This window comes from Streptomyces sp. NPDC051582, assembly GCF_040681715.1.
Classification (GTDB): domain Bacteria; phylum Actinomycetota; class Actinomycetes; order Streptomycetales; family Streptomycetaceae; genus Streptomyces.
Genome location: NZ_JBFAZJ010000022.1, coordinates 55,075 through 154,689 on the forward strand (window position 1 = coordinate 55,075; position 99,615 = coordinate 154,689).

At 72.9% G+C, this 99,615-nt stretch carries 85 protein-coding genes and 1 tRNA gene (1 of these 86 only partly in view); 41 read left to right on the forward strand and 45 right to left on the reverse strand.

The genetic code is table 11. The annotated features are described in order from the left end of the window. Positions 1-264: the end of a GNAT family N-acetyltransferase gene (locus tag AB0M92_RS26265; RefSeq protein WP_366104748.1), read on the forward strand. The gene continues 297 nt to the left of window position 1, outside the view; 264 of the gene's 561 nt are visible here — the last part of the coding sequence; its start codon lies off the left edge, out of view; the stop codon is at positions 262-264. A 104-nt stretch (positions 265-368) separates the two neighbouring features. Here the strand turns inward: AB0M92_RS26265 and efeU are convergent, their stop codons facing one another. The 6 genes from efeU to AB0M92_RS26295 all read right to left on the reverse strand — a co-directional run bounded on the left by efeU (position 369) and on the right by AB0M92_RS26295 (position 6,942). Beyond that, complete coding sequence (gene efeU, locus AB0M92_RS26270; protein ID WP_366104749.1) at positions 369-1,229, reverse strand: iron uptake transporter permease EfeU; 861 nt, start codon at positions 1,227-1,229, stop codon at positions 369-371. 25 nt (positions 1,230-1,254) lie between these two features. After that, on the reverse strand, positions 1,255-2,562 hold the full coding sequence (gene efeB / locus AB0M92_RS26275) for an iron uptake transporter deferrochelatase/peroxidase subunit (protein WP_366104750.1): 1,308 nt from the start codon (positions 2,560-2,562) through the stop codon (positions 1,255-1,257). Positions 2,563-2,584: 22 nt separating this feature from the next. Continuing rightward, a complete protein-coding gene (gene efeO / locus AB0M92_RS26280) occupies positions 2,585-3,730 on the reverse strand; it encodes an iron uptake system protein EfeO (RefSeq protein ID WP_366104751.1) in 1,146 nt (381 codons plus the stop codon). Positions 3,731-3,915: 185 nt separating this feature from the next. Further along, positions 3,916-4,770 (reverse strand): heme ABC transporter ATP-binding protein, encoded by an 855-nt coding sequence (locus AB0M92_RS26285; protein WP_366104752.1) that lies wholly within the window; start codon positions 4,768-4,770, stop codon positions 3,916-3,918. Beyond that, a complete protein-coding gene (locus AB0M92_RS26290) occupies positions 4,767-5,822 on the reverse strand; it encodes an iron ABC transporter permease (RefSeq protein WP_366104827.1) in 1,056 nt (351 codons plus the stop codon). The genes AB0M92_RS26285 and AB0M92_RS26290 overlap by 4 nt, the downstream gene beginning before the upstream one ends. Positions 5,823-5,910: 88 nt before the next feature. Next, positions 5,911-6,942, reverse strand: coding sequence for an ABC transporter substrate-binding protein (locus AB0M92_RS26295; RefSeq protein WP_366104753.1), 1,032 nt, complete (start codon positions 6,940-6,942; stop codon positions 5,911-5,913). A gap of 135 nt (positions 6,943-7,077) precedes the next feature. On the opposite strand from AB0M92_RS26295, the gene AB0M92_RS26300 reads away from it, so the two are divergent. From AB0M92_RS26300 to AB0M92_RS26315, 4 genes are all read left to right on the forward strand, one after another. Beyond that, positions 7,078-8,583 carry an HtaA domain-containing protein gene (locus tag AB0M92_RS26300; protein ID WP_366104754.1) on the forward strand — a complete coding sequence of 502 codons (1,506 nt, stop codon included), beginning with the start codon at positions 7,078-7,080 and terminating at the stop codon, positions 8,581-8,583. 96 nt (positions 8,584-8,679) lie between these two features. Next, positions 8,680-10,173, forward strand: a complete 1,494-nt coding sequence (locus AB0M92_RS26305) for an HtaA domain-containing protein (protein ID WP_366104755.1) — start codon at positions 8,680-8,682, stop codon at positions 10,171-10,173. Between the two features lie 19 nt (positions 10,174-10,192). Continuing rightward, a complete protein-coding gene (locus tag AB0M92_RS26310) occupies positions 10,193-10,864 on the forward strand; it encodes a PhzF family phenazine biosynthesis protein (protein ID WP_053694608.1) in 672 nt (223 codons plus the stop codon). 66 nt (positions 10,865-10,930) lie between these two features. Beyond that, the gene (locus AB0M92_RS26315; protein ID WP_366104756.1) at positions 10,931-11,293 is read left to right on the forward strand and encodes a hypothetical protein; all 363 of its coding nucleotides are present in this window, start codon (positions 10,931-10,933) and stop codon (positions 11,291-11,293) included. 97 nt (positions 11,294-11,390) lie between these two features. On the opposite strand, the gene AB0M92_RS26320 is transcribed toward AB0M92_RS26315, so the two are convergent. Next, positions 11,391-12,038: a biliverdin-producing heme oxygenase gene (locus AB0M92_RS26320; protein ID WP_366104757.1), complete on the reverse strand. Its 648-nt coding sequence runs from the start codon at positions 12,036-12,038 to the stop codon at positions 11,391-11,393. Positions 12,039-12,206: 168 nt separating this feature from the next. Next, a complete protein-coding gene (gene map / locus AB0M92_RS26325) occupies positions 12,207-13,064 on the reverse strand; it encodes a type I methionyl aminopeptidase (protein ID WP_366104758.1) in 858 nt (285 codons plus the stop codon). A 72-nt stretch (positions 13,065-13,136) separates the two neighbouring features. Here map and AB0M92_RS26330 point away from each other — a divergent pair, with 72 nt between their 5' ends. Next, a complete protein-coding gene (locus tag AB0M92_RS26330) occupies positions 13,137-13,376 on the forward strand; it encodes a hypothetical protein (RefSeq protein WP_366104759.1) in 240 nt (79 codons plus the stop codon). An 11-nt stretch (positions 13,377-13,387) separates the two neighbouring features. Here the strand turns inward: AB0M92_RS26330 and AB0M92_RS26335 are convergent, their stop codons facing one another. Then, positions 13,388-13,993: a hypothetical protein gene (locus tag AB0M92_RS26335; protein ID WP_366104760.1), complete on the reverse strand. Its 606-nt coding sequence runs from the start codon at positions 13,991-13,993 to the stop codon at positions 13,388-13,390. A gap of 113 nt (positions 13,994-14,106) precedes the next feature. Here AB0M92_RS26335 and npdG point away from each other — a divergent pair, with 113 nt between their 5' ends. After that, complete coding sequence (gene npdG / locus AB0M92_RS26340; protein ID WP_366104761.1) at positions 14,107-14,853, forward strand: NADPH-dependent F420 reductase; 747 nt, start codon at positions 14,107-14,109, stop codon at positions 14,851-14,853. Positions 14,854-14,910: 57 nt separating this feature from the next. Here npdG and AB0M92_RS26345 read toward each other — a convergent pair whose 3' ends face one another. After that, on the reverse strand, positions 14,911-16,989 hold the full coding sequence (locus tag AB0M92_RS26345; RefSeq protein ID WP_366104762.1) for a TerD family protein: 2,079 nt from the start codon (positions 16,987-16,989) through the stop codon (positions 14,911-14,913). 232 nt (positions 16,990-17,221) lie between these two features. Between AB0M92_RS26345 and AB0M92_RS26350 the strand changes: the two genes are divergently transcribed. Beyond that, a complete protein-coding gene (locus AB0M92_RS26350) occupies positions 17,222-17,410 on the forward strand; it encodes a hypothetical protein (protein WP_366104763.1) in 189 nt (62 codons plus the stop codon). Positions 17,411-17,450: 40 nt separating this feature from the next. Here AB0M92_RS26350 and AB0M92_RS26355 read toward each other — a convergent pair whose 3' ends face one another. Then, the gene (locus tag AB0M92_RS26355; protein ID WP_366104764.1) at positions 17,451-18,251 is read right to left on the reverse strand and encodes a site-2 protease family protein; all 801 of its coding nucleotides are present in this window, start codon (positions 18,249-18,251) and stop codon (positions 17,451-17,453) included. A 73-nt stretch (positions 18,252-18,324) separates the two neighbouring features. Between AB0M92_RS26355 and AB0M92_RS26360 the strand changes: the two genes are divergently transcribed. After that, positions 18,325-21,717: a BTAD domain-containing putative transcriptional regulator gene (locus tag AB0M92_RS26360; RefSeq protein ID WP_366104765.1), complete on the forward strand. Its 3,393-nt coding sequence runs from the start codon at positions 18,325-18,327 to the stop codon at positions 21,715-21,717. Positions 21,718-21,775: 58 nt separating this feature from the next. On the opposite strand, the gene AB0M92_RS26365 is transcribed toward AB0M92_RS26360, so the two are convergent. The 3 genes from AB0M92_RS26365 to panB form a co-directional block, all read right to left on the reverse strand. Continuing rightward, positions 21,776-22,621 carry an ABC transporter permease gene (locus AB0M92_RS26365; RefSeq protein ID WP_366104766.1) on the reverse strand — a complete coding sequence of 282 codons (846 nt, stop codon included), beginning with the start codon at positions 22,619-22,621 and terminating at the stop codon, positions 21,776-21,778. After that, positions 22,618-23,649, reverse strand: coding sequence for an ATP-binding cassette domain-containing protein (locus AB0M92_RS26370; protein WP_366104767.1), 1,032 nt, complete (start codon positions 23,647-23,649; stop codon positions 22,618-22,620). Before AB0M92_RS26370 ends, AB0M92_RS26365 begins: the two co-directional genes overlap by 4 nt. 143 nt (positions 23,650-23,792) lie before the next feature. Then, the gene (gene panB / locus AB0M92_RS26375) at positions 23,793-24,653 is read right to left on the reverse strand and encodes a 3-methyl-2-oxobutanoate hydroxymethyltransferase (protein ID WP_048478244.1); all 861 of its coding nucleotides are present in this window, start codon (positions 24,651-24,653) and stop codon (positions 23,793-23,795) included. Between the two features lie 362 nt (positions 24,654-25,015). On the opposite strand from panB, the gene AB0M92_RS26380 reads away from it, so the two are divergent. Beyond that, the gene (locus tag AB0M92_RS26380; protein WP_366104768.1) at positions 25,016-26,044 is read left to right on the forward strand and encodes an endonuclease/exonuclease/phosphatase family protein; all 1,029 of its coding nucleotides are present in this window, start codon (positions 25,016-25,018) and stop codon (positions 26,042-26,044) included. A gap of 78 nt (positions 26,045-26,122) precedes the next feature. Here AB0M92_RS26380 and AB0M92_RS26385 read toward each other — a convergent pair whose 3' ends face one another. From AB0M92_RS26385 to AB0M92_RS26400, 4 genes are all read right to left on the reverse strand, one after another. Continuing rightward, a complete protein-coding gene (locus AB0M92_RS26385) occupies positions 26,123-27,877 on the reverse strand; it encodes an NAD+ synthase (protein ID WP_366104769.1) in 1,755 nt (584 codons plus the stop codon). 75 nt (positions 27,878-27,952) lie between these two features. Further along, a complete protein-coding gene (locus AB0M92_RS26390; RefSeq protein WP_366104770.1) occupies positions 27,953-29,170 on the reverse strand; it encodes a hypothetical protein in 1,218 nt (405 codons plus the stop codon). Between the two features lie 134 nt (positions 29,171-29,304). Continuing rightward, positions 29,305-30,984, reverse strand: coding sequence for a multicopper oxidase family protein (locus AB0M92_RS26395; protein ID WP_366104771.1), 1,680 nt, complete (start codon positions 30,982-30,984; stop codon positions 29,305-29,307). A 98-nt stretch (positions 30,985-31,082) separates the two neighbouring features. Next, positions 31,083-31,601 carry a hypothetical protein gene (locus AB0M92_RS26400; RefSeq protein WP_366104772.1) on the reverse strand — a complete coding sequence of 173 codons (519 nt, stop codon included), beginning with the start codon at positions 31,599-31,601 and terminating at the stop codon, positions 31,083-31,085. Positions 31,602-31,672: 71 nt separating this feature from the next. Here AB0M92_RS26400 and AB0M92_RS26405 point away from each other — a divergent pair, with 71 nt between their 5' ends. Both AB0M92_RS26405 and AB0M92_RS26410 read left to right on the forward strand, forming a co-directional pair. Then, positions 31,673-32,380 carry a DUF998 domain-containing protein gene (locus AB0M92_RS26405; RefSeq protein ID WP_366104773.1) on the forward strand — a complete coding sequence of 236 codons (708 nt, stop codon included), beginning with the start codon at positions 31,673-31,675 and terminating at the stop codon, positions 32,378-32,380. Next, the gene (locus AB0M92_RS26410) at positions 32,377-33,381 is read left to right on the forward strand and encodes an alpha/beta hydrolase (RefSeq protein ID WP_366104775.1); all 1,005 of its coding nucleotides are present in this window, start codon (positions 32,377-32,379) and stop codon (positions 33,379-33,381) included. Before AB0M92_RS26405 ends, AB0M92_RS26410 begins: the two co-directional genes overlap by 4 nt. Here the strand turns inward: AB0M92_RS26410 and AB0M92_RS26415 are convergent. The 4 genes from AB0M92_RS26415 to AB0M92_RS26430 all read right to left on the reverse strand — a co-directional run bounded on the left by AB0M92_RS26415 (position 33,366) and on the right by AB0M92_RS26430 (position 35,836). After that, positions 33,366-33,785, reverse strand: coding sequence for a CBS domain-containing protein (locus tag AB0M92_RS26415; protein ID WP_366104776.1), 420 nt, complete (start codon positions 33,783-33,785; stop codon positions 33,366-33,368). The two genes, AB0M92_RS26410 and AB0M92_RS26415, sit on opposite strands and share 16 nt — an antisense overlap. A gap of 133 nt (positions 33,786-33,918) precedes the next feature. Next, positions 33,919-34,668, reverse strand: coding sequence for a DUF305 domain-containing protein (locus AB0M92_RS26420; RefSeq protein WP_366104777.1), 750 nt, complete (start codon positions 34,666-34,668; stop codon positions 33,919-33,921). Next, positions 34,665-35,351 carry a DUF3105 domain-containing protein gene (locus tag AB0M92_RS26425; protein WP_366104778.1) on the reverse strand — a complete coding sequence of 229 codons (687 nt, stop codon included), beginning with the start codon at positions 35,349-35,351 and terminating at the stop codon, positions 34,665-34,667. The genes AB0M92_RS26420 and AB0M92_RS26425 overlap by 4 nt, the downstream gene beginning before the upstream one ends. 71 nt (positions 35,352-35,422) lie before the next feature. Then, positions 35,423-35,836 carry a hypothetical protein gene (locus tag AB0M92_RS26430; RefSeq protein ID WP_366104779.1) on the reverse strand — a complete coding sequence of 138 codons (414 nt, stop codon included), beginning with the start codon at positions 35,834-35,836 and terminating at the stop codon, positions 35,423-35,425. Between the two features lie 173 nt (positions 35,837-36,009). On the opposite strand from AB0M92_RS26430, the gene AB0M92_RS26435 reads away from it, so the two are divergent. Together AB0M92_RS26435 and AB0M92_RS26440 are read left to right on the forward strand one after the other, a co-directional pair. Next, positions 36,010-37,371: a glutamine synthetase family protein gene (locus tag AB0M92_RS26435; protein ID WP_030156261.1), complete on the forward strand. Its 1,362-nt coding sequence runs from the start codon at positions 36,010-36,012 to the stop codon at positions 37,369-37,371. A 106-nt stretch (positions 37,372-37,477) separates the two neighbouring features. Next, positions 37,478-38,758 carry an MFS transporter gene (locus AB0M92_RS26440; RefSeq protein ID WP_366104780.1) on the forward strand — a complete coding sequence of 427 codons (1,281 nt, stop codon included), beginning with the start codon at positions 37,478-37,480 and terminating at the stop codon, positions 38,756-38,758. Between the two features lie 184 nt (positions 38,759-38,942). Here AB0M92_RS26440 and AB0M92_RS26445 read toward each other — a convergent pair whose 3' ends face one another. Both AB0M92_RS26445 and AB0M92_RS26450 read right to left on the reverse strand, forming a co-directional pair. Continuing rightward, positions 38,943-41,042, reverse strand: a complete 2,100-nt coding sequence (locus tag AB0M92_RS26445; RefSeq protein WP_366104781.1) for a PIG-L family deacetylase — start codon at positions 41,040-41,042, stop codon at positions 38,943-38,945. Between the two features lie 207 nt (positions 41,043-41,249). Then, positions 41,250-43,523, reverse strand: a complete 2,274-nt coding sequence (locus tag AB0M92_RS26450) for a PIG-L family deacetylase (RefSeq protein ID WP_366104782.1) — start codon at positions 43,521-43,523, stop codon at positions 41,250-41,252. A 196-nt stretch (positions 43,524-43,719) separates the two neighbouring features. Between AB0M92_RS26450 and AB0M92_RS26455 the strand changes: the two genes are divergently transcribed. Beyond that, on the forward strand, positions 43,720-46,707 hold the full coding sequence (locus tag AB0M92_RS26455; RefSeq protein WP_366104783.1) for a bifunctional [glutamine synthetase] adenylyltransferase/[glutamine synthetase]-adenylyl-L-tyrosine phosphorylase: 2,988 nt from the start codon (positions 43,720-43,722) through the stop codon (positions 46,705-46,707). A 27-nt stretch (positions 46,708-46,734) separates the two neighbouring features. Continuing rightward, positions 46,735-47,583 carry a class I SAM-dependent methyltransferase gene (locus tag AB0M92_RS26460; RefSeq protein ID WP_366104784.1) on the forward strand — a complete coding sequence of 283 codons (849 nt, stop codon included), beginning with the start codon at positions 46,735-46,737 and terminating at the stop codon, positions 47,581-47,583. A 6-nt stretch (positions 47,584-47,589) separates the two neighbouring features. Here AB0M92_RS26460 and AB0M92_RS26465 read toward each other — a convergent pair whose 3' ends face one another. Continuing rightward, the gene (locus AB0M92_RS26465) at positions 47,590-48,438 is read right to left on the reverse strand and encodes a helix-turn-helix domain-containing protein (RefSeq protein WP_366104785.1); all 849 of its coding nucleotides are present in this window, start codon (positions 48,436-48,438) and stop codon (positions 47,590-47,592) included. Positions 48,439-48,780: 342 nt separating this feature from the next. On the opposite strand from AB0M92_RS26465, the gene AB0M92_RS26470 reads away from it, so the two are divergent. The 3 genes from AB0M92_RS26470 to AB0M92_RS26480 are packed head-to-tail and all read left to right on the forward strand — an operon-like array spanning position 48,781 to position 51,034. Further along, complete coding sequence (locus tag AB0M92_RS26470; protein ID WP_366104786.1) at positions 48,781-49,629, forward strand: helix-turn-helix transcriptional regulator; 849 nt, start codon at positions 48,781-48,783, stop codon at positions 49,627-49,629. Then, positions 49,626-49,883: a DUF397 domain-containing protein gene (locus AB0M92_RS26475; RefSeq protein WP_366104787.1), complete on the forward strand. Its 258-nt coding sequence runs from the start codon at positions 49,626-49,628 to the stop codon at positions 49,881-49,883. The genes AB0M92_RS26470 and AB0M92_RS26475 overlap by 4 nt, the downstream gene beginning before the upstream one ends. Beyond that, the gene (locus AB0M92_RS26480) at positions 49,880-51,034 is read left to right on the forward strand and encodes a hypothetical protein (protein ID WP_366104788.1); all 1,155 of its coding nucleotides are present in this window, start codon (positions 49,880-49,882) and stop codon (positions 51,032-51,034) included. Before AB0M92_RS26475 ends, AB0M92_RS26480 begins: the two co-directional genes overlap by 4 nt. A gap of 117 nt (positions 51,035-51,151) precedes the next feature. Here AB0M92_RS26480 and AB0M92_RS26485 read toward each other — a convergent pair. Both AB0M92_RS26485 and AB0M92_RS26490 read right to left on the reverse strand, forming a co-directional pair. Further along, a tRNA-OTHER gene (locus AB0M92_RS26485) sits at positions 51,152-51,274 on the reverse strand. A gap of 96 nt (positions 51,275-51,370) precedes the next feature. Then, positions 51,371-51,973, reverse strand: a complete 603-nt coding sequence (locus AB0M92_RS26490) for a TetR/AcrR family transcriptional regulator C-terminal domain-containing protein (protein ID WP_366104789.1) — start codon at positions 51,971-51,973, stop codon at positions 51,371-51,373. Between the two features lie 114 nt (positions 51,974-52,087). Between AB0M92_RS26490 and AB0M92_RS26495 the strand changes: the two genes are divergently transcribed. Together AB0M92_RS26495 and AB0M92_RS26500 are read left to right on the forward strand one after the other, a co-directional pair. Beyond that, on the forward strand, positions 52,088-53,680 hold the full coding sequence (locus AB0M92_RS26495) for an amino acid permease (RefSeq protein WP_366104828.1): 1,593 nt from the start codon (positions 52,088-52,090) through the stop codon (positions 53,678-53,680). Then, complete coding sequence (locus AB0M92_RS26500) at positions 53,602-55,185, forward strand: amidohydrolase (protein WP_366104790.1); 1,584 nt, start codon at positions 53,602-53,604, stop codon at positions 55,183-55,185. Before AB0M92_RS26495 ends, AB0M92_RS26500 begins: the two co-directional genes overlap by 79 nt. Positions 55,186-55,263: 78 nt before the next feature. Here the strand turns inward: AB0M92_RS26500 and AB0M92_RS26505 are convergent, their stop codons facing one another. The 4 genes from AB0M92_RS26505 to AB0M92_RS26520 form a co-directional block, all read right to left on the reverse strand. Then, positions 55,264-56,160: an immunity 49 family protein gene (locus tag AB0M92_RS26505; protein WP_366104791.1), complete on the reverse strand. Its 897-nt coding sequence runs from the start codon at positions 56,158-56,160 to the stop codon at positions 55,264-55,266. A gap of 72 nt (positions 56,161-56,232) precedes the next feature. Next, positions 56,233-57,123: a phosphatase PAP2 family protein gene (locus AB0M92_RS26510; protein WP_366104792.1), complete on the reverse strand. Its 891-nt coding sequence runs from the start codon at positions 57,121-57,123 to the stop codon at positions 56,233-56,235. Positions 57,124-57,216: 93 nt separating this feature from the next. Continuing rightward, positions 57,217-58,248, reverse strand: coding sequence for a LacI family DNA-binding transcriptional regulator (locus tag AB0M92_RS26515; RefSeq protein ID WP_366104793.1), 1,032 nt, complete (start codon positions 58,246-58,248; stop codon positions 57,217-57,219). 26 nt (positions 58,249-58,274) lie between these two features. Continuing rightward, positions 58,275-59,903, reverse strand: coding sequence for a glycoside hydrolase family 13 protein (locus tag AB0M92_RS26520; protein WP_366104794.1), 1,629 nt, complete (start codon positions 59,901-59,903; stop codon positions 58,275-58,277). A gap of 222 nt (positions 59,904-60,125) precedes the next feature. Between AB0M92_RS26520 and AB0M92_RS26525 the strand changes: the two genes are divergently transcribed. The 5 genes from AB0M92_RS26525 (at position 60,126) to AB0M92_RS26545 (ending at position 65,975) form a co-directional block, all read left to right on the forward strand. Further along, positions 60,126-61,400: an extracellular solute-binding protein gene (locus AB0M92_RS26525; RefSeq protein ID WP_366104795.1), complete on the forward strand. Its 1,275-nt coding sequence runs from the start codon at positions 60,126-60,128 to the stop codon at positions 61,398-61,400. Between the two features lie 8 nt (positions 61,401-61,408). Next, positions 61,409-62,437 (forward strand): sugar ABC transporter permease, encoded by a 1,029-nt coding sequence (locus AB0M92_RS26530; protein ID WP_366104796.1) that lies wholly within the window; start codon positions 61,409-61,411, stop codon positions 62,435-62,437. Beyond that, positions 62,431-63,288, forward strand: coding sequence for a carbohydrate ABC transporter permease (locus AB0M92_RS26535; RefSeq protein ID WP_366104797.1), 858 nt, complete (start codon positions 62,431-62,433; stop codon positions 63,286-63,288). Before AB0M92_RS26530 ends, AB0M92_RS26535 begins: the two co-directional genes overlap by 7 nt. A gap of 75 nt (positions 63,289-63,363) precedes the next feature. Continuing rightward, the gene (locus AB0M92_RS26540) at positions 63,364-64,971 is read left to right on the forward strand and encodes a glycoside hydrolase family 13 protein (protein ID WP_366104798.1); all 1,608 of its coding nucleotides are present in this window, start codon (positions 63,364-63,366) and stop codon (positions 64,969-64,971) included. Next, positions 64,959-65,975 carry a LacI family DNA-binding transcriptional regulator gene (locus tag AB0M92_RS26545; RefSeq protein WP_366104799.1) on the forward strand — a complete coding sequence of 339 codons (1,017 nt, stop codon included), beginning with the start codon at positions 64,959-64,961 and terminating at the stop codon, positions 65,973-65,975. The genes AB0M92_RS26540 and AB0M92_RS26545 overlap by 13 nt, the downstream gene beginning before the upstream one ends. A gap of 96 nt (positions 65,976-66,071) precedes the next feature. Here the strand turns inward: AB0M92_RS26545 and AB0M92_RS26550 are convergent, their stop codons facing one another. After that, a complete protein-coding gene (locus AB0M92_RS26550; RefSeq protein ID WP_366104800.1) occupies positions 66,072-66,323 on the reverse strand; it encodes a hypothetical protein in 252 nt (83 codons plus the stop codon). A gap of 309 nt (positions 66,324-66,632) precedes the next feature. Here AB0M92_RS26550 and AB0M92_RS26555 point away from each other — a divergent pair, with 309 nt between their 5' ends. After that, positions 66,633-68,342 carry a carbohydrate-binding module family 20 domain-containing protein gene (locus tag AB0M92_RS26555; protein ID WP_366104801.1) on the forward strand — a complete coding sequence of 570 codons (1,710 nt, stop codon included), beginning with the start codon at positions 66,633-66,635 and terminating at the stop codon, positions 68,340-68,342. 94 nt (positions 68,343-68,436) lie between these two features. Then, complete coding sequence (gene pulA, locus AB0M92_RS26560; protein WP_366104802.1) at positions 68,437-73,803, forward strand: pullulanase-type alpha-1,6-glucosidase; 5,367 nt, start codon at positions 68,437-68,439, stop codon at positions 73,801-73,803. Here the strand turns inward: pulA and AB0M92_RS26565 are convergent. The 8 genes from AB0M92_RS26565 to AB0M92_RS26600 all read right to left on the reverse strand — a co-directional run bounded on the left by AB0M92_RS26565 (position 73,790) and on the right by AB0M92_RS26600 (position 82,326). Further along, the gene (locus tag AB0M92_RS26565) at positions 73,790-74,326 is read right to left on the reverse strand and encodes a GNAT family N-acetyltransferase (RefSeq protein WP_366104803.1); all 537 of its coding nucleotides are present in this window, start codon (positions 74,324-74,326) and stop codon (positions 73,790-73,792) included. The genes pulA and AB0M92_RS26565 overlap by 14 nt on opposite strands. 22 nt (positions 74,327-74,348) lie before the next feature. Continuing rightward, complete coding sequence (locus AB0M92_RS26570) at positions 74,349-75,071, reverse strand: TetR/AcrR family transcriptional regulator (RefSeq protein ID WP_366104804.1); 723 nt, start codon at positions 75,069-75,071, stop codon at positions 74,349-74,351. 31 nt (positions 75,072-75,102) lie between these two features. Continuing rightward, positions 75,103-76,158, reverse strand: coding sequence for a PDR/VanB family oxidoreductase (locus AB0M92_RS26575; protein WP_366104805.1), 1,056 nt, complete (start codon positions 76,156-76,158; stop codon positions 75,103-75,105). Next, complete coding sequence (locus AB0M92_RS26580; protein ID WP_366104806.1) at positions 76,155-77,051, reverse strand: metal-dependent hydrolase; 897 nt, start codon at positions 77,049-77,051, stop codon at positions 76,155-76,157. Before AB0M92_RS26580 ends, AB0M92_RS26575 begins: the two co-directional genes overlap by 4 nt. A gap of 149 nt (positions 77,052-77,200) precedes the next feature. Next, on the reverse strand, positions 77,201-78,625 hold the full coding sequence (locus tag AB0M92_RS26585) for a hypothetical protein (RefSeq protein ID WP_366104807.1): 1,425 nt from the start codon (positions 78,623-78,625) through the stop codon (positions 77,201-77,203). Positions 78,626-78,799: 174 nt separating this feature from the next. Further along, the gene (locus AB0M92_RS26590) at positions 78,800-80,755 is read right to left on the reverse strand and encodes a hypothetical protein (RefSeq protein ID WP_366104829.1); all 1,956 of its coding nucleotides are present in this window, start codon (positions 80,753-80,755) and stop codon (positions 78,800-78,802) included. 69 nt (positions 80,756-80,824) lie between these two features. Continuing rightward, positions 80,825-81,622, reverse strand: coding sequence for a tyrosine-protein phosphatase (locus tag AB0M92_RS26595; protein WP_366104808.1), 798 nt, complete (start codon positions 81,620-81,622; stop codon positions 80,825-80,827). Positions 81,623-81,723: 101 nt separating this feature from the next. Next, positions 81,724-82,326, reverse strand: a complete 603-nt coding sequence (locus AB0M92_RS26600) for a rhomboid-like protein (RefSeq protein WP_366104809.1) — start codon at positions 82,324-82,326, stop codon at positions 81,724-81,726. A 179-nt stretch (positions 82,327-82,505) separates the two neighbouring features. On the opposite strand from AB0M92_RS26600, the gene AB0M92_RS26605 reads away from it, so the two are divergent. Next, complete coding sequence (locus AB0M92_RS26605; RefSeq protein WP_366104810.1) at positions 82,506-83,132, forward strand: hypothetical protein; 627 nt, start codon at positions 82,506-82,508, stop codon at positions 83,130-83,132. Between the two features lie 91 nt (positions 83,133-83,223). After that, the gene (locus AB0M92_RS26610) at positions 83,224-84,693 is read left to right on the forward strand and encodes a PepSY domain-containing protein (protein WP_366104811.1); all 1,470 of its coding nucleotides are present in this window, start codon (positions 83,224-83,226) and stop codon (positions 84,691-84,693) included. Between the two features lie 45 nt (positions 84,694-84,738). Here AB0M92_RS26610 and glnII read toward each other — a convergent pair whose 3' ends face one another. Then, positions 84,739-85,758: a glutamine synthetase gene (gene glnII / locus AB0M92_RS26615; RefSeq protein WP_366104812.1), complete on the reverse strand. Its 1,020-nt coding sequence runs from the start codon at positions 85,756-85,758 to the stop codon at positions 84,739-84,741. Between the two features lie 273 nt (positions 85,759-86,031). Between glnII and AB0M92_RS26620 the strand changes: the two genes are divergently transcribed. Further along, on the forward strand, positions 86,032-86,961 hold the full coding sequence (locus tag AB0M92_RS26620) for a Gfo/Idh/MocA family oxidoreductase (RefSeq protein WP_366104830.1): 930 nt from the start codon (positions 86,032-86,034) through the stop codon (positions 86,959-86,961). A gap of 72 nt (positions 86,962-87,033) precedes the next feature. Here AB0M92_RS26620 and AB0M92_RS26625 read toward each other — a convergent pair whose 3' ends face one another. Both AB0M92_RS26625 and AB0M92_RS26630 read right to left on the reverse strand, forming a co-directional pair. Beyond that, positions 87,034-87,591 (reverse strand): hypothetical protein, encoded by a 558-nt coding sequence (locus AB0M92_RS26625; RefSeq protein ID WP_366104813.1) that lies wholly within the window; start codon positions 87,589-87,591, stop codon positions 87,034-87,036. A gap of 111 nt (positions 87,592-87,702) precedes the next feature. Then, positions 87,703-88,074, reverse strand: a complete 372-nt coding sequence (locus AB0M92_RS26630; protein ID WP_366104814.1) for an ArsC/Spx/MgsR family protein — start codon at positions 88,072-88,074, stop codon at positions 87,703-87,705. 107 nt (positions 88,075-88,181) lie between these two features. Between AB0M92_RS26630 and AB0M92_RS26635 the strand changes: the two genes are divergently transcribed. After that, complete coding sequence (locus AB0M92_RS26635) at positions 88,182-88,439, forward strand: hypothetical protein (RefSeq protein ID WP_048477132.1); 258 nt, start codon at positions 88,182-88,184, stop codon at positions 88,437-88,439. 107 nt (positions 88,440-88,546) lie between these two features. On the opposite strand, the gene AB0M92_RS26640 is transcribed toward AB0M92_RS26635, so the two are convergent. Further along, entirely contained in the window at positions 88,547-89,653 is a 1,107-nt protein-coding gene (locus AB0M92_RS26640) for a PP2C family protein-serine/threonine phosphatase (RefSeq protein WP_366104815.1), read from the reverse strand. A gap of 179 nt (positions 89,654-89,832) precedes the next feature. Here AB0M92_RS26640 and AB0M92_RS26645 point away from each other — a divergent pair, with 179 nt between their 5' ends. From AB0M92_RS26645 to AB0M92_RS26655, 3 genes are all read left to right on the forward strand, one after another. Beyond that, complete coding sequence (locus tag AB0M92_RS26645; RefSeq protein WP_366104831.1) at positions 89,833-90,498, forward strand: VIT family protein; 666 nt, start codon at positions 89,833-89,835, stop codon at positions 90,496-90,498. Between the two features lie 24 nt (positions 90,499-90,522). Then, positions 90,523-91,416 carry a TIGR01777 family oxidoreductase gene (locus tag AB0M92_RS26650; protein WP_366104816.1) on the forward strand — a complete coding sequence of 298 codons (894 nt, stop codon included), beginning with the start codon at positions 90,523-90,525 and terminating at the stop codon, positions 91,414-91,416. Positions 91,417-91,572: 156 nt separating this feature from the next. Next, positions 91,573-92,829, forward strand: coding sequence for an FAD-dependent oxidoreductase (locus AB0M92_RS26655; protein ID WP_366104817.1), 1,257 nt, complete (start codon positions 91,573-91,575; stop codon positions 92,827-92,829). Positions 92,830-92,895: 66 nt separating this feature from the next. Here AB0M92_RS26655 and AB0M92_RS26660 read toward each other — a convergent pair whose 3' ends face one another. After that, complete coding sequence (locus tag AB0M92_RS26660; RefSeq protein ID WP_366104818.1) at positions 92,896-94,377, reverse strand: regulator; 1,482 nt, start codon at positions 94,375-94,377, stop codon at positions 92,896-92,898. A gap of 322 nt (positions 94,378-94,699) precedes the next feature. Between AB0M92_RS26660 and AB0M92_RS26665 the strand changes: the two genes are divergently transcribed. The 6 genes from AB0M92_RS26665 to AB0M92_RS26690 all read left to right on the forward strand — a co-directional run bounded on the left by AB0M92_RS26665 (position 94,700) and on the right by AB0M92_RS26690 (position 99,519). Next, positions 94,700-95,179: a DUF6879 family protein gene (locus AB0M92_RS26665; RefSeq protein WP_366104819.1), complete on the forward strand. Its 480-nt coding sequence runs from the start codon at positions 94,700-94,702 to the stop codon at positions 95,177-95,179. A gap of 860 nt (positions 95,180-96,039) precedes the next feature. Next, complete coding sequence (locus AB0M92_RS26670; protein WP_366104820.1) at positions 96,040-96,381, forward strand: hypothetical protein; 342 nt, start codon at positions 96,040-96,042, stop codon at positions 96,379-96,381. A gap of 76 nt (positions 96,382-96,457) precedes the next feature. Then, positions 96,458-97,255: a lipoyl(octanoyl) transferase LipB gene (gene lipB, locus AB0M92_RS26675; RefSeq protein ID WP_366104821.1), complete on the forward strand. Its 798-nt coding sequence runs from the start codon at positions 96,458-96,460 to the stop codon at positions 97,253-97,255. Positions 97,256-97,365: 110 nt separating this feature from the next. Next, positions 97,366-98,340: a lipoyl synthase gene (gene lipA, locus AB0M92_RS26680; RefSeq protein WP_366104822.1), complete on the forward strand. Its 975-nt coding sequence runs from the start codon at positions 97,366-97,368 to the stop codon at positions 98,338-98,340. A gap of 272 nt (positions 98,341-98,612) precedes the next feature. Beyond that, complete coding sequence (locus tag AB0M92_RS26685) at positions 98,613-98,810, forward strand: hypothetical protein (protein ID WP_030863404.1); 198 nt, start codon at positions 98,613-98,615, stop codon at positions 98,808-98,810. 10 nt (positions 98,811-98,820) lie between these two features. Continuing rightward, complete coding sequence (locus AB0M92_RS26690; protein ID WP_030863407.1) at positions 98,821-99,519, forward strand: DUF4191 domain-containing protein; 699 nt, start codon at positions 98,821-98,823, stop codon at positions 99,517-99,519. Positions 99,520-99,615 lie beyond the last annotated feature (96 nt).

Sequence of the window (99,615 nt, forward strand, 5' to 3'; positions counted from 1 at the left end):
ACGGCGCTGGCCGCCGATCCTGCCGTGGACCTCGTCCTGTTCAGCTGCGACCGGCCGCTGGTCCCCTTCTACGAGGCGGCCGGTTTCACCCGGCTGCCCCGGGCCGTGCTGATCGGCGGGACGCCCGGGCAGCCGCTGGCCACGGACGCGCCCGGGTTCGCCAAGGAGGTCCTGGCCGACTTCCCCGGCGCGGACACCGGGGCCGCCGCGTTCGCGGGTGCGCGGATCGCCCTGTACCCGGGGCTCGTCGACCGCTTGTGGTGACCCCGACGGGGGCCGGACGTGCGGAAGGGCCCGGATCGGGGTGATCCGGGCCCTTCCGTGTGCCGTGCCGTGCCGTGCCGTGCCGTGCCCGACGGGCCGCGGCCCTACGAGCCGCCCTTGCTCTCCGAGGACGCGGACGCCGGCGCGGCCGGCGCCGGGGCCGCCGTACGGGCGAAGACCCCGAAGAACAGCAGCAGCGTCGGGACCAGGTAGGCCACCCACACGCCGACCTGGAGCCAGGTCGGGTCCGGCTGGAAGTTGAACGTGCCCTTCAGCAGGGTCCCGTACCAGCTGTCCGGCGGGACGGCCGCGGTGACGTCGAAGGCCTTGTTCATCAGGCCGGGCAGGAACTCGGCCTCCTGGAGGTCGTGCACCCCGTACGCGAGCACGCCCGCCGCGACCACGACGAGCATCCCGCCGGTCCACGTGAAGAACTTCGACAGGTTGATCTTCAGCGCGCCGCGGTAGAACAGCCAGCCGAGCAGGATCGACGAGCCGATGCCGAGCAGCACGCCCACCAGCGGACCCGCGCCGTCACCGGCCGCGTGCACCGAGCGCCACACGAACAGCGAGGTCTCCAGGCCCTCCCGGCCGACGGCCAGGAACGCCGTCGTCACCAGGGCGCCCGTGCCCATCGCGAGGGCCGCGTCGAGCTTGTCCTGGAGCTCGGTCTTCATGTGCCGCGCGGTGCGCTTCATCCAGAAGACCATCCACGTCACCAGGGCCACCGAGACGATCGACAGGCTGCCGCCGATCGCCTCCTGCGCCTGGAACGTCAGCTCGGAGGTGCCGAATTCGAGCCCCGCGCCGAAGGCCAGGCTGAGCGCGGCCGCGAGGCCGACGCCGAGCCACAGCGGACCCAGTTTGTCCTTGTTGCCGGTCTTCACCAGGTACGCGATGAGGATGCAAACGACGAGGCTGGCCTCCAGCCCCTCGCGCAGGCCGATCAGATAGTTGCTGAACACGTCGGTTCCTTTCGAGTCCGCGGAACTACGCGAACAGCGCCCGGCCCCACCAGTCGTCCTTGTCGCGGACGCCCGGCGGGATGGCGAAGTGGGCCGAGCTCACGTGCTGGATGTACTCGTTGAGCCCGTCGTTCTTGGAGAGGTTGCGCTGGATCGGGATGAAGCCCTTGCGGACGTCGCGCTGGTAGGCGAGGAAGAACAGGCCCGCGTCGAGGCGGCCCAGCCCGTCCGAACCGTCGGTGAAGGAGTAGCCGCGGCGCAGGATCGTGGCACCGCTGTTGGTGTCCGGGTGCGCGAGGCGCACGTGCGCCTGCGGCTTCATCGCCTTCAGGAACGGCTCGTCGCGCTCCTTCGACTTGCCCACGGGCGCGCCCTCGCCCTTGTCCCGGCCGAAGATGTCCTCCTGCTCCTGGAGCGGAGTGCGGTCCCAGGTCTCGATGTGCATCCGGATCCGGCGGGCGACCAGGTAAGAACCGCCGGCCATCCACGCCGAGCCGTCCTTGGCCTCGTCACCGACCCAGACGAACTTCTCCAGGGCGGCCCGATCGGTGCCCGCGATGTTCCGGGTGCCGTCCTTGAAGCCCATCATGTTGCGCGGGGTCTGCTCGTCCGGGGTGGTGGACGAGGTCTTGCCGAAGCCGAGCTGCGACCAGCGCACCGCGACCTTGCCGAACCCGATGCGGGCGAGCTGGCGGATCGCGTGCACCGCGACCTGCGGGTCGTCCGCACAAGCCTGTACGCAGAGGTCGCCGCCGCTCTTGGCGGGGTCCAGGTTGTCGCCGGGGAACTGCTCCAGGTCGACCAGGGCCTCGGGGCGCCTGCCCTCCAGGCCGAAGCGGTCCTTGGCGAAGAGCGAGGCGCCGAAGCCGACGGTCAGCGTGAGCCGGGACGGCTTGAGTCCGAGGGCCTCGCCGGTGTCGTCCGGCGGGGCCTCCGGGAGGCCGCCGACGGCGCCCTCGCCGACGGGCAGCCCGGCGGTCATCCGCTCGGCGGCCCGCGTCCAGTCCTTGAGGAGCTGGACGAGCTCGGCGCGGTCCTTGGTCTTCACGTCGAACGCGGCGAAGTGCAGCCGGTCCTGGACGGCGGAGGCGATGCCGGCCTGGTGCTCGCCGTGGAAGGGCACCGAGGAGCCGCTGAGCGCGGCCGGTACGGGGTCGCCGTCACCGGTCAGCGCGGCGACGGTGCCGCCCGCCGCGGCGGCGCCGAGCGCGAGCCCGGCACCGCCCCAGCCGAGTACGGACCGGCGCGACGGACCGCCGGTGGCGGGGGGCGCCGAGTCGGCCGGTTCGGCGGCTGCTGCGCCCGAGCCGGTGGTGCTGGTGTCGTCAGACATGGTCCCTACCCCTGATCACGCGCTACTTGGCGACGGCCGCGGCGAGCTTGGACAGCGGCTCCCCGAGGGCGCTGACGGCGTCCGAGAGCTCCTTGCGCTGGTCCTGGCCGACCGTGTCGTAGGCCGTGAAGTCGTAGCCGTTCTTGTCGGCGCGGTACTTGTCGAGCAGCGTGTTCATCGCGGCGAACTGCTTGTCCAGCTCGGCGGACAGGGCCGGGTCGTTCTTCGCGGCGACCGGCTTGAGCAGCTGGTACGCCTTCTCGGCGCCCTCGACGTTGGCCTTGAAGTCGACCAGGTCGGTGTGGCTGTAGCGCTCTTCCTCACCGGTGACCTTGCCGCTGGCGACCTCGTCCAGCAGCTCCTTGGCACCGTTGGCCATCGAGGTGGGGGTGATCTCCGCCTGGCCGACCTTCTTCTGCCAGTCGGTGAGGTCGGTCATCAGCTGGTCGGCGAGCTTCTTCTCGTCGTCGCCGATCTTCTTGTCGGCGAAGAGGGCCTTCTCCAGACGGTGCCAGCCGGTCCAGTCCTTGGCCGGGTCCTGGCCGGCCTCCAGGCCGTCCTCGCGGACGTCGACCTTCGGGTCGATGTCGCCGAAGGACTCGGCGACCGGCTCGGTGCGCTCCCAGCCGATGCGGGACGCGGCGTACGCCTTCTTGGCCGCCTCCAGGTCGCCGGCCTTGACCGCGTCCGCGAAGGCCTGCGCCTTGGGGAGGGTCTCGTCGGCCTGCGCCTGTACGTACTTGCGGTACTCGGCGACCGCGGCGTCCAGCTCCGGGCTGCGCTTCTCGGCGGCGCCGCCGGTGGCCTTGACCTTCTGGCGGATGCCGTCGCCCTTCATGCCGGGCTTGCAGGCGAACTCGTAGTCGCCGGCCTTGATCTCGGCGGTGATGGTCGCCTTGGTGCCGGGGCCGATGTTCTCGCGCTCGGCGACGATGCGGTCGTCCGGGAAGAGGACGTACAGCTCGGTGACCTTGGAGCCCTTGTTCTCGACCTCGATGGAGACCTTGCCGGCCGGGAACTCGGTCTTGGAGAGCTCGCAGGCGGTGTCGGAAGCCGCGACCTTGATGGTGTCGTCTCCGCCGGCGCTCTTCTCGGCGCAGCCGGTGGCGGCGGTGAGCGCGGCCACGGCGGCGACCGCGGTGAGGAGGGTGAGGCGGGCGGGACGCATGGGGGCTCCTGGCTGTCTGGCGTTCGGCAGACGGCCGCCCCGATCAGGAGGGACGGCCGGTGAGGCGGACCTAACTTAACCGAGGCTTACCTGACTCATACCCGCACGTCCAGTGATTCAGCGCACACGCCGGGCCGCCGGACACGGGGCCGTCACGGGCCCTTCAGGGTCAGACCATGGAAAGGTCAAGCGGAGGTCAAGCCGGGGTGACCGTCCCGTAGCGGGACCACGAGCGGAACCCCGGTCCGCGGATGGGGCAGCACCTCGACGGGCTGCCGGTAGACCCGGCTCAGCAGTTCGTCCTCGAACACCTCGGCCGGCGCACCGTCCACCGCGATCCGCCCGCCGTGCAGGACGGCGGCCCGGTCGGCGTACGCGGCGGCGAGGCCCAGATCGTGCAGGACGACGACCACCGCGTCCCCGGCCGCGGCCCGCTCCCGGCAGATCCGCAGGACCAGCTCCTGGTGGCGCAGGTCCAGGGCCGCGGTGGGCTCGTCGAGCAGGAGCAGCGGGGCCTGCTGGGCCAGTACGCGGGCCAGCGCGACCCGGGCCCGTTCGCCGCCGGAGAGTGCCGAGAAGGGGCGGGTGGCGAAGCCGGCCACCTCCGTGGCGGCCATGGCGGCGGCCACCGCCTCCTCGTCGGCGTCGGCGCGCTCGGTGCCGGCCCAGGGGGCGCGGCCCATCCGTACGACGTCCCCGACGGGGAACGGGAAGGACATCTCGGCCGATTGGGGGAGCACGCAGCGGCGCAGGGCCAGATCGGGGGCCGTCCAGTCGCCCGCCGGGCGCCCGTCGATCCGTACGAGACCCCCGGCGGCCGGCAGATCGGCCGAGAGGGCGGCCAGCAGCGTGGATTTGCCGGCGCCGTTCGGGCCGACCAGCGCCAGCACCTCGCCGGCCCGGACGGTCAGGTCGATCCCGGCCAGCACCTCGCGCTCGCCGAGCCGGACGTGGAGGCCGACGGCCTCGGCGAAGGCGGCGCCGGGGGCCGGCCGGGCGGGGACGGTGCTCCTGCCCCGGCGCAGGAACGGGACGCTCATGCCCAGCCCCCCTGCTTGCGGCGGGTGCGGCGCAGCAGCCAGAAGAAGAAGGGGCTGCCGATCAGCGCGGTCAGCACCCCGAGCGGCAGTTCGGCCGGCCGGGCGATGGTCCGGGCGGCCAGATCGCCGGCGAGCAGGACCACGGAGCCGGCCAGTGCGCTGCCCGGGACCAGGAAGCGGTGCCCGGGGCCGTTGACCATGCGCAGCAGGTGCGGGACGAGCAGTCCGACGAAGGTGATGATGCCGGCCACGGCGACGGCGGCCGCGGTGAGCAGCGCGACGACGAGGATCAGCGCGAGGCGCAGCCGCTCGACGTCCACGCCGAGGTGGCGGGCGGGGCGTTCGCCGAGCGAGAGCAGGTCCAGCTTGCGGGCGTGGAACGGGGCGGTCAGCAGGCCGGCGAGCGCGCAGGGCAGGACGGCGAGCACCTTGGGCCAGGTGGCCTGGGCGAGGGAGCCGAGCTGCCAGAAGGTGATCTGGTTGACCTGGCCGCTGTCCGCGAAGAAGACGAACAGGCCGATCAGGGCGCCGGCGAAGGCGTTGACGGCGATGCCGGTGAGGATGAGGGTGACCACCTCGGTCTTCCCGCCGTTGCGGGAGAGGAGGTAGACGGAGCCGACGGTGACGAGCCCGGCGACGAACGCGCAGGCGGTGATGGTCCAGTTGCCGAAGAAGCCGAGCCCGAGCCCGATGGCGGCCACCGCGCCGACGGCGGCGCCCGCGGAGATCCCGATGACCCCGGGTTCGGCGAGCGGGTTGCCGAACACGCCCTGCATCAGGGCCCCCGCGCAGCCCAGGCTGGCGCCGACGAGCAGCGCGAGCACGACCCGGGGGAGCCGTACGTTCCACAGCACGCTCTCGCCGACCCGGTCGAGTGCGGCCCCGCCGAGCCCGAGGCGGTGCTGCACCGAGCCGAGCACGTCCCCGACGGGGATCCCGTAGGCCCCGACCCCGGCGGACACCAGGGCGAGCCCGGCGAGCGCGAGCACGAGCGCCACGATCAGCAGGGCACCGGTCCGGGCCCCGGGGGCCCTGGCGGCCCGCGGCCGCACCGGCGTTCCGGGGGCGGGTGTTCGGGGCGCGGGCGTTCGGGGGCCTGCCGCGGGCAGTGCGGCCGCCCCCGTGTTCTGTTCCGTCACGTCACGCGGTCTTTCCGTACAGCTGGGAGATCAGCGAGCTGAGCACCTGGTCGGTGCGCGGGCCGTAGTTCAACAGGACCCCGTCGTCCACGGTGACGACCCTGCGGTCCATCCCCGCCGGGGTCTGGGCGACGCCCGGGATCTTCACCAGGCCGTCCGTACCGCCCACCGACTCCAGCCCCTTGGACATGACGAGGATGGCGTCGGGCGCGGCGGCGGCGAGGGCCTCGCTCGTGATGGGGGTGAAGTCCTTGCCGAGACCCGACTCCTTGCCCGTGTCCACGGCGCCGGCCGCTTCGAGCAGCGAGGCGGCGCCCGAGTCGGAGCCGCCCAACAGATAGACGGACGCGGTGCCGCGCAGGTAGAGGAAGGCCACCCGGGGCTTCTTCCCGGAGGCGGGGATCGCCTTGCGGGCGACGGCGATCCGCTCGGCGGTGCGCTCGTTGAGCCGGGCCCCGGCGCCTTGGACGCCCAGCGCGGCGGCGACGGTCTCGATCCGCTCCGGTACGTCCTCCAGTGATGTGGCCGGGGCCACCACCAGCAGCGGGATGCCCGCGTCGCGGATCTGGCGGATCGCCTCGGCCGGGCCGGAGGTGGTTTCGGCCAGCACCAGCGTGGGGTGCAGCGACAGGACGCTCTCCGCCGAGACGTCATGGCCCCGGGTCACCACCGGCAGCTGCGCGGCCTGTTCGAAGGTGGCCGTGATGTCTCGGGCGACGACCTGCGGGCCGAGGCCCAGGGTCTGGACGATCTCGTTCAGGCCGCCGGTCAGCGGGACGATCCGGTCCGCGGCCGTCACCGTCACCTGGCGGCCGTCCGCCGAGGGCACGGTGACGGGGAGTACGGGCAGCGGGGCAGGGGTGAGCGGCTCCACCCGGTCCGGCGCGGAGGCCGGGCGGGCGGCGGGCGCACCGGGTCCGGTGGCGGACGCGCCGGCGCAGCCCGTCAGCACGGCCAGCGCCAGCGCGGAGAAGGCGACCGCGAGGGCAAGGGTGCGGTGGGGGGAGCGGGTTGACGCGGCGGGCGTGGGCACGAAGGCACCGTCCTGATCGTCCGGCTGGGCTGTGAGGTTCCAGGCTCCGAGGTTCCGGGGAACCAGGGGTTCCCCTCCGACTGGAGGTAGCTTAGGTTAGCCTAACCTTATTAACCAGCCCTGGAGGGGACAACCATGCCCGCAAGACCCGCCCGTACGTCGGCAGTCGCCCTGTTGGCGACCCTGGCGGCCTTGCTCGGTGCCCTGCTCCCGGCCACCGCCGCGCACGCGGCCGGCCGCACCGTGCAAGGGGGCCGGCTGGACTGGGGCATCAAATCGTCCTTCCAGGGTTATGTCACCGGTCCCGTCGCGAAAGGTGCTTTCAAGCTGAAGGGCGGAGCCGCCACGGTCGGCGGCAGCCTGTTCCGATTCCACTCGGCCACCGGTTCCTACGACCCGGACTCCGGCGCGTTCGAGGCGGCCTTCAGCGGCGGCGTCGGCTTCCAGGGCCACCAGAAGGCGGACGGCACCTACGAGCTGGACCTGACGCTCAGCCGCCCCACCGTCAAGATCAACGGAGGCGGCGGCACCCTCTACGCGGACGTCTCCAGCAAGGCCAAGGACACCGGCGCGGTCACCACCCGGAGCCAGGTGCCGTTCGCCGCGCTCGGGCTCGGCGGGGTCGACATGAAGGGGGGCGGCAGTCCCGTCGCCCTGAACAACATCCCGGCCACCCTCACCGAAGAGGGCGCCAAGGCCTTCGCCGGCTACTACTCGGCGGGCGCGCAGCTCGACCCGATCTCGCTCTCCGCCGACGTCAAGGCGGCTCCTGCCGCCGAGAGCGCGCCGTCCGCGAACGCGTCGGCGCAGCCCTCGCAGGAGGCGCGCGCGCCCCAGGGGGCGTTCACCGACGCCGCCGTCGACTGGGGGGTGCGGCGTACGTTCCGCGAGTACGTCACCGGCTCCATCGGGCAGGGCAGGTGGACCCTCGCCGAAGGGGCCCAGGACGGCGGCGCGCTGTTCCGCTTCCCGCAGGGGAAGGGCGCGTACGACGGCTCGAAGGGGACGCTCGACGCCGCCTTCGCGGGTACGGTCCACTTCACCGGAGCCCATCTGGACCTGAAGCTGGGCAAGCTGGGCGTGAAGGTGGAGAACGGCAGGGGAGTGCTGTCCGCCGACGTCACGACCGGCAGCGAGACGAAGAACGCCGTGGCGCTGGTGGAGTTCGACGCCAAGGGCCTGAAGGCCGAGGGCGGGCTCGCCACGCTGACCGAGGCCCCCGCCACCCTCACCGACGGCGGCTCGCAGGCCTTCGGCTCGCTGTACAAGACCGGCACCGAGATGGACCCCGTCTCGCTCTCCGTGGTGCTGGACGCCACCGCGAAGCTGCCGGCGCTGCCCGACCTCGGCTCGACGGCCTCGTCCGCCGCGCCGCCGCCGCCGGCCGCCGCCGCGTCGCCGGCGCCGCCCGCGCCGGCCGCGAAGTCCGAGGACTCCTCGAACGCAGGCCTCTACGCCGCCCTGGGCGTGGCCCTCCTGGTCCTGGCCGCGGGCGCGGTCTTCCTGTCCCTGCGCCGCAAGCACGGCCAGGAAACCACCCCGGCCACGCCGACCACCCCGGCGGGCCCGGCGGCTTCGGCCGGCCCGGAGGGTTCCGTCGACCCGGGCGGGCCCACCGGCACGAAGTCGCCGCGGTCCTGATCCCCGCACCACCGCCGCGCCCCGCCCCGCCCCACGTCACCTCTCTCACCCCTGCCCCCGACCGTCACCCCCGTTGCCTTTCAGGAGGCCTCCGTCATGTCCTCGTCCCACCGCCGTTCGCTCGCCTTCGCGGCCGCCGTCGCCACCGCTGCCGCTCTGGGCGCCACCGCCTTCGTCCTGCCCGCGACGGGGGTGGGCGGCGGGCAGGCCTCCGCGGCCGCCGCCTCCGCGCCGATGCCGATCGTGAACGGCACCCTCGACTGGGGAGTCCTGGCCGGCTACCGCTCGTACGTCCTGAACGTCGCCAAGGGCACGATCACCCCCTCGGACGGAGCCGCCCTGAACGCGGACGGCACCTTCCGCTTCACCTCCGCGACCGGCCAGTACGACAAGGACGGCGGGCACGTCGTGACCGCCGCCTTCAAAGGCAGCGTCACCTTCGATGCCCCCATGCACGGCTTCAAGGTGACCCTCGCCAACCTCCGCTTCGACACCGGCACGAAGAAGCTGACCGCCGACGTCACCAAGAACGGCACCCTCACCCCGGGCGTCCCCATGGCCGACGTGGCCTTCGGCGGGCAGTCCATGGAGAAGCTCGGCACCACCCTCACCAAGGAGGGGGCGGCCCAGCTCGGTTCGGACAAGTACGCCGGCCTCGCGGGCGACCCGCTCACGGCCGCCATGCAGTTCGGACAGCCGTCCCCGTCCCCGTCCGTGACCCCGTCGCCGTCGTCCTCGCCGTCGTCTTCCGCTTCCGCCTCCCCGTCCCCGGCCCCCTCCGGCCCGTCGAACTCCGCGACCCCCTCGCAGAGCGCGAGCTCCCCCGCGGCCGACGGCCCGCAGCAGTTCCTCGGCGGCCGGCTCACCTGGGGCGTGAAGGAAGGCTTCCGCTCGTACGTGGTGAAGGGCGGCGGCTCGGTCACCCCGGCCGACGGAGCCGTCGCGAGCGGCGACACCTTCGCCTTCGCCCTCGGCAAGGGCGAGCTCGACGTCAAGAAGCAGAAGCTGAGCGCCACCTTCGCCGGCAACCTGCGCTTCCAGCGGGCCGACCACGGCGTCGACATGACCTTCTCGAACGTGCGCGTCAACGCCGAAGGCAAGAAGGGCACGCTCGTCCTGGACGTCAAGTCGCCGACCGCCACCAAGACGAACGTCCCCTTCGCCACCCTCGACCTGTCGAAGGCCGAGTACCGGACCTCGGGCGGTCTGCTCACCCTGAACGCCGTCCCTGCCGCCTTCACCGCCGAGGGAGCGACCGCCATCGGCGCGCCGAGCCCGGACTACGCCGAGGGCAAGCCGACCGACCCCGTCACCCTCTCGGTGTCCGTCGACAAGGACGTGGTCGTCCCCACCACCGCGCCCACCACGGTCCCCACCTCCGCCACCGGCGGCACGGGCGGCACGGGCGGGACGGGCGGGACGGGCGGTACGGGCGGCACGGTGGGCGGCGGCGGCAGCGTCGGCGGCAACCTGGCCAGCACCGGCGCCGAAGTCCCGGCCGGAGCCCTGCTCGCCACCTCCGGCGCGGTCGTCGCGGCCGGTGCCGGCGCCGTCTTCCTCGCCCGTCGGCGACGCGCGGCCCAGATCTGAACCGTGTTTCAATTTCCGTGTGAACGATCTCGATGTGCTCAAGGTCTTCTGCGCGGGAGACGGGCGGCACGGCAACCTGCTCGGCGTCGTCCGTGACGGCCGTACCTGCCCCGACGACGCGTCGCGGCAGGCCCTCGCCGCCGAACTCGGATACAGCGAGACGGTGTTCGTCGACGACCCCGAGCGCGGGGTCGTCGACATCCGCACCCCCGGCACCCGGATGTCCTTCGCGGGCCATCCGCTGGTCGGGGTCGCCTGGCTGCTCGACATCGAGGAGCTCCAGCCGCCGGCCGGCTCCGTATGGGCGCGTGACGACGGGGAGTTCACCTGGATCACCGCCCTCCCGGAGTGGGTCGAGGGCAAGCGCACCGAGCAGTACGCCAGCCCCGCCGAGGTCGACGCGCTGCCCGCGCCGCCGCCCGGCGAGGGCTGGCTGTACGCCTGGGCCTGGGAGGACGAGGCCGCGGGCCGCATCCGGGCCCGCGGCTTCCCGCGCCGCCCCGACGGGGTCATCGCCGAGGACGAGGCCACCGGATCGGCCGCGATACTGCTGACCGCCGAGCTGAACCGGGCGCTGAACATCACCCAGGGCGCGGGCTCCCAGATCCTCACCGCGCCCGGACCGGACGGCACCGTCGAGATCGGCGGCCGGGTCCGCTTCGCGAAACTGCCGCCGCCGCGAACTGAGTAGGTGCGCGGACGCGATTGAGTACGTCCGCGCTGGGTGCGGGATGCCGCACGGCGCTTTCATGGCTGCATGAACACGCCATCGAGCGCAGGCCGGCCCCGGCAGTCGCAGCCGCAGTCGCATCCGTACCCCGAGGAGACGCAGCGGTGGCTGCTGGTCCCGGCGCTCTTCACGGCGCTGACGCTGGTGGCCGGGGGCTTCGGCTACGCGTCCTCGTACCTGCCGCGCTGCCCGCTCTGGTACTCCCTCCCGTACCTGATCCCGCTGGGCCTGACGGCCCTCGCCTGGCGGCGGCCCCGCACCCCGGCGCAGCGTACGAACCGCATCGTGGCGGGCAGCATCGGCGCCGGACTCGCCCTCTTCTGCGCCAAGGCCGTCGAGGCCGTGCTCATGTTCCTCGGCCTGGCCCTCTGGCTGATCCACGGCGACTGACGGCGCAACGGCGACGGCAACGGCACCTCCGGCGCGGCTGGGTGCCGGGGGTGCCGTCGCCGTCCGCGGACGCTTCGTGCGCGTAGGGGCGGGGTCGTCAGGCGCTCAGCGGGAACTGCGCGCCCAGCTCCCGGAAGACCGAGCCGTTGAAGTCGAAGGCGCGCTTGCACTCGTCGATGATGCGCTGCTTCTCCAGGTCGTCCGCGGCGATCGCGTCCAGCAGCTCGCGGTAGGTCCGCTTGAAGGCCGCGGGGTTGGAGATGTCCGCGAAGACGTAGAACCGCACGCCGTCGCCCTTGCGGGTGAAGCCCCAGGTCCGCTCCGCCTTGTCGCGGATGATCTGGCCGCCCGAGAGGTCGCCCAGGTAGCGGGTGTAGTGGTGGGCGACGTACCCGCCGGGCCAGCCGGCCGCGCACTGGGCCACGCGGGCCGCGTAGGCCTCGGTCGCGGGCAGTGCGACGAGCGTCTCGCGCCACGACGGGCCGCGCAGGTGCGCCAGGTCGCGCTCGATCTCGGCGACGCGCATCAGCTCGGGCCGTATGAACGGGCCCGCCACCGGATCGTCCTTCAGGGACTCGGCCGCGTCTTCCAGGGCCCGGTACACGAACCACAGCTGCTCGGTGTAGCGCGTGTACGCGTCCACCCCGAGCCGGCCGCCGAGCAGGTCGCTCATGAACGACGAGGTCTCGGCCTCGGTGTGCTGCTCGTGCGACGCGACACGGATGACCGTAGAGAAGGCGTCCAAGACAATCCTCCGAAGACGGGACGGGGAACAACGGCGCCCGGGGGGCGTGACGGCACGGCCGCCACGCCCGATCCTCGCGCTTAGGGTTACCTAAGTCAATGTCTTCCCGACGTCCTGTCGGTAAAACTCCTCCGGAGGTCTTTTGGGGAGAGCTTTTACGGTGGGCCGTTACGGAAGGGTGAGGATCTCGGCGCCCGTGTCCGTCACCACCAGTGTGTGCTCGAACTGCGCGGTGCGCTTGCGGTCCTTCGTGACGACCGTCCAGCCGTCCGCCCACATGTCGTACTCGTGCGTGCCCAGCGTCAGCATCGGCTCGATCGTGAAGGTCATCCCGGTCTCGATGACCGTCGTGGCGTGCGGGCTGTCGTAGTGCGGCACGATCAGGCCGGAGTGGAAGGACGAGTTGATGCCGTGCCCGGTGAAGTCCCGGACGACGCCGTAGCCGAAGCGCTTCGCGTACGACTCGATGACCCGGCCGATCACGTTGATCTGGCGGCCCGGCTTGACGGCCTTGACGGCCCGGTTCAGGGCCTCGCGGGTGCGCTCCACCAGCAGCCGCGACTCCTCGTCCACCTCACCGCACAGGTAGGTGGCGTTGTTGTCGCCGTGCACGCCGCCGATGAACGCGGTGACGTCGAGGTTCACGATGTCGCCGTCGCGCAGGACGGTGGAGTCGGGGATCCCGTGGCAGATGACCTCGTTCACCGAGGAGCACAGGGACTTCGGGAAGCCCCGGTAGCCCAGCGTCGACGGGTAGGCGCCGTGGTCGCACATGTACTCGTGCGCGACCCGGTCCAGCTCGTCGGTGGTCACCCCCGGGGCGATCAGCTTGGCGGCCTCTTCCATCGCCTGGGCGGCGATCCGGCCGGCGATGCGCATGGCCTCGATGGTCGCGGCCGACTGCACCTCCGGTCCGGTGTACGGAGTGGGCGCGGGCTTGCCCACGTACTCGGGCCGACGGATGTTTCCGGGAACGGAACGGGCGGGAGAGAGCTCGCCTGGTACGAGCAGCGACTGGCCAGACATGCAAGCGAGTGTATCCAGCGGGGATGGGGCAGGCTGGCGGCAGAGAGCGGTATCGAGAGGAGCCCGAAGACGATGGCCCTGTTCAAGAAGCGTCAGGTGGGCAAACCCGGCGAGTGGTACTACTGCCTGGTCCACCACAAGGTGGAGGAAGGCCCCGAGTGCCCGGCGAAGGACCGTTTCGGCCCGTACGCCACGCCCGAGGAGGCCAACCACGCCATGGAGACGGCGCAGGAGCGCAACCTCGAATGGCAGAACGACCCCAAGTGGAACGACAAGTCCCGCGAAGAGGGCGGGGGCACGGGCGCGCCGTAGGGCTGCCGGGCCTACCAGCCGCTGGGCGGCGGCGCGGTCAGCTGGTCGGCGAGCCGCGCCAGCCGGTCCCGCAGCCGCCGCGGCCCGCGCTGCGCCGGAAGGCTGTTCTCGCCGGCCGCCGCACCGACCAGGTGCTGCACCGTGTCCAGGTCCAGCTCGCCGGCCCCCTCCCGTACGGACAGGGCGTCGTGCGCCAGGGCGGCGAGATCCGGATCCCCGCAGTGCAGCGACAGTACGGTCGCCCCCGCGCGCCGGGCGTCGTGCACCCGCTCCAGCAGCGCCGCCCCCGGCTGTTCCGGCGCCACCACCAGCAGCGTGTGGCCGCGCCGGGCCGCCGCCAGCCGGCCCAGCCCCACCGACAGGTGCGGCGGCTGCCCGGGCCGCACCCGGTGCCGTACGAGGGTGGGGGCCATCTCCGGCAGCCCGGACCAGGCGGCCTCGTCCACCAGGTGCGCCGCCATGTGCCAGGGCTCGTACTGCTCGGTCCCCACCAGCAGCAGGTTCCCGCCGGCGGGAACGACGGAGCGCCGCAGCGACCCGGCGAAGCGGCGCGCGGCGCCGGGCCACTGCGTACCGGCGAGCACCTCGCGCAGCAGCGCGACCCTCACGGCGTCCATATCGGCATCCTGCCGTATGAAAGGGACCTACGGGAGCACTTCGCCCCGCTTCGCCCGACCGGGCGGGCGCATGTGCGTTCGCCTCTCGCGATCACGGCATTACCCTCGCCCCCATGACCTCCACAGACAGCACTCAGAACGCGCCCGCCGAGGCCGCGGCCGCCGCGAAGGCGCCGGCGAAGACGCCGGCCAAGGACCCGTGGGACCTGCCGGACGTCTCCGGCCTCGTCGTCGGCGTCCTCGGCGGCACCGGCGACCAGGGCCGGGGCCTGGCCTACCGGCTCGCCCGGGCCGGCCAGAAGGTGATCATCGGATCCCGCGCCGCCGACCGCGCCCGGAGCGCCGCCGACGAGCTGGGCCTCGGCGTGGAGGGCGCGGACAACGCCGAGTGCGCGCGCCGCAGCGACATCGTGATCATCGCGGTGCCGTGGGAGGGCCACGCCAAGACCCTCGAAGCCCTGCGCGAGGACCTCGCGGGCAAGCTGGTGGTGGACTGCGTCAACCCGCTCGGCTTCGACAAGCAGGGCGCCTACGCCCTCCAGGTCGAAGAGGGCAGCGCCGCCCAGCAGGCCGCGGCCCTGCTCCCGGACTCCCGCGTGACGGCGGCCTTCCACCACCTCTCGGCGGTCCTGCTCCAGGACGAGTCGGTCGAGGAGATCGACACCGACGTGATGGTCCTCGGCGAGGTCCGCGCCGACACCGACGTCGTCCAGGCCCTGGCCGCCCGCATCCCGGGCATGCGCGGAGTCTTCGCGGGCCGCCTGCGCAACGCCCACCAGGTCGAGTCCCTGGTGGCGAACCTCATCTCCACCAACCGCCGGTACAAGGCCCACTCGGGCCTGCGCGTCACGGACGTCTGATCGATCCCCCCTTGCGCCCGGCGGCAGCAGCCGGGCGCAAGGGCACGGCCTCCCGCTTCAGCCCCGGCGGCCGGCGCGAGCCTCCAGGGGCCCCAGGTGCGCCACGACCCCTTGGTGGAAACGGTCCACCGCCTCGTCGACGCTGCGGATGAAACCGGACTCCGTATTGCCGCGGGTGTTGCCCATGCCCTTGATCAGTGACAAGCGGAACCCGGTGGGGGCCGCCCCGCCCTTGGGGAGCAGGTCGCCCGGCTCGGGGCGCAGCCGCTCCAGCGTGCCGCGCGGTCCGTTCCCGGCCTCGACGAGGGTCTCCACGTGCAGGTCCGCCGGGGCCTCGGCCAGCAGCCGGACCAGCCGCTTCACCGTGGTCAGCGGGTACGAGCCCTCCGGCGCCGGCACGTCCACGCAGGTGCGGACCTTGCCCGTCCGCAGATCGGCGGTCACCGCGATGACGCTGCTCGTCCCGTCGATGCGCAGCTCCGCGGTGAGCCGCCCGTCCAGGCAGAGCCTCTCGGCGGCGGCCGCACGGCGCGCCTGCGGGTCGCTGCCGCGCCGGATGCGCTGCACCGGGAGCGCCTTCTGGCCGAGCTCCCCGCCCAGGCGCAGACAGACCTGGCGGATCAGCCGCTCCCAGCTCTCGACGACCTCGACGGCGCGCGGGTCGTCGGAGGCGAGGGTCTCGTCCTCGATCCCCTTGCGCACGGGCACCCAGGCGGCGCCCATGTTCTGGAACCCGTGGCACCCCGACTGGTCGTGCCGCAGGTACTCCAGCAGCTCCTGGAGCAGCCAGGCGTGCGCGGCGTTGCCCACTCCCTCGTGGCGGATCAGCATCTGGGCCTGGTGGGCCACCTCGGCCCAGGACAGGTGCCAGAGGCTGACCTTGTGCTTGCGCCGTCCGTCGATCTTGACGTCCACCATGGGCACGCCTTCGAGGGCCACGTCGTTGGACAGCGTGATCACGGCCTCGTAGCCGCGGCGGGCGGCGATGTCCATGTACTCCTGCACCTGCTCCGGCTTGAGCGGGTTGCCGTTCGTCTTGGTCTCGACCAGGGCCGTCCAGAGCTTCCCGGCGCGTTCGACCCGGATCACGCCGTCCGGGCGGCGCGGGGTGTCGCCGTGGGGAAGGGACACCTCGGTGAAGGTCTGCATCCGTCCGGCGGGGGCGCCGAAGGCGGCGGTGAGGCGGCGGCCGAACTCCGGGACCTGCGCCATCACGGACAGCAGCACGGAAGTGGCGCGCACCTCCCGCTCCTTGTCGCTCTTCAACGACGGTACGGGGAACAGCCGGGCCGGGCGCCAGGCGTCGTTCTCGGCGAGCGAGCTCCTGGCCACCTTGGGCAGGGTGACCTTCTTCTTCGTCGTGGTCGTACGGGGGCCCCGGCCGCGGGTCTGGGCGGGCACGGCGACGGGCTCCGCCGGTGCCGCTTCCGCTTCCGGTGCGGGTGCGGGTGCGGGTGCCGGTTCCGGTGCGATCGCTTGTTGCTCCGCGCCGGGCGTCTTCTCCATGGCGACGACGGCGTCGGAGCCGTCCCCCGCCCCGCCCGGGTCCGAGGCCTCCCCGGCCTCTGCGCACTGCCCGGCCTCCTCCGTCTCCTCGGTCACGGCGATGCCGAAGTCGGTGGCCAGCCCGGCCAGCCCGGTCTCGTAGCCCTGCCCGACCGCGCGGAACTTCCACTCCTCGCCGCGCCGGTACAGCTCACCGAAGATGAACGCCGTCTCCACACCCGCGTCCTGGATGGAGAACCCGACCAGCGGTTCGCCGGAGCGGTCCGCGACCGTCATCCGCAGGTCGTCCAGGTCCCCGAACCGGGCGCCCCCGTACTGGCTGGCCGCCACCACGATCCGCTCGACCCCCTCGGGCACGGCGGTCAGGTCCACACCGATCCGGTCCTCGTCCCCGTTCCCGGTCGGCGTCTTGCCCAGCAGCTGCACGCTTCCGTCGGCGGCGGCCGGGTTGTTGTAGAAGTAGAAGTCGTCCTCGCTGCGAACCTTGCCGTTCGCGTCCACGAGGAGCACGGAGACGTCCGCGTCGCCGGCCCCCGACACACTGCTCCAGCTCAGGCTCACCACCACGGCCCCGGCGTCTTCGCTGAGGGCCGTCAGGCTGACGTTGGCGCCCTTTGAGATCTCCTGCATGTCCATCCCCCCCGGTCGCCCGGCTCCGGCCGTGGCGGACCGTGCAGACCGGACTGTCGTTCCTCCGTACCCGGCGACCGTAGCGGCGTGCCGCGCGGAAGATCGGGAAACGCCGAAAGAGGGGCGGAAGCGGAATGCGGGGTCCGTGGGACGCCTTTACGGGAGCACTGCGGGGCATGGGGGAGACTGGTGGGGTTCGACCCCGTTCCGTGTCGCCGAGGAGCTGTTCCCCATGCCCCGCCTTGCCGTGTTCGCCATCGTCGTCTGCGTCCTGTCCGTGGCCGCGGCCGTGGTCGCCTTCGTGGAGGGCAGCTTCCTGGGCATCATCTGGGTGCTGCTGGCCGGCCTCACGTCGAACATGGCCTGGTTCTACCTGCGCAAGGCGAAGGCGCAGAAGGCCGCGGTCACCCGCACCTCGTAGAGGGATCGCCCACCGGGCGGCCGTACCGCCCTGTGCCGGGTCAGCCCTGCGGCACCGCGCAGTAGCCGTTCGTGTCCTGCCAGAAGCGGTAGAGGTCGCGGCCGCAGTAGGTCTCCAGGTCGGACACGCCCAGCGTGTCCAGCAGGTTGCGCACCACGTCGAAGAAGAACCCGTTGACCTCCGGGATCCACAGCAGCGCGAACACCGCGATCAGCCCGAACGGCGCCAGCGGCGCCACCTCGCGGCGGATCCGGTACGAGAGCCAGGGCTCGATGATCCCGTAGCCGTCCAGGCCCGGGACCGGCAGGAAGTTCAAGATCGCCGCCGAGACCTGGAGCAGCGCGAGGAACGCGAGCGCGAAGCGGAACGCCATCGGGACCCCGTCCAGGGCGTTCAGCCAGAACGGCGCCGTGCACACGACCGCGAAGGCCACGTTGGTCAGCGGGCCCGCCGCCGAGATGAGGCTGTGCTTCCAGCGGCCCTGGATCCGGTCCCGTTCGATGTACACCGCGCCGCCGGGCAGGCCCAGCCCGCCCATGATCACGAAGATCACCGGCAGGACGATGCTGAGCAGCGCGTGCGTGTACTTCAGCGGGTTCAGGGTCAGATAGCCCTTGGCCCCGACCGAGAGGTCGCCGCTGTGCAGGGCGGTGCGGGCGTGCGCGTACTCGTGCAGGCAGAGCGAGACGACCCACGCCGAGGTCACGAAGAGGAACACGGCCAGGCCGGTGCTCGTCGAGTACCCCGTCCACACGGCCCAGCCGGTGACCGCCATGACGGCGAAGATGCCGAGGAATACGGAACTGATCTGCCGCTCGCCGCGGCTGCCCTGATGACCCATGCGGCGAAACCTATCCCGGGCGCGGGGCCAAAAGGAGTACGGGGCCCGGCCTCCGGGCAGCGACAATGGTCCGGTGCGTTACGCGATTCTCGGCACTGCCCAGGCCAGCCGCGACGACGGGAGTCCCGTCGCCGTCGGCGGAACACGCCTGCGGGCGCTGCTCACCGCGCTCGCCCTTCGCCCCGGGCGGGCGGTGCCGGTGCACCTCCTGGTGGAGCAGGTGTGGGACGGCGACCGCCCGGCGGACGCCCAGGCCGCGCTCCAGGCGCTGGTGGGCCGGCTGCGCAGGGCGCTGGGACACGGGGCGGTGCGCTCGGCCGAGGGCGGGTACCTGCTCGACGCCGCGGGCGAGGACGTCGACCTGTACCGCTTCGAGCGGCTCGCCCGGGCCGGCGGCGCGTCCCCGGATCCGGCCGAGGCCGCCGCCCTGTACGAGGAGGCCCTGGCGCTGTGGCGCGGCCCGGCGCTGGCCGATCTGCCGGACGCGGCGGCCGAGTCCGCCCGCTGGGAGGCCGTACGTCTGGACGCGCGGCGCGGCCGGCTCGCGGCGGCCCTGGCGCTGGGCGAAGCGGAGCGGGCCCTCCCGGAACTGACCGCGCTGTGCGGGGAGCGCCCGCTGGACGAGCCGCTCCAGGCCCTGCGGATCCGCGCCCTGCGCGACACGGGCCGCCCGGCGGAGGCACTCGCCGCCTACGAGGCCGTCCGGCGCGAGCTCGCCGCCCGCCTGGGCACCGACCCGGGCCCGGCCCTGCGCACCCTCCACACGGAACTCCTCACCCCGGCTCCCGGCGTGCCCGCCGGCCCGGCTGCCGGTCCGCGACACGGCGGGCGGTCGCCGGATCCGGGTGGCGCGGGCACACCCGGAGCCGGGGCCGCGCATCCCGCCCCGGCGCCGGCCCCCGCCGGGGCGTCCGGCGGATCCGGAGCCCGCCGACCGGGGAACCTGCGGGCCCGGGTGACCAGCTTCGTGGGGCGCGAGGGCGACATCCGGGCCATCGGCGAGGAGCTCGGGCGGGCCCGGCTCGTCACCCTGCTCGGGCCCGGCGGGGCCGGGAAGACCCGGCTGTCCCAGGAAGCCGCCGAGCACGCCGCCGAGGCCTGGTCCGACGGGGTGTGGCTCGTGGAGCTGGCGTCCATCGACGGGCACGGCGACCCCGAGGACGTGGCCGAGGCCGCCCTGACCGCACTCGGCGCCCGCGAGACCAAATTGCGCGGCGGCGCCGCCGAGGAACTGCGGGCGCTGACCGACCGCACCGGCGACCAGGCCCTCGACCGGCTCGCGGAGCACTGCGCGCGGCGGCGCACCCTGCTCATCCTGGACAACTGCGAGCACGTCATCGGAGCCGCCGCCGAGCTCGCCGAGGAGCTCCTCGCCCGCTGCCCCGGCGTCCGGATCCTGGCCACCAGCCGCGAACCCCTGGGCGTGCCGGGGGAGTTCCTGCGCCCGGTGGAGCCGCTGCCCGACCCCGTGGCGCTCCGGCTCCTGGGAGACCGGGGGGCCGCCGCCCGGCCCGGGTTCCGTACCGAAGACGACCCCGCGGCCGCCGCCGAGATCTGCCGCCGCCTGGACGGGCTGCCGCTCGCCATCGAGCTGGCCGCGGCCCGGCTGCGCCTGCTCACCCCGCGCCAGATCGCCGACCGGCTCGACGACCGCTTCCGGCTCCTGACCGGCGGCGCCCGCACCGTACTGCCCCGCCAGCAGACCCTGCGCGCCGTCGTCGACTGGTCCTGGGACCTCCTCGACGAACCCGAACGGGCCGTGCTGCGCCGCCTCTCCGTCTTCTCCGGCGGCTGCGACATCTCCGCCGCCGAAGCCGTCTGCACCGATCCCGGCACCCCCGAGGTCCTGGACCTCCTCGGCTCCCTCGTCGACAAGTCCCTCGTCGTCGCCGCCCCCGGACCCGACGGCACCGGCATGCGCTACGGGCTCCTGGAGACGGTCGCCGAGTACGCCGCCGAGCGCCTCGCCGAGGCCGACGGGGACCGCGCGGCCACCGAGCGCCGCCACCTCACGTACTACCGCGAACTCGCCCGCACCACCGACCCGCTGCTGCGCGGCCGCCGCCAGCGCGAGGCCACCCGGCGGTTCGCCACCGAGTACGAGAACCTCCGCAGCGCGCTGCGCCGCGCCATCGCCGCCCGCGACACCGGCGAGGTGCTCTGCCTCGTCCACTCGCTCGCCTGGTACTGGTCGATGCACGAACTGCGCGCCGAGTCCCGGCACTGGGCCGAAGCCGCAGCCGCACTCGGCCCCGACCCCTTCCAAGCGCCCGTCGTGCCCGCAGAACCGGTGTACGCACAGGTCGTGGACACGCCTCCGCCGTACAGCGGGGAACTGCTCACCGAGGCCTGGCGCGGCATCCGGCTGATCCGGCTCGCCTCGCGCGACCAGACCAACGAGACCTGGGATGCGCCGGGGATCCGGGAGGAGATCGAGGGGATCGTCGCCGCCTACCGGCCGGGTCTGCCGCAGACCTGCCGGAACCCGGGGGGCCTGTGGGTCTACGCCGTGATCATCAGCGGGGACTCCGAACTGCTCCAACGGGTCCTCGACACCTCCGTCGACACCGCACGGGAGCTGGACTACCGCTGGGAGCTGGCCGGCACCCTCCAGGTGCGGGCCAACTGGCTGGCCAACCGGGCCGCGTGGTCCGGGGACGCGGCGCGCGACGCCGACGAGAGCCACGCCATCTTCGAGTCGCTGGGCGACGACTGGGGCTGCGCCGAGGCCCTCTCCGCCCGGGCCGAATCCCGGGAGAAGCGCGGCGAGTACGCGGGGGCCGCCGAGGACTTCCGGGCGGCGATCGAGCACGCGGAGCGGCTCGGCGCCCGGTCCCAGGTCACGGTCCTGCGCGTACGGATGGCCGGGACCCTCGTCGAGACCGGCGAACTCGCCGAGGCCGAGGAGATCCTCGGCGGACTGCTGGCCGCCCCGCTCAGCTACGGCAACGAGGCGCTGCCGGTCGCCCGGATGTTCCTCGCGAGCATCCTCGGCCGCACCGGCCGCGTCCCCGAGGCCCGCCGGCAACTGCGGATGATGCGCGAGGAGTTCGCGCTCGGCGCCTTCGCCGTCTTCGACGGGTTCCTGCTCGGCGTGATGGCCTGGCTGGAGAACCAGGCCGGCGCGTACGAGGACGCCCTCGCCCATCTGCGCAAGGCCATGCCGGAGGCCGCCCGGGACCCCCTCGCCCTCATGGTCGCCCCGCAGATGCCCGCCGTGAACCTGCTGACGGCGGCCCTCTCGCACGCCCGCCTCGGCGGCGGGGAGCACGCGTACGCCGCGGCGCGACTGCTCGGTGCCTACCGGGCCCAGCTGCCGGCCCAGCACTTCCCCGTCAGCACGGAACGCGAGGACGCGGCCCGCGCCGAGGAGCTGACGCGGGCCGTGCTCGGCGAGGCCGCGTACGCGGCGGCATGCGCCGAAGGCGGCGGCCTCACCCTGGAGGAGGCCACCGCCCTCATCTGACCCGGCTCCCGTGCGGGGTCCGTCCGGGACGCGATCCGGAACGGACCGGCGCTCCGGATCAGGTCTTCTGGCGGAACTTGCGGACTGCGAGCGGCATGGTGACCGCCGTGATGGCGACCGACCAGATCAGGGTCACCGTCACCGGGTGGGCGACCGCGCCGCCGTTGATCAGGCCGCGGGCCGCGTCGGCCAGGTTGGACAGCGGGTTGTAGTCCGTGAAGGACTGCAGCCAGCCGGGCATCGTCGACGGCGGGGCGAAGATCGAGCTGCCGAACTGCAGCGGCATCAGGACCAGCATCGCCATGCCCTGGACGGCCTGCGCGGTCTTCATGGTGAGGCCGAGCAGGATGAAGATCCACATCAGCGAGGCGCCGAAGACCGCCGACAGGCCGATGGACAGGAACAGGTCGAACACCGAGGTCTTGATCGACAGGCCGAGCATGAAGCCCACGGCGAGCAGGATCGCGATGGCGACCATCATCCGGCCGAGTTCGACGACGATCTTGGCGATCAGGACGGACGACCGGGCGATCGGCATGGACCGGAACCGGTCCATCACGCCCTTCTTGAAGTCGTCGTTGACGCCGGTGCCGACGCCCATGGCGATGTTCATGCCCATCATGGCCATCAGGCCCGGGACGACGTAGTTGACGTACGCCTCCTGCTGGCCCTTGCCGGAGATCGCGCCGCCGAAGACGAACACGAACAGCAGCGTGAAGATGATCGGCATGAACAGGACGTCGAACATCGACTCCGGGTCCTGCTTGATCTGAAGGGCGTTGCGGCGCACCAGGGCGCCGATGTGCCGCAGATTGGCCCGCAGGCCGATCCGGCCCTCGCCGGTCGGGGCGGACGCCGTCGCCTCCGGGGCGGGCGCGGGCTTGGTGGTGGTGACGGTGCTCATGCCGCGACCTCCTCGGTCTTCTCGGTGGGAACGGAGTCCTCGGCGGTGGGCCGCTGGCCCGTGATGGCCAGGAACACCTCGTCCAGGCTCGGCAGGTAGGTGCCGAGGTCGGCGATCGCGTACCCGCGGGCGGCCAGCAGGCCCACCACGGCGGTCAGCTGCTCGTCGCTCAGGATCGGGACCAGCAGCACGCCCTCGTCCGGAATGGCCTGCGAGCCGGCGACCCCGTCGAGCCCGGTCTCCGCGAGAGAACGGGCCATGCCCGGCAGGTCGGAGGAGTCGACGGGGCGGATCCGCAGGGTCCGGCCGCCGACACGGGCCTTCAGCTCGTCGACCTTGCCGTTGGCGATGACCTTGCCCTTGTCGATGACCGTCAGCTCGTTCGCGAGCTGCTCGGCCTCCTCCATGTACTGGGTGGTGAGCAGGACGGTGGCCCCCTCGGCGACCATCCGCTGCACCTCGTCCCACACCTCGTTGCGGGTGCGGGGGTCGAGGCCGGTGGTCGGTTCGTCCAGGTACAGGACGGCCGGGCGGCCGATCATCGAGGCGGCCAGGTCGAGCCGGCGGCGCATGCCGCCGGAGTAGTTCATCGCGGCCTTCTTGGCGGCGTCGGTGAGCGAGAACCGCTCCAGCAGCTCGTCGGCGCGCGAACGGGCGTCCTTGCGGGACAGGTCGAGCAGGCGGCCGATCATGTAGAGGTTCTCCCAGCCGGAGAGCTTCTCGTCGACCGAGGCGTACTGGCCGGTGAGGCCTATGGTGCGGCGCAGCTGCCGCGGCTGGCGGACCACGTCGTAGCCGGCGACGGTCGCTGTCCCGGCGTCCGGGACGATCAGGGTGGACAGGCAGCGCACGAGGGTGGTCTTGCCGGCGCCGTTGGGGCCGAGTACACCGAGGACCGTGCCCTCGCGGACGTCCAGGTCGACCCCGTCCAGGGCCTTCGTCTCGCCGTAGTGCTTGACCAGCCCCCGTACCTCAACGGCGTGCGAGCCGCTCAGGGGATTCTTGTCGTTTCGCGTCATGTCCACCATGGGACCATCCGCCACCGACAACGCACCGACAGTGGACCGACAGACAGCCGACAGGGAGCCGTCCGGAAGCCCCCGGGAGCCCCCGGAACGCCGGAAAGCCCGCCGGCGCAGCGCCGGCGGGCTTCCGGTACGGGCTCAGCCGGTCAGTGGAAGCTGTGCTCGGCCTGCGGGAACGTTCCGCCGACCACGTCCTCGGCGAAGGCCTTCGCCGCGTCGCCCATGGTCGCGCGCAGGTTCGCGTACTGCTTCACGAACTTCGGCATCTTCCCGCCGGTCAGGCCCATCATGTCCGTCCACACCAGCACCTGCGCGTCGCACTCCGCGCCGGCCCCGATGCCGACCGTCGGGATGTGCAGGGACCGGGTGACCTCGGCGGCCAGCTCGGCCGGGACCAGCTCCAGCACCACCGCGAAGGCGCCCGCGTCCTGCGCGGCCTTGGCGTCGCGCAGCAGCTGGTGCGCGGCCTCGTCGCCGCGGCCCTGCACCCGGTAGCCCATGGCGTTCACGGACTGCGGGGTCAGGCCCAGGTGGGACATGACGGGGATGCCGGACTGCACGATCAGCTCCGTCTGGTGCAGCGAGCGCTCGCCGCCCTCCAGCTTCACGGCTCCGACACCGGCCTCCTTCACGAGGCGGGTGGCGCTGCGCAGCGCCTGCACGGCGCCTTCCTGGTACGAGCCGAACGGCAGGTCACCGACGACCATGGCCCGGCTGGTGCCGCGTACGACCGCGGCCGAGAGCATGGTCATCTCGTCCATCGTCACCGGGACGGTGGTCTCGTAGCCGAGGTGGCAGTTGCCCATGGAGTCGCCGACGAGGATGACCGGGATGCCGGCCTCGTCGAAAACGGAGGCGGTCATCGCGTCGTAGGCCGTGAGCATGGGCCACTTCTCGCCGCGCTCCTTGGCGAGGGTGAGGTCGCGGACGGTGGTCCGTCGGTTGCGCTTGCCCCCGTACAGGCTGGGGGCGGCGGCTTCGCGGGCAGGCGAAACGGCATGCGTCATTGCAACTGCTCCTTGATGTCATCTCGAGGCGCCCTTACGGCGTCCCCGGACTCACCCACCATGGTGGCACCTGCCGGGCCCGTGGCGAAAGTGGTGAGAGGACCCGTACGTCACACTCCGTCCGTACGCGAGGAGCACTGCCTGCACCCTCATGGCCCCCTCTTGGTCCTCTCATGGTCCCCTTCCCGGCGGTTCGGCGCGCGCGGAAGGCAATGTGCGCGTTTCGTGACAAGCGGAACCTCGGCCACACGGCCGTTCGTCCTCCCGGACGTACGGCCGGAACAACGGCACGGAAGGCTCCGTCCATCGCCTAGGGTCAAGGTGCGGGGACGGAGCGCAAGCACGGCAGCGAGGGCAGTGGCATGGCACAGGCGTACATGACGGAGACGGGGAACGGCGGCTCGGAGCCCGAGCCCTCCGGATCCCGCCTCCGGCGCCGACTGGCCGGGCTGAGCCGGGACCGGGGCATCTGGCGGCGCGGGGTCGTGACCGCCGCCCTGGCCGCCCTGATCTCACTGGTCATGATCTTCCACGCCGAGCTTCCGAACGACGTGGGCAACCTCGGCAGCCTCACCGAGACCTTCCTCCCCTGGCTGGGCCTGGCCGTGCCGCTGCTGCTCGCCGCGGCCGTCGTGCGCAAGTCGGCGACCGCCCTGATCGCGATACTGCTGACGGCCGTCGTGTGGGTGAACCTCTTCGGCAGCCTGGTCCTCGACAAGTCCGGCTCCGGCGGCAACCTGACGGTCGCCACGCACAACGTCGACGCCGACAACCCCGACCCGCAGGGCACCGCCGCCCAGATCGCCGGGTCCGGCGTCGACGTGCTGGCCCTGACCGAGCTCAAGGGGAGCGCCGTCCCCGTCTACGAGCAGGCCCTGGCGGGCGCGTACAAGTACCACTCCGTCGAGGGCACGGTCGGCGTGTGGAGCAGGTACCCGCTCAGCTCCAGCGCGCCCGTCGACATCAAGATGGGCTGGACCCGAGCCATGCGCACCACCGTGGACAGCCCGTACGGCAAGATCGCCGTCTTCGCCGCCCACCTGCCCTCCGTCCGGGTCAAGCTCAACGCCGGATTCACCGCCAACCAGCGTGACAACAGCGCCGGCGCCCTGGGCAGCGCGCTCGCCGGCGAACCGCTCAAGAAGGTCATCCTGCTCGGCGACCTCAACGGCACCATGAACGACCGGTCCCTGTCCGAGGTCACCTCGCAGATGCGCTCCACGCAGGGCGCGGCGGGCGACGGCTTCGGCTTCAGCTGGCCCGCCCAGTTCCCGATGGCCCGGATCGACCAGATCATGGTCCGCGGGATCAAGCCGGAGGCTTCCTGGACCCTGCCGCGCACCGGCAGCGACCACCTGCCGGTCGCCGCGCGGGTGAGCGTGAAGCCGTAGCCCGTACGCCTGTACGCCCGTACGGGTGAGAGAGGGGCCCCGGCGCTTCGGCGCCGGGGCCCCTTCTGCCGCTCCCGGCTACGCGTGCTCGCGCCAGCCGTTGGTGATGGGCAGCCGGCGGTCCTTCCCGAAGCCCTTCGCCGAGATCTTCGTGCCCGGCGGGTACTGGCGCCGCTTGTACTCGGCCGTGTCCACCATGCGCAGGGTCTTGGCGACCAGCGCGCGGTCGAAGCCGGCTTCGACGATCGTGTCGATGCCCTGGTCGCGGTCCACGTACAGCTCCAGGATCGCGTCGAGCACCGGGTAGTCCGGCAGCGAATCCGTGTCCACCTGGCCGGGGCGCAGTTCGGCGCTCGGCGGCTTGACGATGGAGTTCTCCGGGATCGGCGGAGTCTCGCCGCGCTCGGCGGCGGCCCGGTTGCGATAGCGCGCGAGCCGGAAGACGTCCGTCTTGTAGACGTCCTTGATCGGGCCGTACGCGCCCACCGAGTCCCCGTACAGGGTCGAGTAGCCGACGGCCAGCTCCGACTTGTTGCCCGGGGCCAGCACGATGTGGCCCTCCTGGTTCGAGAGCGCCATCAGCATCGTGCCGCGCAGCCGGGACTGGAGGTTCTCCTCCGCCAGGCCGCTCAGGCCCAGCGAGCCCATGTACGCGTCGAACATCGGCTCGATCGGCACGGTCCGGAAGTTCAGGCCGGTCCGGTCGGCCAGGTCGGCGGCGTCGCCCCTGGAGTGGTCCGAGGAGTACTTCGAGGGCATCGACACGCCGTACACGTTCTGCGCGCCGATCGCGTCGCAGGCGATGGCCGCGACGAGCGCGGAGTCGATGCCGCCGGAGAGCCCGATCAGGACGGAGCGGAAGCCGTTCTTCCTGACGTACGCGCGCAGGCCCACGACCAGCGCGTCGTAGACCTCCTCGTCGTCGTCCAGGCGGTCGGCGTAACCGCCGGTGACCACGGGCTCGTACGGCTGCACCGGCTCCTCGGAGAGGATCACGCGGTCGATGCGCAGCCCGTCTGCGACGATGCCCTCGGGGGCGTCGGCCCGGGCGGCGGGCAGGTCGAGGTCGACGAGGACGCAGCCCTCGGAGAACTGCGGGGCGCGGGCGATGACCTCGCCGTCGGCGCCGACGACGATCGAGTCCCCGTCGAAGACCAGCTCGTCCTGGCCGCCGATCATCGCCAGGTAGGCGAGGGTGCAGCCGGCCTCTTTGGCGCGCCGGCCGACCAGTTCGAGGCGCACGTCGTCCTTGTTGCGCTCGTACGGCGAGGCGTTGACGGAGATCAGCAGCCCGGCCCCGGCGGAGCGGGTGGCCGGGACGCGGCCGCCCTCCTGCCAGAGGTCCTCGCAGATGGCCAGGGCCACGTCGACGCCGCGCACCCGGATGACCGGCTGCGTGTCGCCCGGCACGAAGTACCGGAACTCGTCGAACACGCCGTAGTTGGGGAGGTGGTGCTTGGCGAAGCGCAGGGCGACCTTCCCGCCGTACAGCACGGCCGCCGCGTTCTCCGGGGAGCCGGCGGGGCGGCCGAGCCGGGGGGCGGCCCGCTCCGTCCGGTCGAGGTAGCCGACGACGACCGGCAGTCCGCCGAAGCCCTCGGCCGCCAGCCGCGCCGCGAGTTCGCGCAGCGCCGTACGGGAGGCCTCGACGAAGGAGGCGCGCAGGGCGAGGTCCTCGACGGGGTACCCGGTCAGCATCATCTCCGGGAACGCCACCAGGTGGGCGCCCTGCTCGGCGGAGTGCCGGGTCCAGTGGACGACCGAGTCGGCGTTGGCGGCGATGTTGCCGACCTGCGAGTCGATCTGATTCAGAGCGAGGCGAAGTTGAGGCACGGGCCCAGTGTAATCGTCTTTCTGACGCGATGTCCTGGGGCCGTGCCTCCTGCCGTGTCGTACGGGGTCTGCGGGTCAGCCGATGGAGCCGCTGAACTTCGCGCTGGGCAGGCTGATGCCGGGGGAGATGTCCGCGACGAAGTGCTCGGTGCCCTCGGGGACCTCGTACGCCAGGATCCCGCTGGCGGACTCGCCGGGCAGGATGTCGCCCCGGATCATCTTCGGGACGTCGCCGCCGTCGAAGGCCAGCTTGGCGGTCATGCCCTTGTCGTCGCGGACGTTGGGGACCGCGTAGATGACGTTGTGGGTCTCGGGGGAGTTGTTGGTGATGGTGAGCGTGAACTCCACCGCGTTCTCGACCGTCGAGTACTTGTTCTTCGTGACGTACTTCTTCGGCTTCGAGAGGGTCACCTTGATGCCGTTCGGGTACGTGTACGTCTCGCCGAACGCCAGCGGGGAATCGATGCCGGGGACCTGCTTGGGCGAGGGCGTCGGCGAGGGCGCCGGGTACGGCGGCATGCCGCCGTCGAGTTCGGACGGGGCCTCCCAGCCCTCGCGGAGCTTCTTGTCGGCCACGTTCGTGACGACGTAGCCGGTGAGGAAGAGGCCTCCGGCCGAGGCGCCGAGGCCCAGCACGGCCAAGATCGTGCCGGTGACGGCCATCGCCTTGCGGCCGGCGCCCTTCGAGGCGCGGACGAGGGCGCCGATGCCGATGCCGATGCCGACCAGGGCGAGGATGCCGCCCGCCCAGAAGAGGAACGGGATGATGCCGATGATCACGGCGGCGATGCCGAGCGTGAGGGCGGCGACGGCCAGGCCGTTGGTGGCGCTCGGGGCGGGGGTGCCCCACGGGTTGCCCGGGGTGGCGCCGGGGGCGTGGGCGCCCCAGGGGCCGCCGGCGGGCGGTACGGGCGGCACGGGCGCGCCGAACGAGGGGGCCGGGGGGACGGGGCCGGCGGGCGGTGCGAAGGACCCGGGCGCGGGGGGTGCGAAGGGGTCGACGCGCGCGGGCTGCGACGGCGCGGGGGCCGGGGTCGGCTCCGGGCTCGGCTCCGGGGTCGGCTCCGGCGTCGGCGCGGGCTCCGGAACCGCGGCGGGCTGCGGTTCGGGTGCCGCCTCGGCTGCCGGTTCGGTTGCCGGTTCGGCTGCCGGTTCGGGCAGGACTTCCGGCTGCGGGGTCTTCTGGAGGGAGAGCGGCTGAGCCGGCTCGGCGGCCGGCTCCGGTATGGGCGTGCCCGCGGGCTCCGTCGGCGTACCGGACGGGGTGCTGGGCTGGTTCGGGGGCGTGCTCATACCTGGCAGGAGTCCTCACGGTGGTGGTGTACGCGGTGATCGCCAAGCCTGCCATGCGCCTCTGACGGCTCCAAGGGAATTCGGCCCCCGGCCCGCACCGGGCCGCACCGGGGGCCGAACCCCTGCTCATGGGGCTACCGCTGGTAGCCGAGCACCGTCATCATCCCCGCCTCCGCGTGGTACACGTTGTGGCAATGGGCCATCCACAGCCCGGGGTTGTCGGCGTCGAAGTCCACCGTCAGCTTCGAGTTCGCAAGGATCAGAGCGGTGTCCTTGCGCGCGCCGCCCGCGCCCCCGCCGAGGGCGAAGGTGTGCCCGTGCAGGTGCAGCGGGTGCCACATCGTTGTGGAGTTGTTGAACTCCAGCCGGACCCGTTCGCCCGCCTTCACCGGATGCCGCTGGTCCGGGGTGTACGGCTTGCCGTCGAAGGCCCAGTCGTACTTCGCCATCCCGCCGGTCAGTTCGATGCGGATCGTGCGGTCCGGCGTACGGGCCGGCAGTACGGCGGGCTCCGCCGCCCGCAGCGCTTCCGCCGTCAGCGGCCTCCCCGCCAGTTCGGCGGGCCGGGTCGCGGCCGTGGGCGCCGTACCGGACCCGGTGCGCAACAGGGCGAGCGCCGAGGCCGGGCCGCCCTTGCCCTCGGCGAGCGCGGTCAGCGGGAACACCCCGTCCCGCGCGGTGACCAGTACGTCGTACCGCTCGCCCATGCCGAGCAGCAGGCAGCCGGTCTTCGCGTGCTCGACCGGGTGGCCGTCGGTGTGGGTGACCGTCAGTTCGTGTCCGCCGAGGGCGATCCGGAAGGCGGTGTCCCCGCCCGCGTTGACGATCCGGATCCGGATCCGGTCGCCCGGCTTGGCGGTGAAGACCGAGGGGTCCTGCGCCGTCCGGCCGTTGACCAGGTAGTACGGGTACGCCACGTCGCCCGGGTCCTTGCCGAGGACGTCGCTCTCGCCGCCCATGAGCAGGCGCGAGGGCGCGCCGTGGGCCTCCGGGGTCTTCGGGGCGCCGCCGCCGTGGCCCGCGTGGCCGCCGCCCGTCCTCATGTCCATGCCCTTGCGGAGTTCGGCGAGTACCGCGTCCGGGGTGGAGCCGTCCACCCCGTCGACCCAGTCGTCCAGCACCACCACCCACTCCTGGTCGTACGAGAGGGGCTCCTTGGGGTCCTCGACGATGAGCGGCGCGTACAGACCGCGGTCCTGCTGGACGCCCGAGTGGGGGTGGAACCAGTACGTCCCCGGGTTCGGGACGGCGAAGCGGTACGGGAAGGACCCGCCCGGGGCGATGTCCCGCTGGGTCAGGCCCGGGACCCCGTCCATGTCGTTGCGCAGGGCGAGGCCGTGCCAGTGCAGGGAGGTGGCCTGCGGGAGGTTGTTGGCCAGGGTCAGGGCGAGGGTGCCGCCCGCGGTGACCCGGACCTCCTGGCCGGGCAGCCGGTCCCCGTACGCCCAGGAGCGGACGGTGAGCCCGCCGCCGAGGTCGAGCGGGGTCGCGGTGGCGGTCAGCTTGACCTCGGAGACCGGTCCGGTGGCCCTGCGGGCGGCCTCGGCCGCCCGCACCTCGGGCCCGGCGGGGTCGACGTAGCCGCCCGGCGAGGCGGCGGGGGAGGGGCCGCCGTGGTGCATGGAGCCGTGGTCCGTGCCGGTGCCGTCGGACGTGCCGGAGCCGCCGTCCGAGCAGGCGGCGAGCAGCCCCGAACCGGCGAGGGCGGCGGTGGCGCCGAGGACGGCGCGGCGGGTGGGGCGGCCGGGGCGGCCCGTGTGGCCTGTGTGGCTGGTTTGGCCAGAGTGGCTGGAGTGGCTGGGAAGAGAGCGCATGGAAGCACCTCGTGACGTGTCGTACGAGCGAATGGGCGCCGTCTGCTGCCGCCGGCCGCCCGTGCGCGGGCATGCGGGGGCGGCAGCGGGTGCCGCCGCTATAGGCGCAGGACCGCCAGCCGCGTGAGGAGTTCGCGGGGCGAGGGCGGATCGGGTCCGCCGGACCGGCCCGGCGCGCGGGCCGCGCCCCCGAGCGGCGCGGCGTCGCGGGAGCCGGCCGGTCCGGCGCCCAGGATCAGCAGGGTGAGCCCGCCGAGCACGGCCAGGCACACCGACATCGGGTCCATGCCGGTGCCGGCCGGCGGGGCCTCGGCGGCGGGTGTCCGGTCACCGGGGGCGTGGACCGCGTGGACCGTGTGGACCGCGTGGACCGAGGGGTCCGTGGGGTCCGAGGGGTCCGTGGGGACCGCGTGGCCCGCGGGGTGCCCGGCGGTGTGGCCGGTCGCATGCCGGGGCGAGGCAACGACGGCGACCGCGGTCGCGTCTTCCATGGCGTGGGACCGACTCGGATGGCCCAGGGTGTGCATGGTGACGATGCCCAGGAGCAGCGCAGCGAGCAGCAGCGGCCGGGGCCACCGGGTGGCTCGCCGCACGGTGCGCTGGGCAGGGCGCGTCATGGCCGGAACCCTACCCCGGGTGGGTATCTGATCGTAGGACCGGGTCCGCCGTGTTGAGGATGATGCACCGTATGTCCACAAGTCCCGAAAAGGGTCCGTTCGCCAGGAATCCGTGGCCGGTCGCCCTCCTCATCGGCCTGGGCGCCGCCGCGTACACCGCCTGGGTGCTCGAAGTCGTGCTGTCCACCGGTCTGAACCCCATCGAGACGTACGTCAGCGAGCTGGCGGCCCAGGACCAGCCGCTCGGCGGGCTGTTCCGGGCCACCGACTTCACCGCGGGCCTGCTCGCCTTCGCGGGTGGCCTGCTGGGCCTCGCCTGGCAACTGCGGGACGGGTCCCGGCGCCCCTGGTCGCTGGCCGGCTGGGCCGGCGTCACCCTGTTCGGCGCGGCCACCGCCGCCGACGCCTGGCTCCCGCTCAGCTGCACGCCCACCGCGGACCCCGTGTGCGCCGCCCGCGAGACCGCCGGCCTGGTCCCGGCCACCCACCAGGCGCACGCCGTCAGCAGCAGCCTCGCCATGACCGGCGCCCTCGTCGGGATCGTCGCCCTCACCTTCGCCGCCCGCCGCTACCGCCGGCTCGCCCCGCTCGCCCGCTACGGTCCCGCCCTCGTCGTACTGGAACTGCTGGCCACCGTCTGGACCCTGACCGCCATCGCCCTGTTCACCGCAGGGCGCGGGACCTGGGCGCTCGGCGCCGGGCAGCGGATGCAGGTGCTGCTCGTGGCGCTCTGGCTGGGCCTGCTCGCGTACTCCGTCCACAAGGAGCGGCGCACGTGAGCCCGGGGGCGCCGGGGGCGCCGGGGACGCCGGGGTGCTTCGTACGGGTGGACGGGGTTCCGCTGCACGTGGTCGTGGAGGGGCGCCGGGCGGAGGGGAGCGCTGCCGGGCGGGGCGGGCCGCCCGTGGTGCTGAGCGCCGGGCTCGCGATGGCCTGGTTCGACTGGGATCCCGTGGCCGCGCTGCTCGTCGCGCAGGGCCGTACGGTGATCCGCTTCGACCGCCCCGGGCACGGGCTGAGCGCCCCCGCCACCTCCCCGCCGACCGCCGCCGGGGAGGCTCGCCGGATCGCCGGGCTGCTCGACGCGCTCGGCCTCGGCGGCCGCCCGGCCACCGTCGCCGGGCACTCGGTCGCCGGGTTCCACGCCGAGGCCTTCGCCCGGCTGTACCCCGAGCGCACCGCCGCCCTGGTCCTGGTCGACACCAGCGTCGAGGAGGACCCCCGTACGGTGCTGCCCGCCGGGGTGCGCACCGGCGCCGCGCGCGTGCTCGGCCGGACCCTGACCGCGGCGGGGCTGCCCGCGGCGCTGGGCCCGCTCGCGCGCCGCGCCGCCGTACGGGCCTCCCGCACGGGTGGTCCCGACCCGGCGGCGCGGGAACTCGTACGCCGCTGCTACCGCACCGGCCGGGTCTGGCGCGGCGCCCTGTTGGAGAACGCCCGCTACCCCGACACCGCCGCCGAGGTGCTCGCGCTGCGGACCGGGCGCCCGCAGGCCGCCCCCGTCACCGTCCTGGCGGGGTACGACGGCTCGTCGCGGCGGGGAGCCCTGCGCTGGCTCGGGCGCCAGGCGGAGCTGGCCGCCCGGCTCGGCGCCCGCTTCGAGGTGGCCGAGCCTGCGGGGCACCTGGTCATGCTGGACCGCCCGGGCCTGGTGGCGCGCGCGATCCTGGACGCGGACGCGGACGCGGACGCGGACGCGGACGCGGACGCGGGGGAAGCGGGGGCGCGGCGGCCCGGTGGGCGAGGGCCGTCGGACGGGTCCGGTCAGAGCCTCGCGTAGACCCGCTCCACGAAGGCCGCCAGCTGCTCGTCGGAGAGGTGCTGGGCCAGGTCGGCCTCGCTGATCATGCCGACCAGCCTCTTGTTGCTGATGACGGGCAGCCGCTTGATCTGGTGGCTCCCCATCTCCTCCAGGACGTCGGAGACGTCCGCGCCCGCGTCGATCCAGCGCGGGGTGCCGTGGGCCATGTCACCGCAGGTGACCCTCGCCGGGTCGTGTCCCTTGGCCACGCAGTTCACGACGATGTCGCGGTCGGTGAGGATGCCGCACAGCCGCTCGTCGGCGTCACTGATGGGCAGGGCACCCACGTTGAGCCGGGCCATCAGCTGGGCGGCCCGGTCGAGGGTCTCGGTTGCGGGGATCCACTGGGCCCCGGGGTGCATGATGTCTGCGGCGGTCGTCATCGCTGAACCTCCTGAGCAAGCACGCCGTACCCGGCCGGGTCGCGGTCGCGCCCGGCCGCGGCGTTCCCACGCGGCCGAGCACACGCCCGTACGGGTGAGAGGACGCCTCCCCCCACCGTACGAGCGTGTCCCGTCACCCGCGCGGTGCGGCCCCGCGCTGTTTCAGCATGTCCGCCATGAGGGTGAGCTCCGACTGCTGCGCCTCGACCATGCCCTGGGCCAGCGCCCGCTCGGCGGGGGTCTCGCACTGCTTCGCGCAGCCCTGGGCCATCGCGACCCCGCCCTTGTGGTGGTCGGTCATCAGCTGGAGGTAGAGCACCTCCGCGTCCCGGCCCTCGGCGGCGCCGAGCTGCGCGAGCTCCTCCTTGGTGGCCATGCCGGGCATGAGCGCGCCGGGCTTGGTGGTGGCCCCGCCCATGTCGTGCCCGCTCATGTCGTGACCGGCCGTGTCGTCCCCGGCCGCGTCGTGCCCGCTCATGTCGTGACCGGCCGAGGCCGCACCGTGCCCGCCGTGCCGGTCGGCCGTTCCCATCCAGGACATCGGCGGCTCGTCGGCCACCACCTTCGGCAGCCCCCACAGGTCCAGCCAGCCCAGCAGCATGCCCCGCTGGTTGGCCTGGGTGTTGGCGATGTCGTACGCGAGGCCGCGCACCGGCTCGTCCTTGGTGCGGTCCCGCACGATGAACGACATCTCCACCGCCTGCTGGTGGTGCACGGCCATGTCCCGGGCGAAGCCCGCGTCCGCCGAGTAGAGGCCCGGTGCCCGGGACGGCGTACGGGAGCCGTCGGCGTCACTGTCGCTCGCGGCGGTGACCGTCGCCCCCGCCGCGAACAGCAGCGCGAGCAGGACGGCCGTCCCGGCCGCCCAGTACGTACGGGTCACTTCTCGGCCAGCCCGTTGGTGCAGGCCGCCCCCGGCTCGGGGGTCTGCTGGCCCTGCACGTACTTCGTGAGGAACTGCGCGACCCGGGGGTCGTCCGCCTTCTCCACCGTCAGCTGCTTGCCCCAGGCACTCAACATGATCGTGCCCGCCTGCTCCTTGTCCGGGCTCATCAGCGTGTACGGGGTCTTGGTCACCTTCGCGGCGAGCACGTCGAGGTCGGCCTTGGCCGCCTTCTCGTTGTACGTCACCCAGACCGCGCCGTGCTCCATCGAGTGGACGGCGTTCACCTCGGGGATCGCGTTCTTGTAGACGTCGCCGTCGCAGTTCATCCAGCGCGGGCTGTGGTCGCCGCCGACCGGCGGGTTCATCGGGTACTTCACCGGGGTCTCGACGTGGTTGCGGCCCAGCGTCTTCGCGTCCCAGGACTGCTCGCCGGCCACCGGGGTCTTGCGGGCCTCCGCCGCGGCGGCCTCGGCCTTGCGGACGGCCGCGGCCGCGGCGTCCTTCTTCTCCTTCTTGTCGATCATCACCCATGCGCCGAAGCCGACGAGCGCGGTGACGACGGCCGCGGAGGCGATGATCGCGAGGACCTTGTTGCGCCGGTCGCGGGACTGCTCGGCGCGGCGCATCTCGGCTATGCGCGCCTGGCGGGAGTTGCTGTCGTGAGGGGTCCTGCTGGCCATGTGCCCTGAATCCTTCTGCTGAGGGGGGTGGAGGAATGGATCCGGTGGAGCGCGGTACGGCGCCCGGACCCTCAGGTCCGCAGCACTTGGAGGGCATGGAGATCGGGGGCGCGAGCGAGCGCCGCGTGCGTCCGGGCCGGCCCGCCGCCGGCGGCGCGCCCGACGTGATCCGGGGCGGAAACCGGCACGGTCACGGCGGGCGGCGGAGCGGGCAGCACGCCGGGGGCCACGTGCGAGAAGGGGGAGCAGCCCGGAGGCTCGTCGGGGGCGACGCAGACGGCGCGCGTCCCGGTGTCGGCGGCCGGTGTGGCCGTCCCGGCGGTCGTCACGGCGGCCGTCCCGGTGGTCGCCCCCGCGTGCGGCTCGCCCGGCCGTACGCACAGGAACAGGGCTCCGAACAGCACCGAAAGGGCGACCGCGATGACGGCACGCCGACGTACGTGGCGTCCGATGCGCCCGCGTCGTATGTGCTCCCGGCCCCCCATGGGCGCAGATGGTAATGCTCATGACGGGCCCGTGGTCAGTGCGGGGGTGCCGCCACCTTTCAAGGGTGCGTAATGTGGCGGAAACCGCGGCTGGCGATACTGGGCCCGCCCGACTGTGCCCCCGCCCTCGGGGGAGGTGGTACACAGGCCGTCTGAACTGCGAGGATGAAGGCATGGACAAGCAGCAGGAATTCGTCCTCCGGACGCTTGAGGAGCGCGACATCCGCTTCGTGCGCCTGTGGTTCACCGACGTACTGGGCTTCCTGAAGTCCGTCGCGGTCGCCCCCGCCGAGCTGGAGCAGGCCTTCGACGAGGGCATCGGCTTCGACGGCTCGGCCATCGAGGGCTTCGCGCGGGTCTACGAGTCCGACATGATCGCCAAGCCGGACCCCAGCACGTTCCAGATACTGCCGTGGCGCGCCGAGGCCCCGGGGACCGCCCGGATGTTCTGCGACATCCTGATGCCGGACGGCTCCCCCTCCTTCGCGGACCCGCGCTTCGTCCTCAAGCGCATCCTGAACAAGACCTCCGACCTGGGCTTCACCTTCTACACCCACCCGGAGATCGAGTTCTTCCTGCTGAAGGACAAGCCGCTGGACGGGACCCGCCCGGTGCCGGCCGACAACTCCGGCTACTTCGACCACACTCCGCAGAACGTCGGCATGGACTTCCGCCGCCAGGCGATCACGATGCTCGAATCCATGGGCATCTCGGTCGAGTTCAGCCACCACGAGGGCGCCCCCGGCCAGCAGGAGATCGACCTCCGCTACGCCGACGCCCTCTCGACGGCCGACAACATCATGACGTTCCGCCTCGTCATGAAGCAGGTGGCGCTGGAACAGGGCGTCCAGGCCACCTTCATGCCGAAGCCGTTCTCCGAGTACCCCGGCTCGGGCATGCACACCCACCTCTCCCTCTTCGAGGGGGACCGCAACGCCTTCTACGAATCGGGCGCCGAGTACCAGCTCTCGAAGGTCGGCCGCTCCTTCATCGCGGGCCTGCTGCGCCACGCCGCGGAAACGGCGGCGGTCACGAACCAGTGGGTGAACTCCTACAAGCGCATCTGGGGCGGCTCCTCCCGCACCGCCGGCTCCGGCGGCGAGGCCCCCTCGTACATCTGCTGGGGCCACAACAACCGCTCGGCCCTGATCCGCGTCCCGATGTACAAGCCGGGCAAGACGGGCTCCTCGCGCGTCGAGGTCCGCTCGATCGACTCGGGCGCCAACCCGTACCTGACGTACGCGGTCCTCCTGGCGGCCGGCCTCAAGGGCATCGAGGAGGGCTACGAACTCCCGGCGGGCGCCGACGACGACGTCTGGGCCCTCTCCGACGCCGAACGCCGCGCGATGGGCATCGAACCCCTCCCCCAGAACCTCGGCGAGGCCATCTCCCTGATGGAACGCAGCGAACTGGTGGCGGAGACCCTCGGCGAACACGTCTTCGACTTCTTCCTGCGCAACAAGAAGCAGGAGTGGGAGGAATACCGCTCGGAGGTCACGGCCTTCGAACTCCGCAAGAACCTCCCGGTCCTGTAAGGGCGGCTCACAGCCCCGACGGGCACGCACGGCACTCCGGGCCGGTGGTCACTGACCACCGGCCCGGAGCCGTGGCCGGTGAAGCCTCATCCAAGGAGAACTGACGATGGACCCCGCACCCGGGGGACGGCCCTTCCAGAAGCTGTGGGCAGCCACCGCCACGTCGAACCTTTCGGACGGGGTGAGCCTGGCCGCGGCACCCCTGCTCGCGGCCTCCATGACCCACGACCCGGCCCTGATCGCCGGCATCACCGTGGCGCAGCGGGCCCCGTGGCTGGTCCTGGCCTTCATATCCGGAGCCCTGGCGGACCGGCTGGACCGAAAGCGTGTCGCACAGGCGGCGAACTGGATCCGCGTCGCCGGATTCGCGGCCCTCGCGGTGGCGGTCCTCGGCGACGCCGTCTCCATGCCACTGCTCTACGCGGTCTTCTTCGCCATCGGGACGGCCGAGACGCTCTACGACAGTTCGTCGTCGGCGTGGCTTCCGATCCTGGTGGCCCCGGACGACCTGGGCCGGGCCAACGGACGGCTGCAGACCACGTTCGTCATCTGCAACGAGTTCGTCGGGCCGCCGATGGGCGGATTCCTCTTCGCCTCCGCGGCCGCGGCCCCGTTCGTGCTCGGCGCCGGCGGCTATCTGGCAGCCGTCGGCCTGCTGGCGCTGATCCCCTCAGCCACCCGGCACCGACAGGAGCCGTCCGCGGAACCCCTGACGGTGAAGGGCGTCGCCGCGGACATCGCCGTCGGCGCGAGGTGGTACTGGTCGTCGCCGACGCTGCGGTCGCTGAGCGTCGTCGCGGCGATGGGCAACGCCGTCAGCGCCGCCACCTACGGCATCCTCGTGCTCCTTGCCACGGACGTGCTGGGTGTCGCCTCCGGCTGGTACGGCGTACTGCTCGCGGCCGGTGCCATCGGCGCGGTCATCGGCGGCCTCGTGGCCGGCAAGGCCGGCGAGTGGATGCCGATCGGCACGCTGATCCTGGTGACGAACCTGCTGTCGGCCGGGTCCGTCATCGGCATGGGACTGGCGATCAGCCCGGCGGCCACCGTCGCCTTCATGGCGCTGGACGGCTTCGTCGTCCTGATCCAGACCATCCAGGTCGTCACACTCCGACAGCAGATCGTGCCGAACGAGCTGATGGGCCGCGTCACCGCGGCCTACCGGTCCGTCGCCGTGGGCGCTTTCACCGTCGGAGGGATCGGGGGCGGCCTGGTGGCGAAGTTCTTCGGGATCCCCGCCGCCTTCTACGTCGGTGGCACCGCCATGGCGCTCACTGCCTTCGCGGTCCTGCCCGTGCTGAACGACAAGCGCCTCGCCCGGGTGAAAAGAGAGGCGTCAGATCCGCAAGGGACTCTGGAAGAACGCCGCGCAGGCACTTCGCCGTAACGACCGCGCCCAGCGGCTCCTCGGCCTCAACCGATCACCGTGGAGGCGGCGGCGTGATCTGCGCAGGCGGCCCACGGGCGCTCCTCTCGGAGTGCCATGGCGGACATCGAAGCGGAGGTGCGTGCGATCCCGCCGACGACGGATGCAGTCGCCCCGTGCGATCCGGCCGGCGTGGTGGCCCGGGCTACGTCCGGGGGACCGCTCGGTGCCAGGGGGTCCGTGGGGCGGGGGTGGTGGGGGCCGTCGTGGTGATGTGGAGTTCCGCGTCCAGGCCGATGACCGCCGTCGTCGTGGAGCCCGCCGGTTCCAGGACTCCGGCGGGGGCGCCCGCGTACTGCATCTGCGACTCCGTCCACGCCGGCGGGCCGCCCAGGCTCGTCGCGGCGACCGTGCCCGTGTCCGCGCGGCCCGACAGGAGGCGGCCCGCCACGCCGACCGCGCCGTAGCCCGCCCGGCCGCCGGCCTCCGTGACGCTGGAGACCTGGGGTTTGCCGGAGCCGGACGTGACCAGGGCCGTACGGACGACCCCCGAGTCGGGGCGCCGGAAGTAGAGCCGGACGCCCGCGCCCTCCGGAGCCGCCGACAGCGGGACCGTGGTGGCCGGCAGGCCCGTCGGGAACGGCCCCTGGAGCGGGGCGCCCGGGGCGGGCTGGGTCCAGGTGAGCACCGACTTGGTGGTGGTGGCGTACACCTGGCGCCGCCCGGTGGCGTCCACCGCCGTCACCGGGTCGCTCTGGAGGTCCTCGCCGCCCAGGCGCTGCCAGGAGCCGAAGACGCCGTCCGGCTGCTGCTCGCGGGCGCGCAGGGTGCGGCGGGAGTCGCGGACGTAGACGGCCAGCCGGCCGTCCGGGGTGACGGCGGCCGCGGGCGCGCTGATCGAGGAGGTGCCCTCCTCGTCGGCGCCCTCGGGGGTGCCGAGCGACTGCCACGGCCCGAACGGGCCGTCGGGCGCGGCCTGGACGGCGTACACGATCTCGCGCCGGTAGTCCGACGGCCCGGTGCCCAGGGCGGTACGGGTGGCGAGGACCGCGACGCGGCCGTCGGGGAGGCGGGCGGTGCTCGCGCCCGGGTCGATGCCGGTGCCGGGGAGCAGCTGCGGGCCGGTCCAGGCGGCGGAGCCTCCCCCGCCCGGGCCGCCGCCCGGCCGGGTCCAGAGCGCCATCTGCCCGTCCAGCGCGGCGAAGGCGTAGAGCCGGCCGCCGACGCCCGCCGCCAGCCAGGAGGTGTTGTCGGCGCGGGCGTAACGCAGCGACTGGGCCCAGTTGCGGCCGGTGGGGCTGCTCGCCACCTTGCGGTCGCCGCAACCGGACGGGCTGCCGCAGTAGTTCTGGTGGTCGAGCCAGGCGTACGTCTTGAGGAAGCCGGTCTTCGTTTCGGCCGTCTGCGGGTCCAGCGCGTGCGGCAGGGTGCCGTTGTGGTAGCCGAGGTAGTTCTGCACCGAGAACCGCGGCCGGTCGGTGACCTGGGCGGCGTACGCGGCGGTGGCGGCCTGTACGAAGCGCGCTCCGTACATGTGGTCCTGGTGATCGGTGTACTTGCCGGTGTCGTGGTACCGGCCCGGCGTCGGGTCCTGCATCCGTATCGTCGTCGGCTTGTACAGCGCGAGCAGTCCGGCTATCGACTGGACCACCTGGTCCCTGGTGTACGCGTAACTCTGTTTGACCGGGGTTCCGGAGGTCAACTGGGCGCCGAGCGCGGGTATCTTGCCGTTCCACAGGCCGCGCAGGCTGTCCGGGTTCTCGGCGGTGGGATTGCGGGCCTCGCGCATCTGCAGCCAGACCAGGTTGACCTGCGGCCGGGCGATGAGGACGTCGAGTTCGGCCCGCCCGCCGCCCGCGGTGGATATGACGGTGCGCTTCCAGGCGCTGGTGCGGTCGCCGGTGGCCATCTGGGCGTAGGCGGCGCGGATGCCGTTCTGCCGGGCTTCCGCGTAGTGGGTGCGGTCGGCGGGCTGCGCGGGGTCCTTGAGGCCGGACCCGTCGGCCTCGTTGCGGCCGTCGGCCTCGCCGGAGGTCAGGTAGAGGGTGGTGAGCTGGAGGCCGGCGGTCAGTGAGCGGCTGAGGTCCGGGTTCATGAAGAACAGGTCGTCGTCGGGGTGGGCGACGACCTGGACGACCGATCCGGACGTGGTGCTCGCGACGATCGCGGCGTCCGGGTTCTCCGGGGTGGCGGTGGCCTCTGCCGACGTCTGCTGGCCGGTCGCGACGGCGAGCACGCCGGTGGCACCGACGGTGAGTACGGGAAGGAGCGCCGCGAGGAGGAAACGGCGACGGGCAATCGGCATCGGGCACGCCTTGGGGTCGTTCCGGGCGGGATGAACGGCAGTTCAGTCGGCTCGTTCATTGAGAGGCCAAAACACGGGAGTTGGTTCACCGAAATGCCCGATGAGTCGCCGACCGGCTGTCCTGCTGCCCGCCGAGCCGTGCCCGCCGAGCCGTGCCCGGCGACCCCCGCCGTCCGCGTACCTCGTCCCGCAGGGCGGGTGCGGGCGCTAACGCTCCGCGTTGCGCGGACCCACCGGCAGCCACGGCGCCAGGTGCGCGTCCGCGTCGTCCGCCGACGAGGTCACGTACAGCCGCGCGTCGAGCCCCACCACCGCCAGGCTGACCAGGTTCCTGCCGGTCGTCGTGGCCGACGGCGCCCCGACGAACATCAGGGGCGAGCGTTCCCACGGCCGCCCGGGCCCCAGGCCCGAGCCCAGCAGCCCGCCCGCCGAGCGTCCGGCCAGCACGTGCCCGCTCGCCGTCAGCGAGCCGAAGCCCTGGAGCCCGCCGAGGTCGGTGAGGTGGTTGACCTTCAGCCCGCCCTCGCCCGTCACCAGGGCGGTACGGACATTGCCCGAGCCCGGCTTGCGGAACCACAGCCGCACCCCGCCCTCGTGCCCCTCCGCGGTGAGCGGGAGCGTGGTGTCGGGCAGCCCGGTGGGGGTGGCCCGCCCCAGCGGGGCGCCCGGCTTCGGCTGCACCCAGCCCACCACCGACTTGGTGGTCGCCGCGAACACCATGCGCCGACCGGCGCCGTCGGTGGCGGTCACCGGGGTGCCGTGCAGGTCGGCGCCGCCGTACGAGGTCCACGGCCCCCAGCTGCCGTTCGCCGACTGCACCCGGCCGCGCAGCGAACCCGCGCCGTCGCGGACGTACGCCGCCGGCTGCCCGGTGCCGTCGAGCGCGACGGCGGGGGCGCTGATGTCGGAGGTCCAGTTCTCGTCGGAGGTCTCGGGCGTGCCGAGCGACTGCCAGTCCCCGAACTCCTGCGCGCCGGGGCCCTTCTGGACGCAGTACACGACCTCGCGCCGGTACTCCGCGGGCCGCGCGCCGAACGACGTACGGGTGCCGAAGACGGCGATCCGCCCGTCCGGCAGGGTGACGGTGGCCGCGCCCGGGTCCATGCCGGTGCCGGGCAGCAGGCGCGGACCGCTCCAGGCGCCGATGGGGCCTGAGCGGTGCCAGAGCGCGACCTGGCCGTCGAGCACCTTGAAGGCCCACAGGCCGTGGTCCTTGTCGGAGGTCAGCCAGGAGGTGCCGGTGCCGCGGGCGTAGTTGACGGTGGAGGTCCAGCCGTTGCCGGCGGGGTGGTCGGCGACCTTGAGGTCGCCGCAGCCGGCGTCGCTGCCGCAGTGGTTCTGCTTGTCGAGCCAGGCGTACGTGTCGAGTATGTCCAGCTTCTCCTTGGCCTCGTCGGGGTCCAGGGCGCTGGGCAGGGAGCCGTTGAAGTAGCCGACGTAGTTCTGCACCGCGAAGTGCGGGCGGTCCTTCGCGTCGACGTCCTTCGCGTACGAGGCGAGGGCGGCCTGCACGAAGCGGGCGCCGTAGAAGTGGTCCTGGTGGTCGGTGTACTTCCTGGTGTCGGGGAACCGGCCGGGGGTCGGGTCCTGGGCGCGGACGGTGGTCGGCTTGTACTGCTCCAGGACGCCGACGAGGGTGCGGACGACCTGGTCCTTGGAGTACGAGAAGCGCTGCTTGACGGGGGTGCCGGAGGAGAGCTGGGCGCCGAGCGCCGCCACCTTGCCGTCCCACAGGCCGTGCAGGCTGTCGGGGGCGCTGTCGTAGACGGTGCCGGCCTCGCGCAGCTGCAGCCAGACGAGGTTGACCTCGGGCTTGGCGACGAGGACGTCGACCTCGGCGTGGCCGCCCCCCTTGGTGGGGACGACGGTGCGCTTCCAGGCGCTGCCGCGGTCGCCGGTCGCCATCTTGGCGTAGGCGGCGCGGATGCCGTTCTGGCGGGCTTCGGCGTAGGCGGGCTTGTTGGGCGGGGTGGTGCTCTGTTTGCCCTCGGTGGCGTTGATGCCGTCCGCCTCGCCGGCGGTGAGGTAGACGGTGGTGACGGGGTGGCCGGCGGCTATGGAGTACCGCAGGTCGGGGTTCATGAAGTACAGGTCGTCGTCGGGGTGGGCGACGATCTGGAGCACCCGGCCGGGGTCGGGGGCGTCGACGGCGGAGGCCGGAGCGGGGCCGTGCCGATCGCCGCCGAGGCCGCTGATTCCGCTGATCCCGCCGAGGCCGCTGATGCCGCCGATCCCGCTGAGGGCCTCGCTGCCGCGCAGCAGGAGCATGCAGGTCGCCGCGACGGCGGCAGCGCCGGCGATCCCCTTGACGACCCGGGCCCGGGCGCGTGCGCCCCGCTGCCCCGAGGCCGCGGCGGCCCGCGCCCGCCGTGCGGCGCGCCGGCCGCCGGATGCGGCAGCGCGGGGCGGATCGGCGAGGGGGTCTGCGCCCGGTCCGCCCGGCCAGGGGGTGGGACCCTGGGAGGGGGGTCGTTCGGGCATGGGGGTCCTTCGGGGGTCGGGCGGGAGCGGAGGTAAAGCGTCCGTATTTATGCAGATAATCCGATAATCGGGATCATGGTACGTGCCCGGTCGGGCCGGTGAGTCGAACGCCTGCTCCGGCTAGGCTCCCCCCAGGCCCGCACGGGCAGTGGCAGTGGCAGTGGCGGCGACGGCGACGTACGCGGGAGGCGGCGGGATGACAGTCCCGGGACGCAGGAGCAGTACTTTCATGCGGCTGCTGCGCAGCGGCTTCACCGACCCCTCGGCCGCCGCCCGGCTGCTCGACTCCGACGCGCTGGCCTCCGTACGCACCGATCCGGTGCTCCTCGACGCCCTCGGGGCCACCGCCGATCCCGACCTCGCCCTCCTCGGGCTCGTCCGGCTCGCCGAGGCGCAGAGCGAGGACGAGCGGCCCGTACTCCTCGACACCCTCGTCAGCGCCAAGCCGCTGCGCGACCGCCTCCTCGGCGTGCTCGGCGCCTCCGAGGCGCTCGCCGACCACCTCGCCCGCCACCCCCGCGACTGGCACGCGCTCGTCACGTACGAGGCCGCCGACCTGCACCCCGGGCTCGCCGAGTTCGAACAGGGGCTCGCCCAGGCCCACGACCCCGTCGTCCTGCGCGTCGCCTACCGCCGCTGCCTGCTCTCCATCGCCGCCCGCGACGTCTGCGGCACCATCGACGTCGCCGAGACCGCCGCCGAGCTCGCCGACCTCGCCACCGCCACCCTGCGCGCCGCCCTGCGGATCGCGTCCGCCGCGGCCCCGGACGACGCGGCCGCCTGCCGGCTCGCCGTCATCGCCATGGGCAAGTGCGGGGGCAACGAGCTCAATTACGTCTCCGACGTCGACGTCATCTTCGTCGGGGAGACCGCCCCCGGCACCGACGAGGGCAAGGGCATCCAGGCCGCCACCCGCCTCGCCTCCCACCTCATGCGGATCTGCTCCGAGACCACCATCGAGGGCACCATCTGGCCCGTCGACGCCAACCTGCGCCCCGAGGGCCGCAACGGCCCGCTCGTGCGCACCCTCGCCTCCCACCTCGCCTACTACCAGCGCTGGGCCAAGACCTGGGAGTTCCAGGCCCTGCTCAAGGCCCGCGCCGTCGCCGGCGACGCGGACCTCGGCGCCCAGTACATCGACGCCATAACGCCGCTGGTCTGGCACGCCGCCGAGCGCGAGAACTTCGTCGCCGACGTCCAGAAGATGCGCCGCCGCGTCGTCGACAACATCCCCGCCGCCCAGGTCGACCGCGAGCTCAAGCTCGGCCCCGGCGGCCTGCGCGACGTCGAGTTCGCCGTCCAGCTGCTCCAGCTCGTCCACGGCCGCAGCGACGCCACCCTGCACTCCGGCTCCACCCTCGACGCCCTGCACGCCCTCGCCGCCGGCGGCTACGTCGGCCGCACCGACGCCGCCCAGCTGAACGACGCGTACCGCTTCCTGCGCGCCATGGAGCACCGCATCCAGCTGTACCGGCTGCGCCGCACCCACCTCGTCCCCGAGGACGAGGCCGACCTGCGCCGCCTCGGCCGCTCGCTGGGCCTGCGCACCGAACCCGTCGCCGAGCTCAACAAGGCCTGGCGCCGACACGCCTCCGTGGTCCGGCGCCTGCACGAGAAGCTCTTCTACCGGCCGCTGCTCGACGCCGTCGCCCAGCTCGCCCCCGGCGAGACCCGGCTCTCCCCGCGCGCCGCCGGCCAGCGCCTCGAAGCCCTCGGCTACGCCGACCCGGCCTCGGCCCTGCGCCACCTCGAAGCCCTCGCCTCCGGCGTCACCCGCAAGGCCGCCATCCAGCGCACCCTGCTCCCGGTGATGCTCGGCTGGTTCGCCGACTCCGCCGACCCGGACGCCGGCCTGCTGAACTTCCGCAAGGTCTCCGACGCGCTCGGCAAGACCCCCTGGTACCTGCGGCTCCTGCGCGACGAGGGCGCCGCCGCCGAGAACCTGGCCCGCGTACTGTCCGCGGGCCGGCTCGCCCCCGACCTGCTGATGCGCGCCCCCGAAGCCGTCGCCCTGCTCGGTGACCCCGGCGGGCTCGCGCCCCGTACGCACGAGGCCCTCGCGCAGGAGGTGCTCGCCGCCGTCGGCCGCGCCGAAAGCGCGGAGGCCGGGGTCGCGGCCGCCCGCGGGGTCCGCCGCCGCGAGCTGTTCCGTACGGCCGCCGCCGACATCATCCGCTCGTACGGCACGGAGGACCGCCCGGCCGAAGAGGACACCGGAGCCCTCGTCGACCGGGTGGGCGGCGCCGTCTCCGACCTCACCGCCGCCACCGTCGCCGGAGCATTGCGCGCCGCCGTCCGCCACCAGTGGGGCGAGACCCTGCCCACCCGCTTCGCGATCATCGGGGTGGGCCGCTTCGGCGGCCACGAACTCGCCTACGGATCCGACGCCGACGTCCTGTTCGTCCACGAACCCCGCGAGGGCGTCGACGAGCAGGAGGCCGCGAAGGCCGCCCAGACCGTCATCGCCGAAATGCGCAGGCTGCTCCAACTCCCCACCGCAGACCCGCCGCTGCTCATCGACGCCGACCTGCGCCCGGAAGGCCGCTCGGGCCCCCTGGTCCGCACGCTGTCCTCATACGCCGCGTACTACCGGCGCTGGTCCCTGACCTGGGAGAGCCAGGCCCTGCTGCGCGCCGAACCGGTCGCGGGCGACATCGAGCTCGGCGCCCGCTTCATCGAGCTGATCGACCCGCTGCGCTACCCGATGGAGGGCCTCGGCGAGGACGCCGTACGGGAGATCCGCCGCCTGAAGGCGCGGATGGAGTCCGAACGCCTCCCGCGCGGCGCCGACCCCACGCTCCACACCAAGCTGGGCCGCGGCGGCCTCAGCGACGTCGAGTGGACCGTCCAGCTGATCCAGATGCAGCATGCCTGGTCCGAACCGGGCCTGCGCACCACCCGGACCCGCGAGGCCCTCGCCGCCGCGCACGCGGCCGGGTTGATCCCGACCGAGGAGGCGCAGATCCTGGACGAGGCCTGGGTACTCGCCACCCGGGTCCGCAACGCGGTGATGCTGGTCCGCGGCCGGGCCGGGGACACCTTCCCCTCGGAGGCCCGCGAACTGGCGGCCGTGGGCCGCTACCTGGGCTACGCGGAGGGCACGGCCGGCGAACTGCTGGACGACTACCGCCGCATCACCCGCCGCGCCCGAGCGGTGGTGGACGACCTCTTCTACGGGGCGTAGGCGGTGTAGGGCGAAGGAGGGGAAGACATGGTCGACATGGTACGGAGCCGGGTGTTCGGCGAGGTGGCCGAGGTCTACGACGCCGCCCGCCCGGGGTACGTGGACGCCCTGGTCACGGAGGTGGTGGCGTACGCGGCGCCGGGCGGTCGCGGGCGCGCGGCGCTGGAGATCGGCGCGGGCACCGGCAAGGCCACGGTGGCGTTCGCGGAGGCCCTCGGCGGGGCGTCAGGCGGGGCGTTCGCGGAGCTGGTGTGCGTCGAGCCCGACGCGCGGATGGCGCAGGTCCTGCGGCGCAACACCGAGAACGGCCCGGGGGCGCGGGTGCCGGTACGGGTGCACGTCGGCGCGTTCGAGGACTGGCGCCCGGACGGCCGTGACTTCGGCCTGGCCTTCGCCGCCACCTCCTGGCACTGGACGGATCCGCAACGGCGCTGGGACCTGGTCCACGACGCCCTGGCGCCGGGCGGGGCGTTGGCGTTGTTCTGGAACCCGCAGGGGGTCCGTGACGCGGATCTGCACGCCGCGCTGGCCGCCGTCGACCGCCGTCACGGGGTCACCGGCGCTGCGCACGGTGTCCTGGCGTCCTCCTTCGGCGAGGTACCGGGCCACTGGGCCGGGCTGCCGGCCGCCTGGCCGGAGGACGAATGCCGCCGCGACGGCCGGTTCACGGACCTGCGCTCCGTCCGGTACCGGCAGGACCTCGACTACGACACCGACCGCTATCTGGGATGTCTGGCCTCCCTCTCGTGCTACCGCGTCCTGCCCGCCGCCCGCCGCGATGAGGCTCTCGCCGAGACCGCCGAGGTCCTGGACGCCCATGGCGGGGGCATCCCGATGACCCTGTTCAACGACCTCTTCCTCGCCCGCACGCACTGAGCCGGTCTACGCCGCCCGCGCGTCCGGGGGCGGACAGTCGCGGCAGCGGCCCGGGACGGGGGAGCGGAAAGCGCGGTCGCAGCCGTCGCAGGTGCGGAGCGGGTGGATCTCCCGGTCGGGCGGTACGGGGCGGGACGGGCCGGGGTCCGGCAGCCGGGGCGGCACCAGTTCCCGCAGGCGGTGGGCGGTCAGCGCGGCCGGGGAGTGGATGGGCGCCGTGGGGAGCGAGCGGGTCAGGGCGTCGATGACGGAGCTCGCCGTCAGCCCCCGCTCCAGCCACACGCCCGCGGCGGGCGCCAGCCGCACGGTGTCCCGCTCGGACAGTACGAGCCGGGGATCGCGCAGCCGCAGCCGCGCCAGCAGCTCACGGGCCCGGAGCTCGACTGCGGAGGCGATGGCCGGGGCGGGGTCCGCCTCCGGGGCCGGGTCCGGCTCCGGCTCGGGGTCCGGCTCGGGAGCCGGCTTCGGCTCGGCCCCGACGGGCTCGGCGCGCCGCTCGCGAGCCGCTGCCGCCATCGCGGGCGGGTTGTTGTACGAGACCGTGCAGGTCACGATCCGGCCGGTGGGGAGCCTCTCGTGGTAGCGGGCCAGGTAGCCGTGCTCCTCCAGCTCGCGCAGGGCGGCGGCGATGCGGACCTCGCCCTCGGGGAAGCGTTCGGCGAGGGCCTTGATGGTGACCTTCGCACCCGCCGGGAGGGACTGGATGTGCGTGGCCAGGCCGATCGCGCCCATGCTCAACCCGCGGTGCTGGGCGAGGTGGTTGCCGATCTTGACGTAGCCGCGGCGGTGATCGTGATTGATGTGCCGGATGCCCGACGGGGCGCGCGAGGGCGCGCTAAACTGCTGGTCAGCCATGGAAGGGTGGATGCCTTCTCTTGGTCAGGCCCTCGGCGGGATTGGCGTCCCGTACGAGGGCCGAATTGCGTTTATGGGGTTGTCGGGGGTTAGCGTGCCCGACGGATTGGCATATGCGCCAGCCGGGTTGGGGGGATTCACCCGTCCGAGTGAGAGGGGAGGGGGAGGTGAGGAGAGGTCATTTCCCCCGGTTGTTTGTCTTTAGGCGTCGAGCGTCACCGGCCATCGCTCCACCGGACCGTGAAAACCTCGATCCGGTGAAATCGGACTTTCTGATTCCTGTGCCTCGACGTGCGCATCCGTGCTTAGCCTGAAGGGAGTTGCAGGCCAACGGAGGTGGCAGTGAGCGCAGAGGGCACGGACGAGTCGAGCTGGGCACTCGATCCGGAGGACGAATCCGGGGCGGTCGTCGCGGCAGTGGGACGCCAGTTGAAAATGTGGCGGGAGGCCGCTGGACTCGACCGTTCCGCATTCGCTGAACGGATGGGCTACGGGGCGGACCTGACCCGCAAGATCGAAAGCGGCACCCGCATTCCGCGCCCGGAGTTCCTGGACAAGGCGGACGAGGTCCTCGGGGCGGACGGGAAGATCGCCGCGATGAAGGTGGACGTCGAAAAGGCCCGCTACCCGAAGAAGGTTCGGGATCTGGCCAAGTTGGAATCCGAAGCGGTGGAGATCGGTTCGTACGACAACGGCGTGGTCCCGGGCTTGCTTCAGACCGAGGAGTACATCCGTGCCCTCTACGCAGTGAGGCGCCCGGCCTACTCGGAGGATCAGATCGAGCGCCTGGTAGCGGCGAGGGTGGCGCGCCACGACGTCCTCCGGCGACATCCGGCCCCACTGCTGACCGTCGTGCAGGAAGAGGCTGTTCTCCGGCGGCCTGTCGGGGGCAAAATGGTGCTGCGCCGCCAACTGGAGCACCTGCTGGAGGTCGGCCAGTTGCGCACCGTGGAGATCCAGGTGATGCCCACCTCCGTCGAGGAGCACGCAGGCCTCGCCGGATCCCTCACGGTCATGCGCCTCAAGGATGGAACGACAGTCGGGCACAACGAAGTTCAGCTGGTCAGCCGCTTGATCACTGAACCCAAAGAGGTCCAGGTCCTGGACATGCGCTATGGCATGATCCGAGCACAGGCTCTGACGCCTCGCGAATCTCTGACGTTCATCGAGAAGGTACTGGGGGAGACATGAGCATCAAGCCGTCGGCTGAGGGCCTCTCCACACTGACGTGGGTCAAGAGCAGCTACAGCACCAACGACGGACCCAACTGTGTCGAGGTCGCCTGGGCCAAGAGCAGCTACAGCACGGCCGACGGGGCCGACTGCATCGAGGTCGCCCAGCTGCCCGGCACCGTCCTCGTGCGGGACTCCAAGGTGGCCAACGGCGGCCGGCTGGCGCTCACCCCCGCCGCCTGGCTCGGCTTCGTCGCGTACGCCACCGCGTGAGAACCCCGGGCTCGGCCGTCAAGGCCGTGTACCGCTACCGGCGGCCGGGCCCCGATTGCTGGGACGCCGTCGTCACGGCCGTCTGCGAGGACACGCGCCACCGCTGGGACGCCGCGAAGGCGTTGGCCCAGGCCGGGCCCGCCGTCTCCGCGCACGCCGACCGGATCGCCAAGGCCCTCGACGAGGGGTCCGGGCGCGGGGACGAACTCGCCTCCGCCCTCGCCGGAATGGGCGACCTCCGGGCGGTGCCCGCTCTGCGGCGCCTCGCGCAGGACGGCCACTTCCCGACCTACCGCATCCACGTCCGCGTCCTGGCCGCACTGCCCGCCGCGGAGCTGCTCCCGGCGATGCGGACGGTGCTGCGCCGGGATCCGCCGCGGTACCACGCCAGCACCTCCGTCCTCGAACTCCTCGCACAGTGGGGTCCGGACTCCGCGTCCGCCGTGCCCGAGGTGCTCCCGTACCTGGAGGGCCCCTACGCCTACGACGCCCTGCGCGTCCTGGGCCGGATCGGCCCGGCCGCGGCCGTCGCCGCCGACAGGCTGGCCGACTTCGCCACCGGTCGCGCCCCGAAGGCCGCCCGCCACCACCCGCGGCTGGCCGCCTGGGCGCACTGGAGGGTCACCGGCGATCCGACGCTCGCCCTCGGCGTGTGCGGTGCGGCCGCGGGTTCCGGGAGCGCGAGCCACGGCCTGCCCTTCCTCGCCGACCTCGGAGCGCTGGCCGCCGCGCACGCGGACACCGTGCGCGCTCTGATGGAATCGCCCGGCGCGTGGATCCGCGTCGCCGCGGCCCACGCGTATTGGCGGATCACCGCAGACGCGGAACCCGCCGTGCAGGTGCTGCTGGCGGAGGTGGACCCGCAGTGGACGGGCATGCCGGCCCTCCCGACCCGGGAAGCGGTGCGCCGCCTCGGTGGGATCGGCGCCCCGGCCGCCGCGTCGGCGCCCTTGCTGCGCCGGATCCTGGCGGCGGAGGAGCGGCTGGCCTACCCGTACGAGCACGTCCGGATCCTGGCCGACGAGGCCTACGTCCGCACCCTGACCGAGGCGTTGGCACGTATGGGAGCGGGCGCCCCGGGCGCCCCCGTGCCGCCGCCCGCGCCCGCCGCCCGGCGGGGACTGCTGCAGAGGTGGCAGGGGCTGCACTGACCGCCTCGTCGGGCCGGGCCGGCCGTTGCCCTCGCAGGGCCCGCGTGGACGTCGGGAACGAGGCGGGGCCCGAGCCGAGCGCGGTGTCCGTGCGGGCCGGAGGATCGGAGTCGGGGGCAGGGCCGACGGGATTCGAACCCGCGAGGGGCATCGGCGGACAGGCCCGTCCACTCGCCCCAGACGGCGGCCCGGGGAACCTCCCGGAGCCGCCGGTGCAATGGACCGCTCTGCCACGGTCCTGCCCCCTTGCGGGAGCGCGCGCACCCGCCGGCACCGAGGCTACGGTCCGGACTCCGGCCCCGGCCACGGAATATCCGCGGTGTCCGCGGCCGGGGCTCAGCCGTCGGCGAGCACGGTGCGCGCGTACGTCAGGAACGCGGCCAGGCCGAGGTCGAACGCGGCGTCCGCGCGGCCCGGGCCCACGGCCGTCAGGGCGTCCGCGAGCAGCGGGGTGTCGGGGGACGGCTCCCACATCGCCTCCGGGGCGGCCAGGTCCAGGGCCGAGCCGAGGACCAGGTTCTCCAGCGCCGTCAGCAGCGGCATCACCCGGTCGCGGGTGAACCCCGCCGCCAGCAGCATGGCGACCGCCCGCTCGTACTGCGCCAGCACCCGCGGGGCCCGCACCGGTGTGGTCATCAGCAGCGGGATGGCCCGCGGCGAGGCCGCGAAGGCGGCCCGGTACGAACGCGCCCAGGCCTCCAGGGCCCGGTCCCACGGCTCCAGGTCCAGCGTCTCGCCGGCGATCCGGTCGCACACGAGCTCCCGCACCAGCTCCACCACCCCCGCCCGGCCGTCCACGTGGTGATACACCGACCCGGTCTGCACGCCGAGCGCCCGGGCGATCTGCGGAACGCTGAACTCACCCTGCCCCGCGACCAGTTGCAGGGCGGTCGCGGCGATCCGCTCCCGGTCGAGGAGGGGGGTGCGCGGCCGTGCCATCGGTTTCTCCCACCGTGAGGTCTTCCCGTACGCCAAAACCGGAGGCTACATTGCCGCAAACCTAAACCCTTTAGGTTTTGGTCTCCCCGAAGGGTGTACTGCCACATGCCCGAAATGCCGGAACCGCCAGCAGACGGACCCGCCCTGCGCCGCGCGGCGCTCGGCACAGCCGACATCTCCTTCTTCGTGGTCTCCGCCGCCGCCCCGCTCACCGTCATGGCCGGCGTGGCCCCCGTCGCGATCCTGCTGGGCGGGATCGGCGCCCCCGCCGGGTACCTCCTCGCGGGCCTCACCCTCGCCGTCTTCGCCGTCGGGTTCACCACCATGAGCCGCCACGTCCGCAGCGGCGGCGCCTTCTACGCCTACATCACCCGCGGCCTCGGCAAGCGCGTCGGCATCGGCGCCGCCCTGCTGGCCCTCGTCGGCTACAACGGCATGGAGATCGGGGTCTACGGACTCCTCGGCACCACCACCGCCGACACCGCCCACGCCCTCGGCGGCCTCGACGTCCCCTGGCTGCCCGTCTCCCTCGCCGGCCTCGTCCTCGTCTGGTACGGCGGCTTCCGCTCCATCGACTTCGGCGCCAAGGTGCTCGGCGTCCTGCTCGTCGCCGAGACCGGGATACTCGCCCTCCTCGCGGGAGGCGTCCTCCTCAGGGGCGGCGCCCACGGGCTCTCCGCCGGCTCCTTCGCCCCCGGCGCGGTCCTCGTCCCCGGCACCGCCGCCGTCCTGGCCTTCGCCTTCGCCGCGTTCACCGGCTTCGAGTCCACCGTCATCTACCGCCGCGAGGCCCGCGACCCCGACCGGACCATCCCGCGCGCCACCTACATCGCCGTCGCCTTCCTCGGCCTCTTCTACGCCTTCATCGTCTGGACCGTCATCCAGGCCTTCGGCGCCGAGGAGGTCCTCGCGGCCGCCGCCGAGGACCCCGGCGGCCTCTTCTTCGCCGCGATCACCACGTACGTCGGCCCCTGGGCGGCCGACCTCATGCACCTGTTCATCGTCACCAGCGTCATCGCCTCCCTCCTCGCCTTCCACAACGCCATCAACCGCTACGCGCTCGCCCTCGCCGAGGAGGGCGTACTGCCCGCCGCCCTCGGCCGGGTCCACCCGCGCCACCGCTCCCCGTACCTCGCGGGCCTCGCCCAGAGCGCCCTCGGCGCCGTCATCGTCCTCGCCTTCGCGCTCGCCGGAGCGGATCCGTACCAGCAGCTGCTGCTCTGGGTGAACACGCCGGGCATGATCGGACTCATGGCGCTGATGCTGCTCGCCGCGATCGCCGTACCCGTCTACTTCCGGCGCACCGCGCACACCGAGGGCCCCTGGCGGACCGTGGTCGCGCCGGTCGCCGCCGCCGCGCTGCTCGCCGTGGCGATCTGCCTCGTCGTCTCCAAGGTGGGCCTGTTCACCATGGCCTCCACCACCGTGAACACCGTCCTCGTCGCCCTCGTCCCCGCCGTGTTCCTGGCCGGGCTCGGGCTCGCGCAGCGCCTGAAGACCCGACGCCCCGATACCTACGCCCGATTCGCCGCCGAGCCCGATACCGAAGCCGAGCCCGATACCGAAGCCGGTCCCGATACCGGTCCCGATACCGAAGCCTTCGCAGAAGACGCCCAAGGAGAAGAGCCGTGCCCGCTGCCGACACCGTCCTCACCGGAGCCCGCGTCCGCACCCTCGACCCCGCCCGCCCCGAGGCCCGCGCGGTAGCCGTCCTCGGCGGCGAGATCCTCGCCGTGGGCGACGAGGGCGACGTACGCGACTGGCGCGGCCCCGCCACCGAGGTGCTCGACCTCGGCGGCGCCACCCTCACACCCGGGCTGACCGATGCCCACAGCCACCCCGTCTGGGGCATCGAGATGGCCACCGGGACCGACCTCTCGGCCGTCCGCGACCTCGACCAGCTCCGGTCCGCCCTGCGCACCGCACCCCGCACCGGAGGCTGGGTCCTCGGCCACGGCCTCGACCACAACGCCTTCGGCGGCCGCCCCGTCGACAAGGCGCTGGTCGAGGAGGCCCTGTCCGGCGCCCCCGCCTTCCTGCGCCTGTACGACGGCCACTCCGCCCTCGCCTCCGGCGCGGCCCTGGCGGCGGCGGGCATCACGGGCCCGCGTACGTTCGACCAGCGCTCGGAGATCGTCTGCGGTCCGGACGGCCGCCCGACCGGACACCTCGTCGAGCACGCCGCGATGGGCCTGGTCGGCGCCCTCGCCCCCAAGCCCTCGGCCGCCGAGCGGCGCGCCCGGCTCACCGCCCTGCTCGGCGAGATGGCCGCCACCGGCCTCACCGGCGCCCACGTGATGGACCTCGGCGACGGCGACGTACCGGCCCTGCTCGCGGGCGTCGAGTACGAAGGCGACCTGCCGCTGCGGCTGAAGCTCGCGCCCTGGTGCATGCCGGGCGCCACCTCGCGGGAGCTGGCCGAGCTGATCGGACTCCAGGGCGTGCGCGGCCGTCACTGGCAGGTCGCCGGCGTCAAGTTCTTCATGGACGGCACCGTCGAGGGCGGCACCGCCTGGCTGGAGCGCGCCGACTGCCACGGCCGGGGCACGGACGCCTTCTGGCCCGACCCCCGGGCCTACTCGGAGGCCGTACGGACCCTGGACGCGGCCGGGGTGCGCACCGCGACCCACGCCATCGGCGACGCGGCCGTCCGCCACGTCCTGGACACGGTGGCCTCGCTGGGCGCGCAGGCCCGGATGCGGCACCGGATCGAGCACATCGAGACCGTCCCCGACGACCAGCTGAACCGGTTCGCGCAGCTCGGGGTGATCGCCTCGATGCAGCCGCCGCACACCGCGTACACCCGGGCCGACCACAGCGACGAGTGGTCGAAGCGGCTGGGCGCGGAGCGGGCGGCGCGGGCCTGGCGCTGCCGGGACCTGCGCGAGGCGGGGGCCGTACTGGCCCTGGGCTCGGACTGGCCCATCGCCCACCACGACGCCCGCCGGGTCCTGGCCACCGCCCGCAGCCCCCTGGGCGCGGCCGCCGCGGGCCCCGCCCTGACCGGGCTGATGGCCCTGGAGGGCATGACCTCGCACGCGGCGATCGCGGCCGGGGAGCAGCGGGTGGCGGGCCGGATCGCGGCCGGCTTCCGGGCGGACCTGACGGCCTTCGCCCTCGACCCGGTGGACACGGCCCCCGACGAGCTGGCCGCGGCCCCGATCCGGCTCACGATGTCGGGCGGCCGGATCACGTACGTCGGGAAGGCGTAGCGGCGATCAGGCGGCCAGGCGGCCAGGCGGCCAGGGGGCCAGGCGGGGAAGCAGCCAGGCGGTCAGGCGGTCAGGCCGTCAGCCCGTCAGGAGGCTCTGCGGGAGGTAGGCGGAGGTGACGCCCAGCCGCCAGCCGTGGACCTGGACGGCCAGCGCGGCCACGGCGATCGTGCCGACCGGGAAGAGGGAGCGGGCGGGCGCGTCGGGGCCCGCGCCCTCGCGGAGGCCGGCGAGGCTCCCGGCCAGGGCGCGCTCGAAGGCGGGCTGGTCGTCGTCGAGGAGGACGCGCAGCAGCCGCTGGTCCGAGGTGAGCGCACCGAAGCCGTCCAGCCGGCGGGCGGCCTGCGCACGCTCGGCGGCGTCGGGCTTGCACAGGGTCGCGTCCGGCCAGTCCCGCGGCAGGTGTCCGGCCGCCGGCGTGAGGTAGAGGCACAGCGCGTCCATCTCGGCGAGCTCGGCCGGGTCGGAGTGCGAGTCGAGCGGCGAGTACGGCACGCCGTCGCGCAGGGCGGGTGCGTAGTCGCTGCGCAGCAGCAGCCCGATCACCCGGTCCCGCTCCCGGACCACCCCGCAGGCCACGGACAGCGCGAAGGCGTCCAGCCAGGTCCGGGCCGTGGGCGCCTGGTCGACGGAGTCGCCGAAGGAGAGGTCCATGCTGCTGAGCTCCTCGTGGAGGAGGGGGAACGGCACCTCGAAGTCGCCGTTCGGGAAGCAGCCGAGGGAGAGCTCTCCGAGCGCGCATTCGGCGGCCGTCAGCAGCGCACGGCGTGCGACGGCTCCGGTCAGCCCGGGGTCCGCCAGCGTCCGCGCGCCGACGTGGTCGAGGAGGTCGTCACGGGTCTCGTGGAGCCCCTTCAGGGACAGCCCGCCGCCGTACCGCAGCCGGTACCAGTGGTCGTAGGCCCGTCCCGGAACGTCTTCCAGGGCTTCGGTTATCCGGTGCTCGCCGACCTCGTGCCGCTCCACGTCCTGCACGCCGCCTCCTTGATCGTTCCTACTGGCGACGCGCAGGCTAACAACACCCACTGACATCGCCCGACCAGGGCGTCAGGACCTGCGGAACCGGTTCAGCAGGGCGGCCGTCGCCGGATGCGGGTCTTTGGCCTCCGGCTCGCGCGGCAGCCGGTGCGGCAGCGAGCCGTACCAGGCGCGCGAGACCGTGTAGCCGAACGCGAGGCAGAGCATGCCGCCCGCGGCGTCCAGCCAGAAGTGGTTGGCGGTGGCCACGATGACCACGAGGGTGGCCACCGGGTAGAGCAGGCCCAGGATCTTGGCCCAAGGGGCGGAGGCGACCGCGAAGATCGTCAGTCCGCACCAGAGCGACCACCCTATGTGCATCGAGGGCATCGCCGCGTACTGGTTCGACATGTGCTTGAGGTTGCCGGAGGCCATCGAGCCCCAGGTGTGGTGGACCAGCACGGTGTCCACGAAGTCCTGCCCGTTCATCAGCCGGGGCGGCGCGAGCGGGAAGAAGTAGTAGCCGAGCAGGGCCACGCCCGTGGTGGCGAAGAGGACCAGTCGCGTCGCCGCGTAACGCCCCGGATGGAAACGGTAGATCCACACCAGGACGCCGATGGTGACGACGAAGTGGAGCGTGGCGTAGTAGTAGTTCATGCCGACGATCAGCCACGTCACCGAGTTGACGGCGTGATTGACCGAGTGCTCCACGGCGATGCCGAGGGTGCGTTCGAGGTCCCACAGCCAGTCGGCGTTCGCGAGGGCGGCCGCCTTCTGCTCGGGCACCGCGTTGCGGATGAGCGAGTAGGTCCAGTAACTGACCCCGATGAGCAGGATCTCGAACCAGATCCGCGGCCGGCGCGGGGCGCGCAGCCGGGGCAGGAGAGCGCGCTGAGACCCCGGACGAGTCTCACTCTCGGTCACGTGGGGTGACGAGGCTTCCGTCCGGGTTTCCAGTGTCTTCACGCTCGATTCACCCATGGGGAAAGAGTCTGCCAGATGGCTCCTCGCCTTCGATCATCCCTCGGGACGGTCTCGGGCGCAGCCGCTCAGCCCTGGGGAGTAGACGGTCCCCTAAGTTCCCCTGCGCTGCTGCGGACCGGAGGCGGTGGATCCGCGGACCACCAGCTCGGGGAGGAAGACGAACTCGCTGTGCGGGGCCGGCGTACCGCCGATCTCCTCCAGGAGCGTACGGACGGCCGCCTGCCCCATGGCCTGCACCGGCTGCCGGATGGTGGTCAGCGGCGGATCGGTGAACGCTATGAGGGGGGAGTCGTCGAAGCCGACGACCGAAACGTCCTGCGGCACCCGCAGCCCCTGCTGCCGGGCCGCCCGGATCGCCCCGAGCGCCATCATGTCGCTGGCGCACACGACGGCGGTGCAGCCGCGCGCGATGAGCGCCGCCGCCGCGGCCTGCCCGCCCTCCAGGGTGTACAGGGAGTGCTGGACGAGCTCCTCGACCTCGGCCTCGTCGAGGCCGAGCCGCTCCTTCATCCCGAGCCGGAAGCCCTCGATCTTGCGCAGTACCGGCACGAACCGCTTGGGTCCGACCGCGAGCCCGATGCGGGTGTGCCCGAGCGCGGTCAGGTGGGTGACGGCGAGCTGCATCGCGGCGCGGTCGTCGGGGGAGACGAAGGGGGCCTGCACCTTGTCGGAGAACCCGTTGATGAGGACGTACGGGACGCCCTGCCCGCGGAGTTGGTCGTAGCGGCCCATGTCGGCGGTGGTGTCGGCGTGCAGCCCGGAGACGAAGATGATGCCGGAGACCCCGCGGTCGACCAGCATCTCGGTGAGCTCGTCCTCGGTGGACCCGCCGGGGGTCTGCGTGGCCAGGACCGGGGTGTACCCCTGCCGGGTCAGCGCCTGGCCGATGACCTGCGCGAGCGCCGGGAAGATGGGGTTGTCCAGTTCGGGGGTTATCAGCCCGACGAGCCCCGCGCTGCGCTGGCGCAGCTTGACCGGGCGCTCGTAGCCGAGCACGTCGAGCGCGGCCAGCACCGATTCACGGGTGCCGGCGGCCACGCCGGGCTTGCCGTTGAGCACGCGGCTGACTGTGGCTTCGCTGACCCCCGCCTGGGCTGCGATGTCGGCTAGCCGTGCGGTCACGGGATTGGACTGTACCGGTCCCCGGCTCACAACGCCCACCACGTGCACGAATCCGGCGGCAGCAGCACGGTCCGGCCGTCGGTCTCCACCGGCGCGCTGGAGAGTACGGGGCGCCCCGGCGCGGGAAGTTCGAGCGGCTCGGAGCGGCTGTTGAGGGTGCAGGCGAACCCGGGCCGGGTGAAGAGGAGCACGCCCTCGGGCGCCGGCAGCCAGGTCAGCGGGCCGGCGTCGGGGGAGCCGAGGCCGGGCAGCGCGCGGCGCAGCTCCAGGGCGGCGCGGTACAGCTCCAGGGTGGAGTGGGGGTCCCCGGTCTGGGCGGCGACGCTGAGCGGGGCCCAGTCGGCGGGCTGCGGGAGCCAGCTGCCGGCCGGTCCGAACCCGTAGGGGGGCCGCTCGCCGGACCAGGGCAGCGGGATCCGGCAGCCGTCGCGCAGCCCGTCCTGCCCGGCGGAGCGCAGGAAGGCGGGGTCCTGGCGCAGGTCGTCGGGGAGGTCGGCGACCTCGGGCAGGCCGAGCTCCTCGCCCTGGTAGAGGTACGCCGACCCGGGCAGGGCGAGCATCAGCAGCGCGGCGGCCCGGGCGCGGGCCAGGCCCTGGGCCCCGCCCCCGTACCGGGTCACATGGCGTACCACGTCGTGGTTGGACAGCACCCAGGTGGTGGGGGCGCCGACGGAGGCCGTGGCCGCCAGGGACTCGTCGATGACGGTCCGCATCGCCCGGGTGTCCCAGGGACAGTTCAGGAATCGGAAGTTGAAGGCCTGGTGCAGTTCGTCGGGGCGGACGTAGAGGGCGAGCCGCTCGGAGGTCGGCGCCCACGCCTCGGCGACCCCGATGCGGGGGCCCTCGTAGGAGTCGAGCAGCCGCCGCCAGGAGCGGTGGATCGCGTGCACGCCGTCCTGGTCGAAGAAGGGGAGCGGCTCGGTGCCGATCAGGGTGGCCTGGGCGCCGCGGCCGATGTCGGGCATGCCGGGCGCCTTGACCATGCCGTGGGCCACGTCGATGCGGAACCCGTCGACGCCGAGGTCGAGCCAGAAGCGCAGGACGGAGGAGAACTCCTGCGCCACCTCGGGGTGCTCCCAGTTCAGATCCGGCTGCTCGGGGGCGAAGAGGTGCAGGTACCAGGCCCCGTCCGGGGTGCGGGACCAGGCGGGGCCGCCGAAGACGGACTCCCAGTCGTTGGGCGGGAGCGCCCCGCCGGGGCCGCGGCCGGGGCGGAAGTGGTAGCGGTCCCGGGCATCGGCCGCGGGGTCGGCGAGGGCCTCCCGGAACCAGGCGTGCCGGTCGGAGGTGTGGTTGGGCACCACGTCCACGATGACCCGCAGGCCCAGGGCGTGGGCGGACCGGACGAGCTCGTCGGCGTCGGAGAGGTCCCCGAAGAGGGGGTCGACGGCCCGGTAGTCGGCGACGTCGTAGCCGCCGTCGGCCTGCGGGGAGACGTAGAAGGGGGTGAGCCACACGGCGTCGACCCCGAGCCGGGCCAGATGGGGCAGGCGGGCGCGCACCCCCTGGAGGTCGCCGATGCCGTCGCCGTCGCTGTCCGCGAAGGAACGTACGTACACCTGGTAGATGACGGCATCGCGCCACCAGCCGCCGCCGCTTGCGGTGACCTTGCTGGAAGCGCTTGCAAGCCGGGGGGCGGTCAGCTCATGGGTCATATAGGGGTCAACGCGCGCACATGCCCCCTGGTTGCGGGCCTGACGCCCCGAAGGAAGTTCGAACAACCAGCAAGCGGCGGCAACCGTCAGGACACACGGATGTAACGATCGGCCCGGCTTGCAGAAAATTGCCGCAAGCTCTTTCGGTCGGCTTTCAGGCTTGTTACGTTCCCTGCAACTCGGGACCGCGAGGGCGCGGCCGGGATCATCGAAGGAGTTCATATGCGGCGTGGCATAGCGGCCACCGCGCTGGTCGCGACCCTGGCGCTCGCGGCGACGGCTTGCGGCGGTGACACCAAGGACGGCGGCGGCGAGACCAAGGCCGGCGGGGAGCTCTCCGGCACGGTCACGTGGTGGGACACCTCGAACGACGCCGAGAAGGCCAGCTTCCAGAAGATCGCCGAGGCGTTCACCGCGAAGCACCCGAAGGTCACCGTCAAGTACGTCAACGTCCCGTACGGTGACGCGCAGAACAAGGTCAAGAACGCCTTCAGCAGCGGCTCCGAAGCCCCTGACGTGATCCGCGCCGACGTCGGCTGGGTCGCCGACTTCGCCTCGCTCGGCTACCTCGACGAGGTCCCGGCCGAGACGGTCAAGAAGGTCGACGCCGAGTTCCTGCCGCAGGCCGCGGCCAGCGGCAAGTACGAGGGCAAGACCTACGCCGTCCCGCAGGTCATCGACACCCTCGGCCTCTTCTACAACAAGAAGATGCTCGCCGACGCCGGCGTCCAGCCCCCCAAGACGCTGGAGGAGCTGAAGGCCGCCTCCGCCGCGATCAAGGCGAAGACCGGCAAGGCCGGCCTCTACCTGCGCGGCGACGACTCGTACTGGTTCCTGCCGCTCATCTACGGCGAGGGCGGCGACCTCGTCGACGCGAAGACCAAGACGGTCACCGTCGACAACCCGGCCGGCGTCAAGGCGTTCAAGACCGCCCGCGACCTGGTCACCTCGGGTGCGGCGATCACCAACGCCACCGACGGCTGGACCAACATGCAGACCGCCTTCAAGTCGGGCGAGGCCGCAATGATGATCAACGGTCCGTGGGCCGTCGCCGACACCTACGCCGGCGACCAGTTCAAGGACAAGGCCAACCTCGGCGTCGCCGCCGTCCCGGCCGGCTCCGCCAAGGCCGGTGCCCCGCAGGGCGGCCACGACCTCGCCGTCTACGCCGGTTCGAAGAACCGCGCCGCCGCGCACGCCTTCGTCGAGTACATGACCTCGCAGGACGTGCAGGTGCAGTCCACCAAGGAGCTCAGCCTGCTCCCGACCCGGACCGCCGCCTACGAGCAGCCGGACGTCAAGTCCAGCGAGATGGTCCAGTTCTTCAAGCCGGCCGTGGACAAGGCCGTCGAGCGCGCCTGGATCCCGGAGAACGGCTCCCTCTTCGAGCCGCTGAAGGTCGAATACACCAAGGCGATCACCGGGGCCTCCAGCCCCGAGGACGCGGCCAAGGCGGCCGGCGTCGAGTTCCGCAAGATCCTCAAGGGTTGGAAGTAGTAGAAGCGATGGCTGCTGACACCAGCCAGTCCGTGGCGAAGGCCGCGGGCGGCGACGGGGAAGACTCCGTCGCGGCCCGCGGCCGGAGCCGCATGACTGACAGCTCGAAGCGCGGTGGTCTGGGGCGCGCCCTGGCCACCCACTGGTACGCCTGGGCCATGGTCGCCCCGGTGGTGCTCGTCCTCGGCGTGATCATCGGCTGGCCGCTCGCCCGCGGCGTCTACCTGTCGCTGACCGACGCCAACGAGCGCAACGTCGGCCGTACGATCGGCGCCAACCACATCGAGGCCACGTACAAGTTCGTCGGCCTCGACAACTACGCCGACGTCCTGGCCGACCCGGTGTTCCTGCAGCGGCTGGTGTGGACGGTGGTGTGGACCGTCCTGTGCGTGTCGATCACCTTCACGCTCGGACTGGCCCTGGCCAACATGCTGAACCGGGACTTCCGGGGCCGCGCCGCCTACCGGATGGCGCTCATCCTGCCCTGGGCCGTTCCCGGCTTCGTCTCCGTCTTCGCCTGGCGGTTCCTGTTCAACCGCGACAGCGGCATCCTGAACAAGATCCTCGACGGGGGCGGCATTTCTGCGGTCCCGTGGCTCGACGACCCGACGTGGGCGAAGTTCTCGGTCGTCGCCGTCAACGTCTGGCTCGGCGTCCCCTTCATGATGGTCGCCCTGCTCGGCGGGCTGCAGTCGATCCCCGGCGAGCTGTACGAGGCCGCCGAGATGGACGGGGCCACCGCCTGGCAGCGGTTCCGGCACATCACCCTGCCCGGGCTGCGGGCGGTGAGCATGACCGTGATCCTGCTCTCCACCATCTGGACCTTCAACATGTTCCCGGTGATCTTCCTGCTGACGCGGGGCGGACCGGGCGACTCCACGGAGATCCTGGTGACCCAGGCCTTCCGGGAGGCCTTCGTGGCCAGCCCGCGCGATTTCGCCGGCTCCGCCACCTGGGGCGTGCTCATCCTCGCCCTGCTCATGATCTTCGCGCTGGTCTACCGGCGCTCGCTGCGCAAGCAGGGAGAGGTGTGGTGACCGTGACGACCCCGCGCATACGCATCAGGGGGCAGCGCTCCCCGCTCGCCTCCGCCGGACTGCACGTCACCCTGATCGTGGCGTCCGTGATCGCCGTCTTCCCGGTGCTGTGGGTCCTGCTGACCTCGATCAAGCCCGCGAAGCACGCCATCTCCACGGACTTCGTGAAGGAACCGACCCTGGAGAACTACCGCTACCTGGTGGAGTCGACCTCCTTCTTCACATGGTTCGGCAACTCCGTGCTCGTGGCCGGCATCACCACGGTCCTCGGCGTGTTCATCGCCGCCACGACCGGCTACGCCGTCAGCCGGTTCAAGTTCCCCGGCATGAAGCCGCTGATGTGGACCCTGCTCATCACGCAGATGTTCCCGATGGCCATCCTGATCGTCCCGCTCTACAACCTCATGGGAGACCTGGGGCTGCTCAACCAGCCGCTCGGTCTGATCATCACGTACCTCACCATCGCCGTGCCGTTCTGCGCCTGGATGATGAAGGGGTTCTTCGACACCATCCCGGTCGAGATCGACGAATCCGGCCGCGTCGACGGGCTCAACCCCTTCGGCACCTTCTGGCGCCTGATCCTGCCGCTGGCCAAGCCCGGCCTCGCCGTCACCGGCTTCTACTCGTTCATCACCGCCTGGGGCGAGGTCGCGTACGCCTCCGCCTTCATGGTCGGCGACGAGCACCTCACCCTCGCCGGAGGGCTGCAGACCTTCGTCACGCAGTACACCTCCAACTGGGGTGCGATGAGCGCCGCCTCGGTCCTCATCGCCATCCCGGCGGCCATCTTCTTCCTCTTCGCCCAGCGTCACCTCGTCGCCGGGATGACGGCAGGCGCGACCAAGGGCTGACACCCCTCCCGCGACCCAGGGCCGACCACCCTGCCTGCCCCCTCTCACCCCCGGCCCGATCTCTCCAAGGACGACATGACCCAGCACCTCGCCGACGCACTGACTTCGGACAGTGGCCTTCCCACCACCACCGGCACGCTGCCCGGCTGGTGGAGAGAAGCGGTGATCTACCAGGTCTATCCGCGCAGTTTCGCCGACTCCAACGGAGACGGCATGGGGGACCTCGAAGGCATCCGCAGCCGACTGCCGTACCTGAAGGAGCTGGGCGTGGACGCCGTCTGGCTCAGCCCCTTCTACGCCTCCCCGCAGGCCGACGCCGGCTACGACGTCGCCGACTACCGGGCCATCGACCCCATGTTCGGCACCCTGCACGACGCCGACGCCGTGATCCGCGAAGCCCACGGGCTGGGCCTGCGCATCATCGTGGACCTCGTCCCGAACCACTGCTCCGACCAGCACGAATGGTTCAAGCAGGCGCTGCGGGAGGGTCCCGGCACCCCGCTGCGCGAGCGCTTCCACTTCCGGCCGGGGCGGGGGGCCGACGGCTCCGAGCCGCCGAACGACTGGGAGTCGATCTTCGGCGGACCGGCGTGGACGAGGGTGGCGGACGGGGAGTGGTACCTGCACCTCTTCGCCCCGGAGCAGCCCGACTTCAACTGGGAACACCCGGCCGTCCAGGACGAGTTCCGCTCGATCCTGCGCTTCTGGCTCGACCTGGGCGCGGACGGCTTCCGCATCGACGTGGCCCACGGGCTGGTGAAGGCTCCCGGCCTGCCCGACCTCGGCCGCGACGAGCAGCTCAAGCTGCTCGGCAACCAGGTGCTCCCCTTCTTCGACCAGGACGGGGTCCACGAGATCTACCGCTCCTGGCGGAAGGTGCTCGACGAGTACGCGGGCGACCGCATCGGCGTCGCCGAGGCCTGGACCCCGAGCGCGGACCGCACGGCCCTGTACCTGCGCCCCGACGAGCTGCACCAGGCGTTCAACTTCCACTACCTGAACACGGGGTGGGACGCCGAGGCGCTGCGCGCCGCGATCGACGAATCGCTCGACTCGATGCGGCCGGTGGGGGCGCCGACCACCTGGGTGCTGTCCAACCACGACGTCGTACGCCACCGCACGCGCTTCGGCAGCCTGGAGCGGGCGCGCGCCGCCGCGCTGCTGATGCTGGCGCTGCCGGGGTCGGCGTACGTCTACCAGGGCGAGGAGCTCGGCCTGCCGGAGGTGACGGAGCTTCCGGACGAGGTGCGCCAGGACCCCTCCTTCTTCAAGGAGAACGGGCAGGACGGACTGCGCGACGGCTGCCGCGTGCCGATCCCGTGGTCGGGCCGGGAGGCCCCGTACGGCTTCGGTGACGGCGGCAGCTGGCTGCCGCAGCCGGCCGAGTGGGCCGGGCTGAGCGTCGAGGCCCAGACGGGCGACCCGGACTCCACCCTGGAGCTGTACCGGGCGGCGCTGCGGATCCGCCGGGACCACGCCGACCTGGGCGCGGGTGACGCGGTGGAGTGGCTGGAGGCGCCGCAGGGCGTACTGGCCTTCCGGCGCGGGGGCTTCGTCTGCACGGCCAACACGACCGGGGAGCCGGTGCGGATGCCCGCGCCGGGGACGGTGCTGCTGGCGAGCGGCGAGGTGACGGACCCCGGGGTCCTCGGGGCCGACACGGCGGTGTGGTGGCAGGGGTGACCTCCCCGCTCCGGCTGACGGACATCGCCGCGCAGGCCGAGGTCAGCGAGGCGACGGTCAGCCGTGTGCTCAACGGCAAGGCGGGCGTGGCGGCCGGCACCCGGCACCGGGTGCTGGCGGCCATGGACCTGCTGGGCTACGAGCGCCCGGTACGTCTGCGCCGCCGCAGCAACGGGCTGGTCGGACTCCTGATCCCGGAGCTGACGAACCCCATCTTCCCGGCGTTCGCGCAGGTCATCGAGCAGGCGCTGGCGGGCCACGGCTATACGCCGGTGCTGTGCACGCAGACGCCGGGCGGGGCCACGGAGGACGAGCTGGTGGAGCAGCTGGAGGAGCGGGGGGTCACCGGGATCGTCTTCCTGTCGGGCCTGCACGCGGACGCGTCGCTGGACCCGTCCCGCTACCACCGGCTGTCTTCGCGGGGCATCCCCTTCGTCCTGATCAACGGCTTCAACGAACACGTCAACGCCCCGTTCATCTCGCCGGACGACCGGGCGGCGGCGGACATGGCGGTACGGCACCTCGCGGACCTGGGCCACCGGCGCATCGGCCTGGCGATAGGGCCGACCCGCTACGTTCCGTCGGCCCGCAAGGAGGCGGGGTTCAAGGCGGCGCTGCCGTCGGCCGAGGCGGACGGTCTGATCCAGCGGACGCTGTTCACGGTGGAGGGGGGCCACGCGGCGGGCGGCGCCCTGCTGGACCGCGGCTGCACGGGCATCGTGTGCGGGAGCGACCCGATGGCGCTCGGCGTGATCCGCGCGGCGAGGGAGCGGGGTCTGAGGGTCCCCGAGGACGTCTCGGTGGTCGGCTTCGACGACTCCCCGCTGATCGCCTTCACGGACCCCCCGCTGACGACGGTCCGCCAGCCGGTCCGCGCGATGGCCACGGCGGCGGTGGGCGCCCTCCTGGAAGCGGTGGCCGGCACCCCGGTCCAGCGCACGGAGTACGTCTTCCAGCCGGAACTGGTGGTCAGGGGCTCGACGGCCCAGGTCCCGGAGGACTAGGTCCCAGGAGGGCCGGATCCCGGAGGACCGGGTCGTGAACGCCGCGGGGGCGGCCGACGTCGCCGTCGGTCCGCCCCCGCGGTGCCGGGCGCCGGATCAGGCACCGATGTGGTGCCCCGTCAGCCACTCCTTGTCGCCGCTCTTCTCGCAGGACGAGTTGTAGACCGGGCCCGCGAACGCCGGGAGGTTGTGCGGGACCGCGGCGAACGTGGAGCAGTTCGACGCGTGGCCCGCGCGGCCACCGGTGAAGTAGTCGATGTCGACCCCGTCGGCCAGGGCGGCACCGGCGCCGCCGAGCAGGATGCCGGCGGCCAGGACGGACGCGGTGACAGCAGAACGAATGCGCATGACTCCCCTAAGGATCATCGAAGGACGCGCTGCTGGTTCCGCGCGTCGGCCGGTCCAACCGTCCGCGAGCGCTGCCGGGAACGGGTGTTCACTCCAATGCCCGCAGCTGTATCGTTTCGACACTTTGCGCCCCCTATGCGCGCCCCCGTGATGCGGCAGGGCCCCGATCCGCGCCCTGCCTGACCCGCCCGTCCGGCGGGACACGCCCCGGAAACAATTCTGCAATCTCTTGCGCAAAGTCTTGCAGGCCTCCTACCCGGCCCCTACGGTCGCTGCAATCCCCACCTCTCCCGCCAGGAGGCCCCCCGCATGCCTGCCAGAGCCGTCAGAGCTGCAACTCTTTTCGCCACCACCGCACTTGCCGCGGCCGCCCTCACCGGCCCGGCACCGCAGGCCGCCGCCGCGGCGCCCGGGGACAAGGACGTGACCGCCGTCCTCTTCGAGTGGCGCTTCGACTCCGTCGCCAAGGCGTGCACCGATGCGCTCGGGCCCGCCGGATACGGGTACGTCCAGGTCTCGCCGCCCCAGGAGCACATCCAGGGCCCCCAGTGGTGGACCTCGTACCAGCCCGTCAGCTACAAGATCGCCGGGCGGCTGGGCGACCGTGCCGCGTTCAAGGCCATGGTCGACACCTGCCACGCCGCCGGAGTGAAGGTCGTGGCCGACTCCGTCATCAACCACATGGCCGCCGGCGACGGCGTCGGGACCGGGGGCTCTTCGTACACGAAGTACGGTTACCCCGGGCTCTATTCGGGCGCCGACATGGACGACTGCCGGGCCGCCATCTCCAACTACCAGGACCGGGCCAACGTCCAGAACTGCGAACTCGTACAGCTCGCCGACCTCGACACCGGTGAGGACTACGTACGGGGGCGGATCGCCGGATACCTCAACGACCTGCTGTCGCTGGGCGTCGACGGCCTGCGGATCGACGCCGCCAAGCACATGCCCGCCGCCGACCTCGCCAACATCAAGTCCCGGCTGACGAATCCTTCCGTCTACTGGAAGCAGGAGGCGATCCACGGGGCCGGCGAGGCCGTCTCGCCCTCCGAGTACCTCGGCAACGGCGACGTGCAGGAGTTCCGCTACGCCCGGGACCTCAAGCGGGTCTTCCAGAACGAGGACCTCGCCCACCTCAAGAACTTCGGCGAGGCCTGGGGGTACATGCCGAGCGCGCAGGCCGCGGTGTTCGTCGACAACCACGACACCGAGCGCGGCGGCGACACCCTCAACTACAAGGACGGCTCCGCCTACACCCTCGCAAGCGTCTTCATGCTGGCCTGGCCGTACGGGTCCCCCGACGTGCACTCCGGGTACGAGTGGAGCGACAAGGACGCCGGACCGCCGAACGGCGGCTCCGTGAACGCCTGTTACTCCGACGGCTGGAAGTGCCAGCACGCCTGGCGGGAGATCTCCTCCATGGTCGCCTTCCGCAACGCCGCCCGCGGCCAGGCCGTCACCAACTGGTGGGACGACGGGTCCGACCGGATCGCCTTCGGGCGCGGGTCCAAGGCGTACGTCGCCCTCAATCACGAGGGCGCGCCCCTCACCCGCACCTTCCAGAGCTCGCTCCCGGCCGGCGACTACTGCGACGTCCAGAGCGGGCGCACCGTGAACGTCAACTCCGCCGGGCAGTTCACCGCCACCCTCGGCGCCGGCACCGCCCTCGCCCTGCACGTGGGCGCCCGCACCTGCGCCGCCGGCGGGACCACGCCCCCGCCGGCGGCCGCGGGCGCCTCGTTCGCCGTCAACGCCACCACCGCCTTCGGACAGAACATCTACGTCACCGGGGACCGCGCCGAGCTCGGCGGCTGGAACACCGGCAGCGCCCTCAAGCTGGACCCGGCGGCGTACCCGGTCTGGAAGCTGGACGTGTCCCTGCCGGCCGGGACCGCGTTCTCGTACAAGTACGTGCGCAAGGACGCCGCCGGGAACGTCACCTGGGAGAGCGGGGCCAACCGCACCGCGACCGTCCCGGCGAGCGGCAAGGCCGTGCTGAACGACACCTGGCGCAACTGACCACCACACCTCACAGACCAGGGCCGCCCGGTGTTCCACCCCGCCATCCGCCGGGCGGCCCTCATCCCGTGCCCCGTACACAAGGAGACCCGCCTTGATACGCCCCGCCGCAGGAGTGATCGCCGCCGCCCTGGCCGTGACGCTCCTGCCCGCCCTCCCGGCCGCGGCCGCCGCGCCGCCCGCCCCGCCCTCGGACGCGAAACTGGCCGCCGAGCCCGCACGGCACGACCTGACCCGGGAGCAGTTCTACTTCGTCCTCCCGGACCGGTTCGCGAACGGCGATCCGCGCAACGACACCGGCGGCCTGACCGGCAGCCGTCTGGAGACCGGGCTGGACCCGACGGACAAGGGCTTCTACCAGGGCGGCGACCTCAAGGGCCTGACCGACCGGCTCGACTACATCAAGGGGCTCGGCACCACCGCCATCTGGATGGCGCCGATCTTCAAGAACCAGCCGGTGCAGGGGAAGGGAGCCGACGTCTCCGCCGGCTACCACGGGTACTGGATCACCGACTTCACGCAGGTCGACCCGCACTTCGGCACCAACGCCGACCTGGAGCGGCTGATCGACAAGGCGCACGGGAAGGGGATGAAGGTCTTCTTCGACGTCATCACCAACCACACCGCCGACGTCGTCGACTACCGGGAGCAGTCCTACTCCTACCTCTCCAAGGGGGCCTTCCCCTATCTGACGAAGGACGGGGTGCCGTTCGAGGACTCCGACTACGCCGACGGGAAGGGGAAGTTCCCGCGCGTCGGCACCGAGTCCTTCCCGCGGACCCCCTTCGTGCCCGACGCGAAGAAGAACCTGAAGGCTCCCGCCTGGCTCAACGACCCGACGATGTACCACAACCGGGGCGATTCCACCTTCGCCGGGGAGTCCTCCGACCAGGGTGACTTCTTCGGCCTCGACGACCTGTGGACCGAGCGCCCCGAGGTCGTCAGCGGGATGGAGAAGATCTACGAGAAGTGGGTCAAGGACTTCTCGATCGACGGCTTCCGCATCGACACGGTCAAGCACGTCAACACCGGGTTCTGGACGCAGTGGGCCACCGCCCTCGACAAGTACGCGGCCCAGCGCGGCCGGAAGAACTTCTTCATGTTCGGCGAGGTCTACTCCGCCGACACCGCCGTCACTTCCCCGTACGTGACGCAGGGGCGCCTGGACGCCACCCTCGACTTCCCGCTCCAGGACGCGATCCGGGCGTACGCCTCGCAGGGCGCGGCCGCCTCGCGGCTGGGCTCCGTACTGGCCGACGACTACCGGTACACGACGGACAAGGCGAACGCCTACGAGCAGGTCACCTTCCTCGGCAACCACGACATGGGCCGTTTCGGGAGCTTCCTGAAGCAGGACCGGCCGGCGGCGGGGGAGCAGGAGCTGCTGGACCGCTACCGGCTCGCCAACGAGCTGATGTTCTTCTCCCGGGGCAACCCGGTGGTCTACTCGGGCGACGAGCAGGGCTTCACGGGCGCGGGCGGTGACAAGGACGCCCGGCAGCCGCTGTTCGGCACGCGGGTCGCGGACTACCTGGACGACGACCAGCTCGGAACGGTGCGCACGCACGCGAGCGATGCTTACGATCCGGGACACCCGCTCTACAAGCAGATCAGTGCTCTCTCGAAGCTGACGAAGGACCACCCGGCCCTGCGGGACGGGGTCCAGAGCGAACGTTTCGCCGACGGGTCCGTCTACGCCTTCGCCCGCACCGACACCCGTACCGACGCCCGCTCCCGCACCGAGTACCTCGTCGCCGCCAACAACGCCGCCGAAGCCCGGACCGTCGAGCTCGACGCCCCTGCCGGCGCCCAGTACCGCACCCTGTACGGCGGCACCGCGCTGCTGCGCGCCTCCTCGGCCGGCAAGCTCACCGTCACCGTCCCCGCCCTCGGCTCGGTGGTCCTCCAGGGCGCCGCTCCCCTCGCCGCCCCCGCCGCCAAGCCCGCCCTCACCCTCAGGGCCCCGGCCGCCGGAGCCGCCGGAACCGTCGAGCTCTCCGCCGAGGTCACCGGCGGCGGCCTGAACCGGGTCGTCTTCGCCGCCCAGACCGGCACCGGGAAGTGGCAGGTCCTCGGCTCGGCCGACCACGCCCCGTACAAGGTCACCCAGCACATCACGGCCCCGGCCGGCACCCCGCTCCGCTACAAGGCCGTCGCCGTCGACTCCGCCGGCCGCACCGCGAGCGTCCTCGCCGAGTCCGTCTCCGGCCAGGTCCCGCCCACTCCGTCCCCCACCGCCACCCAGCGCGACTACGCGGTCGTCCACTACCGCCGCCCCGACGGCGACTACACGAACTGGCGGCTGTACGCCTGGGGCGACCTCGCGGACGGCGAGGCCACTCCCTGGCCCGCCGGGCACGACTTCACCGGCCGCGACGCGTACGGGGCCTTCGCCCACGTCAAGCTGCGGCCCGGTGCCTCCTCCGTCGGCTACCTCGTCATCGACAAGGACGGCAACAAGGACGTCGCCGCCGACCGCACCCTCGACGTGACCAAGAGCGGCGAGGTCTGGCTGGAGCAGGGCAAGGAGGCGGCCACCACGGACCGCCCCGCCTACCCGCCCCAGGACCAGTCCAAGGCCGTCCTGCACTACCAGCGCCCCGACGGCGCCTACGACGGCTGGGGCCTGCACGTCTGGACCGGGGCCGCGAGCCCCACCGACTGGTCCAAGCCGCTGATGCCCGCCCGCACCGACTCCTACGGCGCCGTGTACGAGGTCCCGCTCGCGGCCGGGGCCACCAGCCTCAGTTACATCCTCCACAAGGGCGACGAGAAGGACCTGCCCACCGACCAGTCCCTCGACCTGAAGGCCACCGGCCACGAGGTCTGGATGCTGGGCGGCCGGGCCCCCTACCTCCTCCCGCAGCCCGCCGGCTCCTCCGCCGCCCTCGACCTCACCAAGTCCGAGGCCGTCTGGATCGACCGCGACACCCTCGCCTGGAACGCCCCCGCGGCGGCCGCCTCCGCCGCGCTCCTCGCCTCCCGCGAAGGCACCGTCACCGCCGCGGACGGCGTGCTGCACGCGGACGGCGCGCAGTGGCTGCGCCTGGCCAAGACCGAGCTCACCGCAGCCCAGAAGCAGAAGTTCCCGCACCTCGCGGCGTACGCCGCCTACACCGTCGACCCCCGTGACCGGGGCCGCGTGCGCGAGGCCCTGCGCGGCCAGCTCGTCGCGAGCGCCCGCGCCGCGAACGGCGCCGTCCTCGCCGCGACCGGAGTCCAGCTCGCCGGCGTGCTCGACGACCTGTACGCGAACACCGCAGCCCTCGGCCCCGTCTTCAAGGACGGCCGCCCCACCCTCTCCGTCTGGGCGCCCACGGCCCGAAAGGTGGCCCTCGAACTCGACGGCCGCACCGTCCCCATGCGCCGCGACGACGCCACCGGCGTCTGGTCGGTGCGCGGCGAGCGCGGCTGGACCGGCAAGCCCTACCGCTTCGACGTCACCGTCTGGGCCCCGAGCACCGGCCGGATGGTCCGCAACCTCGTCACCGACCCGTACTCCACCGCCCTGACCACCGACTCCACGTACAGCCTGGCCGTCGACCTGGCCGATCCGAAGCTGACCCCGCCCGGCTGGCGGGACCTGCGCAAGCCCGCGCCCGTCCCCTTCACCTCCGCGCAGATCCAGGAGCTCCACATCCGCGACTTCTCGGTCGCGGACCCCACGAGCGCCCACCCCGGCCAGTACCTGGCGTTCACGGACACCGCCTCGGCGGGCATGCGGCACCTGCGCGAGCTGGCCGCCTCCGGCACCTCCTACGTCCACCTCCTGCCCGCCTTCGACATCGGCACGATCCCGGAGAAGGCCTCCGACCGGACCGAACCCGCCTGCGACCTGAAGGTGTACGCGCCGGACTCGCCCGAGCAGCAGGCCTGCGTGGCCGCCGCGGCCGCGAAGGACGCGTACAACTGGGGCTACGACCCGCTGCACTACACCGTGCCGGAGGGCTCGTACGCGAGCGACCCGAACGGCACGGCCCGAACGGTCGAGTTCCGCAGGATGGTCCAGTCGCTGAACGGGGCCGGGCTGCGGACCGTCATGGACGTGGTCTACAACCACACCGTGGCCTCCGGCCAGTCCGACAAGTCGGTCCTCGACCGGATCGTGCCGGGCTACTACCAGCGGCTGCTCGCGGACGGCTCGGTCGCCAACTCCACCTGCTGCGCCAACACGGCCCCCGAGAACGCCATGATGGGCCGCCTCGTCGTGGACTCGATCGTCACCTGGGCCAAGGAGTACAAGGTCGACGGCTTCCGCTTCGACCTGATGGGCCACCACCCCAAGGCGAACATCCTCGCCGTGCGGGGGGCCCTCGACGCGCTGACCGTCGCCAAGGACGGCGTCGACGGCAAGAAGATCATCCTGTACGGGGAGGGCTGGAACTTCGGCGAGGTCGCCGACGACGCCCGCTTCGTCCAGGCCACGCAGAAGAACATGGCCGGCACCGGCATCGCCACCTTCTCGGACCGCTCGCGCGACGCGGTCCGCGGCGGCGGCCCCTTCGACGAGGACCCGCGCGTCCAGGGCTTCGCCTCCGGCCTGTTCACCGCCCCGAACGCCTCGCCCGCGAACGGCACTCCGGATCAGCAGCGGGCCACGCTGCTGCACGCCCAGGACCTGATCAAGGTCGGGCTGTCCGGCAACCTCGCCTCGTACGCCTTCACGGACAGCGCGGGCAAGCACACCAAGGGATCCGAGGTGGACTACAACGGCTCCCCGGCCGGGTACGCGGCGGCTCCCGGCGACGCCCTCGCCTACGCCGACGCCCACGACAACGAGAGCCTGGCCGACGCGCTGACGTACAAGCTGGCGCAGGGCACCACGGCCGCGGACCGGGCCCGCATGCAGGTCCTCGCGATGGCCGTCGGCACCCTCTCGCAGGGCCCGTCGCTGTCCCAGGCCGGCACCGACCTGCTCCGCTCGAAGTCCCTGGACCGCAACTCCTACGACAGCGGGGACTGGTTCAACGCCATCCACTGGGACTGCCGCGAGGGCAACGGCTTCGGGCGCGGCCTGCCGCCTGCCGCCGACAACGGCTCCAAGTGGCTCTACGCGAAGCCGCTGCTGGCCGGCGGCAAGACACCGGGCTGCGCCGAGATCACGGGGGCCTCGGCCGCCTACCGCGACCTGCTGCGCATCCGCACGACCGAACCGGCCTTCGCCCTCACCACGCCCGAGGCGGTCCAGGCCGCGCTGTCCTTCCCGCTCTCCGGCAAGGAGGAGACCCCGGGGGTGATCACCATGACCCTCGGCGACCTGGTGGTGGTGTTCAACGCCACCCCCGCCGCCCAGCCCCAGCGCATCCCGGCCCTCGCGGGCACCGGCTACGCCCTGCACCCGGCCCAGGCGGCCGGTTGCGACCCCGCGGTCAAGCGGGCCGCGTACGACGTGAAGACGGGAGAGTTCACGACCCCGCCCCGAACGGTGGCGGTCTTCACCCGGAACCTCACACGACGGTGAGCTGATCCAGCCGCTTCTCCAGCAGGATCACCCCGTACACCCGTCCGTCCTCGCCCTCCTTGTGGGGGTACTCCCCGACCACCCGGTAGCCCGCGGCCCGGTAGTACGCGAGCAACCGGGGGTTGGTGGAGACGCAGTCCAGCCGCGCCCGCGGCAATCCGGTACCGGCGATCCGGCGCTCGGCGTGTTCGAGTATCCGCCGTCCGGCCCCCGCGGGCGCGCTCTCGCGGTCCACCATCAGCCGGTGCACGTAGCCGGCGACCGGCGGCTGCACGCCCCAGGCCTCCTCGTCGGACCACCACAGCTCGTACGCCCCGATGATCCGGCCGTCGGCGTCCCCGGCGAGCCACACCTCGCCCTCGCGCATCTTCGTCAGGAAGTGCGCGGCGTCCTTGTCCCCGGGCTTCCACTGGTCGATCCCGTGCTTGCGCATCCACCGGGCGGCCTGGTCGTACAGGGCCACCAGGGTGGCCGCGTCGTTCCCCACGGCACGCCGGAACAGGATCCCGTCATTAATGATCACGGGCGCATTATCACGCGGATGATCACCGCGGAGCGGGAACGGCGGCCTCCACGGCCGGCGGGACGAGTCCGACGAGCCGCCCGACCAGCTCCCCGAACGGCCCGTCGGCCGGCTCGTCCGCGAGGATCCGGCCGAGGATGGCGGCCATCTCCGCGTCGTACGCGGCGCTCACGGCGGCCAGCGCGGCGAAGTCGTGCACGAGCTGCAGCTCCAGCTCCGCCCGCGGGATCTTCCGCCCCTCCAGCCAGATCAGCGCGGTGGACTCCGCCAGCGACACCCAGGACCGCACCACGAGCTCCAGCCGCGCGGGCGGGTTCTCGATGCCGATGTGCGTCACGATCTGCTCGTACGCGGCCTGCCTGACCTCGTCGATCATCGCGTTGGTCCGGTTGCTCCCGACGGCCGGGCCGCCGCGCATCAGCGCCGAGAAACCGGGCCCGTGGTCGTCGACGAACGCGAAGAACCGCCCCATGACGCGCAGCAGCCGCGCCCCGAGCGGCCCCTCCCGGGACTCCACGAAGCGCTGTGCGAGCTCGTCGGCGGCCCGCCGCAGGGCGGCCTCGTACAGGCTCAACTTCCCAGGGAAGTAGTGGTAGACGAGCGGCCGCGATATCCCCGCGGCCGCCGCGATCTCGTCGATCGACACGTCGTCGGGCGACCTGAGGCTGAACAGCTCCAGGGCCACCCCGATCAGCTGCTGCCGCCGCTCCTCGACACCCATCCTGCGCCGCGTCCCGGTAGTCATGCGCCACACCCTACTGGGCCTGCGGCAACGCTCAGAGGTCGAGGACCAGGTGGTCGGTCCGGGCGCGGGATACGCACAGCAGCATCGAGTCCTCGCGCTCCTGGTCCGTGAGGAGGGTGTCGCGGTGCTCGACCCCGCCCGCGAGGACGCGGTGTTGGCAGGTGCCGCAGAAGCCCTGCTCGCACGAGTACGGGGTGTCGGGGAGTTCCCGGCGGACCGCGGCCAGGGTGGATTCGTCCGCCGCGACCTCGATCGTGCGGCCCGAGCGGTGGAGTTCGACCGTGAAGGGGTGCGAGGTTCCGGTGGCGGGGGCGGCGGGGGTGGCGGCGAAGCGTTCCAGGTGGACCGGGGCGCCGGGTGGGGCCGCCGCTTCGACCGCCTTCATCAGGGGGTCCGGACCGCAGCAGTAGATCAGGGTGCCGGGGGCCGCCGCGGTGAGCGGGGTGAGGTCGGGGAGGCCGGCCTCGTCCTGCGCGGTGACGGTGACCCGGGAGCCGTACGCCTCCAGTTCGGCGAGGAACGGCATGGAGGAGCGGGAGCGGCCGCCGTACAGGAGGGTCCAGTCCGCGCCGGCCGCCTCCGCCGCCCGCAGCATCGGCAGGATCGGGGTGATGCCGATCCCGCCCGCGACGAAGGCGTACGAGCGGGACGGCACCAGTTCGAAGCGGTTGCGGGGCGGGCGTACGGGCAGCTCCGCGCCCTCCACCAGCTGGGCGTGCGCCTCGCGCGAGCCGCCGCGGCCGTCCTCGATCAGCCGGATCGCGATCGTGTGGCGGCCCGCGTCGGCCGGATCGCCGCAGAGGCTGTACTGGCGGACCAAGCCCGAGGGGAGCTGTACGTCCACGTGCGCGCCCGGGGCCCAGGGCGGGAGCTCGGGGGATGCGAGGGTCAGCAGCAGCACCCCCTGCGCGGGCTCGGTGCGGGACACGATGAGCGCGGGCAGCCAGCGGCGCGGGGAGTGGCCCGAGACCGGGGCCTCCAGGGCCGGCAGGGGCCACAGCGGGGAGCGGGCGATGCGCCCCTTCAGGGCGCGCCGGGTCAGCAGGGCCGCGCCCGCCACCGCCGCCAGCTTCAGGGCGCGGCTCATGCGGGGGCACCGCCGTTCGCGCCGGGGGAGGAGGCCAGGTAGGCCACGGCCTGGGCCGTGGAGCCCTCCTGGGAGGGGTGGTACGTACGGGAGAGGTAGGTCGGGATCGACTTGAGCATCGCGCCCGCCGAGGGCAGCGTCCCCTGCCGGCCCGCCCGGAGGAACTGGCCGAACGAGGCCTTGGCGGCGGGCAGCTCCGGGTCGTTCTCCATGAAGAAGCGGGCGCCCCGCTGCCACAGGAAGACGAGCGCCGTGAACGCGGTGGCCCAGGTCCTGGCCCGCCGGTGATAGCTGCCGTCCACGTGCATGAAGAGGTCGAAGGCCACCGAGCGGTGTTCCACCTCCTCCGCGCCGTGCCAGCGCAGCAGGTCCAGCATCACGGGGTCCGCGCCCCGGCGGTCCAGTTCGTCCGCGTTGAGCACCCAGTCCCCGAGGAACGCCGTGTAGTGCTCGATCGCCGCGATCAGCGCGACCCGCTCCATGAGCCACCAGTGGCGGGCCCTGCCCGGGGGCAGCGTCCGGTCGCCGAGCAGCTTCTCGAAGAGCCAGTCCACCTGCGCCGTGTAGGGCGTGGGGTCCAGGCCCAGCCGCTTCAGGTGCGGGAGCACGTCGTCGTGGGCGGCGGCGTGCATGGCCTCCTGGCCGATGAACCCGACGACGTCCGCGCGCAGTTGCTCGTCCTTGATGTACGGGAGCACCTGCTTGTAGACGTGTACGAACCAGCGCTCGCCCGCGGGCAGCAGCAGGTGCAGCACGTTGATGGTGTGCGTGGCGAACGGGTCGCCGGGCAGCCAGTGGAGCGGGGTGTCCTCCCAGCCGAAGGACACGTTCCGCGCCTTGAGCTCGATGTGCTCCGACGCCACGGGGGCGGGGGCGGGCGGCGTATTAGACATGGCGTCAATGTACTGAGGGGTAGGGGCGAGGAAAACCCCTCGGGGGCCATCAAGTTCGAAGGCCCCCGGATGCGGCCGTCACGGCACTCGCATCCGGGAGCCCTCCCGCTCGGCGGCCCGCTTGGGCCGCCTCTCCGGTCGTCTCTCGGTTACCGCTCCGCGTGCCCGCTCGCGAGCGCCCACTCGCGGTTGAGGGCGCCCAGCGGGATCTTGCGCTCGAAGAGCGGCGTGCCGAACAGGGAGAGCTGGAGGTGCAGGTTCCCGCTCAGGTCGAAGCCGCCGTACAGGGCCCAGGAGCCGCTGAGGGAGGTCTTGCCGTCACTGGACGCGCTCCCCTTGGCGTCGGCCTCGCCGCGCAGGTAGGGGGCGAAGTCCGCGCTGACGCCGACGGCCCCGTACAGGCCGACGGAGGCCTCGGCGCCGAGTGCGCCCTTGACCTTGCCGGTGGCGGTGACGCTCGCCGTGACCGGGGTGCTCTTGACGTTGGACTGGCTGACCGGCGTCCAGCCCTTGCCCAGGGCGTAGCTGCCGCCGACCTTGAAGTCGCCCTTGACGTCCTGCTGGACGTCGAGGGTCACGCGGCCGTCGGCCTCCACCTGGACGTAGCAGGTCAGATCGAGGTTGACGACGACCGGCACCGGGCCGACCTGGATGACCGGGGCGCTGTGCAGCTTGGCGAACGGGATCCGCTTGGGGGTTCCGGTGCTCGCTGCGGCGCGGCCCTGGAGCTTCCACTGTGAGGACCAGTCGCCGCTCATGCCGAGGAAGGCGCCGCGCGGGCCGGAGCCGGCGCCCTGGGCGCCGTCGTACGAGAACTCCACCTGCGGGGCGAGCTGGACGAAGCCGGAGACCGAGGCGCCGGCCGAGGCGGGGGCGTCCGGGGCGGTGTCGACGGCGGCGTTCACGTCGAGCCGCAGGTTGCCGAGCGGCAGCTTCGCGCCCTCGGGGCCGAACTTCACGCCCCCGCTCTTGGCCCAGGAGAAGGTGACGCCCTTCATCAGGGGCTCGACGGTGACCGACGACGGGTCGACGGGGACCTTGCCGTCCGCCTTGTCCTCGTTGAGTACGGAGGCCAGTGTCGTGGAGGCGGTCTTGACCTCGGTGCCGCGGTCGGTCTTCCCGACGACCTCGGTCACCTTGGCCAGCAGGCCGTTGGGGGCGCCGGGCGCCGGTGCGCTGGCGATGACGTCGCCCACGGCGACGGGCTTGTCGGCCGTCGGGGAGGGCGAGGAGGAAGGGGAGGCGGAGCCGGACTTCGTGGGCTTGGGTGCGGGCCCCTGCGGGGCCTTGGCTATGACGGCCCGTCCGCTCGCCTGGTCGTACGAGGCGACCTTCAGCGAGGACTGCTCCGTCCGCCCCTTTCCGCCGGCGCGGGCCACGGCCGCCGGTGTCGGCGTGCCCTGCGGGGCGGCGGCCACGTCGAGCTGCTGCGACGTGCCGTCGCCGGTGGGCGCGAGGGCGGCGGGAGCGGCCGCGTCCGCGGCGCCGGTGTGCGGGGTGGAGGAGCAGCCGGTGGCGGTGAGCGCGAGGGTGGTCAGACCGGGGAGCAGGAGCCGTCGGGCGAGCATGCGCACGTGGGGGAACCTTCGGTACGTGAGGGGGGTGTTGGGCGGTTACCGAGTGGTAACCGGAACCCGATCATGCCATGTGTGCCGTGTGGCCGTCATGTCCGGATCCCGCCAACTCCCCGACCGGTCCTGATGGTTGAGGCCCCTGACGGTTGAAGATTCACCCACGTCCTCGCCGTTCTAGCGGAGCACCCCCGCCTTCGTACCGTCCGTCAGCTTGCCCGCCAGCTCCACCTGCGCGCCCGCCGGTGCCTTCACCGCCAGCCGGTTGCCGTTCGCCGAACCGTTCACGCCGCCGCCCGACACCGACAGCGACGCGAACTGCGCACTGCCCGCCGCCAGCACGTACCACTGGCCCGCCTTCGACTTCCACAGCACGCCGGCCAGCACCCGCGGCTCCCGCGTCCCGCACGCCGGCGAACCCTCCGCCTTCGCCGCCTGCGCCGCCAGCGGGGCGCCCGGGGTCAGGAACTGCGCCTGCACCCGGTCCTGCGTACCCGACCAGGTCTCGGCCCGCGTGCACAGCCAGGTCGCCGTGCCGTCGCCCTCGGGCAGCGGCTGCTTCGCGTACGTCCACGCGTTGACGCTGCGGACGCCGTGCGAGCGGACCGACGGCAGCAGGCACGCGATCCGCGACCAGTCGCCGAGCTCCGCACCTTCCGTCACGTCGCGCTCCGCACCCGGCGCGCCCGAGGTCAGCCGGGCCGCCGTCACCTCGCCGAGGTCGGTGACCAGCCGGGTGGCGCCGCCGCCGGTCAGGGCCAGGGCGTTCCAGCCGGTGCAGTTGCCCGCCGGGGCCGGACTCGCCACCGGCGGGGTGACCCCGTCGCGGCCCAGCTTCAGCGCCGCCGGGGCGTCACCGGGCTTGAGCAGGTCCCGCAGCCCCGCGCCGGTGACCCACGGAGCGGTCAGGTAGCGGACGTTGCCGTCGACCCGGCTCAGCACCAGCGCGGTCGCGGACTCCGCCGAGGAGGCATCGGTCCGGGCGAAGTCGAGGGCGGCGACCGAGGTCCCGGTGCGGGGCTCGGCGTAGCGGACCACGCGCAGGCCGTCGTACAGCAGGACCACGACCGCCTGGTCGACGGTGCCCGCGAACAGCAGCTGCGGCGGGCCCATCGGAGGTCCGGGCGGGGTGCCCGGGGTGGCCGAGGCGACCACGGTCGAACCGGGCCGGGCCCACACGGCCAGCGCCCGGCGCAGCAGTTCGGCGTCGTCGGTGCGGTCGCCGCGGGCCGGCCAGGTGGAGAAGCCCGTACGGGAGGACGTGCGCCAGGCGGTGGGCGCGACCCGGACCACCTGGCCCGGATCCAGGGCCTGCTCCGCCGCCGCGTTGAGCGCGTACGGCGGGGCGGCGGCCCCGTCCGCGCCCCAGCCGCCGCCGGGCAGCGCGAGCAGCGCCCCGCAGACGGCGAGGGCGGCCGCGGCGGCCAGGGCGGCCCGCGCGTAGCGGCGCCGGCGCAGCAGGTCGGTGGGGCGCGCCTGGAGCACGCACGGATCGAACTCCGGGGAGGCGAACAGGGCGTCGTTGGCCGGATCCCCCGATTCCGCGACCGCGGCGGCGGGGTTCGCGACCCCGGCCTCCGCGAGCACCCGCAGCACCTCCGGCTCCGGCAGCCGCTCCAGCGCGCGCAGGACGCAGGCCGCCCGGCCGGGGCCGTCGAGGGTGGCCAGCCACTGGTCCAGGGCCAGCTCCTCGGCCCCGCCGGAACGCGGGAACAGCCGCAGCCCCCACACCTGGGGCAGCAGCGGAGGCAGTTGGGCCCGCCGGGGCAGTGCCTTGAACGTGAGCGGGATGCCGGCTTCCAGGGCGGCGCGCAGCACCCTCAGCCGTACGTACGCGTACCCCGGGTCGGCGCCCGCGGTCCCGCGCTGGCCCGGGACCCCGCCTTGTACGGCGGCCGCGGCGGCCGCCTCCGCACCGGCGCCGCGCCGCCCGCGCGGGAGCGCCCGCTGGGCCAGTGAATGGGCGGTCAGCACCCTCCGGTTGCGGCCCAGGGAGGGCGGCAGCACCAGATAGGCGAGGCGCACCAGCCGGGGGTAGTGCTCGACGATGGCGGCCTCGGCCAGCTCGACGTCGGGAGGCGGCACGGGAGACGGGGGGCGGGTGGCGGTGTCCGGCGCAGTCACGTTCAGCAGAACGAGCGAATCGTCGGATGGTCACCCGTCCCCGGGTCGCACGTTCGGGTCAACCCCGCTGGGCGGAGGTCAGGCCGTCAGACGGGTGCGGAGCGCCTCGACCGCTTCGTCGGGGACGCCGAGACCCTCGCGCACGTACTTCTCCATGGAGCCGTAGCGCGTGCTCACCTCGTCGAGCGCGGCCCGCAGGTACTCGGGGAAGACCCCGATCAGGCCCAGGGCGATGTCCGGGTTGCCGCCGGCGACCGTGAAGCCCTCGATCAGCGGGGCGAACGCCTGCTTGACCGCCGGATTGACGGAGAGGTACTCGTCCATCAGGGTCTCGTCGTCGGCGCCGAGCAGCGACAGGACTACGGTCGCACCCCAGCCCGTACGGTCCTTGCCGGCCGTGCAGTGGAACAGCAGCGGGCCCGCCTGCGGGTCGGCGAGCTCGGTGAGCAGGGTCCGGTACGCGGCCTGCGCGGAAGCCGTGGACACGAACGACCGGTAGGTGTCCGCGAACAGCGCCTGCACCTTGCCGCCGCCCAGGTGCTCCTCCGCCATCGCCGGGTCGGACAGCAGGTCCTTGAGCTGCGTGGCGGCCGGGATCTTCCCGGCGCTCAGCTTGTCGGCGAGGACGTCTTCGACCAGGAGGCGCACGCCTTCGGGTATGCGGTCCGGGTGGGCGGCGCGCTCGGCGTCCGTGCGGAAGTCGATGACCGTGCGCAGGCCCAGCGCGGCCACGACCGGGTCGGCGGCCACGTCGAGCCGGTCGAGCTGGCCGGAGCGCAGGACCAGGCCGGGACGGACGGTGCGGCCGCCGGAGAGGGGGGTGCCGCCGAGGTCGCGGAGGTTGGCGACGGTGGTGGAGGGGGTGGTCGTGGTCATCGTGGCGGCTCCAGCGGTGTGGGTGCGGCGTGGGTGGTGCGGGTGGCGCCGGTGGCGGTGCGGGTGGTGCCAGGGGTGCGAGGGGTGCGAGGGCTAGTCGTTCATCCGATTTTCGGCTGTTTCGTCCCGGATGGGCAATCGAAGGCGAGCGACAACCCCACCCCGATCCCCAGTGCCGCCAGGTGCCCGGCGTCCGTGAAGGTCCGCTCCCGCCGCAGCACCGGCCGTACGGCGAGCGCCAGCAGCCCGACCCGGGCGGCCGTACGGACGGGGCCGCGCGGCAGCGCGGAGGTCAGCGCGCCGAGCACCGCGTTGAAGCCGTAGCTGGCGCCCACGTCCAGGGCCCGCCGGGTCCGGGTGTCGGCCGTACCGCGCAGGGCGCCGAACACGAGGAGCGTCGCCGTCGCGTGCCCGAAGAGGAACACCCCGGCCGTCCACCAGGCCCCGTACGCGTACTCCGCGTACCCGAGGACCGCGACGAGCAGCAGGGCGTACGGCAGCGGCATGGGCTCCTCGACGACGAAGGCGCTGCTCAGCAGGGTCTCCCAGCGGCCGGCCGCGAGGTTGTCGACATTCGTCGAGCAGCCCCGCAGCACGCGCTCGCGCTCCGCCGGCCCCCGTCGCTCCAGGGCGTACGAGCCGAGCTGGACCCCGCCCGCATACACCACGCCGAGGGCCGGTGGCGGCCACAGCAGTGATTTCATCCGATCATGATCGGATACGACCCTCGGACTGGCGGAACCGGGGCCCGTGCGAGCATGTTTCAGCCATGCCAGGAACCCCCGCGCCGCTGCGCGTCACACGGGCCGCGATGTTCGCGGCGGTGTGCACCGCATTGGGCGCTGCGGGGCATTCGTACATGTCCGATGTGGATATTCCCCTGATGGGCCTTCTGGGTGCTTTCGGGGTGACGGGCGGGCTCGCGTGGCTCGGCGCGGGGCGTCGCCGCGGGCCGGTCGGGATCAGCGCGGCGCTGCTCGCCGTGCAGGGGGTTCTGCACCTGGTCTTCTCGGGCAGTCAGGCGGGGCGCGGGAGCCACCGAGCCCCCCTGTCCGTGCCCGGGCCGATGCCCTCGCACCACCACATGGCCGACATGGCTGGCACGGCCGCGACGACCGGCGCGCACTCCATGGCGGGCATGAACGGCATGGACGGCATGAACGGCATGGCCGACATGGCCGGGCACGGTGGACTCGGCATGATCGTCGCCCACGTGCTCGCCGGTCTGTTCTGCGCCGCCTGGCTGGCGTGGGGCGAGGCCGCCGTGTTCCGGGTGGCCCCGGTCCTCGGCGCCGCCGCGCTGCTGGCGGCCCGGCCGCTCGGCCGCGGGTTCGCGCTGCTCCGGGCCCGGGTGGTCCCCGTACCGGCGCCGCCCGCGCCCCGGCCCTCGTACGAACCCCCGCGCAGGCTGCGCGGAGCGGTGCCCGCCCACGCCCTGGTGCGCCGCGGACCGCCCCGGTGGCCGCACGCCCGCGCCACGGCCCCCGGCCGTACCGCCCTCGCCGCCTGAACCGTCGGCCGAGGGGGCGAGACCTGGGGCCCGTTCACCCATGTCTTCGCCGACGCGCCGACGCGCGTTCGCGCCAGTACCTAGGACCCACATGTCCCTTGACGAGGTTCAGGACGTCCACACCCAGGACGCCACCGCAACGATCGACACACCCGACACACCCGACACACCCGCCGCATCCCCGAAGCCCGGAGCCTGGACCGCCCTGCGACCCCTGCTCCTGCGCATGCACTTCTACGCCGGGGTCCTGATCGCCCCGCTGCTCTTCCTCGCCGCCGCCACCGGCCTGCTGTACGCGGGCTCCTGGCAGGCCGAAAAGATCCTCTACTCCGGCGAACTGACCGTCGCCCGGGTCGGCGAGAGCACCGTGCCGCTCAGCGCCCAGCTCACGGCCGCCCGGGCCACCGTTCCGGAGGGCAAGGTCGTGGGTGTGTGGCCCGCGCCCGACCCCGGGGCGACCACCCGCGTGATCATGGAGGTCCCGGGGCTGGAGGAGGGCCAGACCCGCACCGTGTTCGTGGATCCGTACACGGCCCACGTCAACGGTGCGCTGACCACCGAAGGCGACGCGCTGCCGCTGCGCGCCTGGCTCAGCGAGTTCCACTCCAGCCTCCACCTCGGCGAGTTCGGCCGGAACTACAGCGAGCTCGCCGCGAGCTGGCTCTGGGTCGTCGCGCTCGGCGGCCTCGCGCTGTGGATCGGCCGCCGCCGCTCCCGCAGGGCCCGGCTCGTCCTTCCCGACCGCGCCGCCACCGGCCGCCGCAAGACCCTGTCCTGGCACGGGGCGGTCGGCCTCTGGGCCGTCGCCGGACTCGTCGCCCTCTCCGCCACCGGCCTGACCTGGTCGAAGTACGCGGGCGAGAACATCGGGCGGCTCCAGGACGGTCTCGGCGGCGCCACCCCCTCGGTGTCCGCGGCCCTCGCCCCCGGTTCGGACACCGGCTCCGACGCGCACGCAGGACACACCGGGCACACCATGCCCGACGGGATGGAGATGCCCGCGACCCCGCCCGCCGCCGACATCGGCATCGACAAGGCAGTGGCCGCCGCCCGCGCCGCCGGGGTCACCCACGAACTCCGCGTCACCCTGCCCGCCAAGGGCAACGGCTACGTGGTCAAGGAGCAGGACAAGCAGCTGCCGGTCCACCTCGACTCCGTCTCCGTCGACCCCGCCGACGGCCGGATCATCGACGAACTGCGCTTCGCCGACTACCCCGTGCTCGCGAAGCTGACGCGCTTCGGCATCGACCTGCACATGGGGAAGACCCTCGGCCTCGCCAACCAGATCGCGCTCGGCGCGCTCGCCGTCGCCGTGATGTTCCTGGTGTTCTGGGGCTACCGGATGTGGTGGCTGCGCCGGCCCACCAAGGACCGTGCGCTGTCGGTCGGCCGCGCGCAGCCGCGCGGGGCCTGGCGCAAGGTGCCGCCGGGGGTGCTGCTCCCGCTCGCCGCCGCGACCGCGGTGGCCGGGTGGTTCGTACCGCTGCTCGGCATCAGCCTGGTCGCGTTCCTCGCGGTCGACGTGCTGCTGGGAGCGGTCGCGGCGCGCCGCGCCGCGTAGTCCGGCGGCAGGGGGCCGGCCGCGCGGGCGGCCCCGGGGCTGGTCTTAGACCAGGCCCTCCTTCTTCAGGCTCGTGCAGCAGGTGTCCACGATGAGGCGGGTCACCACGTACGGGTCCACGTTCGCGTTCGGGCGGCGGTCCTCGATGTAGCCCTTGCCGTCCTTCTCCACCTGCCACGGGATGCGGACCGAGGCGCCGCGGTCCGAGACGCCGTAGCTGAACTCGTTCCACGGGGCGGTCTCGTGCAGGCCCGTCAGGCGCTCGTCGATGCCGGCGCCGTAGTTCTTGACGTGGTCCAGCGGCTTCGAGCCCTCGCCCAGCGCCTCGCACGCCGTGATGATGGCGCGGTAGTCCTCGCGCATCGCCTTCGTGGAGAAGTTGGTGTGCGCGCCCGCGCCGTTCCAGTCGCCCTTCACCGGCTTCGGGTTCAGCGTCGCCGAGACGTTGAAGTCCTCGGCGGTGCGGTACAGCAGCCAGCGCGCGATCCACAGCTGGTCCGAGACCTCCAGCGGGCCGACCGGGCCGACCTGGAACTCCCACTGGCCGGGCATGACCTCGGCGTTGATGCCGGAGATGGCCAGACCCGCCGCGAGGCAGTGGTCAAGGTGCTTCTCGACGATCTCGCGGCCGAAGATCTCGTCGGCGCCGACACCGCAGTAGTAGCCGCCCTGCGCGGCCGGGAAGCCGCCCACCGGGAAGCCGAGCGGCCGGATGCCGTCGAAGAAGGTGTACTCCTGCTCGATGCCGAAGATCGGCTCCTGGTCCCCGAACTGCTCGGCGACCGGACGCAGCAGCGCGCGGGTGTTCGACTCGTGCGGGGTCATGTCGATGTTCATGACCTCGCACAGCACGAGGACGTTGTCGCCGCCGCGGATCGGGTCCGGGCAGGAGAACACCGGCTGGAGCACGCGGTCGGAGGCGTGGCCCTGGGCCTGGTTGGTGCTCGAACCGTCGAAGCCCCAGATCGACAGCGCTTCGCCGTCGGCCAGGATCTTCGTCTTGGAGCGCAGCTTCGCCGTCGGCTCGGTGCCGTCGATCCAGATGTACTCAGCCTTGTAGCTCACGGGCCCCATCCTTCGGTGCGTCGCTCCGGCGCAGACTCTGCGGGTGCTGCGTTGCGGGTGCTGCGTTGGTCGTGCGTTCGTCGTGCCGCGTTCGTCGTACTGCGGTGCGTTGCGGTGTGACCGCAGCGTGCCCGCTCGCGATTTCTCTTCCGTTGCCCGTGTGTGAACCCCGTGTTACCGAGGTTTACGCCGCAGGTCGATCGGGTTGTGCGGGTCGATGGCAGCACACCCGTCCGAGTGGGGCAGACTGAGCAGGTGAGCATTTCGTACGATTTGAACTCGGCCGGTGACCCCGCGGACTCCCCCCGCCTGCCGGCCCGCCCCCGGGTCGGCCTGCTGGGCACCGGCCCCTGGGCCCACCGCACCCACGCCCCCGCCCTCGCCGCGCACGCCGGCTCCGAGTTCGCCGGAGTGTGGGGCCGACGCCCCGAGGCCGCGGCCGGGCTGGCGGACGCGTTCGGTGTGAAGGTGTACGAAGACGCCGACGAGCTGTTCGCCGACTGTGACGTCGTGGCCTTCGCCCTGCCGCCGGACGTCCAGGCCCGGATGGCCGTACGAGCGGCCGCCGCGGGCTGCCAACTGCTGCTCGACAAACCCGTCGCCACGACCGCCGAGGACGCGCGTGCCGTCGCCGATGCCGCCGCCCGGCACGGCGTGGCCTCCGTGGTCTTCCTCACCCTCCGCTTCGCCGAGCCGGCCGCCGGCTGGGTCGCCGAGCAGGCCGCCCGCAGCGGGTGGTTCACGGCGAGCGCCCACTGGCTCGGCGCCGTCTTCCCGCCCGACGGCGCGCCCAGCGCGTACGCCGCCTCGCCCTGGCGCAAGGACAAGGGCGGGCTGTGGGACGTCGGCCCGCACGCCCTGTCCGTCCTGATCCCGGTCCTCGGCGACGTCACGTCCGTCTCCGCCACCCGCGGCCCCTCCGACGTGGTCCAGCTCGCGCTGCGGCACGCCTCGGGCGCCGCGAGCACGGCCGTGCTCAGCCTGGGCGCGCCGACGGCGGCGGCCGGCGTGGGCCTGGAGCTGCGCGGGGCCGAGGGCGTGTTCTCGCTGCCGAACTGGACCGACGTACCGGGTGCGTACGGCCGCGCCCTCGACGCGCTGCTGACCGCCGCCCGCACCGGCGTGGCGGACCCCCGGGACGCGCAGTTCGCGGCCCGCCTGACGGAAATCCTGGCGGAGGCCGAGTCCCAGCTGCCGGAGTGAGCGGCCCCGGGGCCCCCGGCCCCCGGGCCCCCGGACCCGGCCCCCCGCCCCCGTCGCCGGGCCGCGGCGGGGCTACTTGATGACGGCGTTGGCCACGATGATGGCGAGGCCGATGGTGGCGTCCGCCAGGCCCATGAGCAGGGCCGAACCGAGCCGGTAGCCGACGCGCAGCGCCACGAAGGAGCCCCAGGCGAACAGCAGTGCGGTGTTCAGGCCCAGTCCGACGGCCGTCACCGCGTGGGAGTCCCAGTGGGTGAGCCCCGAGACGAGCAGCAGCAGGACGGTGGGAAGAGTGGCCACGATCATCGGCCACTCGTTCCACAGAGCCCGCGAGAGCACCCGCCACCGGTGGGCGGCGGAGCCGGACTGATGGCTGGTCATGTGGTGGGAGTAGCCGTGCGCGAGCGCGGCCGCGCCGGCGGTGACCAGGACCCAGCTCGCGTCGTAGAACGGGGTGGACTTCCCGCCCGCCTGATCGAGCGCGGCCAGCAGGCCGGAAGCGAGCACGGTCCCGTAGACCCCGCCGAACATCCAGTCGGCGCCCCGGCGCGGTGGGGGCAGGTGGGGTCGGGGGAGCCGCTCCTCGTCCTGCGGGCCGTGTTCGTCCGGCCGGGCCTGCTCGTCGGTCATCACTGTCCTTTGACGCGGTCCTTCGGTGCGGTGCATCCCCCTTTGTCGTGTTTCACACCCTATGGGGTGTGTGGGTGAAGCCGAGATCAGGAACGGGTGCGGGCCGTGGGGTCAGGGGCGGCGGGACAGGGCCTCGCGGACCGCCTCCTCCGAGCGGCCGACCACCGCCGTGCCGTCCTCCGCCGTGATGATCGGGCGCTGGATGAGCTTGGGGTGCGCCGCCAGGTGGGCGATCCAGCGGCCCCGGGCCTCGTCCGTCTCCTCGCGCGGCAGCTCCCGTACGCCGGTCTCCTTCGCGAGCGGGTCCGAGGTGCGGGTGATGTCCCAGGGCTCCAGGCCGAGCCGGCCCAGGACCTCGCGGATCTCGGCCTCGGACGGTACGTCCTCCAGGTAGCGGCGCACCGTGTACTCGGCGCCCTCCGCGTCCAGCAGGGTCAGTGCGCTGCGGCACTTCGAGCAGGCGGGATTGATCCAGATCTCCATGTTCCCCAGCCTAGTCAGAGCCTGTCTGGCCAGGGGCTTTTGTCAGTGGTCCCCGGTAAAATCGAGGGAGAACGACAGGAAGCCAACTACCGTTTGGGAGGCTGTAGATGGCCACTGCCATGACCTTCGAGCCCGTCAAGAAGAAGCCGCTGCCGGCGGGCCTGCCCCGCGAGTGGTACGAGAGCCACAACCGCCGTCTGAAGGCGATGCGGCTGGCGATATCCCTGCTCGACTCGGGGACGTACGACGCCCGCCGCGCCACCAACCGGAAGATCCGCACCATGGCCGTCCGCACGGGCGTCCACCGCCCGTCGAACGTCACGTGCAAGCTGGTCCGCGCCTTCATCGTCAGCAACGGAGCCTGAGCCCTGCCCGACGGCGTCCGGCCGGCCCGACGGCCTGCCGGACGCCCGCCGGTGGCATGGCGGACGCCAGCCGGACGCTGCCGGCTGGCGTCCCCGGGATCGGGCCGTCAGGCCTCCGGGAGCGACAGCACCAGCAGGGCCACGTCGTCGCGGGGGCCGCCGGCGGTGAACTTCAGCAGGTCCTGCCACACCGCCTCGACCACTCCCGCAGGGTCCCGCTCCAGGACCGGGAGCCGGGCCGCCAGCGGGTAGAACTCGCCCGCCGCGTCCCGGGCCTCCGTCACCCCGTCCGTGTAGGCCAGCAGCCGGTCGCCCGGCAGCAGCCGTACGTCGGCCACCACCGCGAGGTCCGGTCCGGCGAGCCCGAGGCCCAGCGGAGGCCCCGGTTCCACGGCCAGCTCGGACACCGCGGACGCCCGCAGCAACAGCGCCGACGGATGCCCGCACGAGAGGATCCGTACGAGGTCCAGCCCCGGAGGGAACTCCAGCAGCAGCGCCGTCGCGAACAGCTCCGGCTGCTCGGACGCCCCCTGCCCGGACGCCCCCTCCGCCGAGCCCGCGGTGTCCGCCAGCAGCCTGCGGTCCAGCCGGGCGGCGACCGTGGCGAGCTCCGGATCGTCCAGCACCCCCTCGCGGAAGGCGCCGAGCAGCGCGGCCACCGTGCCCACCGCCGCCAGGCCGTGCCCCTGTACGTCCCCGACCAGCGCCCGCACCCCGTACGGCCCGACCCGTACGTCGTACAGGTCGCCGCCGACCAGGGTGCCGCGCTGGGCAGCCCGGTACAGCCCGGCGCAGCGCACCGGACCGACCTGCTCCGGTACCGGCGGCAGCACCGCCAGCTGCGCCGCCTCCGCCACCGTCCGCACGCTGACCAGCTGCGCGTCGCGGCGCCGCCGGACCCAGGCGATCACCACGCTCAGCAGCGCGACCACGGCCACCGTGGCCAGATCGGCGCCCTGGGCGTGCCCGACCCCGAGCGAGGACACGCCCAGCAGCAGCAGCACGATCCCGGCGAAGACGGCGGTCCCGGCCGCCCCGTACGCGAAGGCCGCGACCGGGGGCAGGCCGGCCAGGAAGTAGCCCAGCTCGATGTCGCCCGGGGTGATGGCCTGCGCGAGCACCAGCACCACCAGGGCCACGGCGGGCGCGAGCCGCGCCCAGCGCGGTGGCGGCTTGCCGCGCAGCCAGCCAGGCTCCTCCCGTCGGCGTCTCACCCCTCCACCCTGGTACGCGGGCGCGGGGCGCGCACGCCGGACCGGCCCGCCGGGTGGCCCTGCGGGGTCCGGGCACCGAAAGTGGTGCCGTGACGGATGCGGGTGCGGGTGCGGACGCGGGCGCCGACGGCGGGGCGGGCGGGGACGCCGGCGCGGGCGCGGGCGGGCAGAGCGCGCAGATCAGCTCGCGGCTGAACTGGCTGCGGGCCGGGGTGCTCGGCGCGAACGACGGGATCATCTCCACCGCTGGCCTGGTGGTGGGCGTGGCCGGAGCCACCACCGAGCGGGCGTCGATCCTCGCGGCGGGGGTGGCCGGACTGCTGGCGGGGGCCCTGTCGATGGCGGCGGGGGAGTACGTCTCGGTGAGCTCCCAGCGGGACTCCGAACGGGCCGCCCTGGAGACGGAGCGGCGGGAGCTGGCGCAGGACCCGGAGGCGGAGCTGACGGAACTGACCGAGCTGCTGGAGGCCGGAGGGCTGAAGGGGGAGCTCGCCCGGGAGGCGGCCGTGCAGCTCACGGAGCGCGACGCGCTGCGGGCGCACGCGCGGGTGGAGCTCGGGATCAACCCCGACGAACTGGTGAACCCCTGGCACGCGGCGTTCGCGAGCCTGATCGCGTTCACGGTGGGGGCGCTGCTGCCGCTGCTGGCGATCGTGCTGCCGGGGCCGTCGCAGCGGGTGCCGGTGACGGTGGCGGCGGTGCTGGCGGCGCTGACGCTGTGCGGGGTGATCAGCGCCCGCCTGGGCGGGGCCCCCGCCCCCCGGGCGATCCTGCGCAACGTCACGGGAGGCGCCCTGGCGATGGCCGTCACCTACGCGGCGGGCACCCTGCTGGGCGGCTCCTGACCCCCGGGGCCCCATCATGGGGGCATGCGCATCGCGATCACCGGTTCCAGCGGGCTCATCGGGCAGGCACTCGTACGGTCCCTCCGGGCCGACGGGCACGAGGTGGTGCGCTTCGTACGGCGTACGCCCTCCGTGCCCGAGGAGGCCGAGTGGGATCCGCGGCGCGGGTACGTGGACCCCGCCGGGCTCGCCGGCTGCGGGGCCGTCGTCCACCTCGCCGGGGCCGGGGTCGGGGACCACCGCTGGACCGCCGCGTACAAGAAGGAGATCCGGGACAGCCGGGTCGCGGGGACCGACGCCATGGCCCGGGCGATCGCCGCGCAGGGCGCGCCGCCCGCCGTCTTCGTCTGCGGCACCGCCATCGGCTACTACGGGGACACCGGCGACCGCGCCGTCGACGAGCACGCCCCCGCCGGGCAGGGCTTCCTGCCCGAGGTCTGCGTCGAGTGGGAGGCGGCCGCCGCCCCCGCCCTGCGGGCCGGCGTGCGAACGGTCTTCGCCCGGACCGGACTGGTCGTCGCCGCCGAGGGCGGGGCCTGGGGCAAACTGTTCCCGATCTTCAAGGCCGGGCTCGGCGGCCGGCTCGGCAACGGCCGCCAGTACTGGTCGTTCATCTCCCTGCGCGACGAGATCGCCGCCCTGCGGCACGCCATCGACACCCCCGGCCTGTCCGGCCCCCTCAACCTCACCGCCCCCGAACCGCTGCCCAACCGCGAGATCACCGCCGCGATGGGCCGCGTCCTGCACCGGCCGACACCGTTCTCCGTACCGGCCCCCGCCCTGCGCCTCGTACTCGGGGAGTTCGCCGGGGACGTGCTCGGCAGTCAGCGGGTGCGCCCGGCCCGGCTCCTGGAGTCCGGCTTCACCTTCCGGGACCCGGGCATCGACCAGTCGATCCGCGCCGCACTGGCCGAATAGCCCGGCGATCCCGCCCCCGTGCGACCGTCTGTGACCCGCGTGCGACCGGTGTGCGACCGGAGCCGGCCGTAATACCCCACCGAACTCGGGTTCCCCTGGAGCCCGTTGGGGGAAGGAGGATTCCCACACAGCCGCGCCGACCTCGGGGAGGGGCACGTGCTCACCAGCTCGCACCGCACCGCACAGCACGCGGACGTCGTCATCGTAGGAGCCGGGGTCTCAGGACTCGCGGCGGCGCACCACCTGATCGCCGCAGGGGTCACGGTCACCGTCCTGGAGGCCGCCGACGATCCCGGCGGCCGGATGGCCACCGAGCACGTCGACGGATTCCGGCTGGACCGGATCGGACAGTTGCTCAACACCTCGTACACGGAACTCGACCGGACCCCCGGCCTGGCCGGCCTGGTCCTCCGCCCCTTCGCGCCCGGGGTGCTCGTCCACACCGACGGCCGACAGCTGCGGGCCGGGGCCCTGACCCCGGCCCGCGCGCTGGCCAGCGGATCCTTCGACCAGGCCCGGCTCAGCGCGTACCTCGGCCGGCTCGCCGCCCTGCCGGTGGAACGCGTACTGGCCCGCCCCGAGCGCACCGCGCTCGCCGCCCTGCGCTCCCGGGCCCTCGGCGCGACCCTGCGCCCCCTGCTCACCGCACTGCTCCGCGATCCGGAGCTCACCACCTCCAGCCGGGTCGCCGACCTGGCCCTGCGCACCTTCGCCCGCGGCCGGCTCGCCGTGCCCGAGGGCGGGGCCGCCGCCCTGCCCGAACTCCTCGCCGCCACCCTGCCGCCCGGCACGGTGCGCACCGGGGTCCGGGTCCGGTCGGTGGCGACCAATCTGGTCACCACAGAGGAGCACGGCGACTTCAGCTGCCGCTCCGCCGTCCTGGCCACGGGCGCCCGGGCCGCCGCCGAACTGCTGCCGGGGCTGCGGGTGCCCGCCTTCCACGAGGTCACCGTCATCCACCACGCCACCGCCGCCCCGCTCCCCTGGGACGGCTCGCTCCTGCTCGACGGGGATCCGCGCTGGCCCGTGGCCCACACCGCCGTGATGAGCGCGGTCGACCCGACGCGGGCCCCGGCAGGCCGCAGCCTGGTCACCACCACCGTGCTCGGCCCGCCGCCGCCCGCCCGTACGGTCGCCTCGCGCCTGGCCAGGCTGTACGAGACCGGCACCCGCGACTGGGAGCTGCTGGCCGTCCACCACGCCCCGGAGGCCGTCCCGGCCATGCCGCCGCCGTACGACCTGCGCCGCCCGGTCCGGGTCCTGGCCGGGCTGTACGTGTGCGGCGACCACCGCGACTCCAACACCGTCCAGGGCGCCCTGCACTCGGCCCGCCGCGCCGCCACCGCCGCCCTGCGCGACTTCGGCATCCGGCTCCCGGCGAGCGCGGAGCCCGCGGTCCGGGCGGTGGCCTGAGAACCACCATCCGACCGTGAACCGAGGGCCCGGTTCCGCCGCGGAACCGGGCCCGCCCGCACGGCCTCAGGACAGCGCCGCCACCCGGTCCCGGTACGTCCGCACCGCCGAGGCGTCCCGGTACGGCTCCAGCCGCCGCTCGAAGTCCCGTACGTACTCCACCGCGCGCACCGACCGCATCTCCATCGCCTGCTGCGCCGCCTCCGCGCCCAGCGCGCACGCCTGGTCCAGCTCGCCGAGTCCCAGCCGCGCCGTCGCCAGCACCACCCGGCAGAACAGCCGCGAGCGCGCGAACCCGGGCGCCCGCAGCTGGAGCGAGCGCTCCGCGTGCTGCGCCGAGGCCCGGTACTGCTGGAGGTCCCGGTGGCAGTGCCCGAACTCGTCCGCCAGCTGCCCCTCGTCGAAGAGGCGAGCCCAGTGGGGCACGTCGTCCCCCGGCCGGGCCGCGCCCAGCGCCCGCTCGGCCCGTACCAGCGAGGCCGTCGCCGCCCGCACCTCGCCCAGCACGGCGTGCCCGCGCGCCTCCGCCGAGTGCAGGAGCGCCTGCACCACCGGCGGCGGCCCCGAGCCGACGCCCTGCTGCGCGACGCGGGCCAGCTGCACCGCCTCGCGGCCGTGGCCGAGGTAGACCGCCTGCCGGCTCATGGTCACCAGCACGTACGAGCCGTAGGGCCGGTCCCCGGCGGCCTGCGCGAGGCGCAGCGCCTGCACGAAGTAGCGCTGGGCGAGCCCGTGCGCGGCGATGTCGTACGAGGTCCAGCCCGCGAGCCGGGTCAGGTCGGCCGCGGCCGAGAAGAGCCGGCGCCCGGTGGTCTCCCCGTACGTGCCGCGCAGCATCGGCTCGGCCTCGTGCTCCAGGTAGCGCACCAGGGCCTGCCGGGCGTGCCCGCCGCCGTAGGTGTGGTCCAGGGTCCGGAACAGGTCGCTCACCGAGCGCAGCGCCGCGATGTCCCCGCTCGTCACCCGCTGGCCGGGCCCCCGGTCGATCTGCCGCTGCCGGGGCACCGAGCCGCGCCCCTGGACCGGGACGCGGGCCGCGGCCGCCGCCGCTGCCGCCGCTGCCGCCGCGGCGGCAGCGGTCGCCGGGTCCGCGCCGCGGCCCACGCGCTCGTCGGCGCGCCCGATGAGCCAGTCCCGGCTGGGCACGACCAGCCCGGCCGGGGTGAACGCGATCTTCCGAAGCTCCGCGTGGGAGCCGGAGTCCTTGCGCCACAGGCCGCTGGCGATGTCCACGGCCTCCTCCGGGGTGGCCGCGAACTCCAGACCGGCGTAGACGGGCGCGCACGCGTCCAGGCCCAGGTCCTGTGCGGAGAGCCTGCGGCCCAGGCGCCGGGTGAAGACCTCGGCGATCAGCGCCGGGGTGGTCCCGCGCGGCTGCTGCCCACGCAGCCACCGGGTCACGGAGGTCTTGTCGTACCGCAGATCGAGACCGTGCTCCAGGCCGAGCTGGTCTACGCGGCGGGCCAGGCCGGCGTTGGAGAACCCGGCTTCCGCGATCAGCGCCGCGAGCTGCCGGTTGGGGACGCGCTGGGCAGGTCGTTCCGTCATCGGCTCCACGGTTTCCTGACGTGACGGACCGGAGTCCCGGCCCTGTGAACGGCGTGAATGTAGCGGCGAACTCCGCTCATGCCGCCCTCTCTGTCCCACATTCATCCGATCGTGTGCAGAACGGGACCCGGGGTGGACAGAGACCCGTGGCCAGGAAGGATCGTTGGCCGATAACTGACTCATCCGGATGGGTCAATGCCGGATGGGTAGAGCGGTGCTGGCACGGTGCTGAATCCAGCCGAGAGGGGCCCTCTTGACCACAGCGATCCCTCAGGGTGAGGTCATGCAACCAGGCGCAACGCGCTCGGCAGGGAGGCACGCCATGGCCTTACGGTTCGTCGGTAAAGATCCCGAGTCCGGAGATCACGGATGCCCGGCCGTGTGGGTGGACGACTTCTCCGACCTGATCAGGTCGGTACAGAAGTCGGCCGTACATCTGGAGATGCGAGACGGGTACGGCGTCGACAACGAGATCGACGGCTTCACCGAGTGGAAGAACGGGCACCGGCTCGACCCGGACGACCGCGCGTCATGGTTGCGCCCGTGGCTCGACCTCGTCCAGGAGGTCACGGCAGGTGAGCAGGTGCGTTGGCTCCCTCGCCGCAACGCCTCGGACCTTGCCCTCCCGGGCAATGACTTCTGGCTGTTCGACGGGAAGCTAGTCCAGTTCAACGTCTTCGACGGGGTGGGCCGGTGGGTGCACACCGACCAGACGGAAGACCCTGCTGTAGCAGCGCACTGCGCGGCAGCGTTCGAAGCAGTGTGGGAGCGCGGCATCCCGCACGAGAAGTACGCCGTCTGATCACTGGCCGGTCAGCTCATGCCCTCCTCCCCGCTCTCCATCGCCCAAGCTGCACGGGCCGCCGTGGCAACCCGTCTGCAAGAGCTGATGAAGGATGCTGCGCTCTCGGGGCATGACCCGGCCGCCCTACCTCCGGGCCTTCGCGGACCTGTCCCGCATCACCGTGCGCGGAACGCCGGCCCGGGACCTAATCGCCAAGGCCATCAGCGCACTTGAGTGAATCTGTGCAACAGCATGCAACAACGTGGATGTGCGGATAGCCCCCTCCCTACGGTCATGACATCGACCTCGAAGCCATCGGGAGGGGCGTCATGGCGGAGGCGCGGACAGACGCGGTCAAGCGGTACGTGGTACGCAAGTTTCCGCACCCGTGGGCCGTGGCCCCGGCCTCATGCGAGAAGTGCCGGAAGTGGGCACGGGAACGTGCCGCCGCGCGTGGCCCCCTCAGCGGCACGGCCGGCACGGACGAAAACGTCCTGATCCGGCGCCACGCCGACAGGGGCCATCAGCACCGCATCATCAGGCACCCCGACCGCAAGCCGACCGCCGGTGCCAGGTGCCTGCGGGAGCCCTGCGAGTGGGCTGCGGACCGCAGCTGTTCTGAGTCGAGAAGCGACGTTCAACAACATTGCAGGCCAGCACCCCCGCCGGCTCGACCGCGGGGGCCCCGACTCAATCCGTGCCCTCATCGCTTTTTCCAGAATGCCATGAGCTCCGCCAGCGCTCGGATGATCTCGGGGCGGTGGCCGGGTTCCGCGTTGCGTAGCGCGTTCAACAGCGCGGCCAGGAACATGAAAACCAAAAGGAATCGGTAGGGCGCTTTACGGACCGACCCCTTCCGTCCGCGTACGCTGCGCGACATGACCCGCAGGCCCACCCGGGCGGAGCCCTCCGCCACCGCCGCCACCGCACGACTGCCCGCACCGCTGCCCGCGCCCGAGCTGACCGAGGCCGAGTGCCGGCGCTGCGGCACGTACATCGCGGGACTGGACGGGCGGTACGCGTGCGGCGTGTGCGGCTGGGTCAACGACCACTCGGAGGGCCACCGACGGTTGCCGACGGCCGACGAGGACCCGGACCGGCCGGCGGCCCGGGGCCGGTCGCGCAGGCCGAGGCCGCTGCCGCCCGGCCCGCAGGAGGACCCGAAGGAGGGCTTGCCCGGCCCGTCGGGCCCCGCCGGCCCCTCTCCGACGGGCCACTGAGGGGGCGGAATCCGGCCGCCGTACCCTTGGCTGGTGCGATACGTGCACACGGCAGGTTCAACGAGGAGGCGCTGCGGTGGCTGAGCTTGGGTTTGTCCATCTGGGCTTCGGACCCGATTACGTCGAGTACACCCAGGCCTGGGAGGAGCAGCGGCGGGTCCACGCCGCGCGCTTCGGGGACGAGATCGGCGACACCTGCCTCCTGCTGGAGCACCAGCCCGTGTACACGGCCGGCCGGCGCACCGCCGACAGCGAGCGTCCGCTGGACGGCACCCCCGTCGTGGACGTGGACCGCGGCGGCAAGATCACCTGGCACGGCCCGGGCCAGCTGGTCGGCTACCCGATCATGAAGCTGCCCCGCCCGGTCGACGTCGTCGCGCACGTCCGCCGCCTGGAGGAGGCGCTGATACGCACCGCCGCCGAGTTCGGGCTGGAGACCACCCGGGTCGAGGGGCGTTCCGGGGTCTGGGTCCTGGGCGACCCGGTCGAGAACAGGCCGGCGATCGGCGGGCTCTCCCTCGACTTCGACCCGCGCCTGACGGACGAGGAGTTCGACCCCCGTCTGAACGGCCCCGAGTACGCCCCCTCCAACGCCGGGCAGCGCCGCGAGGACCGCAAGCTGGCCGCCATCGGCATCCGCGTCGCCAAGGGCGTCACCATGCACGGCTTCGCGATCAACGTGAACCCGGACAGCACGTGGTTCGACCGGATCATCCCCTGCGGGATCCGGGACGCCGGTGTGACCTCGCTCTCGTACGAACTGGGCCGCGAGATCTCCATCGCCGACGTGCTGCCGGTCATCGAACGCCACCTGAAGGACGTACTGGAGCAGGCGGAACCGCGCCCGAGGGAGATCGTGCCCGCCGCGGGCTGACGCCCGGGGGAATGCGGCCGGTCACCGCCAGGTTGGCCGACGTAAGAGCGTATGAAATTACGGGCGTACCCTGGTGGGCGCCGAAGAATCGAAGTCACAGGGAGCCGGTCGTGTCCGCAGTCGCACCCGACGGACGCAAGATGCTGCGCCTGGAGGTCCGTAACAGCCAGACCCCCATCGAGCGCAAGCCCGAGTGGATCAAGACCCGGGCGAAGATGGGTCCCGAGTACACGAAGATGCAGGCCCTGGTGAAGGGCGAAGGACTGCACACCGTGTGCCAGGAAGCCGGTTGCCCCAACATCTACGAATGCTGGGAGGACCGCGAGGCCACCTTCCTCATCGGCGGCGACCAGTGCACCCGGCGCTGCGACTTCTGCCAGATCGACACGGGCAAGCCCGAGGCCCTGGACCGGGACGAGCCGCGCCGCGTCGGCGAGTCGGTCGTCACGATGGACCTGAACTACGCCACGATCACGGGCGTCGCGCGCGACGACCTGGCCGACGGCGGTGCGTGGCTGTACGCCGAGACCGTGCGCCAGATCCACGAGCAGACGGCGGGACGCGAGGGCGGCCGCACCAAGGTCGAGCTGCTGGCCCCCGACTTCAACGCGGTCCCGGAGCTGCTGGAGGAGGTCTTCGCCTCCCGCCCCGAGGTCTTCGCGCACAACGTCGAGACCGTGCCGCGGATCTTCAAGCGGATCCGCCCCGGCTTCCGCTACGAGCGCTCCCTCGACGTGATCCGCCAGGCCCGCGCCTACGGCCTCGTCACCAAGTCCAACCTGATCCTGGGCATGGGCGAGGAGCGCGAGGAGGTCTCGCAGGCGCTGAAGGAGCTGCACGAGGCCGGCTGCGAGCTCATCACCATCACCCAGTACCTGCGGCCCTCGCCGCGGCACCACCCCGTCGAGCGCTGGGTGAAGCCGGCCGAGTTCGTGGAGCTGGCGAAGGAGGCCGAGGAGATCGGCTTCTCCGGCGTGATGTCCGGCCCGCTGGTCCGCTCGTCCTACCGCGCCGGGCGCCTGTACACGCAGGCGATGGAGAAGCGGGGCTCGACCGAGGGCGCGCAGACGCGCGCCGAGGTGTGACGCGCGCTACCATATGGAGTGTGTGAACTCACGCACAAAGTCTTACTGACGGGTAACACCGCATCGACGCGGCCCCTAGGCTCTCTGCACGGAGAGTCCGGCGGGCCGCGTAAATGTTTCATCACCGTTTGACCGACCGGTCATGCCCTGGTAACACCAGTCAGTGACGATGGCTCCACGCACCGCGCACACCGGCGCACACCACCGCCACGCGCCGCCGTGCGCCCCAGACCGTCCCCGAACCGCCCAGCACCGTGAAAGGGATCGACATCATGCAGGCCGCGCCCGTACGCGCCATTGCCATTCCGTCGTTCACCGACGCCTTCCGGGGCTTCGAGTCGCTGCTCATGAGCGGCGCCCGCCGCAACGCATGGAGCGCCGTCCTCGAAGACCGCCGCAGGGCCAAGGACCGGGTCGAAACCGAGCACGTACTCGAGGCCGCGGCCACCCGGACCCCGCAGGCCACGTAAACTTCGCTCTATGGCGAGGAAGTCAAACGCAGAGACTGCTGCGAACCCCGGGCGACTGAAGCAGATCGCCCTGACGTACAAGATGACGCGCAAGGCCGACCCGAAGGTCGGTCTGATCGTCGCGGGCGTGGGAATCGTCACCTTCGGTGTCTTTCTTGCGATCGGCTTCCTGATCGACCACCCGGTCTACCTGGGCATCCTGGGCTTCCTGGTGGCGTTCCTCGCGATGGCGATCGTCTTCGGACGACGGGCCGAGCGGGCTGCCTTCGGGCAGATGGAGGGACAGCCGGGCGCGGCCGCGGCCGTACTGGACAACGTGGGACGGGGCTGGACGACCACCCCGGCCGTCGCGATGAACCGGAGCCAGGACATCGTCCACCGGGCCGTGGGCAAGGCCGGCGTCGTACTGATCGCCGAGGGCAACGCGAACCGCCTGAAGCCGATGCTCGCCGCCGAGAAGAAGAAGCTGGCCCGGATCATGCCTGACATCCCGGTCCACGACTTCATCGTGGGCACCGGCGAGGGCGAGGTCCCGCTCAAGAAGCTCCGTACGACGCTGCTCAAGCTGCCGCGCGTACTGGCCGGTCCGCAGATCACGCAGGTCAACGACAAGCTGCGGGCCATGGGCGATCTCATGAGCAACATGCCGCTGCCGAAGGGCCCGATGCCCAAGGGCATGCGGATGCCGCGCGGCGGAAAGATGCGCTGACCCGCTTTTCGTATACGAGACGGGGGCGCCCCCCGAGCCGGCCGGGGGGGGGGGGGGCCCCGGCGCGGGTGTGGGGTGCGGTTGGGTAGTATGGGG

Excerpts from the sequence above, each read along its gene's own strand:
- efeB (WP_366104750.1), bottom strand. The coding sequence starts at position 2,562 with ATGTCTGACGACACCAGCACCACCGGCTCGGGCGCAGCAGCCGCCGAA.
- AB0M92_RS26405 (WP_366104773.1), top strand. The coding sequence starts at position 31,673 with ATGTCCACAAGTCCCGAAAAGGGTCCGTTCGCCAGGAATCCGTGGCCG.
- AB0M92_RS26600 (WP_366104809.1), bottom strand. The coding sequence starts at position 82,326 with ATGAAATCACTGCTGTGGCCGCCACCGGCCCTCGGCGTGGTGTATGCG.
- AB0M92_RS26595 (WP_366104808.1), bottom strand. The coding sequence starts at position 81,622 with ATGACCACGACCACCCCCTCCACCACCGTCGCCAACCTCCGCGACCTC.
- map (WP_366104758.1), bottom strand. The coding sequence starts at position 13,064 with ATGTCTGGCCAGTCGCTGCTCGTACCAGGCGAGCTCTCTCCCGCCCGT.
- AB0M92_RS26285 (WP_366104752.1), bottom strand. The coding sequence starts at position 4,770 with ATGAGCGTCCCGTTCCTGCGCCGGGGCAGGAGCACCGTCCCCGCCCGG.
- AB0M92_RS26305 (WP_366104755.1), top strand. The coding sequence starts at position 8,680 with ATGTCCTCGTCCCACCGCCGTTCGCTCGCCTTCGCGGCCGCCGTCGCC.
- AB0M92_RS26300 (WP_366104754.1), top strand. The coding sequence starts at position 7,078 with ATGCCCGCAAGACCCGCCCGTACGTCGGCAGTCGCCCTGTTGGCGACC.
- npdG (WP_366104761.1), top strand. The coding sequence starts at position 14,107 with ATGACCTCCACAGACAGCACTCAGAACGCGCCCGCCGAGGCCGCGGCC.
- AB0M92_RS26475 (WP_366104787.1), top strand. The coding sequence starts at position 49,626 with ATGAGCATCAAGCCGTCGGCTGAGGGCCTCTCCACACTGACGTGGGTC.
- AB0M92_RS26345 (WP_366104762.1), bottom strand. The coding sequence starts at position 16,989 with ATGCAGGAGATCTCAAAGGGCGCCAACGTCAGCCTGACGGCCCTCAGC.
- AB0M92_RS26635 (WP_048477132.1), top strand. The coding sequence starts at position 88,182 with ATGGCCACTGCCATGACCTTCGAGCCCGTCAAGAAGAAGCCGCTGCCG.
- AB0M92_RS26520 (WP_366104794.1), bottom strand. The coding sequence starts at position 59,903 with ATGACCCATGAGCTGACCGCCCCCCGGCTTGCAAGCGCTTCCAGCAAG.
- AB0M92_RS26460 (WP_366104784.1), top strand. The coding sequence starts at position 46,735 with ATGGTCGACATGGTACGGAGCCGGGTGTTCGGCGAGGTGGCCGAGGTC.
- AB0M92_RS26555 (WP_366104801.1), top strand. The coding sequence starts at position 66,633 with ATGCCTGCCAGAGCCGTCAGAGCTGCAACTCTTTTCGCCACCACCGCA.
- AB0M92_RS26415 (WP_366104776.1), bottom strand. The coding sequence starts at position 33,785 with ATGACGACCGCCGCAGACATCATGCACCCCGGGGCCCAGTGGATCCCC.
- AB0M92_RS26350 (WP_366104763.1), top strand. The coding sequence starts at position 17,222 with ATGCCCCGCCTTGCCGTGTTCGCCATCGTCGTCTGCGTCCTGTCCGTG.
- efeO (WP_366104751.1), bottom strand. The coding sequence starts at position 3,730 with ATGCGTCCCGCCCGCCTCACCCTCCTCACCGCGGTCGCCGCCGTGGCC.
- AB0M92_RS26575 (WP_366104805.1), bottom strand. The coding sequence starts at position 76,158 with ATGAGCCGCGCCCTGAAGCTGGCGGCGGTGGCGGGCGCGGCCCTGCTG.
- AB0M92_RS26525 (WP_366104795.1), top strand. The coding sequence starts at position 60,126 with ATGCGGCGTGGCATAGCGGCCACCGCGCTGGTCGCGACCCTGGCGCTC.
- AB0M92_RS26435 (WP_030156261.1), top strand. The coding sequence starts at position 36,010 with ATGGACAAGCAGCAGGAATTCGTCCTCCGGACGCTTGAGGAGCGCGAC.
- AB0M92_RS26570 (WP_366104804.1), bottom strand. The coding sequence starts at position 75,071 with ATGACTACCGGGACGCGGCGCAGGATGGGTGTCGAGGAGCGGCGGCAG.
- AB0M92_RS26685 (WP_030863404.1), top strand. The coding sequence starts at position 98,613 with ATGCAGGCCGCGCCCGTACGCGCCATTGCCATTCCGTCGTTCACCGAC.
- AB0M92_RS26370 (WP_366104767.1), bottom strand. The coding sequence starts at position 23,649 with ATGGTGGACATGACGCGAAACGACAAGAATCCCCTGAGCGGCTCGCAC.
- AB0M92_RS26690 (WP_030863407.1), top strand. The coding sequence starts at position 98,821 with ATGGCGAGGAAGTCAAACGCAGAGACTGCTGCGAACCCCGGGCGACTG.
- AB0M92_RS26330 (WP_366104759.1), top strand. The coding sequence starts at position 13,137 with ATGGCCCTGTTCAAGAAGCGTCAGGTGGGCAAACCCGGCGAGTGGTAC.
- AB0M92_RS26580 (WP_366104806.1), bottom strand. The coding sequence starts at position 77,051 with ATGTCTAATACGCCGCCCGCCCCCGCCCCCGTGGCGTCGGAGCACATC.
- AB0M92_RS26530 (WP_366104796.1), top strand. The coding sequence starts at position 61,409 with ATGGCTGCTGACACCAGCCAGTCCGTGGCGAAGGCCGCGGGCGGCGAC.
- AB0M92_RS26455 (WP_366104783.1), top strand. The coding sequence starts at position 43,720 with ATGACAGTCCCGGGACGCAGGAGCAGTACTTTCATGCGGCTGCTGCGC.
- AB0M92_RS26440 (WP_366104780.1), top strand. The coding sequence starts at position 37,478 with ATGGACCCCGCACCCGGGGGACGGCCCTTCCAGAAGCTGTGGGCAGCC.
- AB0M92_RS26335 (WP_366104760.1), bottom strand. The coding sequence starts at position 13,993 with ATGGACGCCGTGAGGGTCGCGCTGCTGCGCGAGGTGCTCGCCGGTACG.
- panB (WP_048478244.1), bottom strand. The coding sequence starts at position 24,653 with ATGACGCATGCCGTTTCGCCTGCCCGCGAAGCCGCCGCCCCCAGCCTG.
- AB0M92_RS26670 (WP_366104820.1), top strand. The coding sequence starts at position 96,040 with ATGACCCGCAGGCCCACCCGGGCGGAGCCCTCCGCCACCGCCGCCACC.
- AB0M92_RS26425 (WP_366104778.1), bottom strand. The coding sequence starts at position 35,351 with ATGGCCAGCAGGACCCCTCACGACAGCAACTCCCGCCAGGCGCGCATA.
- AB0M92_RS26665 (WP_366104819.1), top strand. The coding sequence starts at position 94,700 with ATGGCCTTACGGTTCGTCGGTAAAGATCCCGAGTCCGGAGATCACGGA.
- AB0M92_RS26395 (WP_366104771.1), bottom strand. The coding sequence starts at position 30,984 with ATGCGCTCTCTTCCCAGCCACTCCAGCCACTCTGGCCAAACCAGCCAC.
- AB0M92_RS26365 (WP_366104766.1), bottom strand. The coding sequence starts at position 22,621 with ATGAGCACCGTCACCACCACCAAGCCCGCGCCCGCCCCGGAGGCGACG.
- AB0M92_RS26540 (WP_366104798.1), top strand. The coding sequence starts at position 63,364 with ATGACCCAGCACCTCGCCGACGCACTGACTTCGGACAGTGGCCTTCCC.
- AB0M92_RS26660 (WP_366104818.1), bottom strand. The coding sequence starts at position 94,377 with ATGACGGAACGACCTGCCCAGCGCGTCCCCAACCGGCAGCTCGCGGCG.
- AB0M92_RS26625 (WP_366104813.1), bottom strand. The coding sequence starts at position 87,591 with ATGACCGACGAGCAGGCCCGGCCGGACGAACACGGCCCGCAGGACGAG.
- AB0M92_RS26430 (WP_366104779.1), bottom strand. The coding sequence starts at position 35,836 with ATGGGGGGCCGGGAGCACATACGACGCGGGCGCATCGGACGCCACGTA.
- AB0M92_RS26610 (WP_366104811.1), top strand. The coding sequence starts at position 83,224 with ATGTCCCTTGACGAGGTTCAGGACGTCCACACCCAGGACGCCACCGCA.
- AB0M92_RS26445 (WP_366104781.1), bottom strand. The coding sequence starts at position 41,042 with ATGCCGATTGCCCGTCGCCGTTTCCTCCTCGCGGCGCTCCTTCCCGTA.
- AB0M92_RS26605 (WP_366104810.1), top strand. The coding sequence starts at position 82,506 with ATGGGCCTTCTGGGTGCTTTCGGGGTGACGGGCGGGCTCGCGTGGCTC.
- AB0M92_RS26465 (WP_366104785.1), bottom strand. The coding sequence starts at position 48,438 with ATGGCTGACCAGCAGTTTAGCGCGCCCTCGCGCGCCCCGTCGGGCATC.
- AB0M92_RS26495 (WP_366104828.1), top strand. The coding sequence starts at position 52,088 with ATGCCGGAACCGCCAGCAGACGGACCCGCCCTGCGCCGCGCGGCGCTC.
- AB0M92_RS26450 (WP_366104782.1), bottom strand. The coding sequence starts at position 43,523 with ATGCCCGAACGACCCCCCTCCCAGGGTCCCACCCCCTGGCCGGGCGGA.
- AB0M92_RS26390 (WP_366104770.1), bottom strand. The coding sequence starts at position 29,170 with ATGAGCACGCCCCCGAACCAGCCCAGCACCCCGTCCGGTACGCCGACG.
- AB0M92_RS26355 (WP_366104764.1), bottom strand. The coding sequence starts at position 18,251 with ATGGGTCATCAGGGCAGCCGCGGCGAGCGGCAGATCAGTTCCGTATTC.
- AB0M92_RS26550 (WP_366104800.1), bottom strand. The coding sequence starts at position 66,323 with ATGCGCATTCGTTCTGCTGTCACCGCGTCCGTCCTGGCCGCCGGCATC.
- AB0M92_RS26315 (WP_366104756.1), top strand. The coding sequence starts at position 10,931 with ATGAACACGCCATCGAGCGCAGGCCGGCCCCGGCAGTCGCAGCCGCAG.
- AB0M92_RS26490 (WP_366104789.1), bottom strand. The coding sequence starts at position 51,973 with ATGGCACGGCCGCGCACCCCCCTCCTCGACCGGGAGCGGATCGCCGCG.
- AB0M92_RS26650 (WP_366104816.1), top strand. The coding sequence starts at position 90,523 with ATGCGCATCGCGATCACCGGTTCCAGCGGGCTCATCGGGCAGGCACTC.
- AB0M92_RS26510 (WP_366104792.1), bottom strand. The coding sequence starts at position 57,123 with ATGGGTGAATCGAGCGTGAAGACACTGGAAACCCGGACGGAAGCCTCG.
- AB0M92_RS26400 (WP_366104772.1), bottom strand. The coding sequence starts at position 31,601 with ATGACGCGCCCTGCCCAGCGCACCGTGCGGCGAGCCACCCGGTGGCCC.
- AB0M92_RS26630 (WP_366104814.1), bottom strand. The coding sequence starts at position 88,074 with ATGGAGATCTGGATCAATCCCGCCTGCTCGAAGTGCCGCAGCGCACTG.
- AB0M92_RS26380 (WP_366104768.1), top strand. The coding sequence starts at position 25,016 with ATGGCACAGGCGTACATGACGGAGACGGGGAACGGCGGCTCGGAGCCC.